Here is an 87,855-nt window from a genome sequence, read left to right on the forward strand (position 1 = left end):
AATTCGCAATAGGCACGATGAACGGGTCAGCGGCATCGATGAGATACTTCTTCATGCCCTTGGCTATTCGCCGCTGGGTTGCAGGTGCCAGCGGCTTGGGCCGGTCGAAGATGCTTTTGCTTGGGATGGTCCAGTCGATGCACTCGGCGGCGGTGCGCCACTTCTTCTGGCCTTTGGCCGGGTTCTTGGCATGGGTTGGCTCTGGCCACACGATGGGCTGGCCGTCGCAGCGGGCGATCATGAACAGGCGTTCCCGACTTGTCGGCGCGCCGAAGTCGCACGCCTTGATCACGCGCCATTCGACGGCATAGCCCAATCCTTCCAGCAGTTGTACAAAACGGCGCCAAGTGGTGCCGCGACGTTTCGGGTCAGGTACCAAGAACTGATTCGATACCGGCACGTGCTCTCCTACATCGGCAACCCGGTTGATTTTGCTCTTGGGTTTGGTGGGGTGCTGTACCAGGTCGAGGGTGACTACTCGACCGGTCGCCTTGTCGCGCTTGGCGATCAGCGGCCCCCACTGCAGGATCTGCTTCACGTTCTCCAGGCTGATGACCCGGGGCTTCTTCTTGCCGCCCCACTTAAGACCGATCCACGACAGGTTGCGGATCTCGCGCTTGCGTGGCTGGCCGCCGGCAGCCTGGCTGTGGTGGGTGCAATCGGGGCTCATGTGAAACCAGCCAACGCGGCGGCCTTGGCATTCTTCGTCGGGGTCGCCGTCGAACACGTCGGTGGTGTAGTGCCGGGCGTGCTGGTGGTTGGCGGTGTGCATGCTGATCGCGGCGGGGCTATGGTTCTTGGCCACATCGACCGTGCGGCCTAGGCCTATCTCCAGCCCCGTGCCTGCGCCGCCGCCACCGCAGAAGAAGTCGACAATGATCTCATCATCCTGGGCGTTGAAGCTTAGGGAATACTGGGTCTTGAAGTTGAATGGAGGTGCTTTCAGGGAGGTCATGCTGCGTCCTCCTGGCCCAGCTCGCGGGCTTCGCGCTGCTGGTGCAGTTCGTAGGCTTCCCGAAGTGCTTCGCGTACATGCGGATAGCCCTCGGTGTCTGCCTCATGCGGGAAGGTGATTGTGCTGTTCTCAAGGCCGCCCCAGAGGTCGCCGTGGGTGTTGAGCCATTCAATAAGTCGGGTGTCCAGCGATTCGCTGTTTTGCGCGGTAGCGGCGGTGACGGTATGGAAGACTCGATAGGCCAGGGCGCGGGCTTGTGCGGCCAGGGCGTCTGCTTTTTTCTGGACGGGGGCAGTCCCTGGGATTGCCTTGTACGTCGTGGCAGCAAGGCCCAGGGCCTTGGCGATGCTGATCAGGGTCTGGTGGTCTTCCAGGGTGAAGGGTTGCGCCTTGAGCTGGCGCTGGCGGGTGTTGTGGTCGGCGAGCTGCTTTTTCAGTTCCTCGCGGCTCTCGACAGCTCGGGCCAGATCGTTGTTCAGGGCATAGATCCGGTCGCGGTCGTCTGCTGTGGCGCGTGCCAAGGCGCGCAGGAACGCCCGGCGGATGAAGTAGGCCAGTAAGGCCAGCCCAACCAGTTGGCCTATAGCGATGATGATCAGGTGTTGAGTTTGCATGTGCTGTGATCCTCGTTAGAGCCCGCCGCCGGACGGATAAGTGGTGAGAGGACGGCGGCGGGGTGTTGCAGGTGGTTACGCCAGGTTGAAGCTGCCGATGGTCACGGTGCCGACCTTGCTGTGGTCGACCACGCCTGCAGCGACTTCTGGAAGCGCGTGGCCGATCTGGCTGGCGAAGACTCCGGCGTTGAGTTCGCCGATGAATTCGGCGGTGTCGGTTGGTTTCATGTGCTGTGTCTCACTGGATGTTCGCCCCTGGACGGCAGGGGCTACCGTTGTCAGGCCGCCGCTTTCTCCGCTTGGGCGTCGAGGTAGGCGGCCAGGTTGTGCAGATAAACCACGGGTTTGGCGCGTGCAGACCCGTGAAGGCGCGTCACGATCAGCTTCACCCGGCCCTTTTTGATTTCGCTGAGCAGATGCCGGTCAGTGCGGATGTGCGCGAAATACTGCTCCCGCACCGCTGCCAGAGTGGGGCAGGGGGTGGCGAACTGGCGCCGCAGTTGGTCGAGGGTTTCGCTCATGTGCTTGCCTCCCCGGCCCCCACGTCGGCGGGCTGCAGCTTGAGGCGGATCAGTTCCGCCAGCCCCTCTTTGCTGGCGCCTCGGGCGGCGGCGCAGATCAGGCCGCGTTCATCCGCCACGACGGCCCCGAAGGGCGTCTCGGGGACATTGGTCGGGGTGACGTAAGCAATCTGGCCGGGTTGGAGCACGCTGCTGACGCACCGATAAACCTCCGCCAACTCGACTGCACACGCGGGCATGCTCGCCAGAGCCAGCGTGGCCTCATTGGCGGTGCCGATCAGGGTGGCCTTGCTCACGGTGCCGGGGCTGGTCAGGTAGATCGGGATCAGAGCCAGGGCGCCGAGTGCTTGGGTGTAGGCGTTGAAGTAGTTGGTCTTCATGCTGCGGCGTCCTTGTTCGTGATGGTGATGCCCAGTTTTTTTGCCAGCCACGGCACACCTGCCTCGGTGACCATGACGACGGCGTAGTGCTTGTAGCGGCCGGTTTTGCCGATCTGCACGCTGCGCGGATCTGAAAACAGGTGGCCCTGGTCGCGGTGGTGGCTGGCCAGGTCGCCATCCTTTGAAAGAATGCGCAGCTCGCGGAGCTTTGCGCGGAATGCGCGGGGCTTAAGCCCGAGCACTGCCGCTGTTTCGTCCAGGGTGCGGTTCATGGTGGCCACCTCAGGCTGCGGCCTGGTCCAGGGAGCGACGCCGGATGACTACAACGCAGTTGTCTATCAGGCACCGCAGATGCTCTCGGTTCCGGGTGTTGAGAACGGTCAGGTCGGGCTGCTTGATGTGAATGCCGGCTTCGCTGACATGCGGGTTCACTTTCGCCGCGTCGGGTCGCTCGATGTGGATGATGGTGCCGCCGCGCTGGCGGATAAATTCGGCTTCGTTTTCGAAACGCACGTCGCTGACGACGAAGCCGACCACGCTCGACAGCGAGTTTTGTAGGTAGTTGAGGTTCTGCTCTGCGATCCTCACCCACACGTCTGGGTGCACCATCTGGCGGGCCCACTCGGTGCCCATCGACTGCATCAGTTCACGCGGGGACCGGCCAAGCCAGGCCAGGGGCTGCTCTTTGCGCTCGCCTTCGAAGTCGTCCGGGTCGAGGTTGAAGATCTCCATGAGCCCGGAGCGCAGCGGGTCGGCGAAGGCGTAGTGCTCCAGCAGGTGGTTGCGCACCAGGTGGTCAGCGGCTGTGGATTTTCCCGAGCGAGCCGGGCCGGCAAGGCCAATCAGCAATGGTTTCATGCTGCGTCACCCCCGAACGGGCCGAGGTCTACCGGTTTGGCGGCGGCAGTGCGGCGGGTGGTTGCGATCACCAGTAGGCCGGTCTGGCGCTGGATCTTGTCGACGGCTTCGGGGCTAGTGCAGGCTGCTGGGTGGAGGTACACCGGGCAGCGTGCGGGTCTGTGCTGTGTAGTGGTTTGCATGTCTCGTACTCGTGGTGAGAGGTGTACGGGACGTAAATTACAATTGAAAGACGTATCCAACAAGATATTTTTTAAAAGACAATTTTGTAACCCACAAAAAAACCCGCTGAATGCGGGTTTTTTTGATGAGCGGACGATCTATCTATAGGCCGAATGCCAAAATACTCGGCCAAGGATAATCACTCGCTGCTCTCTGATTTGCTCTGGGGAGTACTCTTCATCTGGGTGTTCTTCCCGATTGTAGCTGCGCAGTCGTATGCCGCCGGATGGGAGCCGATACAGAAGCTTCACTCGCAAGTGGTCATTGTGGATGAGGGCATACATCTCGCCGTCCTGTACAACGCTCCGTCCTTTATCGACACCTACTGTGCTTCCGTGAGGGAGGGCAGGCTCCATGCTATTGCCGTAGACCGAAACGCAAACGACATCTTGTGGCTTGATACCAAGCTGGCTCAGTTTCTCTTTGGAAAAGCGAAGGTCAGTTTTCTCTTGTGATCTAACTTCGGTGCGGCCCGGTGTGTCAGGTGAGTCATGCTGTTTGAGAAGTGGTGATATCAGCTCATCGACCTCAACCTGATCGGTGCTTATCTCGTGAGAATTTTGTTCAATTCGAATGTTGGGAGGGCTTTCGGGTGTGGCTGTCAGTTCTGAAAACATGACCCTTGAAACTTCATCCCAGCCCAGACCCAGCGCGGTTGCAATCTGCATCATGTGGCGTGATGTCTGAGATTTTCCTCTTTCGTAAGCTGCATATGATTGTTGCGACAGTCGGTCGGGAGGAGAGAGTCCTTCAGAAACTTTGTTCGCCAGCTCTTCCTGGGTGAGGTTCATCGCAAGGCGCTTTGCCTTGAAAAGTTTGGCGACAGGGCTTGGTGTCATTGAGAGATCAATCATTCGGGAAGGCTACAAAGTGTTTTGTTAATTTTCAAACGTCAAAAAGACGTTTTGTTTTCACAAAAAAAGACGTAAGCTTTGGTAGAACACAGATTCTGAGGTCGCGATGAATAGTTCAGAAGCGTCACGAGAAGCATTTGCTGAGGCAATTGAGTTGGTAGGGGGGCAGGCGGCTTTCGCAAAACGTCTGTCAGGCCCAGGCAGGCAAATTTCTCAACAGTTGGTTTCTTACTGGTTAAAAAAGGGAGAGATTCCTGCGGATCTCGTTCTCTCAACTGAGCTACTTACTGGGGTAAGCCGCTTTCGTCTGCGACCAGATGTCTTCTGTCTTCCTGATTGGGCAACGGCTTCGTTAGTGGCCTAAAGGTGCTGGTCCGGGGCCTCTCACCACAAGATTTCCCCGGCCCAGCGGTGGCAGCACCAGCACATGAATACCGCCACTTGAAACACCGGCCTGGAACCTCTCACCAAAGAAACACCAGGCCGGCTGCAGCGACTTACACGAGGTACATGCAAGTCGCTGCATAGGCGTCGGTCCGGGGTCTCTCACCACAAGAACTCCCCGGATCGACTGGAACGATGAGCCGTGCTGCACAGCACGATTCGCACAGCACACCGGTCGTGGGTTGGATGATAGGGCGTGCCCTAACGTCTGGCTACACCGTAACAGGGGCATTTACGGTTATGAGTCGCACAGATCTGTTGCCGGACGCTGGTCCGGTCCTTTCTCTGCGCAAGGCACTTTATCGTGCCGGGCGCGACTATCACGGCGGAATCACCTCGCTGGCCCATGACATGGTCATGGAGTACGACGAGTTGCAGAAGAAGCTGAAATTCGATGAGGAGCGCCGCTGGCTGACCCCTGATGACCTTGAAGAGGTCATTAGGCTTACTCAGTACCCGCCATTGCTCGATGCGCTGATGCGTCCGGCTGGGGTGGTTTGGTACAAGCCAGTTCCGGTGCCTGCTACAGGTGATGCGCTCAAGGCCGTCGGCAAGTTGCTGGCGGAAACCGGTGAGTTTGTTTCAAGCATGCACGCCGGGGCGGCTGACAGCATCTGGGAACCGCATGAAGTGGCGACCCTGGATAAGCATGGCGTCGATGTGATCCGGGCAGTGCTTGGGATCATGGCGGGCGCACGCCAGGCCATGGAGGGACGCGATCGTGGCTGATGACATCGACCGGGCCAACGATCAGGCCGAGTACCTCCTTCAAGTGGCATTGAGTCGCCGCCAGCGGCAAGCGACAACCGCCGCCAGCGCGGAGTTCTGTGAAGACTGCGATGATCCGATCCCGTCCCTTCGCCAGCAGATGGTCCGAGGTTGCCAGACCTGCGTCAGTTGCCAAGAGTTGCGGGAGGCGCGGCGATGAGCGGCGATAAAATTCCGCTTCAACTCTGCGACCTTCCAGCCCTTCTGCAGTACATCAGCCCTGACCAGCGTGACACGTGGGTCGAGGTTGGAATGGGTTTGAAGTCAGAGTTCGGGCAGGAGGGTTACGGGCCCTGGAACATTTGGAGCCAGAGCAGCAAGACATACGACGGCAAGGCCGCCTTATCGGTGTGGAAGTCGTTCAAGAAAGCCGGCACTGGCATGGGCACGGTGCTCAAGATGGCGCTCGACGCTGGCTGGCGCCCCGACAAGACCGAAATGACCGCCGAGGAAAACCGACGGTTCGCGGCTGAGGCAGAGTTGCGGCGTAAGCAGCGCCAGGCCGAGGTTGAAGCCGATGAGGCTTTGCTTGAGGAGATGCGGGCACTTGTCGCCGATTGCTGCCAGAAGATCTGGACAGAACATTGCCAGTCTGAAGGCCATAGCCCTTACCTGGATCGGAAACAGGTCGGTGCGTTCGGTATCGGCTTCTTCAAGACTACCGTCATTCTGTCGATTGACGATCACAACAAGCGCTGCCAGATCTGGTCGGGCAGCAACGCCATGCAGTTCTTCAATAGCTTGCCCAAGCCTCGACCAGACTCGTTGAGCTTTCTTGTGTTCAAGCCGGGCACAGTTGCCGTGCCGTTACGGGATGCATCAGGAAAGCTCTGGAGCTTGCAGGCGATCAACGCGCAGGGCACCAAGCTGTTTCCCAAGTACGGGCGTAAGTCTGGATGCTTCCATGTTCTTGGCCCTGTCGATGACCCGCTAGACATCGCGCTTGCTGAGGGATACGCCACGTCTGCCAGTGTGCACATGGCTTTGGTCTGGCCCGTGGCGATGGCTGTCGACTCGGGCAACCTACCTGCTGTTGCGCGGGCGCTTCGTGGCCAGTTTCCCGCTGCTCGTTTGCTGGTGGCCGGTGACGATGATCCCGATGCGAAAGGTAATCCAGGTAGGACCAAGGCCGAAGCTGCTGCCTCGGCCAATGGCGGCTTCGCGGCCTTTCCGATTTCGTTGGAGCAGGCATAAATGGCAATCGACTGGAACGACCTGCACTGCAAGTCTGGTTTGGATGCAGTACGTGAGCAACTGCTGGGGGCCTTGAAGCCTGGAGCATCCGCACAATCTCCCGATGACTCTGGTGATATTTACGCAACGTCCCCCGAGCTTCTTCCCCGCGCCCCTTCTTCTGAGTGCGAAGGACCAGATGAAAAAGCGCTTACTCACACCCCCGGGGAGGGGGGAGGGTTCCGCATCAGTGAGCAGGAGCTGCTTCGTGACTTCGTAGTGATATATGGAATGGACGTGGCGTGGGATTGTGCACGCTCGCGGATGATCAAGCTGTCGGCAATCCGTGAGGCCGTTGGGCGGACGCGCTACAAGTGGTGGCAGGAAAGCGAGCATCGGCGCATGGCTCAAGACGTCGTATTCGATCCCACCGAGCAATGCGGGCCGCTGATGTTGAACCTATACGACGGCTTTCACGCAAAACCCGATCCTCGGGGGGCGGATGGGTGTTTGCTGATTCGCAAGCACTTGGGGCTGCTCTGCAACAACCGGACTGACGAATACCTATTCCTGTTGAAGTGGATTGCTTATCCGCTCCAGCACCCGGGGACAAAAATGGCGACCGCCGTGGTGATGTTCGGTGCCGAGGGCCCAGGTAAGAGCTTGCTGTGGGAAAAGGTTCTGCGTCGAATCTACGGCGACTACGGCACCACCATCGGTCAGGCTCAGTTGGAAAGCCAGTTCACAGGCTGGCAGAGCCGCAAGCTGTTTGCCCTGGCCGAGGAGGTTGTCAGCCGCGAGGAAATGCGTCACTACAAGGGCGTGCTCAAGCACCTTGTGACGGGCGAGACGTTACAGATCAACGAGAAGAACATGCCGGTCAGGGAGGAGCGCAACCACCTCAATTTCGTGTTCCTGTCCAACTCGACGGTGCCTCTGGCACTGGATGACGGGGATCGGCGCTACCTGGTGCTTTATGTTGATCGAGTGCCGCCGCCGGACTACTTCATAGACTTGGTGAATGAGATTGATAACGGCGGCATTGAGGCGTTTTACCACTACCTGATGAATCTGGACTTGACTGGTTTCGGTCCACACTCCAAGCCCCCTTTGAACGAGGAGAAGCAGGGCCTGATCGATGGCAGTTTGCCGGCGCCGCGCTACTTCGTTCGGCGATGGCTGGCTGGTGAGACTGAGTTCCCTGTGACCGCCGCTGTTACCCAAGAGGACCTCTGGCGGGCGTTCTGCAAATGGTGTGATGGGGCCAATGAGTTCAAGCGACGACAACGTGACTTCACCCAGGAGGCTGTGCGGGACTTGAAGCAAGCTCGGCCGGACATTCGTTATCCGACCAAGAGTGATGACTTCAAGACGACGCGAATCTACGTGACGCCCGCATTCCTTGCGGAGAAACAGACCTTGGGGCGCGATTGGGCAGGTAAGGCTGGACTTGAATGCCGGAAGTTTGCGACGGCTTTCGACAGGCGATCACTGCCTATGCCGGGGGATTTCTGATTCCGACATTCCGACAACATTCCGACAATCAAAAAACACGGGTTATGCCCAATAGATATTGGCATTCCGACAATCCGACAGACTTTTTAGGATTGCTCATGTGCGCGTATACACAGGCGAGAAACTCGCTAAATGCCTGTCGGATTGTCGGAATTTAGACCTAACTAACTGTTTTTATTGATTAAAAGTATTCCGACAGTATTCCGACAATAAACCCGACAGTAAAAAATTCAGTAGGAATCAAGCAAATGGCGATTTACACAATCAAGCAGGGTGTTTTTTCCAAGATTGCCGATGGCATTGAAGAGCTGCTTAAGGCTCGAATCGCTCATTGGAATAGTTTCGGGGAGCTGTTCGGAGGTTTTCGGTTCGTCCTGCATGATGAAGTTGCTGGGGGGTACGACGTCTACCGTCGGCTGGCATTTGAATCGAGCCAGCAGAAAATCCAGAGCTGGATGCCTGCTATCCACTGGGTGTTTGTTGTCAGCACATCGGATGACGGTGTTGACTTGATTTTGATCGAAGACAGTCTGCCTGATTACCTGGAAGCGCTCCGACAGTTGCAGCCATTGGCACAAAGGGCACAGCAACGAGCTGATGAAGTTCGTGTCGAGTTGGGTTTGCGGCAATGATTCAAGAAATCGAGGAGCTGATGAAGCATTGGGGCCAACAGTGCTGCCGGGTTGGTGAAGGCGGCGGGCTGGGCAGCCCAATGGCGACGATCATGGAGTGGGGTGGCAGCGCTCCACGTGGCACGCCGGGGCCTCGCTTGCCGGGTGGTGGTGCTGGTATGGATCACATTGCCTGCGAAGTTGCAGCAGCGCTTGCACAACTTGAGCGCCAATCAGAGAAGGGTGCCCAGTTGGCAAAGCTGGCCTACAACCGTTACTTGCCGGAAAGGCCCCTGACTGTTCGCGCCCAGTTGGCGCTTCTGGGTTTGTCTGAGGATGCTGACCGGACTTACCGAAATTGGGTTCATCGGCTGCATCAGCAGGTGCAGCTCATTCTCACGGTGCGCAGCGCTACGACACGCGGTATCACTCGCCGCAGTGGGCATGCTGAAACGGATCTGACCCGGGTTTCGACGGTGAAACGCTGGCAAGCCTGCTGACCGTTCGTCGGGGTGGTTTACCTCAAAGGTGAGCCAAAGTTGCGTCAAAGTTGCGTGGAGTTGAACAACCGAAAATGACCCCTTTTCGGTTTTTCCGGAGAGGGGTAAAAAGTCCCCACGATATGCAATTTGCGCCTTGGCGCTGACCTCGCACGTGCTGTGCACGCTTCACCCGGGTACCCCAACCCGGTCACCTGACCCCGCTTCGGCGGGGTTTTTATTTGAGGACCGGTTAGCGACAAGCGTAGATTGCGATGACGGCTTCGAAGCTGCTAGGACAGCTCTCCGAGTTCTTGAAAAATGCCGCGATTGTCCCAATTACCCTCAGATAGCCGGTGTAAAGGCTCAACGCAACGGACTGAGGAGTTGGGAATGACTGATGACGTGGATGGCAAGCTGGATGAGATTTTTAATGCGCTAGCTGAAAAACAAGCTGCGGCTGCGCGCAAACAGCAAGAAACGGAAATAAAGCTGGATGCAACCCTTCAGGAGTTTAACGCTTTGAAGGAGACTTTAATCCGTCCGACTCTTGAGGGGCTCGCCCAAAAATTGAGTGATAGGGGCCATGTAAGCAAGGTATTTGAAACTGAAGAAGGTGGGCCAGGTAACGGAAGTTTGCGCGACGCAAGAGTCGGTATACGCTTTCTAGTCGACGAGAACGCTCGTTATGGGCGTGAAAGCGAATATCCCCATTTAACGTTGGCGCTCGACAAGTCCGCCGGAAAGATACAGTTCTACTCAAGCACTATGTCTCCGGGAAAGGGAGGTGCGGCAGGAGGTGATGGTTCGGTAGACCTGGGCTCGTTAAGTCAAGAACTGATCAATCAAAAAGTCTTGAAGATTATCGCTGCGGTTTATAAGTAGCTATTTGGTTTCTCATATTACTCGGCCTAAGTAAGCCGATTCTTCAGCCCCGCCTAGTGCGGGGTTTTCTTTTTAAGCGCCGGTCCGCGCTTACTCCTCTGGGGCACAACATGACAAATGAGCAACAAGCGCTGGCAGAGATGCCGATCTGGTTAGTGATCGTCCTTGCCCTCGTGGGCGGCGTCTCCGGGGAGATGTGGCGAGCAGACAAGGAAGGGGCGCGAGGTTGGGCCCTGGTGCGGCGTCTCGCGCTGCGGTCCGGTGCCTGCATCGCCTGCGGTATGGCGGCGATGATGTTGCTCATTGGCGCTGGTGTGTCGGTCTGGACGGCGGGCGCCTTCGGCTGCCTGACGGCGATGGCCGGGGCGGATGTTGCCATTGGCTTGTACGAGCGGTGGGCGGCAAAGCGGATCGGCGTCTCGGAGCAGCCACCCAGCGGCGGGACGGCCTGAATGGTAGGGGCGAGGCCTCGGCGGGCCGGGCCGAATTTTCAGATTTTTGGGTCCTCCCCCGGGGCCGGCCCCTACACGGGTTAGCGGACTCGCGGTTTCCCTGCAGCTGAGATCAGTGCAGGGATGTCCGTCTTTTCAAGGACTTAACAATGGGCAAGACAGTCAGCAAGCCTGAGCTTAGTGAGATCGTCGGTCGCGATGAGCGCACCCTGAGCCGGTGGCAGAACGACGGGATGCCGGTGATTGAGTTCGGGTTAGGGCGGGGCAACGAAAACCAGTACGACACCCAGGCGGTGATCGAATGGCTGATTCGCCAAGCCGCCTTGAACGGCAAGAAGGAATCCACCCGGGACCGGCTCGACAGGCTGCGCGGCGACCGCGAAGAGCTGGCGCTGGCCAAGGACCTAGGCGAGGTTGTGATCGAGGCGGAGATGGTCGAGCGCTTCGAGGCGGTGATTACCTCCGCCAAGATCGAACTGCTCAACACGTTCCCCGATGAACTGGCGGCGACCTTGTCGGCCCGATACGGGGTTGAGGTGGATGAGCAACTTATCCGCGAGCCCATCGAATCGATACTGAGGAGGTTGTCAGCCTATGGAGAGGACGATACCGATCTCGATTGGGATCATGACCAGCAAGGCGACGCGGAGGGCCTTGAAGAAGACGGCGATTAAGGCCATGCGCCGGGCGTGCCGTAAGTGGGCACCGCCGCCACGGATGAGCGTTATCGAGTGGGCGGATCGGTTCCGCTGGCTGTCGCCGGAAGAGTCGGCCACGCCTGGCAAGTACCGGTTCGACAAGACGCCCCATCTGATCTGGCCGGGTGGCCCGCTGGAAGCCCTGGACGACCCGAACGTGGTCGAGATCGTCGGCCGTAAATCGGCCCAGGTGGCCTGGACCTCGGGCGTGATGGGCAACGCCATCGGCAAATGGATCGACCTGGACCCGTCGCCGATCCTGATCCTGTTTCCCAAGGCCGAGGCCGCCAAGCAATACGTTGCCGAGAAGTTGGAGCCGATGATCGAGGCAACCCCACGGCTGCGCAAGAAGGTCGACCTGCGTAGCCGCAAGCTGCAGCAGCGCCAGGACTTCAAGCGCTTCCCGGGCGGCTTCCTCAAGATGGTCGGCTCCAACAGCCCGGCCAGCGTGAAGTCGACACCTGTGCCACGGGTCGCCGTGGAGGAGCCGGACGACTGCAACCTAAACCTAAGGGGGCAGGGGGACAGCATCAAGCTGGCCAAGGAGCGTCTCAAGACTTTCCGCCGCTCGAAGATCATCATCGGCGGCACCCCGACCATCAAGGGGCTGTCGGCAATCGATGCGGAGCTGGAGCTGTCGGACAAGCGCGTGGGTCTGGTGCCGTGTCACGACTGCGAACAGTCGCACGCGCTGAGCTTCGAGCACCTGCACTGTGACGAAGACCCCAGCTACTTCCACGAGGTCTACGGCAAGCGCCGGCCCGAAACGGCTTACTACTCATGTCCGCACTGCGGCTCGATCTGGGATGACCACCAGAAGAACGCCAACCTTAAGCACGGGCGCTGGGAGGCGACAGCGGAGTTTCGCGGTATCGCGGGCTACATCCTCAACGAACTCTATGCCACGTTCCACGGCTCGCGGTTCGAGGTGCTGATGGAGAAGAAGCTGCAGGCCGAGCATGCAGCGTCGAAGGGCAACATCGGGCCGATGATCGCCTTCACCAACAGCTCCATGGGTGAAAGCTACGAGTACAAGGGCAACGCGCCCAAGACCGATGAGCTGGAAAAACGAGCCGAACCCTACGCCGAGTTGACCGCGCCGAAAGGCGTGCTGTTGGTCACGGTCGGGGTGGACGTTCAGGGCGACCGCCTGGCGCTGGTGATCGTGGGCTGGGGCAGGGGCGAGGAGTCGTGGCGGTTGTACTGGGGCGAGCTGCCCGGCAACCCCATCGACCCCCACGACCCGGTCTGGTCCGAACTGGACAAGATCATTGCCACGCCGATTCCGGTCGAAGGTGGCGCACAGATCGCAGTTTCGGCGGTGAGCCTCGACAGCTCGGACGGTAACACCAGTGATGCGGTGTACACCTACGTGCGGGACCGGCAACGCTTCAACATCATGGCGATCAAGGGCGCCTCTATCGACAGCCGCGACCGGGAGATCTTCACCAAGCCGGCCCAGTCGGCAGACACCAGCCAGGACAACACCAAGGCCGCCAAGTACGGCCTGCGGGTGTTCATCGTTGGAACGCACAAGGCCAAGACGCTGATCGATGGCCGTATGCGGCTCAAGGGCAACGGCCCGGGCCGGATGCACTGGTATAGCGAGATCCGCGCTGATTATTACGAGCAGCTCACCAACGAAGTGCTGGCCCCGCACCCGCGTAACCCCAGTCGGATGGTGTGGCAGAAGAAAGCCGGACGGCGCAACGAAGCCCTGGACTGTGAGGTGTATGCCTTGCACGCCGCTCGTAGCCTGAAGACCCACCTGCTGCGCGACAACGAATGGGACCAGCTGGAGCAGCAACTGCTCCAGCCCACCCTCTTTACCACTGAGCAGGCGGTAGCCCCGGTTCCTCGTCGCGCACTTTCACGCGGCAGGGGCACCCGGAGCCGCGTCGGCTAACCGAGGTTCACCATGACAGAAGCACAACAACGCCTTGCGGAAGTACGGGCGGCGATCTCGGCCGTCCTGCAAACCGGCCAGCGCCTGCGCCGAGCGGATCGCGAGATACAACTGGCGGAACTTAACAGCTTGCGCCTGTTGGAAAAACAGTACGCCGAACAGGTGGCAAGCGAGCAGGCCGCGCTTAAGGGGCGTGGCCGTAGCCGCGTTTCTTACGTGGGGATTTGATCATGTGGCCATTCCGTACACGTGAGTCTGCACCTGAGCAGCTGATGCGCGAGGCTATTCGGGTTGCCAGGGCATCGACCGATGACCGGCAGATCGTCGCTCAGGGCGGCGGTGGCGGCGTCGAAACCCGCTGGCGCGGTGCCTCCCGCGTGCTGCGCAGCATGGCCAGCTGGATTCCTGGGCTGGGCAGCCCGCGCCGTGACTTCAACCAGAGCGAGCGGCGCATGCTGGTGGCGCGCTCCCGAGATGCCATGCGCAATCACCTGGTCGCCCGGGCGGCCATCACGCGCTTGCGTACAAACGTAGTGGGCACCGGGCTGGTGTGCCGGGCGCAGGTCGACAACGAGGCGCTGGGCCTGAGTGAAGAGGAGGCGGATGAGCTGAACGGCCGGCTAGATCGGTTGTGGTCCTTGTACGCCGACGATCCTCGGGAGTGCGATGCGGAGGCGACGCTGAACCACTACCAGCTGCAGGCCCTGGTGCTGGTGTCCTCGTTGGTGGCCGGTGATGTGCTGGTGGCCAGCCCGGACCAAGAGCGGGCCGGGTGCATCTTCAGCACGCGCCTGCAGCTGATCGAGTCGGATCGGGTCAGTAATCCGAACGGCGGTATGGACCGGGCCGACCTAGTCGATGGGGTCGAGTTTGACGCCTTGGGTGCGCCAGTCGCTTATCACGTCTGCACCGGCTATCCCGGTGAACACCTGGCGGGCAAGACGCTGGGCTGGGAGCGCCTTACCGCGTTCGGCACCGAGACTGGCCGGCGCCGTGTGTTGCATGTCCTTGCCGACAAGGAACGGCCCGGGCAGAAGCGGGGTATGCCTTACCTGGCCCCGGTGCTGGAGCCACTGCAGAAGCTGGAGCGCTACAGCAGTGCTGAGCTTATGGCGGCGGTGATTTCGGCCATGTTCACCGTGTTCATCAAGAAGAGCGGCGATTTCTCGGCGGGTAATCTGCCGATGACGGCGCTCTCTGAAGAGCGCCCTGATGGGGACAACACGGCAGACGGTGAGCTGAGTCTTGGCGAAGGTGCAGTCGTCGATCTCGGGGTGGGCGAGGAGCCCGTGGTGGCCAACCCCGGCCGGCCTAACGCGCAGTTCGATCCGTTCTTCACTGCGGTGGTCAAGGAGATCGGCGCTGCCCTGGAGCTGCCGCTGGAGGAGCTGTTACTGCACTACAGCAGCAGTTACAGCGCCGCCCGGGCCGCCATGCTGCAGGCGTGGCGCTTCTACAGCCTGCGCCGCTGGTGGCTGGCCTGCGACTTCTGCCAACCCAGCCGCGAGCTGGTGATTGATGAGGCGGTGGCCCGAGGGTTGATCGACCTTCCCGGCTATGGCGACCCAGCCAAGCGCAAGGCGTACTGCCAGGCCATCTGGATCGGCCCGGCCCGCGGTGCCATCGATGAGCTGAAAGAGGCCAATGCCGCCGGCAAGCGCATCGAGATCGGCGTCAGCAACGAAACCCTAGAGACCGCAGCAATGACCGGCGAGCCCTGGCAGCAGGTGTTCCGCCAGCGCGTGCGCGAGGTCGACCAACGCCGCAAACACAACCTGCAGGCTCTGCCCAAGAGTGGGTTGGAAAACCCGCCCGAGCCTACCCCCGAAGAGGAATAGACATGCCGCGAGCACTTGAGCTGGCTGCTTCGCAGCCGTGGCTGATGCTGCCTGCCGCCCTGGATAACCTGCTGACCATCTCTGATCGCATGGGCGATCCGATGGCGCTGGAGGCCAAGCGCGGCGAGCGGTTGGAAAACACCCGCAAGGTCACCCTGCGCAACGGCGTGGCGGTGGTGCCGGTCATTGGGCCGATCTTCCGTTACGCGAACATGTTCACCGAGATCAGTGGTGCCACCAGTACCCAGGTCCTGGCCACCGACATTCAGCGTGCGCTGGATGATCCAAAGGTCAGGGCCATTGTCCTCAACATCGACAGCCCGGGCGGTGTCGCCTCCGGTATCAACGAGCTGGCGGAAATGATCTTCGCCGGTCGCTCCCGCAAACGCATCGTGTCCTACATCGGCGGCGCGGGGGCGAGCGCCGGCTATTGGATCGCATCCGCCGCGAGCGAGATTGTGATCGACGAGGCCAGTCTGGCGGGAAGCATTGGTGTTGTTGTCGAGGCTGTGGTGGAGAACGAGAACGCCACCGGACGTAAGCGTTACCAGATCGTCAGCCGCGACGCGCCGAACAAGCGTCCCGACCTCTCGACTGAAGAGGGCCGCGCCAAGATCGGCGAAACCATCGACGCCCTGGGCGAAGTGTTTGTGGGCAAGGTCGCCCGCAACCTGGGCGTCGCCGCAGAGAAGGTCCCCGAGATGGGCGACCACGGGGGGCTGCGTGTCGGCGCCGATGCCGTCAAGCACGGCCTGGCCCACCGCGTGGGCTCGCTGGAAGCTCTGATCACCGAACTGGCCAAGCCGGCCATCACCAACCCAAGGATACACACCATGACCACCGTTAAGACCACGGCCGATCTGCGCGCAGCTCTGGCAGCCGGCACCGACCCGAACACCATCGAAATTGCCCAGGCCGACCAGCCGGACCTCGCTGCGATCCGTGCCGAGACGGCCACTGCCGAGCGTGAGCGCATCAAGGGCATCAACGCCCTGGCCAGCAAGGGTTTCGAGAAGGAGATCGAAGCGGCCATCGATACCGGCAGCTCGGTCGAGGCCACCGCGCTGGTGCTTTTCAAGGCCGCCCAGGATCGCGGTATCTCGCTCCAGGGCATCAAGAGCGATGCCCAGGGCGCTACCGGCGCAACCCCAACTGGCGACAGCAAGCTGGCCGAACGCCAAGCCGCTGTTAGCGCAATCGTCGCAGGCGCCTCGCGCCGTTAATTGGAGACACCCATGAGCAACCCTAAAAGCGAAACCTATGTGCCGCGCCAGATCTCGGCGGGTGACTTCCCTGTGGTGATGGAGGCCGGCGTGATCGCTTCTGGCCAGACGCTGCACGCCGGGACGGTCCTGGGCCAAGTGACCGCATCCAAGGAGTACGTGCTGTGCAAGGCGGCGGCGGAGGACGGCTCGCAAAACCCCTGTGCCGTCCTCGATCAGGACGTTGACACGGTCGGCGGCGCCAAGAGCGCGCCTATTCGCCTAACCGGCCAAGTGCAGGGCAACCAACTCACACTGGGCGAGGGATTGACCCTGGCCGAAGCCAAGGCCGCTCTGCGTCCTCTGTCTATCTTCATTCGCTGAACGGAGCCACCATGACTGACATTTTCGAAACCATGACCATGCTGCAGGCGGTCGAGCAGATCCGCACGCCGCGCCGCTTTCTGATGGACACCTTCTTCAACGGTTCCATGCCGGAAACCTTCGGGACCAAGACGGTGACCATCGACATCATCAAGGGCCAGCGCAAAATGGCTCCTTTCGTTCACCCCTCGCTGCCGGGCAGCGTGGCGTCGCGCAAAGGTTTTGTCTCGAACACCTATGAGCCGCCCTACATTCAGCCCAAGCTGCCGACCAATGCTGAGCTGATCTTGAAGCGTTCGCCCGGGGAAAACCCGTTCTCTACCCGCACGCCACTGCAGCGAGCCGGTGAGCAGTTGGGTAAGGACCTGGTTGATCTCGACGAGCAGATCATCCGCCGCGAGGAGTGGATGTGCGCCCAGGCGTTGACCACGGGTAAGGTCCGGGTCATTGGTGAGGGGATCGATGACACCATCGATTTTCTGATGGAAGACAGCCACAAGATCACCCTCGGTGCCGGGCGTTGGAACACTTCGGAATCGGACCCGATTGCTAACCTGCGCCAATGGCAGCGCAAAGTGGCCAAGGACTCCGGCCGTACTGCTGGCGTCGCTGTGCTGAGCGCTGAGGCACAAGATGCCTTTCAGAAAAATGACACGGTCCTCAAGCAGCTCAACAGTCGCCGGGTGGACATGGGGCTGATCAAGCCCGAGTTGCTGCCAGACGGGGTGACTTACCTGGGCTACCTGAATGATCCAGGCGTCGACCTGTATACCTACAACGAATGGTACCTGGACGATGACAGTGGCGACGAGGCTCCGCTGATTCCTGCCGGTGGTGTAATCCTGGGGTCCACTTCCACCCGCAACGCCATGCTGTACGGTGCGATTCAGGACCTCGAAGCCATCGAGAGCGGCCTGGTCGAGGCCGCCCGTTTCCCGAAAAGCTGGGTGACTCAGGAACCGAGCATGCGCTGGCTGAAACTGCAGAGCGCTGCCCTGGCCGGCCTGCTGGAACCGAACGCCTTCATTTACGCAAAGGTGGTGTGACATGGCCGCGAAAGTTGAATACGTGGTGGTGGACGGCTGCATTCAGGACGGCGCCGACATTGTCAGGGCGGGCGAGGTCTATGTGCCCCCTAGCACCGAGGTCCGGGATCTGTTGCTTGAGGAGGGCAAGATCGCTAAGCGCGGCAAGCTCGATGCAGCCCAGGGCGAGGACGACTAATCATGTCGTTCCGTGACCGGGTGGCAGTGATGGATGCGCGCCTGCTGGACATCCTGGGCGATGAGGCGGTGATCGAGGGCATTGAGAGGCCGATCCCTGGCTTTCTCGCTGCGCCCTGGTTACAGCCCAAACTCGGGCGGATCAATACGGGCCTTCGGGAGCCGCGTTTTGAGATCCGCGTCAGCGATGCGGCGGGTATCACCCCGGGCCGGCACGTCTCCATTGACCTGCCGGCCCAGGATGGCGGCGGGAACTATGACCTTGTCCGGCTGGAGCCGGGCGGGACTGGATGGGTGGCGCTGGTACTGAGGGCTAAGGCATGAGCATTGGCAGTTACGTCAGGCAATCAGCCAGCGAAGGCATGATCACGCTGCAGCCCTCGGCCGTCGATATGCAGGCGTTCAAGGACTTTGCGGCCGTGGTGCCTAAGGCCGCAGCCGCGGCCCAGCGCCGGGCAATCAACAAGACCTTGCGTTGGCTTCGGACGTACATCGCCCGGGCCGTCAGCAGCAAGGAGCGCATTGCGGTTGGGGCTGTCCGACAGCGGTTGCGGGCTTACACCGTCAACAGCAACGGGCAGGGCAAGCTCTGGTTCGGCATCAACCCGATTGAGTCGAGCCGTATCGGTCGGCCCCGCCAGAGCCGGTCGGGTGTGTCGGTCGCGGGGCGGCGGTATCAGGGTGCCTTCTTCAAGAAGGTTTATGGCAACCAGGCTGACATCTGGATTCGGACCAGCAGCAAGCACTTCAGCTCGAAGGACTATCCCGAGAGCCAGGTGTCTGGAGCTGGCTCGGGGTCGGGTTGGGTGTCTGAGCAGGATGACCGCTTCCCCCTGGCCAAGGCCAAGGTGTCACTGGATGACGTGCGGCCGACGTTTGAGGAGTGGGTCAAGCGGGCTGACGAGCGCTTGCTGGCGATCCTTGAGCAGGAACTGAACTTTGAGCTGCAGAAGTATCTGCGAGGTGGCAAACGTGTCTGATGAACCTTTCAGCCTGGAGCAGTTGTACGGCGCGATAGAGCAGCATATCCGCGATGCCATCCCCGACTTGGCCTACGTGGCGACCATGCCTGACCTGCTCAAGGAGTCTGTGGCCATCCCGGCAGTGGTGATCGAGTTGGTGGAGCTGGAGCCAGGTCAAGATCAGCTTACCGGTGAAACCGTACTTGATGCTCGCTTTGAGGCGCGGGTGATCGTGGGGTCTGAGCAGGAACAGCCCCAGCAGCAAGCCGCCTTTGCCGCTTCGCAGATTGCAGTGCTTTTGCGCATGCAGACGTGGGGCGTTGGGGTTGATCCAGCTGTGTTTGTGCGGGCCGCCCAGGACTGGACGCGGCCCGAGTTGGACACCTATGCGGTGTGGGTCGTGGAGTGGACCCAGGGAATTTACCTTGGCACAGAGGAATGGCCGTGGCCGGATCAGCCGCCGGGTGTTCTTGAACTCAACCTGGGAGAGGATGCCCCGGGTGTCCGTGTCGAGGTCCAGCCATGAGCGGCTACGTTGCAGCTGCACATGACCGCATGATCGCGGGCCTGATCATCCCTTGCAGCGTGGTCGGCGTGGATCTCGCTGGTGGGACGGTGCGGGTGTCTGACGGCGCCGGCTGGACCAGCGCCTGGGTCCGCTGGCATAGCCAGGCCGCCGGCAAGGCCCGGCACTGGCGGGCGCCGACCCTGGGCGAGCAGGGCGCCCTGATCAGCCCCAGTGGTGAGCCGGCCCAGGGCACCTTTGTTCCGGGGCTTTACGGCAACGCCGGTGCGCAGCCGGACAACCGCGACCACGTCGAGGTCTGGCGCTTCGACGATGGCGGCTCGCTGATCTACGACTGGCAGGCCAAGAGCTACACCATCAGCCTGCCCGGCGGCACGGTGACTATTCAGGTCGGTGGCAGTTCGGCTGTGGTGACGGACAGCGCCATTACCGGCAAGGCCGACACCATCACGCTGACCGGGCAGATCACCTTGAATGGCGAAGTGCAAATCAACGGCGCGAGCTTGAAGCACAACGGGGTGAATGTCGGATCGACCCATACCCACCTGGGCGTGCTACCTGGGCCTGCATCGACTGCACCGCCGCAGTGATCCCCCTGCAACTGTCACTCACACCCAGCCGCCCAGAGCGGCTTTTTTGTACCTGGAGAAAAGCATGTCCACCCCCAAGAAACAAACCGACGAGGCGACCAGTGCTGGCCCTGCGGTGTTCCGCGACACCCTTTACACCTCTCGGGTGCTGATCCTGCCTGACGGTCGCCAGTTGGCCGTCGCCCAAGGGCAGGTATCCGTCGACGCTGGCGACAGTGCCGCGCGGGAGTACCTGAGCAAGCACCCGGATCTGCAGCGGCAGGAGTAACGCGATGATCGGAATGGATCGCCGCACCGGCCAGCCGCTGTCCGGCATCGAGCATGTGCGGCAGTCCATCGAGGACATCTTGACCACGCCGCTGGGCAGTCGCCGGATGCGGCCTGAGTACGGCAGCAACTTACGCCGCTACGTCGACTTGCCGGTGACCGGCGGCTGGAAAAGCGCGGTGCAGGCCGAGGTGGCTCGGGCGCTGTTGCGCTGGGAGCCACGCTTGAAGCTGGAGCGGGTACGGGTGGTAGCGGTGGTGGGTGGCCAGATCAGCTTCGAGCTGGTCGGTCAGTACCTGGGCAATAACGCGGTTTTGGAGGTAACGGCATGAGCATGCTGGACTTGTCGGTACTGCCGGCGCCGCAGGTGCTGGAAGCCCTGGACTTTGAAGCGTTGTATCAGGGCAAGCTGGCGGCCTTTCGCCGGCACATGGGCGAGAACTGGACCGCCGACCTGGAGAGCGACCCGGTCACCAAGCAGCTGGAGCTGTCGGCCTACGGCGATATGCAGTTGCGGGCGCGGGTCAATGATGCGGCCAAGGCGCTGCTGCTGGCCCATGCCAAAGGCACGGACTTGGATCATCTGGCGGCCAACGTGAACTTGCAGCGCCTGGTGATTCAGGCCGGTGACCCGCAGGCGGTGCCGCCGGTGGAGGAGGTCAAGGAGGCCGACGACGCTCTGCGCGAGCGTGTCCAGTTGGCCTATGAGGGCCTGACCACGGCTGGCCCGTGTAACAGCTACATCCTGCATGCGCGCAATGCCTCGGCCCTGGTGGCTGATGCCGAGGCCGAAAGCCCGTCGCCGGCCTGCGTCACGGTTACGGTGCTGAGCCTGGAAGGCGACGGCGGGGCCGCTCCCGAGCTGCTGGCGATAGTCGCTTCTGCCCTCAACGATGAGGACGTGCGGCCGCTGGGGGATCGGGTCACGGTGCAGAGTGCCCAGGTGCTGCCGTATCGCATTGACGCCGTGCTGCACATGAAGGGGCCAGGGCCGGAGAGTGATGCCGCGTTGGCCGAGGCCGAGCGCAAGCTGGCCGCCTGGGTTAACCCACGCCGGCGTCTGGGCATTGAGGTGGCGCGTTCGGCCATCGATGCCCAGCTGCATGTGGCCGGCGTGGCCCGGGTCGAGTTGCCCGGCTGGCAGGACATAGCCCCGACCAGGGCCCAGGCGGCGTACTGCACCGGCTACAGCGTCACGCTGGGGGACTGACATGACCAGTCTACTGCCGATCAACAGCACGCCGTTGGAACGGGCTCTTGAGGAGGCCGACACCAAGGCAAAGGACGTCGCCCTGGTGCTACGCACCATCTACAACCCCGCGACCTGCCCAGCACACTTGCTGCCCCAGTTAGCCTGGGCCTGGTCGGTGGACCGCTGGGACCCGGGCTGGTCTGAGCCGGTTAAACGCAACGCGATCCGCGCATCGTTTTTCATTCATGCGCGCAAGGGCACCATTGGCGCGCTACGTCGGGCCGTAGAGCCGCTGGGCTACCTGATTGAAGTGGTCGAGTGGTGGCAGATGGTTCCCGAGGGAGTGCCCGCCACCTTTGCGCTCAAGGTCGGCGTGCTGGATACCGGTATCACGGAGGAGATGTACCAAGAGCTGACTCGGCTCATCGATGACGCCAAGCCCATCAGCCGCCACATGATTGGCTTGGCCATCAGCTTGGAAACCTCCGGGGTGATCAGCTTCGGCGGGTATGTGGAACAAGGCGAAGTAATCGACGTTTACCCGCCGACCTCTCGCGATATCGAAGTGACCGGCCGTTATGGCCAGGTCGTGTGCATTGATGAAATAGATACCCTGGACGTGTACCCATGATCGATTCCAACAGTCAGTTCTTCGCCATCCTCACTGCGGTTGGCGAGGCGAAACAGGCCAACGCCACGGCGCTCGGTGTGCCTTGGACGTTCAAGGAGATGGCGGTAGGGGATGCCAACGGCACCGACCCAATACCAAATCGGACCCAGACCAAGTTGATCAACGAATGGCGCCGGGCTCCAGTCAACCAGGTACGCACCGACCCGGCAAACCCGAACATCATCATCACCGAGCAGGTGATTCCCGCTGATGTCGGCGGAAGTTGGATCCGCGAAATCGGCTTATATGATGCCGACGGTGACCTGGTGGCGGTGGCCAATTGCGCCCCCAGCTTCAAGCCACTGTTGGCCCAGGGGACTGGCAAGACCCAGATAATCCGCATGAACTTCGTCGTCGGCAGTACGGCTCAGATCGTATTGAAGATCGACCCTGCGGTGGTCCTTGCGACTCGTGAATATGTCGATATCTCGGTTGCCGAAGCTCTGGCCAAGAAAGACTTCAAACACTCGGCGCTGGTGGCCACCACGGCCAACATCGCGTTGAGTGGAATTCAGACCATCGACGGCGTGCTGCTGCCAGCCGACGCCCGGGTGTTGGTGAAGGACCAGGCCCAAGCCAAGGACAACGGCTTGTATGTTGTATCGTCGACGGGCATCTGGAAGCGTGCGCAGGACGCCGATACCAGTCCGGAGATCACGCCCGGGCTGTTTGTCAGCGTCGAGAAGGGCACAGTCAACGGGGATAGTGTCTGGCAGTTGGTGACCGATGCGCCGATTGTCCTTGGCACCACTCCGCTGGCATTCGAGATGGTGGCAGGGCGAACCGGTGTCAGTGCGGGGGCCTATGGCAATGTCACGGTCGACAAGTACGGCCGAGTGATCGCTGGCACCAACCCGACCACGCTTGCCGGGCACGGGATCACCGACGCTTTTACGAAAGAAGAGGTTGGCCTGCTGATCCCGGGGCAGGCGACCGAGGCCGCCGCCGGCGTGGCAAAGGTCGCGAGTAACGAAAAAATTGATGGTGGCACTGATGATGAAGCATTCGTCACCTCTCGGAAACTTGCCAGGGCTTTGTCCAAGGTTGGAACGGGCGGTCTTGCGGGGGCGTCCTCAGATTTACGGGTCTGGGCAAATGGGCAGGGTTCCATCGTCGGGCTATCGGCTGTAGCAGTCTGTGTGAAAAATGCTGCGGGCCAGGCACAGGTCCTGACGGCTGTATCGCTAACTGCGGATCTGGCGCTTGGTGGTGCGGGTGGGCTTGATACGGGAACTTCAAAGCCGAATACGAGTTACAACGTATTCATTATTTGGAACAGTGCAAGTAATGCTCGGGCGCTGCTCTTCTCTTTGAATGCGACCGACCCAGTTATGCCGGACGGATTTGATTTTAAAGCGATTGTTAGTTGGGCTCGCACCGACTCAAACAAATTTCCCCTAAGTTTCTTTCAGCGGGGGAAGGCGTGGCGATACCGTCCGATTGCAGGGGCAAACCTGCTTGCAATGCCTCTGCTCGCGAGCGGCACTGGGGGTGATCCTAGTACGCCAGGATGGGCAGTTGCTGGGGTAGAAAGTCTGGTTTCCCCCTATGCCGGACAGATTGCGCTGGTTCTGAGTATCACGCTTGCGACCTCTGCGGCCATGGTGGTGGCGCCTAATCCATCTTATGGAGGGTACAACTCTGCAACCAACCCGGCGCCAGTTGGGCTTTCGAGTTCTAACTTTCTGACTTCGCCAACTCCCGCTGTTCTTGTGCTCGAAGACTCTAAAGTCTATTGGGCGTGCAATGCGAATTCGGGGCGAATTTATGTTTCTGGTTTCGAGATCAATGTATGAGCTATGCAGTTCGCAACGACTTACAGGGCTGTCGTTCTATCAATCACCCTGATGATATCGAGAGGGGGGAGCATTACTCCGAAGATCCGCTTCCCCCGGTCGCTCCTACTATCGTCGAGCTGTCCGAAGCGGCGTTGAATCAGCGGGATGGGTTGCTTGTATCCGCGGCCGCCAAAATGGGTCCGTTGCAGGATGCGGTGGACGAAGAGGCGGCCACCGCTGAGGAGGTTTCGCTGCTCAAACGCTGGAAGCAGTACCGTATCGCGCTCAACCGCATCGAGCAGCAAGAGGGGTTTCCTGCTTCTATTCAGTGGCCCAAATCCCCGGACGAAAACGAGTAAACGCCCTGCACTGACGGGGCTTTTTCTTTCCCGCGCTTCGGCGCCTGTTCCTCCCACAGCCTCGCTCATGCGGGGCTTTTTCATGTCTGGAGCTTATCCATGAGTGGTTTCTTTCACGGCGTCACCGTCACCAACGTCGACACCGGTACGCGGACTATCTCGCTGCCGTCGTCCTCGATCATCGGTCTGGTGGATACCTTCACCGAAGGGCCCGACTTCAGCGCCAAGGCCAACGACTTGTTGCTGATCACCAACGAGCGCGAGGCCATCGCGGCCTGGGGCCCGGATGCGGCCATCACTAAGGCCTGCCAGGCCATCTACCAGCGCGCCAAGGCGGTGATCGTTGCATGCGGTGTGGCCAAGGTTCAGGACGCCGCGCAGCAGACCTCCGCAATCATCGGCGGGGTGTTGGTCAGCGGCAAGCGTACCGGCCTGCAGGCGCTGCTGGACGGCAAGAGCCGTTTCAATGCCCAGCCGCGTTTGCTGGTGACTCCCAAGCACAGCTCGACCCTGGCGGTCGGCACAGCCCTGGTGGCCTTGGCCGACAAGCTGCGCGGCCTGGCCATCCTCGACGGCCCCAACACCACCGACGAGGCTGCCATGGAGTACGCCAAGAACTTCGGCGCCAAGCGGGCCTACCTGGTCGACCCGGGTATTCAGTACTGGGACACCGGCGAGAGCGCCACCGTCGATGCGCCGGCCTCGGCCTGGGCAGCCGGCTTGTTCGCCTGGACCGACAACGAGTACGGCTTCTGGGCCTCGCCCTCGAACAAGGAGTTTGTCGGCCTCACCGGCACCACCCGGCCTATCGAGTTTCTGGATGGCGACGAAACTTGCCGGGCCAACCTGCTGAACAACGCCAATATCACCACGATCATTCGGGACGCGGGCTTCCGCCTGTGGGGCAACCGCACGCTGTCGAGCGATCCGAAGTGGGCGTTTGTCACCCGGGTGCGAACCATGGACATCGTCATGGACGCGATCCTCTTCGGCCACAAATGGGCGGTGGACCGCTCGATCACTGCGACCTATGTCAAGGACGTCACTGAGGGCCTGCAGGCGTTCATGCGCGACCTGAAGAACCAGGGCGCGATTATCAATTTCGAGGTCTACGCGGACACCGAACTGAACACCGCCAGCCAGCTGGAGCAGGGCAAGGTGTACTGGAATATCCGCTTTACCGACGTGCCACCCGCCGAAAACCCCAACTTCCGCGTCGAGGTCACCAACCAGTGGTTGACCGAAGTCCTCGATTCCGCCGCTTAAGGAGCCGCAGCAATGGCAATGATTCCCGAAACCCTGGCGAACATGAACCTGTTCGCCGATGGCATCAGCTTCCAGGGTGATGTCCCGAGCCTGACCCTGCCCAAGCTCACGCTCAAGATCGAGGAACACCGGGCCGGCGGCATGGACCTGCCGGTGGAACTGGACATGGGTATGGAAAAACAGGAAGCCGGCTTTACCACCACCGGCGTGCGCCGCGAGTCGTTGAAGCTCTTCGGCCTGGCCGACGGTACCGCCTTCAATGGCGTGTTCCGGGGCGCCTTCAAGGGCCTCAAGGGCAAGGTCACCCCGGTGATTGTCACCCTGCGCGGCATGCTCAAAGAGGTCGACATGGGCGACTGGAAGGCCGGCGACAAGGCCGAGATCAAGCACAACGTGGCGTTGACCTACTACAAGCTCGAAGTGGACGGCCGCCTCATCTACGAGATCGATGCGCTGGGCATGAAGCGCGTGATCAATGGCGTCGACCAGCTCGCCGCTCAACGTTCGGCCCTGGGCCTGTAAGGAAAACAGCAATGACTCAAGTAGCGAAAAAGACACCGGCCTGGATGACCCTGAGTGCCGAGAGCGTGGCCGTGACCCTCACCAAGGCGGTGGAGATGAATGGCGTGGTCTGCGACAAGGTCACCCTGCGTGCACCCACCGTGCGCGATGTGCGCGCCGCTAACACTGCCGCCGGCAGTGACGACGAACAGCGCGAACTCATTCTGTTTTCCAGCCTGGCTGGGGTCGGCTCCAAGGACCTGGAGGGCATGACCCTCAAGGATTACCAGCGCCTGCAGGCCGGCTATTTTCGCCTGGTGCAAGACGACGAGCTTTGACCCGGCGGTGATGAAGATGGCGGCGAAGCGGCTCGCGAGCGAGCTGCATTTCTCTGCCGAGGAAATCATGACCATGCGCTTTTCCGACATGGTCTGGTGGCTCACGGACTGAGCCCATCAACTCGGGCATAGGTGAATCAGATGGCAAGCAAACTGGCGTTGGGGCTGGTGATCGGCGGCGCCGTCAGTTCGACGGTGGGGGCAGCCTTCAAGACGGTTGAGGGCCGGATCAAGAAGCTGGAGGAACAAGGCAACAAGGCCAAGGTGCTGAAGAACACCATCGGCGAAACCATGCGCCTGCGGGATGAATGGAAGAAGGCCCACGACACTGGCGCGGCCTCGGCGGATGGATTGCTGCGCAAGCTAGAGGGCAATCTGAGTGCCCTGCAGAAGCAAGGTATCCAGGTGCACAAGTTGCGCCAGGAGTATCAGGCACTGGGAAAGGTCGCTCGTGGTGCTGAACTGAAGGCTTTGGGGTACACCCAGATCCAGCAGGGCAAGGAAGGGCTTAAATCCGGTATCGGTCAGGCGGCGGCCGGGGTTGGCATGGTGGCTATCCCCACCAAAATATCGGGCGACTATCAGGCGCAGATCCGGCAGATGGCCTTGTGGGCCCACACCGCCGGCACGGACGCCGAAAAACAGATGGCGGACGAGATCTCTGAGGTCGCGGCGAAGAAAGGGATGGGCCAACAAGCTTTGGCCAAGGCCGTGGGTGGGCTGATTGAAAAGGGGATCGAGTGGGAAGAGTCGGTGGATTACTCGCCGCTGATCGCGGACTTGGTCGATGGCCAGGGTATGGAGGCCGAAACCATTGCCACGCTGTTTAGCGCGTTCAAGGAGGCTGGCGTTAAAAAGGAAGAGATGGGGGCGATGCTGGGGCAAGTCGCTGCAGCGGGTGACATCGGTGCGTTTGGTCCGAAGGACATGGCCAAGTACATGCCGAGCTTGCTGGGTACCATCAAAACGTTGGGCATGGAGGGACCGGAAGCTGTGCGCTTTTTGGGTGCCAGTTTGCAGTCGCAATACAAGCAGACCCAGGACGCGGCCGCTGCTGCGACCAACATGGACAACCTGCTGAGCGCGATCATCAGTAGCACCAGTCAAGATCGATTCGCCAAAGAGGGAATCGACTTGGTGGGGTCTCTTGCTGAGAACACCAGAAACGGTAAGGCCGACAACCCGGTTGATGCGTTTATCAAGCTGAGCGATGTACTGCTCAGGAAGCAGGACCCATCCAGAGCCAAGGAAGTAGAGGCACTCAAAAAACGCATTCGCGAAAGCGCGGACGGTAGTGCCGAGGAAGCCCAGGCCATGGCGTCACTGCTGGAGTCGGCAGGCTTGGTCGGTATCGTCAGCGACAAGAGTGCGAGCGCCGGTCTGTTGGCGCAGATCAAGTATGGCCGCACAATCAAGGAGGACATGAGCACCATCAAGGAGACCGATGGCCAGGCAAAGATCGAGCAGGACGCGAACAAGGCGCGGGAGACTTCAAACGCCAAGTGGTCGATGGTCAAGAGCAGTATGGAAGCCTCGATGACCCGCATCGGTGATGCGCTGCGTCCGATGACAGATGGTGTCGCGGACGGTCTGGCAAGAGTGGGTTATGCCTTGGCCGGTCTCGCTGATAAATATCCCCCCGTTATTGCAGGTTTTACGGCTGTTGCCGCAGGGCTGAGTGCGCTGGGGCTTACGGTCAACGCCTTCAAGATCGGCAAGGGCATGCTCAATGTGGCCCGAGGCTCGTTGATGGGTAACCCGAACGTGATCCAGCGAGTGTTTGTCACCAACGCCGGCGGGTTGGGCGGGAGCGGTGGCGATTACGATCTCGACGGTGGTAAGGACAAGAAAGGTGGCAAGGGCGGGGGGGCAGGACGGGCGGGACGGTTCGGGCGTGTCGGCCAGGCGCTCAGGAATGTCTTTAGCGGTGGTGGCGTGGGACGTGCCGCCAAGGGCGCGGCGAGCATAGGGTCTACGGCGCTGAAAGGGGTAGGTTCCCTGTTCAAAGGATTGGCGCCAGCGATTAAGGGGGTGGGCTTTCTGTCGGTGTTGAGCGCCGGCCTCAAAGTTGCGGACACCTACCAGAATGCCAAGACCCGTGATGAAAAGGCCGAAGGATATGGTGGTGCGGCGGGAGGCTTAGCGGGCTCGTTGGTGGGGGCAAAAATGGGGTTGGCCGCTGGTGCCGCACTCGGCTCCATCGTGCCTGGGCTTGGTACGGCCATCGGTGGGGCAATCGGTGCCGCCATCGGGGGAACGGCTGGTTACTTTGGCGGGGATGCCCTGGGCTCTTATGCCGGCAAAGCGATGTTTGGCTCTGATGATTCGCTCAAGCGGATGCCGGCAGCGGGGCCGCTGATGATGGTCAACGCTGGCAAGGACATTCCTCCGGTCCTGGGTGACATCGCGAAGTCGTTCAAGACCGGGCAGACATCCCCGATGATGGGGCAGGTGGTGCGCTCCATGGGGACTGCCTCACCGTCGGCTGCTGTGCCGGCAATGCTCAAGGCGCCCGAACCTGCGAAGCAGGTGCCCAAGGTCGACCAGCAATTCACCTTCGCGCCGACTGTCCCAATTACGGTGCAAGGGGACGTGAAGGACCCGGCCCAGGTGGCCCGGGAAGTCGAGCCCCATCTGCGGCGGATGTTCGACGAATTCAGTCGACAGGCTGCGGCTCGTCAGCTGTCGGACGAACCACACGTTTAAGGAGGTGCCATGGCGTACATGGAACAACTGCAGTCAGGGTTCCAGTCCCTGGTCGAGGCGGGGGAGGCGGGCCGCAGCAGTGCGGATGGCATGCTGACCCCGCTGAACGGAGCCATCAGCGAGATTACCGGCGCCGCCTCGGAGCTGGAGAACATCCCGTTTGTGGGGCCTGAGATGGGCGCAAAGCTGCAGCGGACCTTGCGCGGCATCACCGCCGCGCAGTCCGTGGTCGGTGAGGTGGCGGCCAAGTACAGCCAGGCCGTGTCGGCGGCGGGGCAGATCCAGCAGCGGCTCGGTACGCTGCAGGAACAGACCGCCAAGGCCAGTGCTGCGATCAACCGGATCGGTGGGCAGGTCAGTCCTTCCCTGGGCAACATCCTCCCGACCGGTTCATTCGGCAATCTGGGCACCCCGGCGGCCGAGGCGGTGAAGCCGTTCCCGCACTTGCTGATCATTCAGCCGTTCCGGGTTGCCGGTGAAGCCTTTTACTTCAACCTCGACACCGCAGCCTTTGAAGAACTGCGCCGTCAGACCGGGTTCCGCTGGGCGGGCCAGGAACGCCTGACTCGCAGCATCGCGCAGCAGGCGGTTGGGCAGGGCGACGACAAAATCACCCTCAAGGGCGCGGTGTTTCCGGGGTTCAAGGGTGGACTGGGTCAGTTGCAAAAACTGCGCAGCATCGGGCGCCGCCTGCAGCCGCTGAGCCTGACCACGGGCTATGGCGAGGTGCTGGGCACTTGGTGCCTGACCAGCCTTGAGGAGGAGCAGAGCCATCTGCTGGCCGGGGGTATCCCGCGTAAGCAGGGTTTTTTACTGGAGTTTGTGAGCTATGGCGACGACATGCAGAACGTCTGACGGGGATCTGCTCGACACCTTGTGCCACCAGTATTACGGGCACCTGAATGGCAGTGTCGAAGCGGTGCTGGATGCCAACCAGGGGCTGGCCGATGAACCCCAGCCGTTTCTGGCTGGGGTGCTGATCGTGCTGCCGGAGTTGCCTACCGCAACCGAGGCCATGGTGCAGTTGTGGACCTGAACTTAGTTCGTGGCCTCTTCACATTTGGCCCCGGCTTGTAGGTACTTGACGTAACTGTTCTTGAATTGATCGTAGTTGTTGATCAATCCCTCCCATGAAGAGTAAGCGTGAATCGACGCTTCATTGCATGTGTGAAAAGGCGTGTTGAGATAGCCAAAACGCTCGCCGTCCTTCTTGAGCTTTCTCAGTTCAATGATCTGATCGCGGGCTTTAGTTTTATCTATTTGGTTGTTTTGCAGCTGGGACATGGCAGTGGCAACGGAGTTACTCAACTCTGTCATGAATGTTTTGGCTTCTTTGGCAGGTACCTTTCCGGCCCGTTCTTGGGCTGCGCCAAAAGCTTTGCCGCGTTCTGCCGCTTCGGCGCTTACGGGTTCATCACTATCTAGCTCGATCACCTGCAGCTTCTGCGCTGCCTGAGCCATCGAAGTGGCCAGTAGGCACAGTGTCAATCCGAAAATCCTTTTCACTTTCTCAACTCCTGTAAGGGCAACGGTCGGGGATTCTATGAAGCCCCGGCTGCTGTGTCACCCAGGGGGAGGTTTACTGCATGACGCCTGTATTCCGAATCGTTGCGGACGGCAAGAACATCACCGCGCTGATCAATGACCGGCTGTTGACCCTGCGTACCTCGGACAAGCCCGGCATGGAGTCGGACGAGTTTGAGCTACGCATTGATGACCGCGACGGCGCTGTGGCCTTGCTCAGCCGGGGCGCGAGCATCGAGGTGTTCATGGGCTACGCCGGCCAATCACTGACCCGCCTTGGGCGCTACTTGGTGGACGAGGTCGTGGTGACGGGGCCGCCTGACTCTATCGAGATCCGGGGCAAGGCCAGCGACATGCGCGGCAGTGGCAAGACCACCCGCAGCGGAAGCTGGGAAAGCGTCCCGCTGCAGCAGATCGTGCGTGATGTGGCGACCCGCAACGGCTGGCAGTCGGTGTGCCCGGTGACTACCAAGGTGCCCCGGGTCGACCAGCTTAATGAATCCGACTTCAACTTCATCACACGCCTGGCCAAGCAGTACGACTGCACGGCCAAGGTGGCCGACGGCAAGCTGCTGGTGCTGCCCCGGCAGGCCGGGCAAAGCGCCAGTGGCAAGGCCCTTGGCACCGTCACCATCACCCGCGGCGACGTGAGCCGCTATCAGTTCCGCCTGGGGGACAAAAGCACCCATAAGGCAGTGCAGACCAAGCACCAGGACAAGAAGAGCGGAAAGCTGCGGGTCGTCGACCTGGGCAACGAGGACTCCCCGGACGGCCTGCCGCCGGTGCACACCGACCGCCACATCTACCCGAACAAGTCCGCCGCCGAACAGGCTGCCAAGGCACGGCTGGCGGCATTCAACCGCAGCACCGCCAGCGTGCGCCTGGAGATGCCAGGCCGAACCGATCTATTCGCTGAACGCATGATCAATGCCCAGGGCTTCAAGGTCGGCCTCGATGGCGAGTACCTGGTGGACTCGGTCGAGCAGGTGTTCACCCAGTCCGGGTGGAGCACCACGGTCGAGTGCAACGGCGGCAAGAAGGGCAAGGCGAAAGCCAAAGGCAAGAAAAAGAAAGAAACCAAGCCGCTCAAGGTTGTGCAGCTTTAACCCCCATCATCACTGGAGATATCAAGCATGACGATTACAGCGCAGCAACTGCTGCAGATCCTCCCCAACGCCGGCGCTAAAGCCGGCGTTTTTGTTCCTGCTCTCAACGCGGCCATGAGCAAGTACGCGATCATCACCCGCTTGCGTATGGCGGCGTTCATCGCGCAGATCGGCCACGAGTCCGGCCAGCTGCAATGGGTGCGCGAGCTGGGCAGCAATCAGTACCTGAGCAAGTACGACACCGGCACCCTGGCCAAGCGCCTGGGCAACACACCCGAGGCGGACGGCGACGGGCAGAAGTACCGGGGCAGGGGGCTGATTCAGGTCACGGGCCGGGCGAACTATGAAGCCTGTAGCGAAGCGCTGTTCAGCGATGCTCGACTGCTCAACACCCCCGAGTTGCTGGAAAACCCAGTCTATGCAGCGCTGTCTGCGGGTTGGTTCTGGCAGCGGGCGGGGTTGAACACCCTGGCCGATAAGGGCGACTTCCTCACAATCACCAAGCGCATCAACGGCGGAACAAACGGCCTGGCTGATCGCGAGGCGCTGTATCAGCGTGCATTGAAGGTGCTGCCTTGAAGGCCCCGGGCTGGTTGTTGCCAGCCTTGGCCCTGGTGCTGGGGTTCGCCCTGGGTGGTTGGCTGGCTTGGACGTGGCAGGCCAACGCCTACGGCAAGGATCTGGCTGATCAGGCCGATGCGTACAGCAGGGACCGCGAGCAGGCCGCCACGGCGGTGATCGATTGGCAGGCCGATCAGCAGGACGCCCGCCGAGCGCTGGAGGACCGCCTGCAGGCGAATGACGAAACCCATTACAAGGAGCTACGTGATGCTCAAACGAACCAGGCTCGCTTGCGTGATCGGCTTGCTACTGCTGATCTGCGGCTGTCAGTCCTACTCAACACCACAGCCTCGGGTGGTATCGGTGGGGTGTCAGCCACCGCCGGCACCTGCGGCGTGGTTCATGGAAGAGCGCGAGCCGAACTTGACCCAGCGGCTGCTCAACGAATTATCGCCATTACCGGAGAAGGTGACCAAGGACTGATTGCTTTGAGGGCGTGCCAGGCGTATGTGTCAGAGTTTGATAAACCCTGAGTGTCCCCGGACCTAATCGTTATTTTTTTTTGAGGTTGCTGCGCCGAATATATATGCCAGGCACGATGTGACAAGTGTAAACGCGCCCTTGCTGAGCTCGGCAGCGCCTTTAGCTTCCACAGGTGCAAAGGCGCCCGCGACCCATACCATTACGGAGATTATGGCAATAAAGCCCGCAATGTTCGTTGGAGCGGATGCAGAGTAGCCCCACACTTTTCCGAGCCACCCAATCTTAAGTGCTTCCCGGCTCAGTTCATCGGCTTGTCTGGCTCGGTCGTAGAACTGTTCCTCAGCCCGTCCGCCCGCACCGGTTTTTGACGGTGCGGGAGCTTCAGCTGTGGGGTCGATAAGGACTTGGCCGATATTAGGTTCTTTGCGCTGATCCTGGCTTGAACTCATGCCACGATTCCGGACTGAGCTTTCTGAACGGCTGCGGAGAAATGCTCATCAATCGTCTCAAATGGGATGTCAACGCTTCTCATGCCTTCGTGCTCTTGCCAAGTTTTGTGCCATGGGCTCTCGGCAGAGTGAGTCATTTCAGAAAGCGCAATGCCTGTGAAGCGAGAATAGCTTCTCCAAACATTATCTAGAAATGCACGGATGTTTGGGTCGGCTGGAGGCGGAACCACAGCAAATCCGCCTGGCACGAAGTCGCAGGCTCTCGCCTTGATCGGGCCCGATCCAAAGCGCTTGAACTCGTGGTAGAGCGAAGGAATGACCGGACCGTACTGCCATGCCTCGACGGATTCATTAATCAGAGGCTGATGAACGTAGCCTGCATACCAGCCGTGAGCGTAGTAAACAAGCTTCTGCAGTTTCATAGGACTGATCTGCTCGCCGTGTTGCTCAGCAAGCTCTAGAAAATAGTTGGCTATGGATTTTGGGTTGTACATGGTGAAAGCCCTCCGTCAATCGCCATACCATAGTTTCTGCCCTTACCTACCAGCGATGGCTTGCTGAGCAGGTTGTAGCCTATGTGCTAATTGTGCACAGAGTATATGGGGGCGCAAATTATGAATATCAATTGCCTTGGCTGCAATAACTCCCTCAGGAGCCCAGATCAACAACTATGTGTTTGAAAAGGGCGATAGTCAGCAATGTGTTGAGATTGCTGGCCGTCGTTCAATCATCGATTGGACTTGCAAATCAAACCGAAATCTTCGCGTGATGTACAAAACCGAGTGAGTTTACCATCTGTATATCCGTACAGTAAAGGTGGTGTTCTCGAAGAAAAGGGGGCTAATGGGGCAAAAATGGGGCAATCCATACGCCAAACAATGCCATTTAATGCCAAGCGACGACCTATCTAGCTTATTCAAAAAAAGCCCCATAGCCCTTGTTTCTAGGGGCTGTAGGGCTTTTTTGCGTTAATACCCGAGCACAATCGGCGTGTGGGAGGACAGATCGGAGGTATTTTTACTCATCGGTATTCAGGCGGATTCGTTGAATGGGTGAAGCAAAGGAGCGCTGGGCTCGGCTTTTTGCAGATGGCGGCAAGGTTACCATGGGTGCCCCGGCCTCGCAGGCACCAAGGCGCTCCTGTGGTTGTCCGGTAAATGCATTACATATATGCAAATCAGCATTTGTCATTGCGCAAAAGATCAAGCAATATGCGTTCTATGCAAATACGCAACGTTTCTACTGTCTTAAGAGAGCTGCTGGATCGTGACGGAATCTCCCCCACGGAGCTTCACCGTCGCACCGGTGTGCCTCAATCCACCCTCTCGCGGATTCTCAGCGGGAAGATTGTCGATCCTTCGGATAAGCACATCTCGCGGATCGCCGAATACTTCCAGGTGAGCACCGACCAGTTGCGTGGGCGCGTGGATATCGCGCCTGCCCGGGCTGCTGCGCCCCGTGACGAGATTCATTCGGAACTCAAGGACATAAGCCTGTGGGACGACGATACCCCTGTCGATGACGACGAGGTGTCGGTTCCCTTTCTGCGCGAGGTTGAATTGGCTGCTGGATCAGGAAGATTCGTCATCGAGGAAAGCGAACGCGCCAGCCTGCGCTTCGGCAAGCGCAGCCTGCGGCACAACGGCGTGCAGTTCGACCAGGCCAAGTGCGTCACGGTGCGTGGCAACAGCATGTTGCCGGTGCTGCGGGACGGCGCCACGGTGGGCGTCAATGCCGGCAAATGCGCAATTGGCGACATCGTTGATGGCGACCTCTACGCGATCAACCACAACGGCCAATTGCGGGTGAAGCAGCTGTATCGCCTACCTACAGGGATCCGCCTGCGCAGCTTCAACCGCGATGAACATCCGGATGAGGACTACAGCTTCCAGGAGATCCAGGAAGAGCAGATCAGCATCCTCGGTCACGTCTTCTGGTGGGGCATGTACGCCCGCTAAGCCAGCCCTCTTGAACAAAGCCCGCCCTTGAGCGGGCTTTTTTTTGCCCGCGAAAAATCCCCAGCCCTTTGTTTATGTGTCTTCCATGCATTTCAGCAAATCTTGCGCATAAATAAATGCATTTACGCATTGACTGCATATGCATGGATGCATAATATGAGCCTCAAGCCGCGCAACAGCGGCTGCAAAGACGCTCTTTAGTGGCAAAGCAAAGGCAGCGATGAACCGGCCTCGACGGTTCAGAGGGTTGGCAACTGGCCCGGGTGTGCAGCGTAAAGCACCAGAAGCAGTTATCCGGCGGACAGGGTCGCGGTCGGAGGAACAATTTGAATGGGTCCGTACCGCACCAGTAGTGCCGAAAGACCAAGGTTTGCATTACTGAAAAGCCCGGGCGACCGGGCTTTTTGGAATGCCTGCCTAACGTGGGCCACCAACAGACAGGGACCCTTTGAAACATCGTTATCAGCCTTCTATCAACCGGCCATTTCGCTGGCCTCAATCCGCACGGGAGACGTGAATGACAAACGAGCAACAAGCGTTGCTGGACATGCCGATCTGGCTGGTCATCGTCCTGGCCCTGGTCGGTGGCGTTTCCGGCGAAATGTGGCGCGCCGACAAGGAGGGCGCCCGTGGCTGGTCGCTGCTGCGGCGCCTGGCGCTGCGCTCCGGGGCCTGCGTGGTCTGTGGGGTCTCGGCGATCATGCTGCTGTATGCCGCCGGCGTGTCGATCTGGACCGCCTGCGCCTTCGGTTGCCTGACCGCCATGGCCGGCGCCGACGTCGCCATCGGCCTTTATGAGCGCTGGGCGGCCAAGCGCATCGGGGTATGCGAACCGCCTTCCCGGGATTCCCATTCGGACCAGCCTTGACTCACCGGGCGGCTACCGCCCTCAACGCGGTCGTGCGCCCCGGGCTTTCGCCGCCGGGGCCGCTTCGGCCTGATTCTGGAAGCAGACAATGAGCGTACTGACGCAGCTACCCGAGGCCATCACGTCCACGATCAAGACGGCCATGCCGCATCTGCACAAGGTCGAGGCATTTCCCGAGACCGTTGATGGCTCCGCCGAGACAGCGATCTACTTTGCAATCACCGGCATGGACCCGGGAGCTGATCCGGGCGACGGCCGTAGTTGCCTGCGGGCGACCTTCCAGGCACGGGTGCGGGTTGACCCGAGCCTTGCGCAAGCCTCCTTGCAGGCGGTTGTTCTGGCAGCGCAGCTCATGGACCTGCTGCGTTGCCAGTACTGGAATCTTGATTCTGTCGATAGTGCGAAGGCGGTGTGGGCCAAACCAGCCGGTACGGCCGTGGATTCGGCGCCGAAAACCGAGTGGACCGTGCAATGGCAGCAGTCCATCTACCTGGGCCAGGAACAATGGCCCTGGCCCGATCAACCCCCGGGAACACTGGTATTGGGTTTCAGCCCCGACACCGGCCCCGGTCACGAGGGGCACTATCAGGCGCCGGAGCAGATGTCGTGAATTACGTCACCGCAACTCACGACCGAATGCTTTCTGGCCTGATCCTGCCTTGCGCTGTGGTCGGCGTGGACCTTGCCGCGGGCAGACTGCGGGTATCCGATGGCGCGGGCTGGACCAGCGCCTGGGTTCGCTGGCACAGCCAGGCCGCCGGCAAGGCCCGGCACTGGCGGGCGCCGAGCCTGGGGGAACAGGGCGTACTGATCAGCCCCAGTGGCGAGCCGGCGCAGGGCACCTTCGTTCCCGGCCTGTATGGCGATGCCGGTGCCCAGCCGGATAACCGCGAGCACGTCGAGGTCTGGCGCTTCGATGATGGCGGCTCGCTGGTCTACGACTGGCAGGCCAAGAGCTACAGCATCTCCCTGCCCAGCGGCACGGTGACGATTCAGGTCGGCACCAGTTCGGTCTTGGTGACGGACAGCAGCATTACCGGCAACGCCGACAGCATCACCCTGACGGGGGCAATCACCTTGAATGGCGAGGTGCAAATCAACGGTGCGAGCTTGAAGCACAACGGGGTGAATGTCGGCTCGACCCACATCCATCCGGGCGTGATGCCCGGCCCCGGAGCAACCGCTCCACCGCAGTGACGTCTTGGCGATCAACGCCGGCCACCCAACCTACAACGCCGATAAACCCGATCAATCCGCCGAATGCGGATTTTTGTACCCGGAGAAAAGCATGGCAATCCCGAAAAAAAAGCCCGGCCGCACGGCCACCAGTGGCACTGCGGTCTTTCGCGACACCCTCTACACCTCGCGCATTCTGATCCTGGCGGATGGCCGCGCGCTGTCGGTGGCCCAGGGCGAGGTATCGGTACCGGTCAGCGACACCCTCGCCCGAGGCTACCTGGAGCAGCACCCGGACTTTCAGTTGCAGGAGTAACACGATGATCGGAATGGATCGCCGTACCGGCTTGCCGCTGTCCGGCATCGAGCATTTGCGGCAGTCCATCGAGGACATCCTGACCACGCCCCTGGGCAGCCGGCGGATGCTTCCTGAATACGGCAGCAACCTGCGCCGTTATGTCGACTTGCCGGTGACCGGTGGCTGGAAAAGCGCGGTTCAGGCAGAAGTCGCCCGGGCGCTGTTGCGCTGGGAGCCCCGCTTGAAGCTGGAGCGGGTAAAGGTTGTAGCGGTGGTGGAGGGCCAGGTCAGTTTCCAACTGACGGGCCGCTACCTGGGTAATGACGCGGTTTTGGAGGTGACGGCATGAGCATGCTGGATTTATCGGCACTGCCGGCGCCGCAGGTGCTGGAAACCCTGGATTTTGAAGCGCTGTATCAGGGCAAGCTGGCGACCTTTCGCCGCTATATGGGCGACAACTGGACGGCCAATCTGGAAAGCGATCCGGTCACCAAGCAACTGGAGCTGTCGGCCTACGGCGACATGCTGTTGCGGGCCCGGGTCAACGATGCAGCCAAGGCGCTGCTGCTGGCCCATGCCCAAGGCACGGACCTGGATCAGTTGGCCGCCAACGTCAACCTGCAGCGCCTGGTGATCCAGGCCGGTGACCCGCAAGCGGTACCGCCTGTGGCGCAGGTCAAGGAAGCCGACGACGCACTGCGCGAGCGTGTCCAACTGGCCTATGAAGGCCTGACCACCGCCGGGCCGCGCAACAGCTACATCCTGCATGCCCGCAATGCCTCGGCCCGGGTGGCGGACGCCGAGGCCGAAAGCCCGTCACCGGCCTGCGTCACGGTTACGGTGCTGAGCCTGGAAGGTGACGGCGCAGCGGCGCCGGAACTGCTGGCGACGGTCGCCGCGGCCCTCAATGATGAGGACGTGCGACCGCTGGGGGATCGGGTCACGGTGAACAGCGCCCAGATACTGCCGTATCGCATCGACGCGGTGCTGCACATGAAAGGGCCGGGCCCGGAAAGCGATGCCGCCCTGGCAGAGGCCGAGCGCAAGCTGGCCGCCTGGGTCAACCCACGCCGGCGCCTGGGCATCGAGGTGGCGCGTTCAGCCATAGATGCCCAGCTGCATGTGGCCGGCGTGGCCCGGGTTGAACTGCGGGGTTGGCAGGACATAGTCCCGAGCAAGGCCCAGGCCGCGTATTGCACCGGCTACAGCGTTACCTTGGGGAGCTGATATGACCAGCCTGCTGCCAAGCAACAGCACACTCTTGGAACGCGCCCTGGAGGCGACCAACAGCAGCGACACCGCCACCATGTTGCGCACCCTGTACAACCCCTCGACCTGCCCGGTGCACCTGCTGCCACAGCTGGCCTGGGCCTGGTCGGTGGATCGCTGGGACCCGCGCTGGAGCGAGGCGGTCAAGCGCAATGCCATTCGCGCCTCGTTCTTCATCCATGCCCGCAAGGGCACCATCGGCGCTTTGCGCCGTGTGGTGGAACCGCTGGGCTACCTGATTGAAGTGGTCGAGTGGTGGCAGATGGCCCCCCAAGGCGAGCCAGCCACCTTTGCCCTGAAAGTCGGGGTGCTGGATACCGGCATCACCGAACAGATGTACCAGGAACTGACCCGGCTGATCGATGACGCCAGGCCGGTGAGCCGGCACATGACGGGCCTTGCCATCAGCCTGGAAACCTCCGGTGTCATCGGTTACGGCGCTTATGTGGACCAGGGTGAAGTACTCGACGTTTACCCCCCGACCCCTCGCGATATTGAAGTGATCGGCCGTTACGGCCAGGTCATGTGCATTGATGAAACAGACACCCTGGATGTGTACTCATGATCGATTCCAACAGTCAGTTCTTCGCCATCCTCACTGCGGTGGGCGAGGCGAAACAGGCCAACGCCACTGCCCTGGGCACGCCCTGGACCTTCAAGGAAATGGCGATCGGCGATGCCAACGGCACCGACCCCATCCCGAACAGAACCCAGACCAAGCTGATCAACGAATGGCGACGTGCCCCGGTCAATCAGGTGCGTACTGATCCGGCCAACCCCAACATCATCATCACCGAACAGGTGATTCCGCCTGATGTCGGCGGGCGCTGGATCCGTGAAATCGGCCTACTCGACGCAGACGGCGACCTAGTGGCGGTGGCCAACTGCGCACCAAGCTTCAAGCCCCTGCTGGCCCAGGGTACCGGCAAGACCCAGGTCATCCGCATGAACTTCATCGTCGCCAACACTGCGCAGATCGTGTTGAAGATCGACCCGGCGGTGGTGCTGGCGACTCGTCAATATGTGGATGACTCCCTGGTGGCAGCCCTTCCGGCGGATAAGGTTGCCGGCGCTTATCGGCAAGTCACTATCGATAAGCGAGGCATAGTTGTCAGTGGCACCAACCCCACAACGCTATCCGGTTATGGCATTGCTGATGCATTTACCAAGTCAGAGACCAGTTCAGCCATACAGCTTTCAAAGGAGAGCATCGTAGCGGCGGCGCCTGTTGCACTCGACACGCTAAAAAAGCTGGCTGGCGCAGTGGGCGATGACCCTGGCTTTTCAACGACAGTGACGAATGCGCTTGCCGGCAAAGCAGTAAAAGCCACCACTCTCGGTGGATATGGGATTACAGACGGGGTAACAAAAACTGACCTGGCGAGCGCAGTCAGCAATTTGCTTCCCACAACGGGTGGACGGTTGACGGGATCGGTATTGCTGTCGAGTGACAATAACGACTCGCCGGAGTTTGGCTGGGTGACGCCCACCTGTGACGCTCGCATGGATGTTCTAAATAACAACGTGAGGGTTTTTGCAAGTTATGGCGGTGAAACGTCAACACCGCTTCTTTTGAGTCTTGCCGACAGGACCGCCACCGTCTTTGGCAACTTGCTATGGAATACTGGCAACTTTGACCCGACGCGAAAAGCAGACAAAGCGACCACGCTTGCAGGATATGGCATCACTGATGCTTTACCGGCGAATCGGCTGATCTACTCTCCAAATGCCCCTAAACCCACTGAGGGTGCGGTCGGTACGCTTTGGCTGCAATACGAGGAGCCATGATGAACTTCCACGTAAAACTGGATGGCGGTTACCGGCCTGGTGTCATGCCTTATGTAAAGCTTGCAGACGGCTGGCGAGAGGGTGCGGAACTGTTCATCAAAACCGAAAGTGGGTGGCGCACGGTCTGGCGGCGAACGTTTGTGTTTATCAACACGGTGGAGCGAGCAGGTGCGAGCATTTTTGAGCTCATGGGCAGTCCCGCCAAAGCCCGCAATTATCTCTTTATCAATCGCGCAATGATCTACGGCGGTGGCGCTGGATACTCACTGAGAACGGGTGTATTTCCCCCAGGCTCCACACTGAAAATCATCAATGAACACTACATCCGTGGTGCGGGCGGCGCGGGGGCTTATCCTCCTCGCCCTTTGCCAGGTGCTACAGCCTTTGTTCTGGATTACCCAGCAACGTTGGACAACCGTAACGGGTACATTTTCGGTGGCGGCGGGGGCGGTGGGGATGCCTATTGGCCCAACGTACTGCACACCGGCGGTGGCGGCGGTGCGGGGCGTCCTGGTGGCGTGGGTGGTGGGATGTATCAAGTCTCGACTTACGGCTATGGCTATCCAGCGGCCGGCACTTTGGATGCTGGCGGCGCTGGCGGCTGGTACACCGCCGGGTGGAATGGTGGTGCCGGCGGAGCACCGGGCAGCCCTGGTGTCGGCTCGTCCAATCCCGCTGGTGCTGGCGGTTATTCGATTGAGAAAAATGGCAACAACTTGATCTTTGAAGCGGGCAACAGCCCTGATCGAGTAAAGGGGAATATCTTGTGAATGGATTTAAAGTTCTCTCTGTGTCGGCGACCGCTGGCACCATGCTTGTCGACTGGGGCGATGTGACGCTGAACCACTATATCCCCCAGGAGATTCTGACCACCCCCGATATCGATGCCGTGGCCTTGGCCCAAGTCATCGAGAGAATGCGCCCAGCTCCAGCTGTCGCCTTGGAGTTGCCTCAAGCACTCCAAGCAATGGTTGAACCTTCCAGCTTTGGAGACGATGAGCGACTCTGGCGTGCCGCGCAGTTGACGACGGTGACCTGGCTGCGCGATCGCCATTACGATCAGCTTGAAATGAAGGTATCCACCAATCTTTCGGAGCAGCAGTTCAACGAGCTTCTGATGTACATGCAATCCCTACGCGACTGGCCCCAATCTCCACACTTTCCACAAACCGAACACCGCCCCGCAGCTCCATCCTGGATCGCCGAACAAACCCGATAAACGCCCCGCACCGCCGGGGCGTTTTCTTTCCCGCTTCCCACTAATCAATCATCCCTACGAGCCCCCTTCACCCGGGGCTTTTTCATGTCTGGAGTTTATCCATGAGTGGTTTTTTCCACGGCGTTACTGTCACCAACGTCGACACCGGCGCACGCACCATCTCGCTGCCCACGTCTTCGATCATCGGCCTGGTGGATACCTTCACCGAAGGCCCTGACTTCAGCGCCAAGGCCAACGACCTGCTGCTGATCACCAACGAGCGTGAGGCCATTGCGGCCTGGGGCCCGGATGCGGCCATCACCAAGGCCTGCCAGGCCATCTACCAGCGGGCCAAGGCGGTGATCGTCGCTTGCGGCGTGGCCAAGGTGGCGGATGCGGCCGAGCAGACCTCGGCGATCATCGGCGGGGTGCTGGCCGACGGCAAGCGTACCGGCCTGCAAGCCTTGCTGGATGGCAAGAGCCGTTTCAACGCCCAGCCGCGATTGCTGGTGACCCCCAAGCACAGCTCGACCCAGGCGGTCGGTACTGCGCTGGTGGCCCTGGCCGACAAGCTGCGTGGCCTGGCGATCATCGATGGCCCCAACAGCACCGACGAAGCGGCCATGGCGTATGCCAAGCACTTCGGCGCCAAGCGCGCCTACATGGTCGACCCGGGCATTCAGTACTGGGACAACGGCGCCAGCGCCACCGTCGATGCGCCGGCTTCGGCCTGGGTCGCGGGCCTGTTTGCCTGGACCGACAACGAGTACGGCTTCTGGGCCTCGCCGTCGAACAAGGAGTTTGTCGGCATCACCGGCACTGCGCGTGCCATCGAGTTCCTGGACGGCGATGAAACCTGCCGCGCCAACCTGCTGAACAACGCCAACATCACCACCATCATTCGTGATGAAGGTTTCCGCCTGTGGGGCAACCGCACGCTCTCCAGCGATCCGAAGTGGGCCTTTGTCACCCGGGTACGGACCATGGACATCGTCATGGACGCGATCCTCTACGGCCACAAATGGGCAGTGGACCGCTCGATCACCGCGACCTACGTCAAGGACGTCACCGAGGGCCTGCAGGCGTTCATGCGTGATCTGAAGAACCAGGGCGCGATCATCAATTTCGAGGTCTACGCCGACGCCGAACTCAACACTGCCAGCCAGCTGGAGCAGGGCAAGGTGTACTGGAACATCCGCTTCACCGACGTGCCACCGGCCGAAAACCCCAACTTCCGCGTCGAGGTCACCAACCAGTGGCTGACCGAAGTCCTCGAACACACCGCTTAAGGAGCAGCAGCAATGGCAATGATTCCCGAAACCCTGGCGAACATGAACCTGTTCGTCGATGGCATCAGCTTTCAAGGCGACGTGCCGAGCCTGACCCTGCCCAAGTTGACCCTCAAGACCGAGGAACATCGGGTCGGCGGCATGGATGTGCCCGTCGAGCTGGACATGGGCATGGAGAAGCAGGAAGCCGGCTTCACCACCACCGGTGTGCGCCGCGAGTCGCTGAAGATGTTCGGCCTGGCCGATGGCAGCGGTTTCAACGGCGTGTTCCGTGGCGCCTTCAAGGGCCTCAAGGGCAAGGTCACGCCGGTGATCGTGACCCTGCGCGGCTTGCTCAAGGAAGTCGACATGGGCGATTGGAAATCCGGCGACAAGGCCGAGGTCAAGCACAACGTGGCCCTGACCTACTACAAGCTGGAAGTCGATGGTCGCTTGATCTACGAGATCGATGCCCTGGGCATGAAACGCGTGATCAACGGCGTCGACCAGCTCGCCGCCCAACGTTCGGCCCTGGGCCTGTAAGGAAAAAACATGTCTCAAGCAATCGACAAGACCCCGTCCTGGATGACCCTGAGCAGCGACAGCGTGGTGCTGGCGCTGAGCAAACCGGTGGAGATGAATGGCGTGGTCTGCGACAAGGTCACCTTGCGCGCCCCCACCGTGCGTGATGTGCGTGCGGCCAACTCCGGGGCTGCCGGCGATGATGAACAGCGCGAACTGATGCTGTTCGCCAGCCTGGCGCAAATCAGTGCCAAGGATCTGGAGGGCATGGCGCTCAAGGACTATCAGCGCCTGCAGGCCGGCTATTTTCGCCTGGTGCAAGACGACGAGCTTTGACCCTGCGGTGATGAAGATGGCGGCGAAGCGGCTCGCCAGCGAGCTGCATTTCGCCGCCGAGGAAATCATGACCATGAGGTTTTCCGACATGGTCTGGTGGCTCACGGATTGAGCCCGTCACCCAAGGAGCAGGAGAAGCAGATGGCGAACAAGCTGGAATCAGGGCTGGTGGTGGGTACCGCCCTCAGTTCGACGTGGGACGCCGCCTTCAAGACGGTGGAAGGCCGGATCAAGCAACTGGAGCAGCAGGGCAGCAAGGCCCGGGTACTGGAAAAGACCATTGGCCAGACCCTGCGCCTGCAGGATGAATGGAAAAAGGCCCATGACACCGGTGCTGCATCTGCCGCCGGGCTGTTGCGCCGGTTGGAACAGAGCCGTGATGGCCTGCGCCAGCAAGGTGTGCAGGTACATAAACTGCGTCAGGAATATCAGGCGCTGGGTAAGGTGGCCCGGGGCTCCGCTCTGCAGGCCGGGGGGCACCAGCAGATCGACCAGGGCAAGGCCGACTTCAAGGCGGCGTATGGCTTGGCCAAGGACGGGGTCGGCAAGCTGGCCATTCCGGTCAAGATCAATGCCGACTATCAGGCGCTGATCCGTGACATCGCGATCAAGGCCGGTGTGGCCAATCAACCTCAGGAAGCGCAGCTGAGCCGCAGCGTCGTTCAGACTTCACGGGAGACGGGAATGGCCCGCAACGAGGTGGCGGCTCTGGTGGGGCAGATGACTGACAAGGGCATGTCGCTGGACAAGGCGCAAGGTTACGCGGGGCTTGCGGCCAGGTTCGCGGTGGGGCAGGGCGCGGGTATCGAAGATACGTCGAACCTGATGCGGGCCCTTGAGCTGAAGGCCGGGATCAGCGACCCCAAGGTCATGGAGCAGGCCCTGGAGGCCATCGCCTTGCAGGGGCAGGCGGGCAATTTCGAGGCCGCCGACATGGCGCGCTTGCTCCCGGCGCTGCTCGAGAGCGCGAGCGGGGAGGGGCTCACCGGCATGGATGCGGTGAGCCAGCTGGGCTCGATGCTGCAAGTGCAGATGAACACCGCGGGCGGTGCTGATCAGGCCGCCGGTCAACTGCAGAACTGGATCGAGAAAATCGGTTCCAGTGAGGCGGTCAAGGCTTACGAAGATGCCGGCATTGATTATCAGGCGTCGCTGAACACCGGTATCCAGAAGGGTATGTCGAGCCTGGAGGCGAGCTTTGCCCTGGCCATGCGCTATGTCAGGGCCATCGACCCGGCCAAGGCCGCGAAGATGGCCGAGGCCCAGGCGCAGATCAGCAAGGAAACCGATCCGGCGAAGGCCAAGTCCATGCTCGAGGCTCTGGAAGAGTCCCTGCGTACCGGTGACCTGTTCACCGATATGCAGATCAAGGCGGCCTTGCTGGCTCACACCCAGGGCCGGCAGCAATACGAGCAACTGAAGAAGGACTCGTTGAGTGCTTCGGGGGTTATCGACAAGAACCTGGCCGAGCGTCGGCAAGCCTCCGCCCAGCTGTGGAAGGAAACCGCGCAGGCGGTCGACGGTGGCATGCTTGCCGTGGGGAAGGCCCTGCAACCGGCCACGGATCTGGTGGCCCAAAGCATCACGCTGGTGGTCGGCAAGCTGACCGAACTGGCGGAGAAGGCACCCTCATTGGTACTGGGGGTGACTGCCCTGGGCGCCGCTTATGTCGCGGTGAAAAAGCTGATGGCTGTCTACACCATTGGCAAGGGCCTGCTGAATGTCGCTCGAGGTTCACTGCAGGTTGGCCGCAAAATGGCGAAGCGCTCCTCTGGTGGCACTGCGAGCGGTATCGACTGTTGTGCGCCCATGCTCGATTGCGGCCCGGACAAAAAACGCCGCAAGGGCCGTGGCGGGCGCAAGACGCCCAGGCGCGAGCCTCGTTCGAGGGGCATGGGCAGCAAAGGCTTCAAGAGCCCTTTGACGCCCAGCGGCCTGGAGAGAGTGGCCAGAGGGGCTGCCACCTCTGGTGCCGTAATGAAAGGCGCCGGTTCCCTGGCCAAGGGAGTCGCGCCCTTGCTCAAGGGCGGTGCGATCCTTTCGGTGCTCGGTGCAGGCTTTCAGGTGGCGGACACTTACCTGAATGCCCAGACCCAGGATGAAAAAGCCGAAGGCTACGGCGAGGCGGCGGGCAATCTTGCCGGTGCCGCCGCGGGTGCAGCAGCAGGGGCGGCCATTGGCTCCGTGGTGCCGGTCATAGGTACTGTTATTGGTGGGCTGGTGGGCGGTGCACTGGGCGCCTGGGGCGGTTCGGCCGCCGGTGGCGCCTTGGGTAAAAAGCTGTTCGGCTCCGACGAGTCGCTCAAGCACTTGCCTGCAGCCGGCCCGCTGATGATGCGCAACGCTGGACAGAACATCCCGCCGGTCATGGGCGATATCGCCAAATCCTTCCAGAAAGGCCAGACGCCTCCGCTGATGGGGCAGGCGGCGCGCTCGATGCTCAGCCCATCGTCGTCTGCTGCGGCGCCGGCCACGATCACCGCGCCGGAGTCGCTCAAACCCCAGGTACCTCCAGTCATCGAGCAGCAGTTCAGCTTCGCGCCCTACTTGTCGATCTCGGTCCAGGGTGATGTGCGCGACCCCGCGCAACTGGCCCGGGAACTGGAACCCCACCTGCGCTGGCAGTTCGACGAGTTCAGCCGCCAGGCTGCCGCTCGCCAGCTGTTCGACGCCGCACACGTTTAAGGAGATCGCATGGCTTACATGGAACAGCTGCAATCGGGGCTGGGTTCCCTGGTGGCGGCAGCGGAAGCGGGGCGGCGCAGTGCTGATGAAATGCTCGGGCCCATGAACGGCGCCATCAGCGACATCAGCGGCGCCGCCCTGGAGCTTGAAAGCCTGCCCGTTGTCGGGCCGGCGCTGGGCGCCAAACTGCAACGCACGATGCGCAGTATCGGTGCGGCGCAGTCGGTGGTGGGGGAAGTCGCGGCCAAGTACAGCCAGGCAGTGACCGTGGCCGGGCAGATGCAGCAGCGTCTTGGCGCCCTGCAGGAACAGGTGGCCAAGGCCGGCGCGGCAATCAATCGGATCGGCGGGCAGATCAGTCCTTCCCTGGGCAACATCTTCCCGACCGCCGCATTTGCCGAACAGACCACTCCGGCGGCCGAGGCGGTGAAGCCCTTCGCGCACCTGTTGATCCTGCAACCGCTCGGGGCGGGCGCCCAGCCTTACTACTTCAACGTCGATACCGCAGCCTTCGAGGCGCTGCGCCGGCAGAGCGGATTCCGCTGGGCCGGTCAGGAGCGCTTGAGCCGCAGTGTCGCCCAGCAGGCGGTGGGCCAGGGTGAAGAGCGGATCTCTCTCAAAGGCACGGTGTTTCCCGGGTTCAAGGGCGGCCTGGGGCAGTTGCAGACCTTGCGCAGCATCGGGCGGCGCTTGCAGCCGCTGAGCCTGACCACCGGCTATGGCGAAGTGCTGGGCACCTGGTGCCTGACCAGCATCGAGGAAGATCAGAGCCACCTGCTGGCCGGCGGTATCCCGCGCAAACAAGGTTTTTCATTGGAGTTCGTAAGCTATGGCGACGACTTGCAGAACGTCTGACGGGGATCTGCTCGATACCTTGTGTTACCAGTATTACGGCCACCTCAACGGCTGTGTCGAGGCGGTGCTGGACGCCAACCAGGGGTTGGCCGACGAGGTACAGCCGTTTCGCGCCGGGCTGCTGATCCGGCTGCCGGAGCTGCCGGCCCGGGCCGAGGCCAGGGTCCAGCTATGGGATTGAGCCCCAACCCCTTTACCCAACCCCGTCGAGCACGGGGTTGGCTTTTTCTGGAGTACGGCACATGACCCCAGCGTTTCGCATCGTCGCCGATGGCCGGGACATCACCGCGCAGATCAACGACCGCTTGCTGAGCCTGCGCACCACGGACAAGCCCGGCCTGGAGTCGGATGAATTCGAGCTGCGCATCGATGACCGCGACGGCGCCGTGGCGCTGCCCCGGCGCGGCGCGAGCATTGAAGTGTTCCTCGGTTACGCCGGCCAGGAGCTGACTCGCCTGGGGCGCTACACCGTGGACGAAGTGGTGGTGAACGGGCCGCCCGATACGCTCGAGATCCGTGGCAAGGCCAGCGACATGCGCGGCAGTGGCAAGACCACCCGCAGCGGCAGTTGGGAGAACGTTGCGCTGCAGCTCATCGTCCGTGACCTGGCGGCGCGCAATGGATGGCAGCCGGTCTGCCCGCTCGCCATCAAGGTGCCGCGCATCGATCAGCTCAACGAGTCGGATTTCAACTTCATCACCCGCCTGGCCCGGCAATATGACTGCACCGCCAAGGTGGCCGAAGGCAAGCTGCTGGTGTTGCCCCGCCAGGCCGGACAGAGCGCCAGCGGCAAGGCCCTGAGGGTTGTCACCCTCGGGCGTGGCGATGTCAGCCGCTACCAGTTCCGCCTGAGTGACGGCAGCACCCACAAGGCAGTGCAGACCCGGCACCAGGACCCCAGGAGCGGAAAGCTGCGGGTCATCGACCTGGGGAACGATGGCTCGCCGGATGATTCGCCCGCCGTGCACACCGACCGCCACCTCTACCCGAACCAGTCTGCCGCCGAGCAGGCCGCCAAGGCGCGCCTGGCGGCCTTCAACCGCAGCACCGCCAGCCTGCGCCTGGACCTTGCGGGGCGCACCGATCTGTTCGCCGAGCGAATGATCAATGCCCAGGGCTTCAAGGCCGGGCTCGACGGTGACTATCTGGTGGACTCGGTCGAGCAGTTGTTCACCCAGGCCGGATGGACGACCACGGTCCAGTGCAACGGCGGCAAGCAAGGCAAGGCCAAGGCCAAGGGCAAGCCGCCCCAGGCCCGCAAACCCCTCAGGGTCGAGCAGCTTTGAGCCTTGATCCCTTTCCCCACTGACGGGGCAACCCGCCCACAGGAGTATTCATGAAACCAGGCATCACCCTGGCGATCCGGCATTTTCTCCGGACCTTGATCGTCGGCTGCAGCTTGCTGCTGGCCGCTGCCGCCCATGCGGCACCCTTTGTCCTGGCCTATACCGACGGCCAGGTCGAAGCGTCCTACAGCAATCTGCAGGCGTTCCACCGCAACCTGTCCGCCGTCGGCCTGGGCAGCACCTACGGCCTGACCGTCACCGGCAAGCTGCATCAGGACGGCATGAACGAAACCACGCAGAACATCATCCGCTTTGCCAAGAGCCAATCCCTGCCGCTGTACCCGACTGTTTCCGACTACAACGAAGACATCGGCGCCTTCGACCCGGCTATTTCCCACTCCATCCTCAACGACCGGGCGTTGAGCGCCGGCACCGTCAAGCAGTTGGTCAAGCTGGCCAAAGAGGGCGGATTTGCTGGCATCAACCTGGACTTCGAGAAGGTCGAACCCAGGAATCGCGCCGCGTTTTGCGCCTACGTCAAAACCCTGGGCAACGCCCTGCATGCCGGCAACAAGAAGCTGATCATCAGCATCCCGCCCAAGCTCAGCGACACCGAGCCTGAGTACCTGCAAGGCTACGACTACAAGGCCCTGGGCGCGGCGGTGGACTACTTCCAGGTGATGACCTACGACCAGGTCGGGCCGGGCTGGAGCAGCGGCGGCTTTCACAATGAAGCCTGGCCCGGCCCCGAATCGGGCTTCGACTGGCAGCAGGCGCTGCTCAGTTACGCCGTTTCCCGAGTCCCGGCGAGCAAGGTCCTGGCGGGGCTGCCCGCATACGGCCAGGACTACAGCATCGGCAACCGGGTGCACTGGTCGGCCTATCAGGAAATCATTGCCGAGCACCGGGCAGCCACTCATCGGGATGCCGCTTCTGCGACGCCTTATGCCACCTGGGGCCCGGTCAAGAGCTTCGCCGATGGCGTGGAATGGACCCCGGAACGAGCGCAACCCGTGCTCTGGTACGACGATGCCGCCAGCATCAAGACCAAGACCGCCCTGGTGACCAGGTTGGGCCTGGGCGGCACCAGCGTCTGGGCCATGGGCTATGAAAATGCCGAGTTCTGGGCTGCGCTGCAGTCAGGGCTCAAGGCCAGCAATGAGCTCTTGCCGACCGGGCGGGAGTGACTGGCCGGATGGGCTCTGGAGCTGGCTGCCACAGATTCTGCAGCACGCCTGGGGCCGTGATTCCAGGGCGCTTTTGCGAAACCCGTCTCGACGGGTTTTTTCATGCCCGGCAGAAACAAGCCTCACCGCAGCCTCATCCCGTTCCAGGAGCCTTGTCATGAAACTCACGGCTGTTCTCGATCAGCTACAAGCACAGTGCCCGAGCTTTACCGGGCGCATCATTGTCGGCACCCATGCCGATTCTGCTTCGGGCGTTGGTGCGCCAATGCCAGTCGCCTATCTGGCGCCCAGCAACGATCTGGCCAGTGCCAGCGCCGGGCAGAACATCATTCGCCAGACCATCCGCGACCGCTTTGACGTGGTCCTGGCGCTTGGCGCCGCCGAGCCTGCAAAAGCGCTGAATCCGCTGCACGACCTGCGCGCCGAACTCTGGCGCGCCCTGGTCGGTTTCAAGCCCGGCACCGAGTACAACCCGATCCAATACGACGGCGGTGAACTGGTGTCGTTCGACGCCACCCGCCTGCTCTACCGCCTGCGCTTCTTCGCCGAGTTCCAGCTGGGGCGCAACCTGCCCGGCCAGCCGGCGGAAACCTGGCATGAGCGTGAACTCGACGGCTTGCCGTCCTTGACCGGGGTCACGGTGCAGGTCGATGCCATCGATCCGGCGGACCCCAATCTGCAACGCCCAGGGCCCGACGGGCGCCTGGAGCTGACTTTTTCAGGAGAGCTGAAGCAATGAGCAAACGCATCACCGTGCTGCCGGTCGCCGGCCGCGCCGTACCGGACCCGGAAGCAGGCGATCTGCTGCCCGCTTCCGGCCGTGAAGTGTCGGACAGCGCCTGGTGGCGCCGACGTCTGGCCGATGGCGATATCACTAGCAAAGCCGTGAAAGCGGCGAAATCTCAAGGAGCCAAATAATGGCGATCGGTTTCAGCAATATCCCGGCGGACATCCGTGTGCCGCTGTTCTACGCCGAGATGGACAATTCGGCGGCCAATAGCGCGTCCTCGGCCATGCGCCGTCTGATCGTCGCCCAGGTCAACGACAACCAGGCTGGCGACGATCTCGGCAAACTGGTGCTGGTGTCCAGCGTGGCCCTGGCCAGGAGCATTGGCGGCCAGGGCTCGATGCTCGCTTCGATGTACGAAACCTGGCGCAAGACCGACCCGGTGGGCGAGATCTGGTGCCTGCCGCTGCACAGCACCGAGGGCAGCGTGGCCAAGGCCGAGCTGAAGATCAGCGGTAGCGCCGGCGCCGCCGGCCTGCTCAATCTGTACGTCGGTGGGGTGCGGGTGCAAGCCTCCATCGTCAGCGGCGCCAGTGCCGCACAAGCGGCCAGCGCCCTGGCCTTGAAGGTCAACGCTGCAGTAGATCTGCCGGTGACCGCCACCGCGGCCGAGGGCACTGTGACCCTGAACGCCAAGTGGACCGGCGACAGCGGCAATGACATCAGCCTGCAACTCAATCGCCTGGGCAAGAGCAATGGCGAAGAGACCCCGGCGGGCCTGACCCTGGTGCTGGGCAAGATGGCCGGCGGCACCGGTGTGCCGGATCAGGTCGCGGCGCTGGCCGCGCTGGGCGACGAGCCGTTCGAGTTCATCTGCATGCCCTGGACCGACACCGCCAGCTTGAATGCCTGGCAAGCGGTGATGGACGACAACACCGGCCGCTGGTCCTGGGCCAAGCAGCTGTTCGGCCATGTCTACAGCGCCAAGCGCGGCACCGTCGGCACCCTGGTGGCGGCCGGCCAGGCACGCAACGACCAGCACATCACCATCCAGGCCCTGGAAGGCGGCGTGCCGCAACCGGTGTGGGTCCAGGCCGCCGCCCTGGCGGCGCGGACTTCGGTGTTCATCTCCGCCGATGCCAGCCGCCCGACCCAGAGCGGCAGTCTGCCGGGCGTCGACCCGGCGCCGGCCAGCGAGCGCTTCACCCTCACCGAGCGCCAGTCGCTGCTCAGCTACGGCATCGCCACCGCCTACTACGAAGGCGGCTACATGCGCATTCAGCGGGCGATCACCACCTACCAGAAGAACGCCTACGGCCAGGCCGACAACTCCTACCTGGACAGCGAAACCATGCACCAGTCGGCGTTCATCGTGCGCCGCCTGCAAAGCGTGATCACCAGCAAATACGGGCGCCACAAGCTGGCTGCCGACGGCACTCGTTTCGGCGCCGGCCAGCCGATCGTCACCCCGAGCACCATTCGCGGTGAGCTGATTGCCCAGTACGCCAAGCTGGAGCTGGAGGGCCATGTGGAGAACGCCGAGCTGTTCGCCGAGCACCTGATCGTCGAACGCGATGTGCAGGACCCGAGCCGAGTCAACGTGCTGTTCCCGCCGGACTACATCAACGGCCTGCGGGTGTTCGCGCTGCTCAACCAATTCCGCCTGCAGTACGACGCGGCGGCCTGAGCCGGACCTGCATCGCTGCGCTTTTTCAGCCCGCCTTGAGCGGGCTTATTTTTTGGGAGAAACAACATGGGTCAACTGATCGCGGGCACCTGCTACGTCAAAGTGGACGGCGCTCAACTGACCATCAGCGGCGGCTGCGAAGCACCACTGATGGCCGTCAAGCGAGAAACCGTGGTTCCGGGCTTCTACAAGGAAACCGACCTCACACCGTCGTTCAAAGTCACCGCGCTGCACACCCCGGACTTTCCGCTCAAGCAACTGATCGAAGGCGTCGACATGACCGTCACCTGCGAGTTCGCCAACGGCAAGGTCTACGTACTGGCCGGTGCCTACCTGGTGGACGAGCCTATTGCCAAGGGCGACGACGCCAGCATCGAGCTGAACTTCGAAGGGCAGAAGGGGACCTGGCAATGAGCAACACGGTGAAGCTGCAGGTGCCCATCGAGGCCCACGGCGAGCCCCTGGCCGAACTCAGCCTGCGCCGCCCGACGGTGCAGGAAGTGCGAGCGATCAAGGCGCTGCCGTACAAGATCGACAAGAGCGAAGAAGTCAGCCTCGACATGGACGTCGCGGCCAAATACATCGCGGTCTGCGCCGGCATTCCACCGTCCTCGGTGAACCAGCTCGACCTGGTGGACCTCAACGCCCTGAGCTGGGCGGTGGCGAGTTTTTTCATGAGTGCGGCATCGCAGCCATCGCCGACCTGATCGCTGTCGCCTATGACCTGGCCTGGTTCTGGAAGGTCGACCCCGAACAGATGATGGCCAGGCCACTGGATGTGCTCCGCGAATCCCTGGAGCACGCGCAACGGATCAATGCGATGCAGCAGGTGCAGTGATGGCAGATACACAAACCTTAGAGAAGAAGTCGGTGCTGTTGACCGGCCTCGACCAACTGTCACCCAAACTCGTCGCCCTTCAAGGCAAGGTCGACTCGTTCAAGAAAAACCTTGAGCAGACCGGGTTGGGCAAGCTGGATATCAGCGGGCTGTTCAAGGGCGGCAGCCTGATCACCCCGTTTCTGGACGGGATCAAGGCCTGCGATGCGTTCAAGGGCAAGCTGGCCGAAGTCGGCGACTCCAGCGCGCCGGCTGATGCGGCCAAAGGCATGAATGTATTCAGTCAGTCGATGGCCAAGGTGTCCTCGGCCATTGATGCCGCCCTGGCGCCGGCGGTGGGGGCGCTGGTGGTCGGTCTGGAGCCCATGCTCAACAGTGTGGGGACGCTGCTCGACGACAACCCCAAGCTGGTTGAGGGGCTGGCGATGGGCGCCATTGCCTTCTCGGCGATGCAAACCGCCGTGACCGGGGCGACCCAGGTGCTCGATCTGATGGGCACGGTGGCCAAGGCCAACCCGGTGATGTTGATTGCCATGGGCATTGCTCTGGCAGCCGGGGTGATCATTGCCAACTGGACGCCGATCTCGGCCTTTTTCGTCAGCCTCTGGCAAGGTGTGCAGAGCTTCGCGGCGCAGGCGATGGAGGTGCTCAGTACTCTGTTCGGCTGGACGCCCCTGGGCATGCTGATTGGCAACTGGGGGGCGATCACGGCGTTCTTTGCCGGGCTCTGGGACAGTATCCAGGCGATGACGGCTTCGATCGTCGGCTTCCTCAAGGAGGTGTTCTCCTGGTCGCCTCTGGGACTGATCATCAATAACTGGGCAGGGCTGACGGGGCTATTCGCCTCTATCTGGGAATCCCTCAAGGCCTTGACAGTGCCGGCGATGGCCTTTCTAAAAGGCCTGTTCGACTGGGGGCCGATGGACATGATCACCAGGAGCTGGGGCGCGGTCACCGGCTTCTTCGCGTCGATCTGGGCGGGGCTGCAACCGGGCATCGACGGGGTCAAGAAAGTCCTGCAAACCCTGTTCGACTTTTCCCCGCTGGTGATCCTCTACAACAACTGGGGTGCGGTCACGGGCTTCTTCGGTTCGATCTGGGCCGAGCTGCAACCGGGTATCGACTCGATCAGGAAGGCCATTGAAGCCCTGTTCGACTGGTCGCCGATGGAACTGATCATGACCAACTGGGCCCCCATCGCCGATTGGTTTTCCGGGCTGTGGAGCCAGCTTCAAGCGCTGATGGCGCCGATCAAGGAGCTGTTCGAGGGCGGCTTCGGCGGGCTGATTGCCACGGTCACCGCCAAGGTCGAAGGCTTTACCGAAGCGCAAAAGCAGATCAACGCCGAGGGTAAAGGCGGGCTGGCATCACCCTTTGCCGCAACCCAGGGCAGCTCGCTGACCCAGAATTCCAGTGCGCTGATCCAGCAGAACGCCGCGAACAACCGCACCCAACTCGAAGGCGGTTTGACCCTGCGCTTCGAAAACGCCCCGGCTGGCCTGCGCGCCGAACAGGCCACGACCAATCAACCGGGTTTGAACATCGCTTCGACCCTGGGCTATCGCTCACTTTCCCTAGGAGGTTCCCATGGCGGATAACTGGCGTGATCGTTTGTTGCCCGCATCCTTTCGCGGCGTGCCCTTCTGGGTCGACCAGGCGAAAACCCCGGTGGGGCAAAAAGGCCAGTTGCATGAGTACCCGCAGCGCGACCAGCCGTTTTTCGAGGGCCTTGGCCAGCAGGCGAAAGTCTATGACCTGACGGCCTTCATCGTCGGCGCCGATTGCCTGGAGCAGCGCGACAGGCTGCTCAAGGCCCTGGAGGAGGGCAGCGGCGAGCTGGTGCATCCGTGGCTTGGACGGATGCAGGTCAAGGTCGGCGAGTGCGAGATGACCCAGAGCCGCCAGGATGGTGGCCTGGTGACCTTCAGCCTGAAGTTCTACCCGGACCAGCCGCTGCGCTTTCCTTCGGCGGTGGTCAACACCCAGCAGCAGGTGCTGGTGGCCAGCGATACCTTGCTGGGCTCGGCGGTGCTGCGGTTCGAGTTCGCCACCAACCTGATCAAGCAGGCGCGGATCGGCGTGGATGCGCTGCGCAAGGGATTGACCGAGGTGTACGCGGTCATCGAACACGAGTTCAAGCCGCTGATCGAGTTGTATGGCGACCTCAACACCCTGGTCAAGGCGGTCAAGGAAATACCCAAGGAGCTGAGCACGGAGTTCAAGGGGTTGCTGGAGGATGTACGCGGGCTCAAGGATTTTGCCCGCACCGGCTATCGGCAGATGCTCGCCGATATTTCCCAGCAGGTGGAGGCGGCCAGGCGCATCGATGCGCCCAAGCTGACCACCGGCAAGGACACCACCGCGGCGGCCGAGGCGGTAGCGAACCTGGTCCAGGATGCGTTGCTGGTGCAGATCGCCTGGTTGGTGTCGGCCTTGCCGGTGGCCACCCCGGTGGTCAAGCTCAAGAGCACGCCGCCCCTGGCGCAGCAGGCCAGCCAGCCGGTGCAGCGCCTGGAGGTGCCGGTGGCCGACGATGTACTGGCCCTGCGTGACCAGCTCAACGAAGTGATCTGGCAAGCCGCGCTCAAGGCCGACCCGATGCATTACCAGGCGCTCAACACCCTGCGCCAGCAATTGCAGGGCCACCTCAATGCAGTGGCTTCGTCCGGGGTACGGCTGGTCAGCCTCAGCCCCAAAAGCAGCATGCCGGCGCTGGTCCTGGCTTATGAGCGGTTTGCCGATGCGACGCGTGTCGGTGAAGTGGTACAGCGCAACCGGGTGGCCCATCCGGGCTTCCTGCCGCCGGCCGATCTGCAGATTGCGCGGGAGTGACCCATGGACGAACTGGCAAATATCGTCACCCTGACGGTGGACGGGCTGGACTACAGCGGCTGGAAAAGCGTGGAGATCACGGCGGACCTGGAGCGCCAGTTCCGCACCTTCAGCCTCAACATCACCTGGCAATGGCCGGGGCAGGATGGGCAGGTGCGGATCCGCCCGGGCGCTCGCTGCCAGGTGCGCATCGGCTGCGACCTGGTGCTCACCGGGCATGTCTACAAGGCGCCGGTCAGTTATGACGGCAGGCAGATCAGCCTGAGCATCCAGGGCAGCTCCCTGACCCAGGATCTGGTGGATTGCGCGGCCATCAACCGGCCGAGCCAGTGGCGCCAGCAGGATGTGCTGAGCATCGTCCGCGCCCTGGCCGGCTCTTACGGGGTGGGGGTGCGCAGCGAGATTGCACCCACCAGCAAGTTGCACACCCACAGCATTGTGCCGGGGGAGACGGTGTTTGCCTCCATCGACCGCTTGTTGACCTTGTACCGGGTGTTCTCCACCGATGACGCCGACGGCTACCTGCTGCTGGCGGCACCGGGCAGCGGCGGGCGCGCCAGCGATGCCCTGGAGCTGGGCAAGAACATTCTTTCGGCCAATGCAGCGATGGATTTTTCCGCGGTGTTTTCCGAGTACCGGGTGATCGGCCAGCACAAGGGCAGCGACCAGAGCAGCGGTGTCGCGGTCTGCGAGGTGTCCGGCCAGGCCAGCGATGCCCGGGCTTCGCGCAAACGGGTGACGGTGATCAACGAGGCGGCGCAACTGAGTGCGGAACTGGCTCAGCAGCGGGCTGACTGGGAGTGCGGCACCCGCACCGGCAAGGCGCTGACCACCACCTATCAGGTGCAGGGCTGGCGCCAGAGCAATGGTGATTTGTGGCGACACAACACGTTGGTGCGGGTCATCGACCCGGTGCTGGGTTTCGACCAGGACATGCTGATCTCCAAGGTCACCTGGTCGCTGTCCGACCAGGGCTCCATCACCACCTTGCAGGTGGCGCCGCCGCAGACCTTCGATGCCAACCCGACACCCGAAAAAAACTGAAACCTGCGCCCAACCGCAGGAGCCGGCTGGCCGGCGAAGGCACCCGGCACGAAACCGCGCAATCCCTGTTCGCCGGCAAGCCGGCTCTTCTCCCCCCAAGGAACCCAGCATGAGCCTACTGACACGCCTGTTGGCGCGGGGCACCGTGGTGCTCGCCCATTCGGCCAACAAATTGCAATCGCTGCAAATGCGCCTCACCGCCGGCGAGGTCAACGACGACATGGAGCATTTCGAGCCTTACGGTTTTACCAGCAACCCCCTGGCCGGCGCCGAGGGCATCGCCACCTTCCTCGGCGGCGATCGCTCCCATGGAGTGGTGCTGGTGGTGGCCGACCGGCGCTATCGCCTCAAGGCCCTGGCCGCCGGTGAAGTGGCGATCTACACCGACGAGGGCGACAAGATTCACTTCAAGCGCGGGCGGGTCATCGACATCGACACCGCCACCTTGAATATCCGCGCCAGCAGCGGCGTCATCATCGACAGCCCGACCCTGAGCATGAGCGGCAAGATCGTCTCCCAGGGCGATCAGGTCGCCGCCGGCATCAGCCAGATCAACCACGTCCACAGCGGCGTGCAACCCGGCCCGGGAAAGACCGGCGCGCCGGTGGGAGGTTAAGCATGTTCGCCACTTATGACCTGAAGAACGCCCTGCCCCGGGCCGTGGAAATCAGCCTGTTCACCTGGCGCCGCGCCGCCGATGACGACGCCCTGGATGACGACCAGCGCTACGGCTGGTGGGGCGACAGTTTTCCCAGCGTGGCCGACGACCGTATCGGCTCGCGGCTGTGGCTGTTGCGCCGGGTCAAGCTGAGCCGGCAGACCCAGCTCGATGCCGAGTTCTATGCCCGCGAGGCCCTGCAGTGGCTGATCGACGATGGCCACTGCAACGCCGTGGAGATCATGACCGAGCGCCTCGATGCCCAGCGCCTGAACCTGCGCATGGTGCTGATCCTGGCCGACGGCGAACGTCTGGACCTCAACCCCATTCACAGTTGGCAGGTGACCTATGCCGTTTGAAACCCCTTCGCTGCCGGTGCTGATTCAGCGCACCCAAAGCGACCTGGCCAGCGATTCGCTGCGCCAGTCCGATGCCCAAGTGCTGGCCCGCACCCTGAGCGGTGCCGCCTTTGGCCTGTATGGCTACCTGGATTGGATCGCCGAGCAGATCCTTCCGGACAAGGCCGATGAGTCGACCCTGGAGCGCATCGCCGCGCTGCGCCTGAACCAGCCGCGCAAGGCTGCCCAGGCGGCCAGTGGCAGCGTCAGTTTCAACGCGGCAGCCGGCGCCGTGCTGGATCTCGGCACCCTGTTGCAAAGCAGCGACGGTCGCAGCTACACAGTGACCGCCGCGCGCACCACCAGCGCAGGCCTCAACAGCACCACGATCCAGGCCGTCGACGGCGGTACCCTGGGCAATGCCGATGCCGGCCTGGAGCTGACCGCGGTGCAGCCGGTGCAGGGCATCAGCAACTCGTTCACCGTCCTGGCCCCGGGCCTGAGCGGTGGCGTGGCCCGGGAAAGCCTCGAATCCCTGCGCTCGCGGGTGATCCGTTCCTATCGGATCATTCCCCATGGCGGCTCGGCGGACGACTACGAAACCTGGGCCATGGAGTGCCCGGGCATCACCCGTGCCTGGTGCCGGCGCAATTACCTGGGGCCGGGCACCGTGGGCTTGTTCGTCATGCGTGACGACGACCTGCAGCCGATTCCCAATGCCGAGCAGCTGGCGCGGGTTCTGGCCTATATCGAGCCCTTGCGCCCGGTAACCGCCGAGGTGCATGTGCTGGCGCCAGTGATACAGCCGCTGATCTACCAGGTGCGCCTGACCCCCGACACCAGTGCGGTGCGGGCCGCGGTCGAGGACCAACTGCGCGACCTGCACAGCCGCGAGGCCGGCCTGGGAGAAACCCTGCTCTTGAGCCACATCCGCGAGGCCATCAGCAGCGCCACCGGTGAACAGGATCACCGCCTGCTGGCGCCGCTGGCCGATGTGCCGGCAAGCAGCAACCAACTGCTGGTATTTGGAGGTTGCCAATGGCTGCAATAAGAAGCGCCGCCCAGTACCAGGGCCAGCTGCGCAGCCTGCTGCCCAGCGGCCCGGCCTGGGACCCGGAACGGGTGCCGGAGCTTGAACGAGTGTTGCAGGGCATCTCCCAGGAGCTGGCGCGCATCGACGCCCGGGCCGTGGACCTGCAAAACGAAATGGACCCGGCCAGCGTCAGCGAACTGGTGACGGATTGGGAAAAGGTCATGGACCTGCCCGACCCCTGCCTGGGGCTGACCCCGCTGTTCGAAGACCGGCGCCTGGCCGTGCGCCGGCGTCTGTTGGCAGTGGGCAGCCAGCGCGCCGCCTACTTCGTCGAAATCGCCCGCAGCCAGGGCTATCCCAATGCCAGCGTCACTGAGCTGAGTACCCCGCGCATGGGCCGCTCACGCTTTGGTCACGCGCATTTCGGCACCTGGCGGGCGAACTTCATGTGGACCCTCAATACCGGCGGCCGCCTGCAACTGGGCCGGCGCTTCGGCGCCAGCTATTGGGGCGAACGTTTTGGCATGAACCCGGGCAGCGCCCTGGAGTGCCTTGTCCATCGCAGTACGCCGGCTCATACACAGGTGTACATCAACTATGACTAGAGAAGACAAGAACAAGTGGATTATCCGAAAAGTGTTCCCAGCGTAGGGCTGGTGAACGGGAAGTTTGTCGACGAGAACCCGGTGACGGGGCAAGTCGGCTCACTGATTTCCTCTGAGTGGGGAAACGCGGTTACCGACGAATTGCTCAACGTGATTCGTGCGGGAGGGGAAGAGCCGGCCGAGGCCGAGCATGACCAGTTGCTGGCGGCGATCAAGGCGATCGTGCGTGATTCGATACCGCCGGAGAAGATTCGCACCACCCTGGCCGAGTACGGGATCACCGATGCCTATACCAAGTCGGTGACCTATACCAAGGCGGAGATCGAGGCGCTGTTGAAGAACATGTCGGCGTTGCCGGTGGGGGCGATGGTGCCGTTTCCCAAGGGCACAGTGCCGGCAGGTTTCTTGGAGGTGGATGGCAGTGTGCAGAGCGCAGCGACCTATCCGGACCTGGCGGCTTACCTGGGGACTGCGTTCAATACCGGAGGCGAGGGTGCGGGGAATTTCCGGTTGCCTGAGTCGCGGGGGGAGTTTCTGCGGGGTTGGGATCATGGGCGGGGGGTTGATGCGGGGCGGGTAATTGGCAGCGAACAGCAGGATGCGTTGCAGAACATCACAGGTGAATCGTCAACGTTTCCCACAGGAAGCACCGCACCGCTAAACAGTACTGGGGCGTTCAAAACGAATGCTCGATCCGGTGTACCTACTGGTATTGCTGGAGGCGGGGCATGGAGTTCCGCATCCTTTGACTTTGATGCAAGCCGAGTGGCTAGAACTTCCACAGAAACCCGGCCTCGTAACCTGGCTGTTATGTGGTGCATCAAGGCCTGGAACGCCCCGATCAATCAGGGAAACATCGACATCGCTGCTCTCGCGGTTGATGTTCGTAATGCACAGAAAAACGCTGTTGTCGGGATTTGCAAAGGATTGAAGGCTTCGGCCTCCGGGCTCGGTTCAACTGTCAATGTGATGGCCGATCAACTGGTGGTTGGCAACGATCTCTCATTCAAGACAGTCAGTGACGTGAATCTCGTCATCAACGCTACGACTGTCGGCGCCAATGGACTCGACAGCGGGCTGCTGACCGGTGCCACCTGGTACAGCGTCTGGGTGATATGGGGAGGTACGGGTGTTGCAGGTTTACTCTCGCTCAGTGTGAAAACTCCAGTATTGCCTGCCGGTTACACCCACAAGGCCCGAGTCAGCTGGACGCGAACCGACTCCACGGCCAACAGGTTTCTACTGTCGTTTATCCAGGCGGGTAACAGCGTTCAATACAAGGTTGTGCCTGGCTCCAATGTGCCTAATCTGCCGGTCATGGCCTCCGGGGTTATCAGCCCGGCTGCAGATGTCGCCGTGTCTGCCTTTGTTCCACCAACGGCAGCAAAGATTTCACTCACTGCCGGTACCAACAATGGTTACGTTGGCTTTGCTCCAAGCAGTGCCTATACCGCGCAGGCGCTTATCTACTTGAATACCGCAGCGCTCAACGCTGCTCCCTTTGTTGGTGGTTTCAACCCTTCGTCGCCCGTACCTACTGCCAATGGACTGTTTTTGCTGGAAGGGCCAACGATTCGTTTTGGCTCTTATGCCGCGACAGGTGTTTTGCAATGTATTGGATGGGAGGACAACCTATGAATGGTTTTGCAGTTCGAGCCGATGGCCGGGGTTGCAGGGCAGTGGACAGTGTCGATCAACTGTTGGACGGGGAAATTTTTTCTGCTGAGTACCCGACGCTTGCGGTTGCCAGCGCTGACGTGTTGATGCTGATTGCCAATGAGCGATTCAAGCGCGAGGAGGCTGGCATCGTTGTTCAAGGCCTGGCTATTCAAACCGATCGTTCGAGTCAGGCGAAGCTCACTAGAGCCGCCGTCAGGGCGAGTCGAGATATCAGCTACCTGATTCATTGGAAACAGGAAAACGGCGCCTTTGTACAACTCGATGCGTATCAGGTGCAGGCCTGCGATAGCGCTGTCGATGCCTATGTTCAGGCCTGTTTTATCCGCGAGAGCGAGTTGGTCGCCGCGGTCAATGCCGGCGTGTATGAAGCCAAGATGCTGGAGACTGGTTGGCCGGCCATAGCTTTCAGCGCAGTGCCTGACTCCATTTAATAGTGGTGCTCTGACGTTTTAAGTTTTTACGAATAACCAGTTCAAAACCTCCTGATTCTCTGAACAGTGCCTAAAGGCATTGTTTCGGACTTCTCGTTTTCTAATGAGGAGCCCCATCTTTCTTACCCTTTGATAAATCCCGACGCCGATATCACCGGTTAGTTGTCGGTGGCGACTTTGTTCGCCATCGACATTACCGGGGATGGCGCCCGGGCGAGTTGATGAGCACAGCACATTGAGATCGTTCCAGGTCCTGGCCTGGAGTCTCTGATTTATTGCCACGCGCCGAGCTTGAGCCGGCGCGTTTCAATTACAACTAGAGGACAGACGAGTGGATTATCCAAAGAGTGTGCCCAGTGTCGGGCTGGTAAATGGGAAGTTTGTCGATGAAAACCCGGTCACGGGGCAAGTGGGTTCACTGATTTCTTCCGATTGGGGTAATGCAGTGACCGACGAATTGCTCAACGTGATTCGTGCGGGAGGGGAAGAGCCGGCCGAGGCCGAGCATGACCAGTTGCTGGCGGCGATCAAGGCGATCGTGCGTGATTCGATCCCACCGGAGAAGATCCGCACCACCCTGGCCGAGTACGGGATCACCGATGCCTATACCAAGTCGCTGACCTATACCAAGGCGGAGATCGAGGCGCTGCTGAAGAACATGTCGGCCTTGCCGGTGGGGGCGATGGTGCCGTTTCCCAAGGGTACGGTGCCGGCCGGATTCCTGGAGGTGGATGGCAGTGTGCAGAGCGCTGCGACCTATCCGGATCTGGCGGCTTACCTGGGGACTGCTTTCAATACCGGAGGCGAGGGTGCGGGTAACTTCCGCTTGCCTGAGTCGCGAGGTGAATTCCTGCGGGGCTGGGATCATGGACGTGGGGTGGATGTTGGGCGGGCGCTTGGGTCATATCAAGCCCATGCAGTAGGCAGTCACCAACACCCTATGAATTATTGGGCTTGGCGAGATGGTACGGGAACAGGCACCCACAACTACGCAAAACCCTGGGGCGATACAGGAATTACTGGAGTAAAGGATCCTGGCACCGGGGCGAACGCGGGGGATTCTGAAACCCGGCCGCGCAACTTGGCTGTCATGTGGTGCATCAAAGCTTGGAATGCCCCCGTCAATCAGGGGAATATCGACATTTCCGGTCTGGCTGCAAACGTTTCAGCGTTAGAGACCCGACCTCGGGGCTTGGGTGATGGGCAGGCCTGGCAGAATGTTACGGCCAGTCGCGTTTCAGGCACTGTCTACACCAATACTACGGGGCGCCCGATTCAAGTTCAGGCATCTATTTCGACCGGTGCGGTTACTGCAACTTGCGGCGGTGTGGCCGTGGCAACTTCTGCCTATCACGCATCGTTCGTGGTGCCGGTCGGAGCAACTTACTCAGTAACTTTTGGTAATCCAGTCAATCCAGTTTGGTCGGAGTTACGTGCATGAAGTATTTCCATAATCCCGAGACAAACCGTGTCCATGCTTACGATGACGATGCCCCCGCGCATTTCATATCCAGCCAGTTGATCCCGATGTCCGAAGAGGAAGTTCGGCTCCACATAGAAAGTGCGACGGCGCCGTTACCTGTATCGGTAGGAGAGCGTGTCTGGCGTGATTCAGCACTGGATTCGGTGAGGTGGTTGCGTGAGCGGCACCGTGATCAGTTGGAGATCGAAGTACCTACAACGCTTGCCAGTGCACAGTTCAAACAACTGCTTGTGTACATGCAGGCCTTGCGTGACTGGCCGCAATCGCCGCACTTCCCCGATTCTCAGTACCGCCCTGTCGCGCCATCCTGGGTTACTGAACAAACTGAATAAACGCCCCGTACCGCCGGGGCGTTTTCTTATCCGACCTTCAAACACTGACCATGCCAATAACCGAAGAACAACTGCTGCAAATCATGCCTAACGCCCGCCGCCAAGCGGGCGTTTTTGTTTCTCCACTCAACACCGCCATGGCCAAGCGGCAGATCGATACGCCGAAGCGCCAGGCGGCCTTTCTTGCTCAGATCGGACACGAATCCGGGCAGCTGCAATACGTACGCGAACTGGGCAGTGATCAATACCTGAGCAAGTACGACACGGGCCCTCTCGCCGCGCGCCTGGGCAATACCCCCGAGGCGGATGGCGACGGCCAGCGGTATCGCGGGCGCGGGCTGATCCAGATCACCGGGCGCAGCAACTATCGCCAGTGCAGCCTCGGGCTGTTTGGCGATGAGCGCCTGCTGGAGTTGCCGGAGCTGCTGGAGCAAGCGCAATGGGCCGCCGAGTCGGCGGCCTGGTTCTGGGAGCGCGGTGGGCTCAATGCGCTGGCTGACCGCGATGAGTTCAACAGCATTACCCGGCGGATCAATGGGGGCCTGAATGGCTTGCAGGACCGCCTGCAACTCTGGGCCAGGGCGCGGGTGGTGCTGTGTTTGCCGGTGGTGTGAGGGCTGCCGTCTAAAGGTCCTGCGGATCTTTTCGCAGCCTGCGGCAGCGGCTACAGGTTTTTTTGGCAGGCTGGGTGATTCATTTCATGCGCGCCTCAGGAGGGCTTGATGAATATCCGTGGCTGGCTGGCCATCGCTGTGGCGGCCGGGTTGCTTTATGCACTCGGCTACGTCAGCGGTGCCGGCAGTGAGCGCAGTAACAACCAACACCTCGATGAGGCTCGTCTCAAACAATCCTTTGAACAAGGCCGGGCCCTGGGCACGGTCAGGGAAAAGGTGGTGGTCGAGTACGTCGACCGTATCGTCAAGGTCTATCAGGCGGGCGCCACCATCACCAAGGAGGTTCCTGTCTATGTTTCGAAAGCGGCTGATAGAGCCTGCGTTGTGCCTGCTGGTTTTGTCCGGGTGCACGACGCCGGCGCCGCCAACCTGCCCGTGGCCGGAGGCCCCAGCGTCACTGATGGCGCCGCCTCGGGCCTTGCACTCTCTACCGTCGCCGCCAGCGTCGTCGACAACTACAGCGAATGCCACGCCAATGCCGAGCAATTGAAGGCGTTGCAGCGGTGGGTGCGCGAATCCCAGGCTGTGCTGGGGAGCGCTTCGACAGCCGAGCAACGGCACTGAAATCAGTACAAAGCCTCGACGCTCTCTTGGAGTAGGGGGGTAGCAGTCAGGGGATAATCAAATGGATGTACCGATGCTAAAAGAATGCAGATGCGGTCATTGCAAGCGACTTCTTGCCCGAGTGGGTGAGTTCACCGAGCTCCAGATCAAGTGTTCTCGATGTGGCACCTTGAATCATGTGAAGGCCTCGAGCCTCGAGCAATCGCCTCTGAGCGGCATGAGAGCGGAGTTTTCCGCAACCCATCATTCGACTCAATAGGTAACTACATGGCTTGGATTCGATACGACTTTACTGACAACGGTTCTTCTGTGCTGCCAGCGCGCTACTACATGGCGCCCAACCAGTACCTTCAGTCCCCTAACAAGCGCTTCAAGCTGCTCTTTCAGGCAGATGGCAACCTCGCGCTCTATGACGGTGCTCAATTGGCATGGGTCGCTGACCAGAACACCCCGTTCACGAATGTGAGTAAGGGCAATAAAAAAGACCCAATGATGGTCTTCATGAATTACGGCTTCGTCCTTGACGACCCGCTGCGTGGCCGGATCTGGTCGACGACCCCAAGCGATCCCACCATGGGTTCTCGTGAAGATGCTTCGCTGCGCGCGTTCACCCAGGTTCAGGATGACGGGAACATCGTAACCGTCGACACCATTCCTCACTGGTATGCGCCCAACGGGCGAGTGTTTACCCCGGCAGTCGGGGCCGCAATGATCATCGGCGGTACTACTGAACTGGTACCGGGGCAGTTCTACAGCGCTGGTGAGCACTCCTTGGTTTTCCAGGGTGATGGCAACCTGGTGGTTTACGGTCCGAATTCCAGTGTTATCTGGGCGACTTACACCCAGAACAAAGGAGGCGTGCGATGCGTCATGCAGGAAGACGGTAACCTGGTGATCTACGCAGCGAACAATGGCGTCGTGTGGCAAAGCGGTACTGGTGGTCACCCTGGCGCAACTATCCGTCTGCAGGCGAACGGCAGCTTCACCATCGTAACAGAGCGGCCGGTCTGGGCTCGTTTCGGGTACACCCCAACCATCAAGCCTCCGCGTGTCTTCTATCCCGACCACAAGTGGAAAACCGGTAGCTACACCTGGAACAACGTGTTCTAAAAAACCGCAAGGAGCTCCGCGATCAGGCGGGGCTCCTTGCATATTGTCTCTTTAGCAGCCATTCAGGGAGCGCGGGCGAGCAAGCTCAGATGTCGATGCCATACCCGGCGTTCATATCGGCGGGGCCAGGCATTCGGGCAAGCCGCATCAGCTTAGTTGCCGAGGCCGCAGCTACTGACGAGCTGGACTTCCTCGCCCGAGCCGTGATCCTGAGTCGTTCGGTTTCATGATGGCTTGTCACTTGCAAGCCACCTCGCCTGGTGTACGGTAAGCACACGCCAGCCCCATCAGGAGAGGATTGTGAAAGAAATCACCCAGCTTGCCGCTGAACTCGGCAGGCGTTTGCAGGTTCTGAATGCCCACGTCACCACCGCGGAGTCCTGCACCGGGGGAGGCATCGCCGAGGCGATCACGCGGATCCCTGGCAGTTCGGCCTGGTTCGAGGCCGGTTATGTCACCTATTCCAATCGCCAGAAGACCCTGCAATTGAATGTGCCGGCCGATTTGTTCAATTCGGTCGGCGCTGTCAGTCGTGAAGTGGTCGAGGCCATGGTCCGGGGGGCACAGGCCAGGAGTCATGCGCATTTTGCCGTGGCGGTCAGCGGTATCGCCGGGCCGGATGGCGGTTCTGCGCAGAAGCCTGTGGGCACTGTGTGGCTGGCCTGGGGGGCGGGAGAGACGCTGACCACCGAGTGCCGGCACTTTCCGGGGAATCGCGATGAGGTCCGCCGACAAACGGTGAAGGCCGCGCTAGAGGGGTTGCTGCAACATGCTGCGGCAGAAATCGCAAATCAGGGGTAGGCGATCCTCGAGCGCTGTGGAATAATACTGGCTACTTATACAGGTGTTGGCCGTCAGGCCTTATTGATTACGTGAGGACTTTAATGGACGACAACAAGAAGAAAGCCTTGGCTGCGGCCCTGGGTCAGATCGAACGTCAATTCGGCAAGGGTGCCGTAATGCGTATGGGCGATCACGACCGTCAGGCGATCCCGGCCATTTCCACCGGCTCTCTGGGTCTGGACATTGCTCTGGGCATTGGCGGTCTGCCAAAAGGCCGTATCGTTGAAATCTACGGCCCTGAGTCGTCCGGTAAAACTACCCTGACTCTGTCGGTTATTGCCCAGGCGCAGAAAGCCGGTGCCACTTGTGCGTTCGTCGATGCCGAGCACGCACTGGATCCGGAATACGCCGGCAAGCTGGGTGTGAATGTTGACGACCTGCTGGTTTCCCAGCCGGACACCGGCGAACAGGCCCTGGAAATCACCGACATGCTGGTGCGTTCCAACGCGGTTGACGTGATCATCGTCGACTCCGTGGCGGCCCTGGTGCCCAAGGCTGAAATCGAAGGTGAAATGGGCGACATGCACGTGGGCCTGCAAGCCCGCCTGATGTCCCAGGCGCTGCGCAAAATCACCGGTAACATCAAGAACGCCAACTGCCTGGTGATCTTCATCAACCAGATCCGCATGAAGATCGGCGTGATGTTCGGTAGCCCGGAAACCACCACCGGTGGTAACGCGCTGAAGTTCTACGCTTCGGTCCGTCTGGACATCCGCCGTACCGGCGCGGTGAAGGAAGGCGACGAAGTGGTGGGCAGCGAAACCCGGGTCAAGATCGTCAAGAACAAGGTGGCTCCGCCATTCCGTCAGGCCGAGTTCCAGATTCTTTACGGCAAGGGCATCTACCTCAACGGCGAGATCATCGATCTGGGCGTGCTGCATGGCTTCCTGGAGAAATCCGGTGCCTGGTACAGCTACCAGGGCAACAAGATCGGTCAGGGCAAGGCCAACTCGGCCAAGTTCCTGCAGGACAACCCGGAAATCGGCAACGCGCTGGAGAAGCAGATCCGTGAAAAACTGCTGACTGCATCGCCAGACGTCAAAGCCAACCCGGTCAAAGAGACCGAAGACGATATGGCCGACGCTGATATCTGATTGATCCAATGACCGCCGTACTCGATACCCTCGTCGCGGTGCGGCGAACCGCAATGGACCTGCTCGCAAGACGCGAGCACGGTCGTGTCGAGCTGACGCGTAAACTGCGTCAGCGCGGCGCCCCTCCTGAAATGATCGAAGCAGCCCTTGACCGTTTGACGGAAGAGGGCCTGCTGTCCGAATCCCGTTATCTCGAAAGCTTTGTTTCCTATCGTGCACGGTCCGGTTACGGGCCCATGCGTATTCGCGAAGAACTGGGCCAGCGCGGCTTGCAGCGCAGCGATATTGATCTTGCGCTGCGCGAGTGCGGTATCGATTGGCAGGAACAATTGCGTGACGTCTGGCAGCGCAAGTTTGCCGGGCGGTTTCCTGTAGATGCTCGAGAGCGTGCCAAGCAAGGGCGTTTCCTGAGTTATCGCGGGTATTCCATGGACATGATCAGCCGCTTGTTGAGTGGCCGAGGCATGGACGACTGACGCCGTACCCGCTGCATAACGCAGCGGGCTAGGGCTGGGGTCAGTTGGCTTTGCTGGTTTCTCGTGCCCGTTGTGTTGTTTGGGGCTGAGGCCTGGCCCAGTTTTCCGGCAGGTTGATGAAGTCGATCAGCTCGCGCAGGCGACCGTTGTCGCGAGCATTGAAGGCGAATGACAGCCGCGCCAGATGGCTGAACTGCACTTCGTCGTGTTCCTCCCCGCTGTAGGCATGCTGTTGAAACTGGCCACTCAGGCACAGGTCGGCGAATGCTGTCTGCATCTGCTCCAGCGCCTGCTCATTGAGGTTGTAGTTCATGCGGATGACGAACTGCTGCTTGAGCCAGCGGCTGGAGTGGAAGTTGGCATAGAACTGCTGGATTTCCTGCACCGCTTCTTCAGTGCTGTGCACCAGGCGTACCAGCTTCATGTCACTGGGCAGAATGTAGCGATTGGCTTCCAGTTGGTTGTGGATGAAGTCCAGGGCGCCTTGCCAGAACTGTCCACCCGGCATGTCCAGCAGTACCACGGGTACCAGCGGGCTTTTGCCGGTCTGAATCAGGGTCAGTACTTCCAGGGCTTCATCAAGGGTGCCAAAGCCGCCTGGGCAAAGCACCAGTGCGTCGGCCTCCTTGACGAAGAACAGCTTGCGGGTGAAGAAAAAGTGGAACGACAGCAGGTTCTCCGTACCGCCAACGGTGGGGTTGGCATGCTGCTCGAAAGGCAGGGTGATGTTGAACCCCAAGCTGTGCTCCAGGCCTGCACCATCGTGGGCGGCGGCCATGATGCCCCCGCCGGCCCCGGTAATGACCATCAGATCCGAGCGGGCCAGGGCCGCGCCCAGCTCTCGGGCCATGGCGTATAGCGGGTGTTCACTGGGGGTGCGTGCCGAGCCGAAGACCGTTACTTTGCGTCGGCCCTTGAACTGTTCCAGGACACGGAAGGCGTGCTCCAGTTCGCGCAGGGCCTGCAGGGTTATCTTGGCATTCCAGCGATTGAGGTCATCCTCGGCCATGCGCAGGACGGTGAGCACCATGTCGCGGTAAAGAGGAAGATTCGGGCTGTTGGGGGCTATCTGGTTGAGTTGCGCTTCGACCTGGTTCGTCAGGTCGACGCCGTTGCTCTGAAAATGACGACTTAACAGGTCATTCGATTGGTAAGGCATTCAGCTTCTCCTTCTGCACAGAACCTTGCGCACGATCGAGATATTCGAATGTGCCACGACACTGCCTGTGTCGCTGCCTGCTCAGCCCAGCGAATGAGCGAATTTCCGGACCCGATCACAGCTGACAATCGCTGGGCAGTGTTGGGGTCATCCACAGAGGTCCTGCTTTCCTTTATTTGAGAACATTTGCACAGCAAGACGCACAAGGACGGCCTCCTCAACCGTCCGCAAGCCGTTTCGGACATGGCTTGATCATGTGCCCATAAAGTCTTGGCTGGCAACCGCTTGTTCGCGGTTTTCCCCAGGCTGGCACCGCTGGTCAGGAGGGGCGGCAAGGGATGACGGCTCTGATTTACTAAGGTGCAGCGTCTTGCGCAGGAGCAGGGGCCGGAGAGAGGCAAGCGGGTTCTGGGCCATGCAGGCCCAGAGCAGGGAGGCAGGGGATGACCATTGTCACGCTGGAGATTGATCCGCAGTTGTATCAGCTGCTGCAAGCCGCCGCCGCTGACCATCAAATAAGCCTGGAGGATGAGTGCCGGCGCCGATTGGCAGCACAGGAACGGCCATCGCGATACCTACAGGCCCTGGTCGCCGAACTGCGCGCCGATGATCAGCAGCGGCGCGCCGCTCGTTCGTGATTACTTTTTCTTGGGCGTGCTTTGCGCCGGGCAATCCGACTCCTGAAAGCGCGCCGAGGCCACCGGGCGATTGGTGCGGTTTTCAGTGAACTCGTAACGCATGATGGCGCCTTTGGCCATGAGCTTGCGGTAGTTGGGGTTGCGGCAGACGCTTGCCCCAAGCTGCAGGTAGACCGCCTTGGGATTGGCGCGCATCTGCTCGGCATGGCCAGACTGCACGCTGAGGTGGTTGATCAGTTCCTTGCCTTCAACGGTATAGCCCTGGTCGAGAATGTTCTCGTTGATTTCCCGAGGAGTGCCGACGTTGCTTTCCGCAGCGACCTTCTCCAGCATTTTGCCCAGTTCGAATTCTTGCAGGGACGCAGCTTGGGCACCCAGGGGCAGGGCCAGCAGAAGGGCGACGGTAGGAATGGTAAAGCGCAACATGAAACTCTCCTGGTGCAGTGACTGATGCTTCGACCAGCCACTCGACTGTGCGTTCAGTGGCGACGAATTATAGGGGGAGAGGCCGCAGGGCGGTACAGGTTTGAACAGATAGCTCTGATAAACTTGTCCGACTTTTTACCCTCTTGAGTGTTTGTCGTGTTGATTTCTGTTTCTTGCTGGCATGTCCTGCGATGAGTCATGCGGTTTCCCGTCTACGTGATCTGCGGATGGCGCGCGTGGCCAAGCCCTTTTTCGCACGCGGCTCACGGGCTGAACGCTGCCCCCGCTGCCGAGTGATTCCCAGCCATTGCCTGTGTGCCTGGCGACCGAAAGTCGTTGCCCGGTCAGCCATGTGCCTGGTGATGCACGACGTCGAACCGCTCAAGCCGAGCAATACCGGTTGGCTGATTGCCGATGTAATCGGCGACACAACGGCGTTCAGCTGGTCGCGTACTGAGGTCGACCCGCAACTGCTGGCGTTGCTGGCCGACCCGCAGTGGCAGCCCTATATCGTATTTCCGGGCGAGTTCGTCGCGCCCGAACGAGTGGTCAGCGAAGTCAGGCAGGAGGAGGGCAAGCGGCCGCTGTTCATTCTGCTGGACGCTACCTGGAGCGAGGCGCGCAAGATGTTCCGCAAGAGCCCTTACCTGGAGCACTTGCCGGTTCTCAGCCTGTCCCCGGAGAAGCTCTCGCGCTACAAGCTGCGTCGCTCCAAGCGTGATGATCACTTCTGTACCGCTGAAGTGGCGGCGTTATGCCTGGAACTGGCCGGCGATGAGCAGGTCAGCCAGGTACTGGATGCCTACCTCGATGTGTTCAGCACCCATTACCTGTCAGCGAAGTTCCAGAAGGCCATCGATCCGGATGACGATGTGCATGCCCGGCTCAAGCCCTTTGTGTAGTCGTGCTGGAATGAGGCTTTTGTGGCCATAGCTGGGCTACCAGCATGCCGCTGAGCATCAGCGCGCAGCCGAAGTAGCCGCGGGCCTGCAGCGACTCATCCAGCAACCAGGCCCCGGCAATGGCGGCAAATACCGCTTCCAGGGACAGAATGATTGCCGCGTGAGAGGCGATTGCGTCCTTTTGGGCAATCACCTGCAAGGTGTAGCCGATACCGACGGCCACCACCCCGCCATAGAGAATGGCCGGCCCGGCGCCGACAATCGCTTCCCAGCGAAGCGGTTCCAGGCACAACGCCAGGATCAGGCTGACCACCGCGCAGGTCGCAAATTGCAGGAACGCCAGGCGAATCGGGTCATGACGGCCGGCGAAAACCCCCACCAGAATCACGTGCCCACCCCAGACGAAGGCGCCAATCAACTGCAGCCAGTCTCCCGAGGCAACGTGGAAGCTTTCGCTGACGCTCAGCAGGAACATGCCCACCACCGCCAGCACGGCGCCGAGCCAGGTACCCAAACCAGTCTTGTGGCCAATCAGCAGCCCCAGAAGCGGCACTACAATGACATAGAGCCCGGTGATGAAACCTGCATTGGTGACGGTGGTGAACATCAGCCCCACCTGTTGCAGATTGATGCCCAGGGCCAGGGCCAGCCCCATGAGTACGCCGCCCAGTAGCAGCCCACGATTGAGCAAGGGTTCGGGCTGACGATCCGTGGGTGTTTTACGCAGCACCAGCGGCAAGAGACAGAGTGAGCCCAGGGCGAAGCGCAGGCCGGAATAAAGGAAGGGGCCGATATGATCCATACCGGAAGTTTGTGCGACAAACGCCGAGCCCCAGATCACCGCGGTAATCAGCATCAGGACATCGGCACGCAAGGCTTGGCTGCGCATGATGGCTCTCTTATTAGTTAGCCAGCTAAGATGCCGCAAAGCTTCACGCTTGACCACCCTGGCTTGGCTGGGCATGCTTGGCGCCGATTAGGGCGCCGGCGCTGTTTGAACCACTGTTTTGCTCAGGCTTTTCGCGGCGTTCGTGCTCTTTGGGTGCGGTATTCTGGCGTGCCTCCGTGTTGCTTTGGTGAGGGCTGAATGCATCAGTCCTGCCATGAAAAACAGGATCATTTGAAAAATGGCCACATACGAAATCCTGATTGCCGATGATCACCCGCTTTTTCGCAGTGCACTGCATCAAGCTGTCACCTTGGGCCTGGGCCCCGATGTGCGTCTGGTGGAAGTGGCAAGCATTGCCGAACTGGAAGTGCGACTCACCGAAAAATCCGACTGGGATCTGGTCCTGCTGGACCTGAACATGCCCGGTGCCTACGGTTTTTCCGGTCTGGTGCTGTTGCGCGGGCAGTACCCGCAAATTCCGGTGGTGATGGTTTCGGCGCAGGAAGAAGCCTCCGTCATGGTGCGCTCCCGAGAGTTCGGCGCCAGCGGTTTCATTCCCAAGTCCAGTTCCCTGGAAGTCATCCAGCAGGCCGTGCGCAGTGTGCTCGACGGTGATGTCTGGTGGCCGCCTCAGGCGTTTGAAGAGGTCAGTGTCTCAGCCGAAGCCAAGGCCGCCAGCGAAGGCCTGGCTAGCCTGACGCCCCAGCAGTTCCGGGTTCTGACCATGGTCTGCGAAGGGTTGCTGAACAAGCAGATTGCCTACGAGCTGAGCGTGTCGGAAGCCACGATCAAGGCCCACGTGACGGCGATCTTCCGCAAGCTCGGGGTGCGTACCCGGACCCAGGCAGCGCTGCTCTTGCAACAACTTGAGTCAATTTCCAGCCATTAACCGGCTGTTTGTTCACGCTTTTTTGACTTTGGTTGAACTAGCTTCCCCACTTCTTTTTCTTCAGTTGCCCAGCTTATGTCGCCTTTCAAAGGTCAAACCGGTCTTAAACGTATCCTTAACGCCGCCGGCTATTCGTTCGATGGCTTGCGCGCGGCGTTCACTGGCGAGGCGGCATTCCGTCAGTTGGTGCTGCTCAATGTGATCCTGATTCCCCTGAGCTTCCTGCTCAATGTCAGCCGGGTCGAGCGTGCGCTGTTGATCGCCGTGTGCCTGCTGGCGCTGATCGTCGAGCTGCTCAATTCGGCGGTGGAGGCGGCCATCGACCGCATCTCCCTGGATCGTCATCCCTTGTCGAAAAACGCCAAGGACATGGGCAGCGCGGCGCAGTTTGTCGCTCTGAGCATGATCACCATCGTCTGGGCAGTGATCCTGATCTGAATCAGGGAATGCTTGGCAGGACGATTTCGTCGCTGCGTTGCACCCCGGCGGTAAAGGCGCGACACAGTTCCAGGAATTCGCGCATGGCCGAGGTCTGGTACTTCTGCTTGTGCCAGATGAAGTAGAACTGCCGGGCCAGGTCCAGGCCCGGGGTTTCCACCGGCACCAGGCTGCCGCGGCGAAACGCATCGCGCAGGGCCAGCCGGGAAATGCAGCCAATCCCCAAACCCGACTCCACCGCACGCTTGATGGCTTCGGTGTGCTCCAACTCCAGGCGGATGTTCAGTGCACTGCGGTGGTGACGCATGGCCTGGTCAAAGGTCAGGCGCGTCCCGGAACCCTGTTCGCGAAGGATCCAGGCTTCATGGGTCAGTTCTTCCATGGTGGCGTGGCCGCGCTTGGCCAGTGGATGCTGGGGCGCGCAGAACACCACCAGTTCATCTTCGACCCAGGTCTGGACTTCGATATCCGGATGGCTGCAGTCGCCCTCGATTAGACCCAGATCAATTTCGTAGTGGGCCACCTGTTGCACGATATGCGCAGTGTTCTGCACATGGAGCTTCACCTGGCTCTCCGGGTGCACCTGCATGAAACTGCCGATCAGCAGGGTGGCCAGGTAGTTGCCGATGGTCAGGGTCGCACCCACCGAAAGCGAGCCGAACCCGGACTTGCCGTTGAGCAGGTCTTCGATCTCCTTGGCCTGGTCCAGCAGGGCCACTGCCTGTGGCAGCAGCTGTTTGCCCAGGGCATTGAGGCTCAGGCGCTTGCCCGCGCGATCGAACAGCTGGCAACTGGATTGGCGCTCGAGTTCGGTGATCGAGGTACTGGCGGCCGATTGCGAGAGGGACAGCAGCCCCGCAGCACGAGAAACGCTCTCTTGCTGGGCGACGGCGACGAAGACTTGCAGTTGACGGAGAGTAAATCGCATATCGATATAACCGATAACCCTTATCTTAATAATCCAGTTAACAGATATTGTCGCCGCCATTAGAATGCTGTGCAATTGCGCTCATGGTCAGCGCAGGCAATTTCTAGGAGCCCCCGTACATGAGCAACATGAACCACGAGCGTGTCCTCAGTGTTCATCACTGGAATGACACTCTGTTCAGCTTCAAGTGCACCCGCGATCCGGGTCTGCGCTTCGAGAACGGTCAGTTCGTGATGATCGGCCTGCAACAGCCTAATGGCCGTCCGCTTATGCGTGCCTACTCCATTGCCAGCCCGAACTGGGAAGAGCATCTCGAATTCTTCAGCATCAAGGTTCCAGACGGTCCGTTGACTTCCCAACTGCAGCATCTGAAGGAAGGCGACGAGATCATCATCAGCAAGAAGCCAACCGGTACCCTGGTACTGGATGACTTGAAGCCCGGCAAACACCTGTACCTGCTCAGCACCGGCACCGGCCTGGCGCCGTTCATGAGCGTGATCCAGGATCCGGAAACCTACGAGCGTTTCGAAAAAGTGATCCTGTGCCACGGCGTACGCTACGTCAACGAAGTCGCCTACCGCGAGTTCATCACCGAGCACCTGCCGCAGAACGAGTTCTTCGGCGAAGCCTTGCGTGAAAAGCTGATCTACTACCCCACCGTGACCCGCGAGCCGTTCGAGAACGAAGGCCGCCTGACCGACCTGATGCGCAGCGGCAAGCTGTTCCGCGACATCGGCCTGCCGCCGATCAACCCGCAGGACGACCGCGCCATGCTGTGCGGCAGCCCGAGCATGCTGGATGAAACCAGCGAAGTGCTCAACAGTTTCGGCCTGACCGTTTCGCCGCGCATGCGCGAGCCGGGTGACTACCTGATCGAGCGTGCATTCGTCGAAAAGTAGGAGCGAGCGTGCTCGCGAAGACCGTCCAGGCAGCGCATTGGTGCTGACTGGGCGGATTCTCCCGGACACAGAAAAGCCCGCGTTGCCTGGAAAGGCAGCGCGGGCTTTTTCGTTTCCGGGGTTCAGCCCGCCGGGACCACTTCCAGCACCCGGATCACCCCGGGCTCTGGGTAATGCCAGCGCACGTCCAGATCCCAGAACTGGGCGCCGTACTCACGCTCGGTCGTGGGCACCTGGTAGGCCGGACGCGGATCCTGAGCCAGGCACTGCTCGATCAGCTCCACCAGGGGCTCCTGCAGACGCTGAGCGTGGATCTGAGCCTGTTGCAGGGCATTGTCCTGCCACTGCACCGGAATAATCTGCGGCGCGGCGCTGGCGATCTCATTGCTCGCCGTGGCAATGATGTCGGCGTAGGGCACGTAGGGCTTGATATCGAGGATCGGCGTACCGTCCAGCAGGTCGATGCCGGAGATCCACAGGCGGTTGGCCTCAACCTTGTCCAGCTTGACCACCGACTGGCCGATGCCATTGGGGCGATGGGTGGCGCGGGTGGCGAAGACCCCCATGGACTTGTTGCCCCCCAGGCGTGGCGGGCGCACCTTGAGTCGCGGCTTGTCCTCCAGGGCCTGGTGAAACAGGAACAGCAGCCAGACGTGGCTGACCTGCTCCAGCCCTTGCACCGCGTCGCCCTGGTCGAAAGGCGCCACCAGTTCCAGCACCCCGCGCGCGGCCGGAGCCAGTTGCGGTTGGCGCGGGATGGCGAACTTCTCCTTGAAGCAGGAGCGCACGAAGCCGATGGGGGAAACGCTGTAGGTCATGTTCTGGGGTCGAGGCTGTAAGGGGAGGGCATGATAACCCGTTCGCTGGCAAGCCAGCTCCTACAACACCCGCGCCACCTGTAGGAGCCGGCTTGCCGGCGAATTGCACAACATCGATCAGAGACTGAAGCCGCCATCCAGAGGAATGATGTTGCCGGTCATGTAGGCCCCCGCAGTGCTTGCCAGGCTGATGGCCAGGGCGGCCATTTCCTCTTCCCGGCCCCAGCGTTTCATCGGGATCAGCGCCACGTCTTCGGCCAGGGCCTGTTCATCGTTACCGATGTGCTGAGTCATCTTGCTGGGAAAACGTCCCGGCGCGATGACATTGACGTTGATGTGCTGGCTCACCAGCTCCCGGGCGAGGATCCGCGACATCTGGTGCAGCGCCGCCTTGCTCGGGCCATAGGCGTAGGCCTGTTCGCCGAAGGAGCTGATTCCGGCCACCGAGCCGATATTGATGATGCGGGCCGGATGGGCCGCCGAGCCGGCACGGCGCAGCAGCGGCAGCAACTGCTGGATACAGCTGAACACCGAAGTCACGTTCAATTGCATGACCTTTTCCCAACCCTTGGCCGGGTAGCTTTCCAGTGGCGCGCCCCAGGTCGTGCCGGCGTTGTTCACCAGGATGTCCAGGGAGTCGAGTTGCTGGCCCAAAGTGGCGGCAAGCTGCTGCACGCCTTCCTCACTGGCCAGGTTGGCGGCCAGCCCCCGGCACTCTCCGAATGCGGCCAGTTCCTCGGCGACCTGCTGGCAGGCGTCGGGATCACGGGCGCAGATATACACCCGGGCGCCGGCTTCGACAAAGGCCTTGGCAATCATCTTGCCGATACCACGGGTGCCGCCGGTCACCAGGGCGGTGCGGCCTTGCAGGGAGAAATAGGGATGCATGGGAAGTCCTGAGCAGATAGGTGTGTGCCTACCCTAGTCCTCAGGCGCTTGCCGGGGAGCCACTATTGCCTGGGGCAATAGCGGCTCATCAGGGCCGCTAAGAATGTACAGCGGCCGCGCAAGGGGTTCAGCCGCGTACGCGCAGGGTCAGGCCCTTGAGAAAGTTGCGCAGCAGCTGATCGCCGCACGGGCGGTAGTTGGTGTGGCCGAACTTGCGGAACAGCGCGCTCAGTTCCGGCTTGGACACCGGGAAGTCGGCCGCCTTGAGCACGGCGTGCATGTCGTCTTCCTTGAGTTCGAAGGCCACTCGCAGCTTCTTCAGAATGATGTTGTTGGTGACCGGCAGTTCGATCGGCAGCGGGGGACGGCTTTCGTCCTTGCCGCGCTTGAAGATCACCAGGCCATCGAGGAAGTGCGCCATGACTTCGTCCGGGCAATGCACAAAACCTTCTTCCTCATCCTTCTTCAGGTAGCTGACGACATCGTCCAGGCTGACCTTGAAGCCGGTGAGCTTGATGATCTCGACGACCTTCTTGTCGCTGATGTCGAGCATGTAGCGCACGCTGCGCAGTACATCGTTATGAATCATGGTTACAGTCCTGATCAATGCGCGTGGAGCGCCGCGCAAGGGCACGGCGTCTGAATGGGGGCGGCTTTAGAACTTCTCTTTGGCCGACAGGTAGCGCCACTGGCCCAGCGGCACCTTGCCGATGGACACGCCGCCGACTCGTATGCGGCGGATGGCGACGACCTTGAGGCCGACGGCCTGGCAAAACAGCGCAATCACGCCCGGCTGCGGGTTCTTCATGGCGAAGCGCAGGCGGTTCTCGTTCTGCCAGCTGGCTTTTACCGGTGGCAGCTCGCGGCCTTTGTAGGTCAGGCCGTGGTTCAGGCGGTTGAGCCCGTGGTCGATCATCTCGCCTTCGACCTCGACCACGTATTCCTGCTCGATCTTGGCCGCGTCGGCAGTCAGCTTGCGCAGCACTTTCCAGTCCTGGGTGAACACCAGCAAGCCGCTGGCGTTGGGCTGCAGGTCATCGCTGGCGGTCAGGCGCAGGAAATGCCCGCGCAATGGACGTTTGCCGTAGCGGTGTTCTTCGGACAGGCTGTCGGCGCCAATGGACTGCATGGCGCTGTCCAGGTCCTGGCCGGCAGGCACGTTGAGCAGGATGGTCACAGGCTCCGGCGCGGTGGCCTTGGCCTCGGGGTCCAGAGCGACGGTTTGCGCGCCGACCTTGAACTGCGGTTCGTCGATGACTTCGCCGTCTACGGTGACCCAGCCGCCCTCGATGAACAGCTCAGCCTCCCGGCGGGAGCAGCCGACCAGTTCGATGAGGCGTTTGGAGAGACGAATCGGGTCAGTCATGACAGGGGCCGTAACAAAAGAGGGCAGCTATTGTACCTGCCTGGCGCCGGTTAATCGCGGGTCCATTTGCCGGCTGTGGCTTTTAGCCGCGCCGGGCCTGCAGTTGTGCCTGTTTCAGGCGCATGTGCAGCAGCGGGTAGGGCTGGCCCATGCCGTCCTGCTCCGAGCGCCCGACCACTTCGAAGCCTTGCCTGAAGTAGAAGCCCAGGGCTTGGGGGTTCTGCTCGTTGACGTCCAACTGCTGGGCATTGAGGTGTTCCACCGCGTACTGCAGCAGCTGGCGGCCCAGGCCTCGGCCCCGGTGGGCCGGGTCGATGAAGAGCATTTCCACCTTGCCCGCCGCGACCCCGGCAAAGCCGGTGATGCGTTGGCGTGCATCGCGGGTGCAGATCAGCATCACCGCGTCCAGGTAGCGGGTCAGCACCAGGTTGCGCAGCAACTCTATATAGCTGTCCGGGAGAAAGTCGTGGGTGGCACGCACCGAGGCTTCCCAGACCTGGGTGAGTTCCGGGTAATCGCTGAGTTTGGGTGTATGCACGACCGAGTGTTGGCGCATGCCGCCTGCCCCTGAAGTGATAGGCCGCAGTGATTGCAGGCCTGGCAGAGCAAACGATAGACCGAAAAAAGCCCCGCATCTCGTAGCGAGAGCGGGGCTGGGCAGTTTTTTTACGCCTTACAGGGTTTCGGCCCAGAGGTCGTATTCGTCGGCGTCGGTCACCCGGCACCAGACCTTGTCGCCCGGCTTCAGGTCGCCCGCGCCGTCGATGAACACATTGCCGTCGATTTCCGGGGCATCGAAGAAGCAGCGGCCCACGGCGCCATTCTCGTCGACTTCATCGATCAGCACTTCGATTTCCTTGCCGATGCGCTGTTGCAGGCGTGCCGAGCTGATTTCCTGCTGGTGCGCCATGAAGCGCTCCCAACGGTCCTGCTTGACCTCGTCCGGGACCACTTCCAGGTCCAGGTCGTTGGCTGGAGCGCCTTCCACCGGCGAGTACTGGAAGCAGCCGACGCGGTCCAGTTGGGCTTCGGTCAGCCAGTTCAGCAGGTACTGGAAGTCTTCTTCGGTTTCGCCCGGGAAGCCAACGATAAAGGTCGAACGGATGATCAGTTCAGGGCAGATCTCGCGCCAGTTCTTGATTCGCGCCAGGGTCTTGTCTTCGAAGGCCGGGCGCTTCATGGCCTTGAGCACTTTCGGGCTGGCATGCTGGAACGGGATGTCCAGGTACGGCAGGATCTTGCCGGCGGCCATCAGCGGAATCAGCTCGTCCACGTGCGGGTAGGGGTACACGTAGTGCAGGCGAACCCATACGCCCAGGGTGCTCAGGGCTTCGCAGAGCTCGGTCATGCGGGTCTTCACCGGCGCGCCGTTCCAGAAGCCGGTGCGGTACTTGACGTCGACGCCATAGGCGCTGGTGTCCTGGGAGATCACCAGCAGTTCCTTGACCCCGGACTTGACCAGGCGCTGCGCCTCGTCGAGCACATCGCCCACCGGGCGGCTGACCAGCTTGCCGCGCATCGACGGGATGATGCAGAAGCTGCAGCTGTGGTTGCAGCCTTCGGAAATCTTCAGGTAGGCGTAGTGTCGCGGGGTCAGCTTGATGCCTTGCGGCGGCACCAGGTCGATCAGCGGGTTGTGGTCCTGTTTCGGTGGCACCACTTCGTGCACGGCGTTGACCACCTGCTCGTATTGTTGCGGGCCGGTGACCGCCAGCACGCTAGGGTGCACGTCACGGATATTGCCTTCTTCCACGCCCATGCAGCCGGTGACGATGACCTTGCCGTTTTCCTTGATGGCTTCGCCGATCACTTCCAGGGATTCGGCCTTGGCCGAGTCGATGAAACCGCAGGTGTTGACCACCACGACGTCGGCGTCCTGGTAGGTGGAGACCACGTCATAGCCTTCCATGCGCAGTTGAGTGAGGATGCGCTCGGAGTCGACCAGAGCTTTTGGGCAACCCAGGGATACGAAGCCGACTTTCGGGTTGGCCGGCGCGGAGGGGGTGGACATGTCTAACCTCGGTATTGGGTGTCGAGCCACTTGGGGGGCAAGTGCGACGGTTGGGCGCTGGCTGCGCCTCTGATCAAAAAGTGCGCAATTCTAGCGATGGTCGAAGCGCTTGACCAGCTTTATGCGGGGGAAATACGACGAGCGCTGGACTATGCTTCGTCCCGTTATGCCCGGTTGCTTTCATACGGTGTTAGTTGGTGCCTTAGTGGTAATAAGAATCTGCAAATTACATGGCAAACTGCGCAACTTAAGAGAATAGCGCTTGTATAACCTTGCGCTTTCTATATAAGAAGCCCCGGTCTTGAGTAGTAGGAGTCATTGATGGGTCAGGCAAGTAGTCAGGCGGCGAGTGGCGAGCACTCCGGGGGCAAGCCTCTGGGGATGCTGGTGGCGGCGGTCGGGGTGGTGTATGGCGATATCGGCACCAGTCCGCTCTACACCCTCAAGGAGGTGTTTGCCGGCCATTATGGGGTTCAGGTCAATCACGACGGGGTGTTTGGCATCCTGGCCCTGATTTTCTGGTCGTTGGTCTGGGTCGTCTCGATCAAGTACGTGCTGTTCGTCCTGCGGGCCGACAACCAGGGCGAGGGCGGCATCATGGCCCTGACCGCGCTGGCCAGGCGGGCTTCCGGTTCCTATCCGCGCTTGCGTTCGATGCTGGTGATTCTGGGCCTGATCGGGGCGGCGCTGTTCTATGGCGACAGCATGATCACCCCGGCGATTTCCGTGCTGTCGGCGGTAGAGGGCCTGGAGCTGGCATTCAGCGGCCTGGAACACTGGGTAGTGCCGATGGCGCTGGTGGTACTGGTGGCTTTGTTCCTGATCCAGAAACACGGCACTGATCGCATCGGCAAGCTGTTTGGCCCGGTGATGGTGGCCTGGTTCGTGGTTCTGGGCGGGCTGGGGGTCAATGGCATTCTCCAGCACCCCGAGGTGTTGCAGGCGTTGAACCCGATGTGGGGCGTGCGCTTCTTCATTGTCCATCCGGGCATGGGGGTCGCCATCCTCGGGGCGGTGGTTCTGGCATTGACCGGTGCCGAAGCCTTGTACGCCGACATGGGGCACTTTGGGCGCAAGCCCATTGCCCGGGCCTGGTTTGCCCTGGTGTTGCCGGCGCTGGTGCTGAACTACTTCGGCCAGGGCGCGCTGCTGCTGGAAAACCCTGAAGCCGCCCGCAACCCCTTCTACCTGCTGGCGCCGAGCTGGGCCCTGATTCCGCTGGTGGTGCTGGCCACCCTGGCCACAGTGATCGCGTCCCAGGCGGTGATTTCCGGGGCTTTCTCCCTGACTCGCCAAGCGATCCAGTTGGGTTACATCCCGCGGATGCACATTCAGCACACCTCCAGCGCCGAGCAGGGGCAGATCTACATCGGCGCGGTGAACTGGGCGCTGATGGTGGGTGTGATCCTGCTGGTGCTCGGTTTCGAGTCCTCCGGTGCCCTGGCTTCGGCCTACGGCGTGGCAGTGACCGGGACCATGCTGATCACCAGCATCCTGGTGTCGGCGGTGATCCTGCTGCTGTGGAAGTGGCCGCCGATGCTGGTGGTGCCGCTCCTGGTGGGTTTCCTCCTGGTGGACGGGCTGTTCTTCGCCGCCAACGTGCCGAAGATCGTCCAGGGCGGTGCCTTCCCGGTGCTGGCGGGGATCGTGCTGTTCATCCTCATGACCACCTGGAAGCGCGGCAAGGAATTGCTGGTGGACCGCCTGGACGAAGGTGGGCTGCCGCTGCCAATCTTTATCGGCAGCATCCGCGTACAGCCGCCGCATCGGGTGCAGGGCACTGCCGTGTTCCTCACCGCCCGTCCAGACGCCGTGCCCCACGCCTTGCTGCACAACCTGTTGCATAACCAGGTGCTGCACGAACAAGTGGTGCTGTTGACGGTGGTCTACGAGGACATTCCGCGAGTGCCTGCAAATCGGCGCTTCGAGGTGGACTCCTATGGTGAAGGTTTCTTCCGGGTGATCCTGCACTTCGGCTTCACTGACGAGCCGGATGTACCGGAAGCCCTGAAACTGTGCCACCTGGATGAACTGGACTTCAGCCCGATGCGCACCACCTACTTCCTCAGCCGCGAGACGGTGATCGCCTCCAAGCTGGTGGGCATGGCCCGCTGGCGCGAAGCGCTGTTCGCCTTCATGTTGAAGAACGCCAACGGCAACCTGCGCTTCTTCAAGCTGCCGGTGAACCGGGTGATCGAGCTGGGCACCCAGGTCGAGATGTAACCCCGAGCCAACAAAAGCCCCCGCTGCCGAAAGGCAACGGGGGCTTTTTCGTTTCACGGCCCTGTAGGAGCGAGCTTGCTCGCGATAACGGACCGGCCATCGACATCGATGCTAATGACAGGACGGTTTCTCCCGGAGCCCACCGGCCCCGAGATCGCCCTTGGTCGTTACGCGGCTAGCGCCTGCACCACATCGTCCACTACCGCCTTGCCCATGGCGCTCAGGTAGTACGCTGCCCAGGCGTGACGATCGCTGTCCTTGCTGTAGGCGGCGTCCTTGGCAAAGGCCTTGGCCAGGGGCGGCAGGTCGGAGGCTTCCCACCAACCTAATCCGTCCCCAATCAGTGAGGGCATTTATACCGTCGATGTAAAAAAGCCCCCGCAACCTGAGGCTGCGGGGGCTTTGTCGGGCGAGGCTCGGCTCACTCTTGAGCGGTGGCCTGATCCTTGGCCTGGCGCTTCTCGATGGCATCCACCAGGCGCTTGGCCAGTGCCGGGTAGTTCTCATCGAAGTGATGGCCCCCTGGCAGCTTCATGGCTTCACCAACGGCGGTCTTGTCGGTGCAACCGCTTTCATCGACCTCTTCCACGCCGTAGATGCACACCACCTTGGCGGCCGGCAGCTTGGCCATTTCCGGGCCGGTAGCGGCTTCCTTGCCGGCGTTGCCCAGCCAGCCTTCGACTTCAATCTCGAAGCTGCCGGTGCGGGCGAAGGCCAGCAGGATAATGGCGTCGACACGCTGCTGCTCGGCTTCCGGCAGGCGGTTGTAGATGGCAGGCAGCACGTCGGCGCCGAAGGAGTAGCCGGTCAGCACGAAGCGCTTGGTGCCCCATTTCTGCCGGTAGTGCTGCATCAGCTCGGTGAGGTCGATGGCGCTCTGTTCCGGGGTCTTGTGCTGCCAGTAGTAGCGCAGGGTGTCGATGCCCACCACCGGGTAGCCGATCTTGGCCATCTCGCCCGCTACGTCGCGGTCCAGGTCGCGCCAGCCGCCGTCGCCGGAGAGGAACAGGGTCACGGTGTCCTTGGCCTGGCCGGCCGGAACTTCCACCACGGGGATGCTCAGGCCGCCGTTTTCCGAACCCACCAGCAGCTTGCGCAGCTCGTTGTTCAGCACCTGGGGCAGGTGGATGTCGTAGTCGCTGATGCTGGTGGTGGCATTGGGGGTGTCACGCACGAAGCCGGCGCTTTCGTCATCCGGGTTGTCGTTCCAGGCCACCAGCCAATGGCCGTGGGCCAGGGTCTTGGGCAAGGGATCGGTGCAGCCGGGCGCCGGGTCGATGGTAAAGCCTACCGACACGGCCTGGGCCTTGTCGTCGTTCTGGCTGGCGATCCAGCGCCAGGCCAGGGCTGCGCCCGGGCCGATGCCGCTGACCAGGGTGGCCGGGCCGGCGAGTTGCGGCAGGGCGCTTTGCAGGGCTTGTTCCTGCAGCTTGCAGTCGTCCTTGGGCAGGACCACCTGGACGATCTGCGCCGCGCCGCTGCGGCTCAGGGCCAGCAGTTGCTTGTCGGTCAGGGTCGCGTCAGGCAGCACTGCCACCACTACCCGGGCCTTGGCCTGGGTACCTGGGGTCACGCGGGTCAGGGTCGAGCCGTCGGCCTGAGTCAGTTGTTCCAGGGTCGGTTCGGGAGCGGGGCGGTTCCACCACCAGTAGCCGCCACCTGCAATCAGAGCCAGCACCACCAGGGTCGCCAGCAGGTACCGCCAAGAGCGTTGAATCATTAGCGTTTCACCAATCCAGTCAAGCCGCCTGCGATCAGGGCGGCAGTGTCGGCCAGTGCAACCAGCGGGTCCAGCCCTGCCGGCACGGCCATGTAACGGGGTTCCCAGTCAGGCTGGAACTTGTCTTTGAAACGGCGCAGGCCCTGGAAGTTGTACAGCTGTTCGCCACGGCGGAACACCATCGAGCCCAGGCGCTGGGTCAGCGGTGCGCCACGCCGTGGTTGCAGGCCGGACAACGGCACCATCCCCAGGCTGAAGCGGGCATATCCATGATTTTTATAATGCTGGATCAGGCCGACCATCATGAACTCCATGGTCAGCTTCGGCGCGTCCGGGTGCGCGCGCATCAGGTCGAGGCTGGCCAGGTCGTGGCTGTAGGTCTCGAGCAGGTTGGCGAAGGCCACCGGGCGCCCTTCAAAACGAATGATGGCGATGCGGAAGTGCTTGAGGTAGTCGTCGCTGAAGCGGCCCAGGGAGAAGCCTTTCTCGCGGACATTCTTGCCGGTCAGCCAGGCGTCGGAGATCACTTTCAGCTCGTCCATCGGTGCTTGGCCCGGCTCGTGGATCTCCAGCGACAGGCCGTCGCGGGTGCCACGGTTCCAGGTGTAGCGCAGGTCCTTCATCTCCTTGCCCTTGGCTTCGAGATCAAAGCGCTGCAAGTCGACCCGGGCTTCTTCGCCGAGCTTGATCGCGGTCAGGCCGATGTCCATGTAGTAGGGCAGGTTCTCCGCCCGTACCTGGTAGAACACCGGGCGCGCGTGGTGCACGTCGCACAGGTCGCGGAACTGCCAGATCATTTCCGCGCGTTGCTGGGTCGGGCCGATGGGGTCGTACAGCGCCACCAGGCTGCGGCCGCGGCGGGCGTACATGAGGAAGGCGTCGTCGTTGGGGTGGAACAGCAGCGCCTTGTCGCCGGTCAGGGCCAGGCCGCCATCGGGTTGGGACGAGGCCATGAGGATCTTCGCAGCTTTGTCCAGCTCCTCGCTGGTGGGCAGGTGGATCACCGGGCGCGCGGTGCGCAGCAGCCAGGTCAGGGACACCACCAGCAGCAGCACCGCGGCGCCCAGCAGCGAGCGCAGACCGCGGGGCGCATCTGCGTCGAGGGTGAACTGCCACCACAGTTGATGGCTGTAGGGCACGTCCTGATAGGCGAACAGCAGCAGCCAGATGGAAGCCCCCAGCACGCAGACGCTGGCCACCAGGTACAGCGGCGAGAACGGCAGTTCGGTGAGGCGGCTGGGGCGATAGAACGAGCGGCGGAACACGGCCAGCAGGCTGGCGGTGAGGGTCATCAGGCAGGCTTCTTCCCAGTCAAAACCCTTGAGCAGGGAGAGCAGGGCACCCACCAGCAAGAGAATGGTGGTCAGCATCCAGGCCGCCGACAGGCGCCGGCGCAGGCCCTGGGCCAGCAGCAGGCAGAGCACGCCGATCAGGCTGGCGCCGAAGTGCGAGGCATCCACTAGGCGATGGGGAATCAGGAAACCGATGTGTTGCAGACGGGTATCGATTTCCGGGGTGGCGCCGGAAAACAGCAGCACCACACCGGAGAGGAACACCAGCACCGCGAGGATCGGAGCGGCCAGGCCGGACGCTACCCGCAGCGATTGGCGGGTCTGGAACAGGCGCTGGGCTTCGTTGATCAGCAGCAGGACGCAGGCCACCAGCATCGGCAGCACCACGTAGATCAATCGGTACAACAGCAGTGCCGCAGCCAGGGGCGCGGCACCGAGCTTGTCGGCGAAGGCCGCCAGCAGGATGGCTTCGAACACCCCGACGCCGCCGGGCACGTGGCTGAGCACACCTGCGGCCAGGGCCAGCAGGTACACCAGCAGGAAGGCGCCGAACGGCGGTGCTTCGGGCAGCAGCAGATAAAGCACTGTGGCGGCCGCAGCGACGTCCAGGGCGGTGATGATCAGTTGCAGGAAGGTCAGGCGGCGTCCGGGCAGGCGCAGGGTGCGGCGGCCGACGCGCACCAGCAGGTTGTCGCGCAGGGGCTGTTCCGGCAGGCGCCGGCGATAGATGCCGATGGCCAGCACCGCTCCCAGCAGCAGGATGGCCAGGGCGATGCCCGCCAGCAGGCTTTCCGGCAGGCGCAGGGCCGCGGAGGCTGCCGGCAGGTTGCTCAGTGTGGCCAGGGCTGCCAGCGGAGGCAGGGCACAGCCCAGGGACAGGCTGGCGAACAGGGTCATGTGGGCCACATCGGCGGCCCCCAGCCCATGGCGGGCGTACAGCCGGTAGCGCACTGAACCGCCGGAGAGCAGCGACAGGCCTATGGCGTTGCCGATGGCGAAGGCCGTGAAGCCGCCCAGGGCCAGGGTGCGGCCGGGCAGGTTGACCCCGGCATAGCGGCTGGCGGACCACTCGTAGCCCAGCAGGATGATGAAGCCGACGACGGTCGCGCCCAGGGCGCCGAGCAGGGCCGGCTTGGGCACGTCGAGGATCGAGTCGTGCAGTGCGTAGAAGTCCAGCTCGCTGAGCAGGTGGCGACAGGCGATCAGGGCAATGGCGAACAGTAGCAGGGTCACGGCCAGGCCCAGCGGCTGGCGGTATTTGCTCAACAGGTCCAGCCAGCGCAAGCGAGTGACTGTAATGGGTTGAGTGGCGGTAGCGGTATCGGCGTCTTGTGAATCAGACATGTTGGCGCGCATCAATCACCTCGTGGATTGTGCGCGACAGGATGGGGGTATCCAGCCAAGTTACCAATCCCTGTAGAAAAAATAATTTCAAATATTAACGCGTCTCACCGTGGCCCGGCGAGCCTGCGCGATCAACGCAAGGTGGTTGCCCCGAGACAGAGCATAGCTTGCATGGTGAAGAGTCGACGCGCTGCTAAAGGTTCGCAACACATTGCCAGATCATTGTTGCCAAAGGACTTTTTCGACAGATACAAAAAAGGCCACTCTTTCGAGCAGCCTTTTTTGATGTTTGGTTGCGGGAGCCGGATTTGAACCGACGACCTTCGGGTTATGAGCCCGACGAGCTACCAGACTGCTCCATCCCGCGTCTGTGTGGCGGCATTCTACAGGCGAACGACCGAGTGTCAACCGTTAATGGCCCCAGAGGTCAAATTAACGTCGAAAACCTGGCTGGCCGACTTAAGTCATGGACCTGCAAGGAGTTTTACAGGGCGTGAGGGTAGGGAAAAACGCACGCGCACAAAAAAGGCCACTCTTTCGAGTAGCCTTTTTTGATGTTTGGTTGCGGGAGCCGGATTTGAACCGACGACCTTCGGGTTATGAGCCCGACGAGCTACCAGAC

At 61.4% G+C, this 87,855-nt stretch carries 106 protein-coding genes, 2 tRNA genes and 2 pseudogenes (2 of these 110 only partly in view); 84 read left to right on the top strand and 26 right to left on the bottom strand.

Going from position 1 to position 87,855, the window contains the following annotated elements:
* The 8 genes and pseudogenes from AC1RMG_RS09205 to AC1RMG_RS09240 form a co-directional block, all read right to left on the bottom strand.
* A protein-coding gene (locus tag AC1RMG_RS09205) for a DNA cytosine methyltransferase (RefSeq protein ID WP_493169009.1) crosses the window boundary here: on the bottom strand, positions 1-955 show its 5' portion. It extends 1,013 nt beyond the left edge of the window; only the first 955 of its 1,968 coding nucleotides appear in the window; its start codon is at positions 953-955; the stop codon falls past the left edge of the window.
* Positions 952-1,569: a hypothetical protein gene (locus AC1RMG_RS09210; protein WP_493169011.1), complete on the bottom strand. Its 618-nt coding sequence runs from the start codon at positions 1,567-1,569 to the stop codon at positions 952-954. The genes AC1RMG_RS09205 and AC1RMG_RS09210 overlap by 4 nt, the downstream gene beginning before the upstream one ends.
* A 96-nt stretch (positions 1,570-1,665) precedes the next feature.
* A pseudogene (locus tag AC1RMG_RS09215) lies at positions 1,666-1,797 on the bottom strand (YfdP family phage-associated protein); the annotation flags it as partial.
* 50 nt (positions 1,798-1,847) lie between these two features.
* Positions 1,848-2,090, bottom strand: a complete 243-nt coding sequence (locus AC1RMG_RS09220) for a pyocin activator PrtN family protein (protein ID WP_493169013.1) — start codon at positions 2,088-2,090, stop codon at positions 1,848-1,850.
* The gene (locus AC1RMG_RS09225; RefSeq protein ID WP_493169015.1) at positions 2,087-2,470 is read right to left on the bottom strand and encodes a hypothetical protein; all 384 of its coding nucleotides are present in this window, start codon (positions 2,468-2,470) and stop codon (positions 2,087-2,089) included. The genes AC1RMG_RS09220 and AC1RMG_RS09225 overlap by 4 nt, the downstream gene beginning before the upstream one ends.
* On the bottom strand, positions 2,467-2,742 hold the full coding sequence (locus AC1RMG_RS09230) for a phage antirepressor KilAC domain-containing protein (RefSeq protein ID WP_493169017.1): 276 nt from the start codon (positions 2,740-2,742) through the stop codon (positions 2,467-2,469). Before AC1RMG_RS09230 ends, AC1RMG_RS09225 begins: the two co-directional genes overlap by 4 nt.
* Before the next feature lie 10 nt (positions 2,743-2,752).
* On the bottom strand, positions 2,753-3,328 hold the full coding sequence (locus AC1RMG_RS09235; RefSeq protein ID WP_493169019.1) for a deoxynucleotide monophosphate kinase family protein: 576 nt from the start codon (positions 3,326-3,328) through the stop codon (positions 2,753-2,755).
* A gap of 320 nt (positions 3,329-3,648) precedes the next feature.
* Positions 3,649-4,389: a S24 family peptidase gene (locus tag AC1RMG_RS09240; RefSeq protein ID WP_493169021.1), complete on the bottom strand. Its 741-nt coding sequence runs from the start codon at positions 4,387-4,389 to the stop codon at positions 3,649-3,651.
* Positions 4,390-4,510: 121 nt separating this feature from the next.
* Here AC1RMG_RS09240 and AC1RMG_RS09245 point away from each other — a divergent pair, with 121 nt between their 5' ends.
* From AC1RMG_RS09245 to AC1RMG_RS09405, 33 genes are all read left to right on the top strand, one after another.
* Positions 4,511-4,768, top strand: a complete 258-nt coding sequence (locus AC1RMG_RS09245) for a transcriptional regulator (protein WP_493169023.1) — start codon at positions 4,511-4,513, stop codon at positions 4,766-4,768.
* Positions 4,769-5,088: 320 nt separating this feature from the next.
* On the top strand, positions 5,089-5,577 hold the full coding sequence (locus AC1RMG_RS09250; protein WP_416759595.1) for a phage regulatory CII family protein: 489 nt from the start codon (positions 5,089-5,091) through the stop codon (positions 5,575-5,577).
* Positions 5,570-5,776, top strand: coding sequence for a TraR/DksA C4-type zinc finger protein (locus tag AC1RMG_RS09255; protein ID WP_416759597.1), 207 nt, complete (start codon positions 5,570-5,572; stop codon positions 5,774-5,776). The genes AC1RMG_RS09250 and AC1RMG_RS09255 overlap by 8 nt, the downstream gene beginning before the upstream one ends.
* Positions 5,773-6,810 (top strand): PriCT-2 domain-containing protein, encoded by a 1,038-nt coding sequence (locus AC1RMG_RS09260; RefSeq protein ID WP_493169026.1) that lies wholly within the window; start codon positions 5,773-5,775, stop codon positions 6,808-6,810. The genes AC1RMG_RS09255 and AC1RMG_RS09260 overlap by 4 nt, the downstream gene beginning before the upstream one ends.
* Entirely contained in the window at positions 6,811-8,304 is a 1,494-nt protein-coding gene (locus AC1RMG_RS09265) for a DUF5906 domain-containing protein (protein WP_493169028.1), read from the top strand. It abuts the gene before it with no gap.
* A gap of 248 nt (positions 8,305-8,552) precedes the next feature.
* Positions 8,553-8,936, top strand: a complete 384-nt coding sequence (locus AC1RMG_RS09270; protein WP_493169030.1) for a hypothetical protein — start codon at positions 8,553-8,555, stop codon at positions 8,934-8,936.
* A complete protein-coding gene (locus tag AC1RMG_RS09275; RefSeq protein WP_493169031.1) occupies positions 8,933-9,415 on the top strand; it encodes a hypothetical protein in 483 nt (160 codons plus the stop codon). Before AC1RMG_RS09270 ends, AC1RMG_RS09275 begins: the two co-directional genes overlap by 4 nt.
* A 372-nt stretch (positions 9,416-9,787) precedes the next feature.
* The gene (locus AC1RMG_RS09280; protein ID WP_493169032.1) at positions 9,788-10,279 is read left to right on the top strand and encodes a hypothetical protein; all 492 of its coding nucleotides are present in this window, start codon (positions 9,788-9,790) and stop codon (positions 10,277-10,279) included.
* Between the two features lie 110 nt (positions 10,280-10,389).
* Positions 10,390-10,731, top strand: a complete 342-nt coding sequence (locus AC1RMG_RS09285) for a phage holin family protein (protein WP_493169034.1) — start codon at positions 10,390-10,392, stop codon at positions 10,729-10,731.
* Positions 10,732-10,880: 149 nt separating this feature from the next.
* Entirely contained in the window at positions 10,881-11,405 is a 525-nt protein-coding gene (locus AC1RMG_RS09290) for a DUF1441 family protein (protein WP_410918867.1), read from the top strand.
* 43 nt (positions 11,406-11,448) lie between these two features.
* Positions 11,449-13,335 (top strand): phage terminase large subunit family protein, encoded by a 1,887-nt coding sequence (locus AC1RMG_RS09295; protein WP_434987170.1) that lies wholly within the window; start codon positions 11,449-11,451, stop codon positions 13,333-13,335.
* Positions 13,336-13,347: 12 nt separating this feature from the next.
* The gene (locus AC1RMG_RS09300; protein WP_493169036.1) at positions 13,348-13,563 is read left to right on the top strand and encodes a hypothetical protein; all 216 of its coding nucleotides are present in this window, start codon (positions 13,348-13,350) and stop codon (positions 13,561-13,563) included.
* 2 nt (positions 13,564-13,565) lie between these two features.
* Entirely contained in the window at positions 13,566-15,173 is a 1,608-nt protein-coding gene (locus AC1RMG_RS09305; RefSeq protein WP_410918869.1) for a phage portal protein, read from the top strand.
* Positions 15,174-15,175: 2 nt separating this feature from the next.
* Positions 15,176-16,396, top strand: coding sequence for a S49 family peptidase (locus AC1RMG_RS09310; RefSeq protein WP_493169038.1), 1,221 nt, complete (start codon positions 15,176-15,178; stop codon positions 16,394-16,396).
* 12 nt (positions 16,397-16,408) lie between these two features.
* Entirely contained in the window at positions 16,409-16,759 is a 351-nt protein-coding gene (locus AC1RMG_RS09315) for a head decoration protein (protein ID WP_493169040.1), read from the top strand.
* An 11-nt stretch (positions 16,760-16,770) separates the two neighbouring features.
* On the top strand, positions 16,771-17,805 hold the full coding sequence (locus tag AC1RMG_RS09320; RefSeq protein WP_493169042.1) for a major capsid protein: 1,035 nt from the start codon (positions 16,771-16,773) through the stop codon (positions 17,803-17,805).
* A 1-nt stretch (position 17,806) separates the two neighbouring features.
* On the top strand, positions 17,807-17,983 hold the full coding sequence (locus AC1RMG_RS09325) for a hypothetical protein (protein ID WP_253167134.1): 177 nt from the start codon (positions 17,807-17,809) through the stop codon (positions 17,981-17,983).
* A gap of 2 nt (positions 17,984-17,985) precedes the next feature.
* Positions 17,986-18,306, top strand: a complete 321-nt coding sequence (locus AC1RMG_RS09330) for a head-tail joining protein (protein ID WP_402891372.1) — start codon at positions 17,986-17,988, stop codon at positions 18,304-18,306.
* Positions 18,303-18,962, top strand: coding sequence for a hypothetical protein (locus AC1RMG_RS09335; RefSeq protein WP_493169044.1), 660 nt, complete (start codon positions 18,303-18,305; stop codon positions 18,960-18,962). Before AC1RMG_RS09330 ends, AC1RMG_RS09335 begins: the two co-directional genes overlap by 4 nt.
* A complete protein-coding gene (locus AC1RMG_RS09340; RefSeq protein ID WP_493169045.1) occupies positions 18,955-19,470 on the top strand; it encodes a hypothetical protein in 516 nt (171 codons plus the stop codon). Before AC1RMG_RS09335 ends, AC1RMG_RS09340 begins: the two co-directional genes overlap by 8 nt.
* On the top strand, positions 19,467-20,060 hold the full coding sequence (locus AC1RMG_RS09345; protein WP_493169047.1) for a phage baseplate assembly protein V: 594 nt from the start codon (positions 19,467-19,469) through the stop codon (positions 20,058-20,060). The genes AC1RMG_RS09340 and AC1RMG_RS09345 overlap by 4 nt, the downstream gene beginning before the upstream one ends.
* A gap of 64 nt (positions 20,061-20,124) precedes the next feature.
* Positions 20,125-20,328, top strand: a complete 204-nt coding sequence (locus AC1RMG_RS09350) for a hypothetical protein (protein WP_493169049.1) — start codon at positions 20,125-20,127, stop codon at positions 20,326-20,328.
* A gap of 4 nt (positions 20,329-20,332) precedes the next feature.
* The gene (locus AC1RMG_RS09355) at positions 20,333-20,659 is read left to right on the top strand and encodes a GPW/gp25 family protein (protein WP_072444073.1); all 327 of its coding nucleotides are present in this window, start codon (positions 20,333-20,335) and stop codon (positions 20,657-20,659) included.
* Positions 20,656-21,537, top strand: a complete 882-nt coding sequence (locus AC1RMG_RS09360; RefSeq protein ID WP_493169052.1) for a baseplate assembly protein — start codon at positions 20,656-20,658, stop codon at positions 21,535-21,537. The genes AC1RMG_RS09355 and AC1RMG_RS09360 overlap by 4 nt, the downstream gene beginning before the upstream one ends.
* Position 21,538: 1 nt before the next feature.
* Positions 21,539-22,150: a phage tail protein I gene (locus tag AC1RMG_RS09365; protein ID WP_410036643.1), complete on the top strand. Its 612-nt coding sequence runs from the start codon at positions 21,539-21,541 to the stop codon at positions 22,148-22,150.
* Positions 22,147-23,985 carry a phage tail protein gene (locus AC1RMG_RS09370; RefSeq protein WP_493169054.1) on the top strand — a complete coding sequence of 613 codons (1,839 nt, stop codon included), beginning with the start codon at positions 22,147-22,149 and terminating at the stop codon, positions 23,983-23,985. Before AC1RMG_RS09365 ends, AC1RMG_RS09370 begins: the two co-directional genes overlap by 4 nt.
* Entirely contained in the window at positions 23,982-24,326 is a 345-nt protein-coding gene (locus AC1RMG_RS09375; RefSeq protein WP_493169056.1) for a tail fiber assembly protein, read from the top strand. The genes AC1RMG_RS09370 and AC1RMG_RS09375 overlap by 4 nt, the downstream gene beginning before the upstream one ends.
* Before the next feature lie 99 nt (positions 24,327-24,425).
* Positions 24,426-25,592, top strand: a complete 1,167-nt coding sequence (locus AC1RMG_RS09380) for a phage tail sheath subtilisin-like domain-containing protein (RefSeq protein ID WP_445496798.1) — start codon at positions 24,426-24,428, stop codon at positions 25,590-25,592.
* 12 nt (positions 25,593-25,604) lie between these two features.
* Positions 25,605-26,114: a phage major tail tube protein gene (locus tag AC1RMG_RS09385; RefSeq protein WP_493169058.1), complete on the top strand. Its 510-nt coding sequence runs from the start codon at positions 25,605-25,607 to the stop codon at positions 26,112-26,114.
* Between the two features lie 11 nt (positions 26,115-26,125).
* A complete protein-coding gene (locus AC1RMG_RS09390) occupies positions 26,126-26,431 on the top strand; it encodes a phage tail assembly protein (RefSeq protein WP_161467347.1) in 306 nt (101 codons plus the stop codon).
* A gap of 141 nt (positions 26,432-26,572) precedes the next feature.
* A complete protein-coding gene (locus AC1RMG_RS09395; RefSeq protein WP_493169061.1) occupies positions 26,573-29,137 on the top strand; it encodes a phage tail tape measure protein in 2,565 nt (854 codons plus the stop codon).
* Positions 29,138-29,146: 9 nt separating this feature from the next.
* Complete coding sequence (locus tag AC1RMG_RS09400; protein WP_493169063.1) at positions 29,147-29,992, top strand: phage tail protein; 846 nt, start codon at positions 29,147-29,149, stop codon at positions 29,990-29,992.
* Positions 29,967-30,173 (top strand): tail protein X, encoded by a 207-nt coding sequence (locus AC1RMG_RS09405; protein ID WP_493169065.1) that lies wholly within the window; start codon positions 29,967-29,969, stop codon positions 30,171-30,173. The genes AC1RMG_RS09400 and AC1RMG_RS09405 overlap by 26 nt, the downstream gene beginning before the upstream one ends.
* A 2-nt stretch (positions 30,174-30,175) precedes the next feature.
* Here AC1RMG_RS09405 and AC1RMG_RS09410 read toward each other — a convergent pair whose 3' ends face one another.
* Entirely contained in the window at positions 30,176-30,643 is a 468-nt protein-coding gene (locus AC1RMG_RS09410) for a hypothetical protein (RefSeq protein WP_493169067.1), read from the bottom strand.
* Between the two features lie 80 nt (positions 30,644-30,723).
* Here AC1RMG_RS09410 and AC1RMG_RS09415 point away from each other — a divergent pair, with 80 nt between their 5' ends.
* The 3 genes from AC1RMG_RS09415 to AC1RMG_RS09425 are packed head-to-tail and all read left to right on the top strand — an operon-like array spanning position 30,724 to position 32,861.
* Complete coding sequence (locus tag AC1RMG_RS09415) at positions 30,724-31,767, top strand: phage late control D family protein (protein ID WP_493169069.1); 1,044 nt, start codon at positions 30,724-30,726, stop codon at positions 31,765-31,767.
* Between the two features lie 27 nt (positions 31,768-31,794).
* Positions 31,795-32,346, top strand: a complete 552-nt coding sequence (locus AC1RMG_RS09420) for a glycoside hydrolase family 19 protein (RefSeq protein WP_493169071.1) — start codon at positions 31,795-31,797, stop codon at positions 32,344-32,346.
* A complete protein-coding gene (locus AC1RMG_RS09425; protein WP_493169073.1) occupies positions 32,343-32,861 on the top strand; it encodes a lysis system spanin subunit in 519 nt (172 codons plus the stop codon). The genes AC1RMG_RS09420 and AC1RMG_RS09425 overlap by 4 nt, the downstream gene beginning before the upstream one ends.
* Before the next feature lie 12 nt (positions 32,862-32,873).
* On the opposite strand, the gene AC1RMG_RS09430 is transcribed toward AC1RMG_RS09425, so the two are convergent.
* On the bottom strand, positions 32,874-33,260 hold the full coding sequence (locus AC1RMG_RS09430) for a hypothetical protein (RefSeq protein WP_493169075.1): 387 nt from the start codon (positions 33,258-33,260) through the stop codon (positions 32,874-32,876).
* On the bottom strand, positions 33,257-33,754 hold the full coding sequence (locus AC1RMG_RS09435; protein WP_493169077.1) for a Panacea domain-containing protein: 498 nt from the start codon (positions 33,752-33,754) through the stop codon (positions 33,257-33,259). The genes AC1RMG_RS09430 and AC1RMG_RS09435 overlap by 4 nt, the downstream gene beginning before the upstream one ends.
* 717 nt (positions 33,755-34,471) lie before the next feature.
* Between AC1RMG_RS09435 and AC1RMG_RS09440 the strand changes: the two genes are divergently transcribed.
* The 42 genes from AC1RMG_RS09440 to recX all read left to right on the top strand — a co-directional run bounded on the left by AC1RMG_RS09440 (position 34,472) and on the right by recX (position 68,403).
* Complete coding sequence (locus AC1RMG_RS09440; protein ID WP_019093195.1) at positions 34,472-35,218, top strand: LexA family transcriptional regulator; 747 nt, start codon at positions 34,472-34,474, stop codon at positions 35,216-35,218.
* A 517-nt stretch (positions 35,219-35,735) separates the two neighbouring features.
* Positions 35,736-36,086, top strand: coding sequence for a phage holin family protein (locus tag AC1RMG_RS09445; RefSeq protein ID WP_011059558.1), 351 nt, complete (start codon positions 35,736-35,738; stop codon positions 36,084-36,086).
* A gap of 88 nt (positions 36,087-36,174) precedes the next feature.
* Entirely contained in the window at positions 36,175-36,696 is a 522-nt protein-coding gene (locus AC1RMG_RS09450; protein ID WP_161466254.1) for a hypothetical protein, read from the top strand.
* On the top strand, positions 36,693-37,283 hold the full coding sequence (locus AC1RMG_RS09455; protein WP_077933419.1) for a phage baseplate assembly protein V: 591 nt from the start codon (positions 36,693-36,695) through the stop codon (positions 37,281-37,283). The genes AC1RMG_RS09450 and AC1RMG_RS09455 overlap by 4 nt, the downstream gene beginning before the upstream one ends.
* Positions 37,284-37,374: 91 nt before the next feature.
* On the top strand, positions 37,375-37,578 hold the full coding sequence (locus tag AC1RMG_RS09460) for a hypothetical protein (RefSeq protein WP_248765280.1): 204 nt from the start codon (positions 37,375-37,377) through the stop codon (positions 37,576-37,578).
* 4 nt (positions 37,579-37,582) lie between these two features.
* On the top strand, positions 37,583-37,909 hold the full coding sequence (locus AC1RMG_RS09465; protein WP_015634349.1) for a GPW/gp25 family protein: 327 nt from the start codon (positions 37,583-37,585) through the stop codon (positions 37,907-37,909).
* Positions 37,906-38,787, top strand: coding sequence for a baseplate assembly protein (locus AC1RMG_RS09470; RefSeq protein ID WP_053156560.1), 882 nt, complete (start codon positions 37,906-37,908; stop codon positions 38,785-38,787). The genes AC1RMG_RS09465 and AC1RMG_RS09470 overlap by 4 nt, the downstream gene beginning before the upstream one ends.
* A 1-nt stretch (position 38,788) precedes the next feature.
* A complete protein-coding gene (locus tag AC1RMG_RS09475) occupies positions 38,789-39,394 on the top strand; it encodes a phage tail protein I (protein ID WP_493169080.1) in 606 nt (201 codons plus the stop codon).
* The gene (locus tag AC1RMG_RS09480; RefSeq protein ID WP_125062639.1) at positions 39,391-40,617 is read left to right on the top strand and encodes a phage tail protein; all 1,227 of its coding nucleotides are present in this window, start codon (positions 39,391-39,393) and stop codon (positions 40,615-40,617) included. The genes AC1RMG_RS09475 and AC1RMG_RS09480 overlap by 4 nt, the downstream gene beginning before the upstream one ends.
* A complete protein-coding gene (locus AC1RMG_RS09485) occupies positions 40,617-41,387 on the top strand; it encodes a hypothetical protein (RefSeq protein WP_125062640.1) in 771 nt (256 codons plus the stop codon). Before AC1RMG_RS09480 ends, AC1RMG_RS09485 begins: the two co-directional genes overlap by 1 nt.
* Positions 41,384-41,836, top strand: a complete 453-nt coding sequence (locus tag AC1RMG_RS09490; protein ID WP_493169083.1) for a hypothetical protein — start codon at positions 41,384-41,386, stop codon at positions 41,834-41,836. Before AC1RMG_RS09485 ends, AC1RMG_RS09490 begins: the two co-directional genes overlap by 4 nt.
* A gap of 101 nt (positions 41,837-41,937) precedes the next feature.
* Positions 41,938-43,104, top strand: a complete 1,167-nt coding sequence (locus tag AC1RMG_RS09495; protein WP_053156567.1) for a phage tail sheath subtilisin-like domain-containing protein — start codon at positions 41,938-41,940, stop codon at positions 43,102-43,104.
* A 12-nt stretch (positions 43,105-43,116) separates the two neighbouring features.
* Positions 43,117-43,626 carry a phage major tail tube protein gene (locus AC1RMG_RS09500; RefSeq protein WP_015634355.1) on the top strand — a complete coding sequence of 170 codons (510 nt, stop codon included), beginning with the start codon at positions 43,117-43,119 and terminating at the stop codon, positions 43,624-43,626.
* Positions 43,627-43,635: 9 nt separating this feature from the next.
* Positions 43,636-43,941, top strand: coding sequence for a phage tail assembly protein (locus tag AC1RMG_RS09505; RefSeq protein WP_015634356.1), 306 nt, complete (start codon positions 43,636-43,638; stop codon positions 43,939-43,941).
* A gap of 141 nt (positions 43,942-44,082) precedes the next feature.
* Positions 44,083-46,626, top strand: a complete 2,544-nt coding sequence (locus AC1RMG_RS09510) for a phage tail tape measure protein (protein ID WP_493169086.1) — start codon at positions 44,083-44,085, stop codon at positions 46,624-46,626.
* A 9-nt stretch (positions 46,627-46,635) separates the two neighbouring features.
* Positions 46,636-47,481 carry a phage tail protein gene (locus AC1RMG_RS09515; RefSeq protein WP_015634358.1) on the top strand — a complete coding sequence of 282 codons (846 nt, stop codon included), beginning with the start codon at positions 46,636-46,638 and terminating at the stop codon, positions 47,479-47,481.
* Positions 47,456-47,662, top strand: coding sequence for a tail protein X (locus AC1RMG_RS09520; protein ID WP_015634359.1), 207 nt, complete (start codon positions 47,456-47,458; stop codon positions 47,660-47,662). The genes AC1RMG_RS09515 and AC1RMG_RS09520 overlap by 26 nt, the downstream gene beginning before the upstream one ends.
* Positions 47,663-47,723: 61 nt before the next feature.
* Positions 47,724-48,767: a phage late control D family protein gene (locus AC1RMG_RS09525; RefSeq protein WP_169892694.1), complete on the top strand. Its 1,044-nt coding sequence runs from the start codon at positions 47,724-47,726 to the stop codon at positions 48,765-48,767.
* Positions 48,768-48,817: 50 nt separating this feature from the next.
* Complete coding sequence (locus tag AC1RMG_RS09530) at positions 48,818-49,954, top strand: glycosyl hydrolase family 18 protein (protein WP_152685990.1); 1,137 nt, start codon at positions 48,818-48,820, stop codon at positions 49,952-49,954.
* Between the two features lie 157 nt (positions 49,955-50,111).
* Positions 50,112-50,693, top strand: coding sequence for a phage tail terminator protein (locus AC1RMG_RS09535; RefSeq protein ID WP_493169089.1), 582 nt, complete (start codon positions 50,112-50,114; stop codon positions 50,691-50,693).
* Positions 50,690-50,872, top strand: coding sequence for a DUF2635 domain-containing protein (locus AC1RMG_RS09540; RefSeq protein WP_011059562.1), 183 nt, complete (start codon positions 50,690-50,692; stop codon positions 50,870-50,872). The genes AC1RMG_RS09535 and AC1RMG_RS09540 overlap by 4 nt, the downstream gene beginning before the upstream one ends.
* Positions 50,872-52,368, top strand: coding sequence for a phage tail sheath subtilisin-like domain-containing protein (locus AC1RMG_RS09545; RefSeq protein WP_401028466.1), 1,497 nt, complete (start codon positions 50,872-50,874; stop codon positions 52,366-52,368). Before AC1RMG_RS09540 ends, AC1RMG_RS09545 begins: the two co-directional genes overlap by 1 nt.
* A gap of 66 nt (positions 52,369-52,434) precedes the next feature.
* On the top strand, positions 52,435-52,782 hold the full coding sequence (locus AC1RMG_RS09550; RefSeq protein ID WP_011059564.1) for a phage tail tube protein: 348 nt from the start codon (positions 52,435-52,437) through the stop codon (positions 52,780-52,782).
* Entirely contained in the window at positions 52,779-53,075 is a 297-nt protein-coding gene (locus AC1RMG_RS09555; protein ID WP_011059565.1) for a phage tail assembly protein, read from the top strand. Before AC1RMG_RS09550 ends, AC1RMG_RS09555 begins: the two co-directional genes overlap by 4 nt.
* 130 nt (positions 53,076-53,205) lie before the next feature.
* Positions 53,206-54,804 carry a phage tail protein gene (locus tag AC1RMG_RS09560; RefSeq protein WP_493169092.1) on the top strand — a complete coding sequence of 533 codons (1,599 nt, stop codon included), beginning with the start codon at positions 53,206-53,208 and terminating at the stop codon, positions 54,802-54,804.
* The gene (locus tag AC1RMG_RS09565; protein WP_493169094.1) at positions 54,794-56,038 is read left to right on the top strand and encodes a DNA circularization protein; all 1,245 of its coding nucleotides are present in this window, start codon (positions 54,794-54,796) and stop codon (positions 56,036-56,038) included. The genes AC1RMG_RS09560 and AC1RMG_RS09565 overlap by 11 nt, the downstream gene beginning before the upstream one ends.
* 3 nt (positions 56,039-56,041) lie before the next feature.
* Positions 56,042-57,082: a phage baseplate assembly protein gene (locus tag AC1RMG_RS09570; protein ID WP_077933430.1), complete on the top strand. Its 1,041-nt coding sequence runs from the start codon at positions 56,042-56,044 to the stop codon at positions 57,080-57,082.
* A 109-nt stretch (positions 57,083-57,191) separates the two neighbouring features.
* On the top strand, positions 57,192-57,698 hold the full coding sequence (locus AC1RMG_RS09575) for a phage baseplate assembly protein V (protein ID WP_262212995.1): 507 nt from the start codon (positions 57,192-57,194) through the stop codon (positions 57,696-57,698).
* Positions 57,699-57,700: 2 nt separating this feature from the next.
* On the top strand, positions 57,701-58,099 hold the full coding sequence (locus AC1RMG_RS09580) for a phage GP46 family protein (RefSeq protein WP_493169097.1): 399 nt from the start codon (positions 57,701-57,703) through the stop codon (positions 58,097-58,099).
* Positions 58,089-59,129, top strand: coding sequence for a baseplate J/gp47 family protein (locus AC1RMG_RS09585; protein WP_493169098.1), 1,041 nt, complete (start codon positions 58,089-58,091; stop codon positions 59,127-59,129). Before AC1RMG_RS09580 ends, AC1RMG_RS09585 begins: the two co-directional genes overlap by 11 nt.
* Positions 59,117-59,716 carry a YmfQ family protein gene (locus AC1RMG_RS09590; protein WP_493169100.1) on the top strand — a complete coding sequence of 200 codons (600 nt, stop codon included), beginning with the start codon at positions 59,117-59,119 and terminating at the stop codon, positions 59,714-59,716. The genes AC1RMG_RS09585 and AC1RMG_RS09590 overlap by 13 nt, the downstream gene beginning before the upstream one ends.
* A gap of 15 nt (positions 59,717-59,731) precedes the next feature.
* A complete protein-coding gene (locus tag AC1RMG_RS09595) occupies positions 59,732-61,354 on the top strand; it encodes a phage tail protein (RefSeq protein ID WP_169892683.1) in 1,623 nt (540 codons plus the stop codon).
* Positions 61,351-61,827: a DUF4376 domain-containing protein gene (locus AC1RMG_RS09600; RefSeq protein ID WP_161467167.1), complete on the top strand. Its 477-nt coding sequence runs from the start codon at positions 61,351-61,353 to the stop codon at positions 61,825-61,827. The genes AC1RMG_RS09595 and AC1RMG_RS09600 overlap by 4 nt, the downstream gene beginning before the upstream one ends.
* A gap of 331 nt (positions 61,828-62,158) precedes the next feature.
* Positions 62,159-63,268 (top strand): phage tail protein, encoded by a 1,110-nt coding sequence (locus tag AC1RMG_RS09605; protein WP_236203687.1) that lies wholly within the window; start codon positions 62,159-62,161, stop codon positions 63,266-63,268.
* Positions 63,265-63,642 (top strand): phage tail assembly chaperone, encoded by a 378-nt coding sequence (locus AC1RMG_RS09610; protein ID WP_011059574.1) that lies wholly within the window; start codon positions 63,265-63,267, stop codon positions 63,640-63,642. The genes AC1RMG_RS09605 and AC1RMG_RS09610 overlap by 4 nt, the downstream gene beginning before the upstream one ends.
* Before the next feature lie 50 nt (positions 63,643-63,692).
* The gene (locus AC1RMG_RS09615) at positions 63,693-64,256 is read left to right on the top strand and encodes a glycoside hydrolase family 19 protein (RefSeq protein ID WP_262212986.1); all 564 of its coding nucleotides are present in this window, start codon (positions 63,693-63,695) and stop codon (positions 64,254-64,256) included.
* A 108-nt stretch (positions 64,257-64,364) separates the two neighbouring features.
* A complete protein-coding gene (locus tag AC1RMG_RS09620) occupies positions 64,365-64,880 on the top strand; it encodes a hypothetical protein (RefSeq protein ID WP_169892679.1) in 516 nt (171 codons plus the stop codon).
* Between the two features lie 73 nt (positions 64,881-64,953).
* Positions 64,954-65,139, top strand: coding sequence for a Com family DNA-binding transcriptional regulator (locus AC1RMG_RS09625; protein WP_080512171.1), 186 nt, complete (start codon positions 64,954-64,956; stop codon positions 65,137-65,139).
* Positions 65,140-65,147: 8 nt separating this feature from the next.
* Positions 65,148-65,990 carry a putidacin L1 family lectin-like bacteriocin gene (locus AC1RMG_RS09630; protein WP_011059577.1) on the top strand — a complete coding sequence of 281 codons (843 nt, stop codon included), beginning with the start codon at positions 65,148-65,150 and terminating at the stop codon, positions 65,988-65,990.
* Positions 65,991-66,290: 300 nt separating this feature from the next.
* A complete protein-coding gene (locus tag AC1RMG_RS09635; RefSeq protein ID WP_011059578.1) occupies positions 66,291-66,791 on the top strand; it encodes a CinA family protein in 501 nt (166 codons plus the stop codon).
* Between the two features lie 83 nt (positions 66,792-66,874).
* The gene (gene recA, locus AC1RMG_RS09640; protein WP_011059579.1) at positions 66,875-67,927 is read left to right on the top strand and encodes a recombinase RecA; all 1,053 of its coding nucleotides are present in this window, start codon (positions 66,875-66,877) and stop codon (positions 67,925-67,927) included.
* An 8-nt stretch (positions 67,928-67,935) separates the two neighbouring features.
* Positions 67,936-68,403 (top strand): recombination regulator RecX, encoded by a 468-nt coding sequence (recX, locus tag AC1RMG_RS09645; protein WP_019093478.1) that lies wholly within the window; start codon positions 67,936-67,938, stop codon positions 68,401-68,403.
* 40 nt (positions 68,404-68,443) lie between these two features.
* On the opposite strand, the gene AC1RMG_RS09650 is transcribed toward recX, so the two are convergent.
* Positions 68,444-69,562, bottom strand: a complete 1,119-nt coding sequence (locus tag AC1RMG_RS09650) for an LOG family protein (protein ID WP_011059581.1) — start codon at positions 69,560-69,562, stop codon at positions 68,444-68,446.
* 443 nt (positions 69,563-70,005) lie between these two features.
* Between AC1RMG_RS09650 and AC1RMG_RS09655 the strand changes: the two genes are divergently transcribed.
* On the top strand, positions 70,006-70,200 hold the full coding sequence (locus AC1RMG_RS09655; protein ID WP_011059582.1) for a hypothetical protein: 195 nt from the start codon (positions 70,006-70,008) through the stop codon (positions 70,198-70,200).
* Here the strand turns inward: AC1RMG_RS09655 and AC1RMG_RS09660 are convergent, their stop codons facing one another.
* Entirely contained in the window at positions 70,201-70,626 is a 426-nt protein-coding gene (locus AC1RMG_RS09660; protein ID WP_011059583.1) for a quorum-sensing-regulated virulence factor family protein, read from the bottom strand. It lies immediately after the preceding gene.
* 191 nt (positions 70,627-70,817) lie between these two features.
* On the opposite strand from AC1RMG_RS09660, the gene AC1RMG_RS09665 reads away from it, so the two are divergent.
* A complete protein-coding gene (locus AC1RMG_RS09665) occupies positions 70,818-71,528 on the top strand; it encodes a tRNA-uridine aminocarboxypropyltransferase (RefSeq protein WP_011059584.1) in 711 nt (236 codons plus the stop codon).
* Here AC1RMG_RS09665 and AC1RMG_RS09670 read toward each other — a convergent pair.
* A complete protein-coding gene (locus AC1RMG_RS09670; RefSeq protein WP_019093476.1) occupies positions 71,512-72,417 on the bottom strand; it encodes a DMT family transporter in 906 nt (301 codons plus the stop codon). The genes AC1RMG_RS09665 and AC1RMG_RS09670 overlap by 17 nt on opposite strands.
* A 238-nt stretch (positions 72,418-72,655) precedes the next feature.
* Here AC1RMG_RS09670 and erdR point away from each other — a divergent pair, with 238 nt between their 5' ends.
* Both erdR and AC1RMG_RS09680 read left to right on the top strand, forming a co-directional pair.
* Complete coding sequence (gene erdR / locus AC1RMG_RS09675) at positions 72,656-73,306, top strand: response regulator transcription factor ErdR (RefSeq protein WP_011059586.1); 651 nt, start codon at positions 72,656-72,658, stop codon at positions 73,304-73,306.
* A gap of 75 nt (positions 73,307-73,381) precedes the next feature.
* Positions 73,382-73,744 carry a diacylglycerol kinase gene (locus AC1RMG_RS09680; RefSeq protein ID WP_011059587.1) on the top strand — a complete coding sequence of 121 codons (363 nt, stop codon included), beginning with the start codon at positions 73,382-73,384 and terminating at the stop codon, positions 73,742-73,744.
* A 1-nt stretch (position 73,745) separates the two neighbouring features.
* Here AC1RMG_RS09680 and AC1RMG_RS09685 read toward each other — a convergent pair whose 3' ends face one another.
* Positions 73,746-74,672, bottom strand: a complete 927-nt coding sequence (locus AC1RMG_RS09685; protein ID WP_011059588.1) for a LysR family transcriptional regulator — start codon at positions 74,670-74,672, stop codon at positions 73,746-73,748.
* 119 nt (positions 74,673-74,791) lie between these two features.
* Between AC1RMG_RS09685 and fpr the strand changes: the two genes are divergently transcribed.
* Positions 74,792-75,571, top strand: coding sequence for a ferredoxin-NADP reductase (gene fpr, locus AC1RMG_RS09690; RefSeq protein ID WP_003198368.1), 780 nt, complete (start codon positions 74,792-74,794; stop codon positions 75,569-75,571).
* A gap of 122 nt (positions 75,572-75,693) precedes the next feature.
* Here fpr and tsaA read toward each other — a convergent pair whose 3' ends face one another.
* The 6 genes from tsaA to rimO all read right to left on the bottom strand — a co-directional run bounded on the left by tsaA (position 75,694) and on the right by rimO (position 80,654).
* A complete protein-coding gene (gene tsaA, locus AC1RMG_RS09695) occupies positions 75,694-76,389 on the bottom strand; it encodes a tRNA (N6-threonylcarbamoyladenosine(37)-N6)-methyltransferase TrmO (RefSeq protein WP_065364476.1) in 696 nt (231 codons plus the stop codon).
* Between the two features lie 117 nt (positions 76,390-76,506).
* The gene (locus AC1RMG_RS09700) at positions 76,507-77,277 is read right to left on the bottom strand and encodes an SDR family oxidoreductase (protein ID WP_053149360.1); all 771 of its coding nucleotides are present in this window, start codon (positions 77,275-77,277) and stop codon (positions 76,507-76,509) included.
* 127 nt (positions 77,278-77,404) lie between these two features.
* Positions 77,405-77,866 (bottom strand): YehS family protein, encoded by a 462-nt coding sequence (locus tag AC1RMG_RS09705; protein ID WP_011059591.1) that lies wholly within the window; start codon positions 77,864-77,866, stop codon positions 77,405-77,407.
* Between the two features lie 66 nt (positions 77,867-77,932).
* Entirely contained in the window at positions 77,933-78,643 is a 711-nt protein-coding gene (locus AC1RMG_RS09710; protein ID WP_015634380.1) for an rRNA pseudouridine synthase, read from the bottom strand.
* Positions 78,644-78,725: 82 nt separating this feature from the next.
* On the bottom strand, positions 78,726-79,199 hold the full coding sequence (locus AC1RMG_RS09715) for a GNAT family N-acetyltransferase (RefSeq protein WP_077933437.1): 474 nt from the start codon (positions 79,197-79,199) through the stop codon (positions 78,726-78,728).
* Between the two features lie 117 nt (positions 79,200-79,316).
* Positions 79,317-80,654: a 30S ribosomal protein S12 methylthiotransferase RimO gene (gene rimO, locus AC1RMG_RS09720; protein WP_011059594.1), complete on the bottom strand. Its 1,338-nt coding sequence runs from the start codon at positions 80,652-80,654 to the stop codon at positions 79,317-79,319.
* Between the two features lie 381 nt (positions 80,655-81,035).
* On the opposite strand from rimO, the gene AC1RMG_RS09725 reads away from it, so the two are divergent.
* On the top strand, positions 81,036-82,877 hold the full coding sequence (locus tag AC1RMG_RS09725; protein WP_370059471.1) for a potassium transporter Kup: 1,842 nt from the start codon (positions 81,036-81,038) through the stop codon (positions 82,875-82,877).
* Positions 82,878-83,044: 167 nt separating this feature from the next.
* Here the strand turns inward: AC1RMG_RS09725 and AC1RMG_RS09730 are convergent.
* From AC1RMG_RS09730 to AC1RMG_RS09750, 5 genes and pseudogenes are all read right to left on the bottom strand, one after another.
* Positions 83,045-83,194, bottom strand: a pseudogene (locus AC1RMG_RS09730) (DUF3077 domain-containing protein); the annotation flags it as partial.
* A 104-nt stretch (positions 83,195-83,298) separates the two neighbouring features.
* Positions 83,299-84,597 carry a virulence factor family protein gene (locus tag AC1RMG_RS09735; RefSeq protein WP_065364472.1) on the bottom strand — a complete coding sequence of 433 codons (1,299 nt, stop codon included), beginning with the start codon at positions 84,595-84,597 and terminating at the stop codon, positions 83,299-83,301.
* Entirely contained in the window at positions 84,597-87,245 is a 2,649-nt protein-coding gene (mprF, locus tag AC1RMG_RS09740) for a bifunctional lysylphosphatidylglycerol flippase/synthetase MprF (RefSeq protein WP_125062672.1), read from the bottom strand. Before mprF ends, AC1RMG_RS09735 begins: the two co-directional genes overlap by 1 nt.
* A 278-nt stretch (positions 87,246-87,523) precedes the next feature.
* Positions 87,524-87,600: transfer RNA gene (locus tag AC1RMG_RS09745), tRNA-Met, on the bottom strand.
* Between the two features lie 192 nt (positions 87,601-87,792).
* A tRNA-Met gene (locus AC1RMG_RS09750) sits at positions 87,793-87,855 on the bottom strand; it runs 114 nt beyond the window's last position.

The organism is Pseudomonas sp. GW822-FHT04H02 (assembly GCF_058800645.1).

Bases quoted from the DNA above. Each gene is read 5' to 3' on its own strand.
- AC1RMG_RS09525 (WP_169892694.1), top strand. From the start codon at position 47,724: ATGACCCCAGCGTTTCGCATCGTCGCCGATGGCCGGGACATCACCGCG.
- AC1RMG_RS09350 (WP_493169049.1), top strand. From the start codon at position 20,125: ATGTCCACCCCCAAGAAACAAACCGACGAGGCGACCAGTGCTGGCCCT.
- AC1RMG_RS09440 (WP_019093195.1), top strand. From the start codon at position 34,472: ATGCGTTCTATGCAAATACGCAACGTTTCTACTGTCTTAAGAGAGCTG.
- AC1RMG_RS09670 (WP_019093476.1), bottom strand. From the start codon at position 72,417: ATGCGCAGCCAAGCCTTGCGTGCCGATGTCCTGATGCTGATTACCGCG.
- AC1RMG_RS09230 (WP_493169017.1), bottom strand. From the start codon at position 2,742: ATGAACCGCACCCTGGACGAAACAGCGGCAGTGCTCGGGCTTAAGCCC.
- AC1RMG_RS09240 (WP_493169021.1), bottom strand. From the start codon at position 4,389: ATGACACCAAGCCCTGTCGCCAAACTTTTCAAGGCAAAGCGCCTTGCG.
- AC1RMG_RS09510 (WP_493169086.1), top strand. From the start codon at position 44,083: ATGGCGAACAAGCTGGAATCAGGGCTGGTGGTGGGTACCGCCCTCAGT.
- AC1RMG_RS09515 (WP_015634358.1), top strand. From the start codon at position 46,636: ATGGCTTACATGGAACAGCTGCAATCGGGGCTGGGTTCCCTGGTGGCG.
- AC1RMG_RS09580 (WP_493169097.1), top strand. From the start codon at position 57,701: ATGTTCGCCACTTATGACCTGAAGAACGCCCTGCCCCGGGCCGTGGAA.
- AC1RMG_RS09535 (WP_493169089.1), top strand. From the start codon at position 50,112: ATGAAACTCACGGCTGTTCTCGATCAGCTACAAGCACAGTGCCCGAGC.
- AC1RMG_RS09585 (WP_493169098.1), top strand. From the start codon at position 58,089: ATGCCGTTTGAAACCCCTTCGCTGCCGGTGCTGATTCAGCGCACCCAA.
- AC1RMG_RS09705 (WP_011059591.1), bottom strand. From the start codon at position 77,866: ATGATTCATAACGATGTACTGCGCAGCGTGCGCTACATGCTCGACATC.
- AC1RMG_RS09560 (WP_493169092.1), top strand. From the start codon at position 53,206: ATGGCAGATACACAAACCTTAGAGAAGAAGTCGGTGCTGTTGACCGGC.
- AC1RMG_RS09435 (WP_493169077.1), bottom strand. From the start codon at position 33,754: ATGTACAACCCAAAATCCATAGCCAACTATTTTCTAGAGCTTGCTGAG.
- AC1RMG_RS09210 (WP_493169011.1), bottom strand. From the start codon at position 1,569: ATGCAAACTCAACACCTGATCATCATCGCTATAGGCCAACTGGTTGGG.
- AC1RMG_RS09680 (WP_011059587.1), top strand. From the start codon at position 73,382: ATGTCGCCTTTCAAAGGTCAAACCGGTCTTAAACGTATCCTTAACGCC.
- AC1RMG_RS09245 (WP_493169023.1), top strand. From the start codon at position 4,511: ATGAATAGTTCAGAAGCGTCACGAGAAGCATTTGCTGAGGCAATTGAG.
- AC1RMG_RS09575 (WP_262212995.1), top strand. From the start codon at position 57,192: ATGAGCCTACTGACACGCCTGTTGGCGCGGGGCACCGTGGTGCTCGCC.
- AC1RMG_RS09520 (WP_015634359.1), top strand. From the start codon at position 47,456: ATGGCGACGACTTGCAGAACGTCTGACGGGGATCTGCTCGATACCTTG.
- rimO (WP_011059594.1), bottom strand. From the start codon at position 80,654: ATGTCCACCCCCTCCGCGCCGGCCAACCCGAAAGTCGGCTTCGTATCC.
- AC1RMG_RS09360 (WP_493169052.1), top strand. From the start codon at position 20,656: ATGAGCATGCTGGACTTGTCGGTACTGCCGGCGCCGCAGGTGCTGGAA.
- AC1RMG_RS09370 (WP_493169054.1), top strand. From the start codon at position 22,147: ATGATCGATTCCAACAGTCAGTTCTTCGCCATCCTCACTGCGGTTGGC.
- AC1RMG_RS09290 (WP_410918867.1), top strand. From the start codon at position 10,881: ATGGGCAAGACAGTCAGCAAGCCTGAGCTTAGTGAGATCGTCGGTCGC.
- AC1RMG_RS09600 (WP_161467167.1), top strand. From the start codon at position 61,351: ATGAATGGTTTTGCAGTTCGAGCCGATGGCCGGGGTTGCAGGGCAGTG.
- AC1RMG_RS09545 (WP_401028466.1), top strand. From the start codon at position 50,872: ATGGCGATCGGTTTCAGCAATATCCCGGCGGACATCCGTGTGCCGCTG.
- AC1RMG_RS09735 (WP_065364472.1), bottom strand. From the start codon at position 84,597: ATGATTCAACGCTCTTGGCGGTACCTGCTGGCGACCCTGGTGGTGCTG.
- AC1RMG_RS09390 (WP_161467347.1), top strand. From the start codon at position 26,126: ATGACTCAAGTAGCGAAAAAGACACCGGCCTGGATGACCCTGAGTGCC.
- AC1RMG_RS09660 (WP_011059583.1), bottom strand. From the start codon at position 70,626: ATGTTGCGCTTTACCATTCCTACCGTCGCCCTTCTGCTGGCCCTGCCC.
- AC1RMG_RS09365 (WP_410036643.1), top strand. From the start codon at position 21,539: ATGACCAGTCTACTGCCGATCAACAGCACGCCGTTGGAACGGGCTCTT.
- AC1RMG_RS09555 (WP_011059565.1), top strand. From the start codon at position 52,779: ATGAGCAACACGGTGAAGCTGCAGGTGCCCATCGAGGCCCACGGCGAG.
- AC1RMG_RS09610 (WP_011059574.1), top strand. From the start codon at position 63,265: ATGAAGTATTTCCATAATCCCGAGACAAACCGTGTCCATGCTTACGAT.
- AC1RMG_RS09380 (WP_445496798.1), top strand. From the start codon at position 24,426: ATGAGTGGTTTCTTTCACGGCGTCACCGTCACCAACGTCGACACCGGT.
- AC1RMG_RS09445 (WP_011059558.1), top strand. From the start codon at position 35,736: ATGACAAACGAGCAACAAGCGTTGCTGGACATGCCGATCTGGCTGGTC.
- AC1RMG_RS09405 (WP_493169065.1), top strand. From the start codon at position 29,967: ATGGCGACGACATGCAGAACGTCTGACGGGGATCTGCTCGACACCTTG.
- AC1RMG_RS09450 (WP_161466254.1), top strand. From the start codon at position 36,175: ATGAGCGTACTGACGCAGCTACCCGAGGCCATCACGTCCACGATCAAG.
- AC1RMG_RS09495 (WP_053156567.1), top strand. From the start codon at position 41,938: ATGAGTGGTTTTTTCCACGGCGTTACTGTCACCAACGTCGACACCGGC.
- AC1RMG_RS09375 (WP_493169056.1), top strand. From the start codon at position 23,982: ATGAGCTATGCAGTTCGCAACGACTTACAGGGCTGTCGTTCTATCAAT.
- AC1RMG_RS09725 (WP_370059471.1), top strand. From the start codon at position 81,036: ATGCTGGTGGCGGCGGTCGGGGTGGTGTATGGCGATATCGGCACCAGT.
- AC1RMG_RS09485 (WP_125062640.1), top strand. From the start codon at position 40,617: ATGAACTTCCACGTAAAACTGGATGGCGGTTACCGGCCTGGTGTCATG.
- AC1RMG_RS09395 (WP_493169061.1), top strand. From the start codon at position 26,573: ATGGCAAGCAAACTGGCGTTGGGGCTGGTGATCGGCGGCGCCGTCAGT.
- AC1RMG_RS09615 (WP_262212986.1), top strand. From the start codon at position 63,693: ATGCCAATAACCGAAGAACAACTGCTGCAAATCATGCCTAACGCCCGC.
- AC1RMG_RS09320 (WP_493169042.1), top strand. From the start codon at position 16,771: ATGACTGACATTTTCGAAACCATGACCATGCTGCAGGCGGTCGAGCAG.
- AC1RMG_RS09630 (WP_011059577.1), top strand. From the start codon at position 65,148: ATGGCTTGGATTCGATACGACTTTACTGACAACGGTTCTTCTGTGCTG.
- AC1RMG_RS09270 (WP_493169030.1), top strand. From the start codon at position 8,553: ATGGCGATTTACACAATCAAGCAGGGTGTTTTTTCCAAGATTGCCGAT.
- AC1RMG_RS09480 (WP_125062639.1), top strand. From the start codon at position 39,391: ATGATCGATTCCAACAGTCAGTTCTTCGCCATCCTCACTGCGGTGGGC.
- AC1RMG_RS09500 (WP_015634355.1), top strand. From the start codon at position 43,117: ATGGCAATGATTCCCGAAACCCTGGCGAACATGAACCTGTTCGTCGAT.
- AC1RMG_RS09400 (WP_493169063.1), top strand. From the start codon at position 29,147: ATGGCGTACATGGAACAACTGCAGTCAGGGTTCCAGTCCCTGGTCGAG.
- AC1RMG_RS09260 (WP_493169026.1), top strand. From the start codon at position 5,773: ATGAGCGGCGATAAAATTCCGCTTCAACTCTGCGACCTTCCAGCCCTT.
- AC1RMG_RS09355 (WP_072444073.1), top strand. From the start codon at position 20,333: ATGATCGGAATGGATCGCCGCACCGGCCAGCCGCTGTCCGGCATCGAG.
- tsaA (WP_065364476.1), bottom strand. From the start codon at position 76,389: ATGACCTACAGCGTTTCCCCCATCGGCTTCGTGCGCTCCTGCTTCAAG.
- AC1RMG_RS09590 (WP_493169100.1), top strand. From the start codon at position 59,117: ATGGCTGCAATAAGAAGCGCCGCCCAGTACCAGGGCCAGCTGCGCAGC.
- AC1RMG_RS09330 (WP_402891372.1), top strand. From the start codon at position 17,986: ATGTCGTTCCGTGACCGGGTGGCAGTGATGGATGCGCGCCTGCTGGAC.
- AC1RMG_RS09385 (WP_493169058.1), top strand. From the start codon at position 25,605: ATGGCAATGATTCCCGAAACCCTGGCGAACATGAACCTGTTCGCCGAT.
- AC1RMG_RS09315 (WP_493169040.1), top strand. From the start codon at position 16,409: ATGAGCAACCCTAAAAGCGAAACCTATGTGCCGCGCCAGATCTCGGCG.
- AC1RMG_RS09420 (WP_493169071.1), top strand. From the start codon at position 31,795: ATGACGATTACAGCGCAGCAACTGCTGCAGATCCTCCCCAACGCCGGC.
- AC1RMG_RS09470 (WP_053156560.1), top strand. From the start codon at position 37,906: ATGAGCATGCTGGATTTATCGGCACTGCCGGCGCCGCAGGTGCTGGAA.
- AC1RMG_RS09235 (WP_493169019.1), bottom strand. From the start codon at position 3,328: ATGAAACCATTGCTGATTGGCCTTGCCGGCCCGGCTCGCTCGGGAAAA.
- AC1RMG_RS09540 (WP_011059562.1), top strand. From the start codon at position 50,690: ATGAGCAAACGCATCACCGTGCTGCCGGTCGCCGGCCGCGCCGTACCG.
- AC1RMG_RS09275 (WP_493169031.1), top strand. From the start codon at position 8,933: ATGATTCAAGAAATCGAGGAGCTGATGAAGCATTGGGGCCAACAGTGC.
- AC1RMG_RS09225 (WP_493169015.1), bottom strand. From the start codon at position 2,470: ATGAAGACCAACTACTTCAACGCCTACACCCAAGCACTCGGCGCCCTG.
- AC1RMG_RS09250 (WP_416759595.1), top strand. From the start codon at position 5,089: ATGAGTCGCACAGATCTGTTGCCGGACGCTGGTCCGGTCCTTTCTCTG.
- AC1RMG_RS09700 (WP_053149360.1), bottom strand. From the start codon at position 77,277: ATGCATCCCTATTTCTCCCTGCAAGGCCGCACCGCCCTGGTGACCGGC.
- AC1RMG_RS09220 (WP_493169013.1), bottom strand. From the start codon at position 2,090: ATGAGCGAAACCCTCGACCAACTGCGGCGCCAGTTCGCCACCCCCTGC.
- AC1RMG_RS09280 (WP_493169032.1), top strand. From the start codon at position 9,788: ATGACTGATGACGTGGATGGCAAGCTGGATGAGATTTTTAATGCGCTA.
- AC1RMG_RS09685 (WP_011059588.1), bottom strand. From the start codon at position 74,672: ATGCGATTTACTCTCCGTCAACTGCAAGTCTTCGTCGCCGTCGCCCAG.
- AC1RMG_RS09345 (WP_493169047.1), top strand. From the start codon at position 19,467: ATGAGCGGCTACGTTGCAGCTGCACATGACCGCATGATCGCGGGCCTG.
- AC1RMG_RS09655 (WP_011059582.1), top strand. From the start codon at position 70,006: ATGACCATTGTCACGCTGGAGATTGATCCGCAGTTGTATCAGCTGCTG.
- AC1RMG_RS09570 (WP_077933430.1), top strand. From the start codon at position 56,042: ATGGACGAACTGGCAAATATCGTCACCCTGACGGTGGACGGGCTGGAC.
- AC1RMG_RS09465 (WP_015634349.1), top strand. From the start codon at position 37,583: ATGATCGGAATGGATCGCCGTACCGGCTTGCCGCTGTCCGGCATCGAG.
- AC1RMG_RS09305 (WP_410918869.1), top strand. From the start codon at position 13,566: ATGTGGCCATTCCGTACACGTGAGTCTGCACCTGAGCAGCTGATGCGC.
- AC1RMG_RS09285 (WP_493169034.1), top strand. From the start codon at position 10,390: ATGACAAATGAGCAACAAGCGCTGGCAGAGATGCCGATCTGGTTAGTG.
- AC1RMG_RS09295 (WP_434987170.1), top strand. From the start codon at position 11,449: ATGAGCGTTATCGAGTGGGCGGATCGGTTCCGCTGGCTGTCGCCGGAA.
- AC1RMG_RS09415 (WP_493169069.1), top strand. From the start codon at position 30,724: ATGACGCCTGTATTCCGAATCGTTGCGGACGGCAAGAACATCACCGCG.
- AC1RMG_RS09530 (WP_152685990.1), top strand. From the start codon at position 48,818: ATGAAACCAGGCATCACCCTGGCGATCCGGCATTTTCTCCGGACCTTG.
- AC1RMG_RS09300 (WP_493169036.1), top strand. From the start codon at position 13,348: ATGACAGAAGCACAACAACGCCTTGCGGAAGTACGGGCGGCGATCTCG.
- AC1RMG_RS09550 (WP_011059564.1), top strand. From the start codon at position 52,435: ATGGGTCAACTGATCGCGGGCACCTGCTACGTCAAAGTGGACGGCGCT.
- mprF (WP_125062672.1), bottom strand. From the start codon at position 87,245: ATGCGCGCCAACATGTCTGATTCACAAGACGCCGATACCGCTACCGCC.
- AC1RMG_RS09325 (WP_253167134.1), top strand. From the start codon at position 17,807: ATGGCCGCGAAAGTTGAATACGTGGTGGTGGACGGCTGCATTCAGGAC.
- recX (WP_019093478.1), top strand. From the start codon at position 67,936: ATGACCGCCGTACTCGATACCCTCGTCGCGGTGCGGCGAACCGCAATG.
- AC1RMG_RS09430 (WP_493169075.1), bottom strand. From the start codon at position 33,260: ATGAGTTCAAGCCAGGATCAGCGCAAAGAACCTAATATCGGCCAAGTC.
- AC1RMG_RS09335 (WP_493169044.1), top strand. From the start codon at position 18,303: ATGAGCATTGGCAGTTACGTCAGGCAATCAGCCAGCGAAGGCATGATC.
- AC1RMG_RS09310 (WP_493169038.1), top strand. From the start codon at position 15,176: ATGCCGCGAGCACTTGAGCTGGCTGCTTCGCAGCCGTGGCTGATGCTG.
- fpr (WP_003198368.1), top strand. From the start codon at position 74,792: ATGAGCAACATGAACCACGAGCGTGTCCTCAGTGTTCATCACTGGAAT.
- erdR (WP_011059586.1), top strand. From the start codon at position 72,656: ATGGCCACATACGAAATCCTGATTGCCGATGATCACCCGCTTTTTCGC.
- AC1RMG_RS09710 (WP_015634380.1), bottom strand. From the start codon at position 78,643: ATGACTGACCCGATTCGTCTCTCCAAACGCCTCATCGAACTGGTCGGC.
- AC1RMG_RS09265 (WP_493169028.1), top strand. From the start codon at position 6,811: ATGGCAATCGACTGGAACGACCTGCACTGCAAGTCTGGTTTGGATGCA.
- AC1RMG_RS09715 (WP_077933437.1), bottom strand. From the start codon at position 79,199: ATGCGCCAACACTCGGTCGTGCATACACCCAAACTCAGCGATTACCCG.
- AC1RMG_RS09475 (WP_493169080.1), top strand. From the start codon at position 38,789: ATGACCAGCCTGCTGCCAAGCAACAGCACACTCTTGGAACGCGCCCTG.
- AC1RMG_RS09460 (WP_248765280.1), top strand. From the start codon at position 37,375: ATGGCAATCCCGAAAAAAAAGCCCGGCCGCACGGCCACCAGTGGCACT.
- AC1RMG_RS09620 (WP_169892679.1), top strand. From the start codon at position 64,365: ATGAATATCCGTGGCTGGCTGGCCATCGCTGTGGCGGCCGGGTTGCTT.
- AC1RMG_RS09650 (WP_011059581.1), bottom strand. From the start codon at position 69,562: ATGCCTTACCAATCGAATGACCTGTTAAGTCGTCATTTTCAGAGCAAC.
- AC1RMG_RS09665 (WP_011059584.1), top strand. From the start codon at position 70,818: ATGAGTCATGCGGTTTCCCGTCTACGTGATCTGCGGATGGCGCGCGTG.
- recA (WP_011059579.1), top strand. From the start codon at position 66,875: ATGGACGACAACAAGAAGAAAGCCTTGGCTGCGGCCCTGGGTCAGATC.
- AC1RMG_RS09565 (WP_493169094.1), top strand. From the start codon at position 54,794: ATGGCGGATAACTGGCGTGATCGTTTGTTGCCCGCATCCTTTCGCGGC.
- AC1RMG_RS09505 (WP_015634356.1), top strand. From the start codon at position 43,636: ATGTCTCAAGCAATCGACAAGACCCCGTCCTGGATGACCCTGAGCAGC.
- AC1RMG_RS09625 (WP_080512171.1), top strand. From the start codon at position 64,954: ATGCTAAAAGAATGCAGATGCGGTCATTGCAAGCGACTTCTTGCCCGA.